General features: G+C 62.9%; 114 protein-coding genes and 2 pseudogenes (1 of these 116 running past the window's edge). 41 read left to right on the plus strand and 75 right to left on the minus strand.

The window, feature by feature from the left end; all coding sequences use genetic code 11:
- Window positions 1-328: 328 nt before the first annotated feature.
- From AC0L2Y_RS20130 to AC0L2Y_RS20140, 3 genes are all read right to left on the minus strand, one after another.
- Entirely contained in the window at window positions 329-637 is a 309-nt protein-coding gene (locus AC0L2Y_RS20130; RefSeq protein WP_352664581.1) for a putative quinol monooxygenase, read from the minus strand.
- A gap of 50 nt (window positions 638-687) precedes the next feature.
- The gene (locus AC0L2Y_RS20135) at window positions 688-1,485 is read right to left on the minus strand and encodes an SDR family NAD(P)-dependent oxidoreductase (protein WP_473558949.1); all 798 of its coding nucleotides are present in this window, start codon (window positions 1,483-1,485) and stop codon (window positions 688-690) included.
- Between the two features lie 72 nt (window positions 1,486-1,557).
- Window positions 1,558-2,016 carry a DsrE family protein gene (locus tag AC0L2Y_RS20140; protein WP_473558951.1) on the minus strand — a complete coding sequence of 153 codons (459 nt, stop codon included), beginning with the start codon at window positions 2,014-2,016 and terminating at the stop codon, window positions 1,558-1,560.
- Window positions 2,017-2,117: 101 nt separating this feature from the next.
- On the opposite strand from AC0L2Y_RS20140, the gene AC0L2Y_RS20145 reads away from it, so the two are divergent.
- Window positions 2,118-3,218 (plus strand): hypothetical protein, encoded by a 1,101-nt coding sequence (locus tag AC0L2Y_RS20145; RefSeq protein WP_473558953.1) that lies wholly within the window; start codon window positions 2,118-2,120, stop codon window positions 3,216-3,218.
- A 219-nt stretch (window positions 3,219-3,437) separates the two neighbouring features.
- On the opposite strand, the gene AC0L2Y_RS20150 is transcribed toward AC0L2Y_RS20145, so the two are convergent.
- The gene (locus AC0L2Y_RS20150; RefSeq protein WP_352488950.1) at window positions 3,438-4,367 is read right to left on the minus strand and encodes a cation diffusion facilitator family transporter; all 930 of its coding nucleotides are present in this window, start codon (window positions 4,365-4,367) and stop codon (window positions 3,438-3,440) included.
- Between the two features lie 217 nt (window positions 4,368-4,584).
- Window positions 4,585-6,774 (minus strand): anthranilate synthase, encoded by a 2,190-nt coding sequence (locus tag AC0L2Y_RS20155; protein ID WP_473558955.1) that lies wholly within the window; start codon window positions 6,772-6,774, stop codon window positions 4,585-4,587.
- Between the two features lie 321 nt (window positions 6,775-7,095).
- On the opposite strand from AC0L2Y_RS20155, the gene AC0L2Y_RS20160 reads away from it, so the two are divergent.
- The gene (locus AC0L2Y_RS20160; protein ID WP_473558957.1) at window positions 7,096-7,866 is read left to right on the plus strand and encodes an isocitrate lyase/PEP mutase family protein; all 771 of its coding nucleotides are present in this window, start codon (window positions 7,096-7,098) and stop codon (window positions 7,864-7,866) included.
- Window positions 7,867-7,879: 13 nt separating this feature from the next.
- Here AC0L2Y_RS20160 and AC0L2Y_RS20165 read toward each other — a convergent pair whose 3' ends face one another.
- From AC0L2Y_RS20165 to AC0L2Y_RS20175, 3 genes are all read right to left on the minus strand, one after another.
- The gene (locus tag AC0L2Y_RS20165) at window positions 7,880-8,929 is read right to left on the minus strand and encodes a M14 family metallopeptidase (protein ID WP_473558959.1); all 1,050 of its coding nucleotides are present in this window, start codon (window positions 8,927-8,929) and stop codon (window positions 7,880-7,882) included.
- A 101-nt stretch (window positions 8,930-9,030) separates the two neighbouring features.
- A complete protein-coding gene (locus tag AC0L2Y_RS20170; RefSeq protein ID WP_352488956.1) occupies window positions 9,031-10,407 on the minus strand; it encodes an FAD-containing oxidoreductase in 1,377 nt (458 codons plus the stop codon).
- The gene (locus tag AC0L2Y_RS20175) at window positions 10,404-10,865 is read right to left on the minus strand and encodes a DUF4126 domain-containing protein (protein ID WP_352488957.1); all 462 of its coding nucleotides are present in this window, start codon (window positions 10,863-10,865) and stop codon (window positions 10,404-10,406) included. The genes AC0L2Y_RS20170 and AC0L2Y_RS20175 overlap by 4 nt, the downstream gene beginning before the upstream one ends.
- Window positions 10,866-10,992: 127 nt before the next feature.
- Here AC0L2Y_RS20175 and AC0L2Y_RS20180 point away from each other — a divergent pair, with 127 nt between their 5' ends.
- Entirely contained in the window at window positions 10,993-11,550 is a 558-nt protein-coding gene (locus tag AC0L2Y_RS20180) for a sugar O-acetyltransferase (RefSeq protein WP_473558961.1), read from the plus strand.
- Between the two features lie 56 nt (window positions 11,551-11,606).
- Here the strand turns inward: AC0L2Y_RS20180 and AC0L2Y_RS20185 are convergent, their stop codons facing one another.
- From AC0L2Y_RS20185 to AC0L2Y_RS20195, 3 genes are all read right to left on the minus strand, one after another.
- On the minus strand, window positions 11,607-12,116 hold the full coding sequence (locus AC0L2Y_RS20185; RefSeq protein WP_352488960.1) for an RES family NAD+ phosphorylase: 510 nt from the start codon (window positions 12,114-12,116) through the stop codon (window positions 11,607-11,609).
- The gene (gene parS / locus AC0L2Y_RS20190) at window positions 12,113-12,598 is read right to left on the minus strand and encodes a type II RES/Xre toxin-antitoxin system antitoxin (RefSeq protein WP_473558963.1); all 486 of its coding nucleotides are present in this window, start codon (window positions 12,596-12,598) and stop codon (window positions 12,113-12,115) included. Before parS ends, AC0L2Y_RS20185 begins: the two co-directional genes overlap by 4 nt.
- Window positions 12,599-12,693: 95 nt before the next feature.
- Window positions 12,694-13,686 carry a helix-turn-helix domain-containing protein gene (locus AC0L2Y_RS20195; protein WP_473558965.1) on the minus strand — a complete coding sequence of 331 codons (993 nt, stop codon included), beginning with the start codon at window positions 13,684-13,686 and terminating at the stop codon, window positions 12,694-12,696.
- Between the two features lie 128 nt (window positions 13,687-13,814).
- Between AC0L2Y_RS20195 and AC0L2Y_RS20200 the strand changes: the two genes are divergently transcribed.
- Window positions 13,815-14,462, plus strand: coding sequence for a cysteine hydrolase family protein (locus AC0L2Y_RS20200; RefSeq protein WP_473558967.1), 648 nt, complete (start codon window positions 13,815-13,817; stop codon window positions 14,460-14,462).
- A gap of 77 nt (window positions 14,463-14,539) precedes the next feature.
- Here the strand turns inward: AC0L2Y_RS20200 and AC0L2Y_RS20205 are convergent, their stop codons facing one another.
- The 9 genes from AC0L2Y_RS20205 to AC0L2Y_RS20245 form a co-directional block, all read right to left on the minus strand.
- Window positions 14,540-16,219 (minus strand): formate--tetrahydrofolate ligase, encoded by a 1,680-nt coding sequence (locus AC0L2Y_RS20205; protein WP_352466802.1) that lies wholly within the window; start codon window positions 16,217-16,219, stop codon window positions 14,540-14,542.
- A gap of 307 nt (window positions 16,220-16,526) precedes the next feature.
- Entirely contained in the window at window positions 16,527-17,651 is a 1,125-nt protein-coding gene (locus AC0L2Y_RS20210) for a DUF2333 family protein (protein WP_473558969.1), read from the minus strand.
- A gap of 15 nt (window positions 17,652-17,666) precedes the next feature.
- A complete protein-coding gene (locus AC0L2Y_RS20215) occupies window positions 17,667-18,971 on the minus strand; it encodes a DUF6638 family protein (protein ID WP_473558970.1) in 1,305 nt (434 codons plus the stop codon).
- A 109-nt stretch (window positions 18,972-19,080) separates the two neighbouring features.
- Window positions 19,081-19,497, minus strand: coding sequence for an endonuclease domain-containing protein (locus tag AC0L2Y_RS20220; RefSeq protein ID WP_473558972.1), 417 nt, complete (start codon window positions 19,495-19,497; stop codon window positions 19,081-19,083).
- Window positions 19,498-19,634: 137 nt separating this feature from the next.
- A complete protein-coding gene (locus AC0L2Y_RS20225; RefSeq protein ID WP_473558974.1) occupies window positions 19,635-21,545 on the minus strand; it encodes an AAA family ATPase in 1,911 nt (636 codons plus the stop codon).
- 24 nt (window positions 21,546-21,569) lie between these two features.
- Window positions 21,570-22,715 (minus strand): hypothetical protein, encoded by a 1,146-nt coding sequence (locus AC0L2Y_RS20230; RefSeq protein WP_473558976.1) that lies wholly within the window; start codon window positions 22,713-22,715, stop codon window positions 21,570-21,572.
- Window positions 22,716-22,750: 35 nt separating this feature from the next.
- The gene (locus AC0L2Y_RS20235) at window positions 22,751-23,839 is read right to left on the minus strand and encodes a hypothetical protein (protein WP_352450536.1); all 1,089 of its coding nucleotides are present in this window, start codon (window positions 23,837-23,839) and stop codon (window positions 22,751-22,753) included.
- A 203-nt stretch (window positions 23,840-24,042) separates the two neighbouring features.
- Window positions 24,043-24,432, minus strand: coding sequence for a c-type cytochrome (locus tag AC0L2Y_RS20240; protein WP_473558978.1), 390 nt, complete (start codon window positions 24,430-24,432; stop codon window positions 24,043-24,045).
- Between the two features lie 138 nt (window positions 24,433-24,570).
- On the minus strand, window positions 24,571-25,182 hold the full coding sequence (locus AC0L2Y_RS20245; protein ID WP_352466807.1) for a thymidine kinase: 612 nt from the start codon (window positions 25,180-25,182) through the stop codon (window positions 24,571-24,573).
- A 236-nt stretch (window positions 25,183-25,418) separates the two neighbouring features.
- On the opposite strand from AC0L2Y_RS20245, the gene AC0L2Y_RS20250 reads away from it, so the two are divergent.
- From AC0L2Y_RS20250 to choV, 3 genes are all read left to right on the plus strand, one after another.
- Window positions 25,419-26,354 (plus strand): choline ABC transporter substrate-binding protein, encoded by a 936-nt coding sequence (locus tag AC0L2Y_RS20250; RefSeq protein WP_473558980.1) that lies wholly within the window; start codon window positions 25,419-25,421, stop codon window positions 26,352-26,354.
- 117 nt (window positions 26,355-26,471) lie between these two features.
- Window positions 26,472-27,326 carry a choline ABC transporter permease subunit gene (gene choW / locus AC0L2Y_RS20255; RefSeq protein ID WP_473558982.1) on the plus strand — a complete coding sequence of 285 codons (855 nt, stop codon included), beginning with the start codon at window positions 26,472-26,474 and terminating at the stop codon, window positions 27,324-27,326.
- Complete coding sequence (choV, locus tag AC0L2Y_RS20260; RefSeq protein ID WP_352466810.1) at window positions 27,323-28,504, plus strand: choline ABC transporter ATP-binding protein; 1,182 nt, start codon at window positions 27,323-27,325, stop codon at window positions 28,502-28,504. The genes choW and choV overlap by 4 nt, the downstream gene beginning before the upstream one ends.
- Before the next feature lie 56 nt (window positions 28,505-28,560).
- On the opposite strand, the gene AC0L2Y_RS20265 is transcribed toward choV, so the two are convergent.
- Together AC0L2Y_RS20265 and AC0L2Y_RS20270 are read right to left on the minus strand one after the other, a co-directional pair.
- The gene (locus AC0L2Y_RS20265; RefSeq protein ID WP_473558984.1) at window positions 28,561-29,970 is read right to left on the minus strand and encodes an ATP-binding protein; all 1,410 of its coding nucleotides are present in this window, start codon (window positions 29,968-29,970) and stop codon (window positions 28,561-28,563) included.
- On the minus strand, window positions 29,967-30,683 hold the full coding sequence (locus AC0L2Y_RS20270) for a response regulator (protein ID WP_254819161.1): 717 nt from the start codon (window positions 30,681-30,683) through the stop codon (window positions 29,967-29,969). Before AC0L2Y_RS20270 ends, AC0L2Y_RS20265 begins: the two co-directional genes overlap by 4 nt.
- 237 nt (window positions 30,684-30,920) lie before the next feature.
- On the opposite strand from AC0L2Y_RS20270, the gene AC0L2Y_RS20275 reads away from it, so the two are divergent.
- From AC0L2Y_RS20275 to clpS, 3 genes are all read left to right on the plus strand, one after another.
- Window positions 30,921-31,265 carry a hypothetical protein gene (locus AC0L2Y_RS20275; RefSeq protein WP_352489132.1) on the plus strand — a complete coding sequence of 115 codons (345 nt, stop codon included), beginning with the start codon at window positions 30,921-30,923 and terminating at the stop codon, window positions 31,263-31,265.
- A 36-nt stretch (window positions 31,266-31,301) separates the two neighbouring features.
- Window positions 31,302-31,517 carry a hypothetical protein gene (locus AC0L2Y_RS20280; protein ID WP_254819162.1) on the plus strand — a complete coding sequence of 72 codons (216 nt, stop codon included), beginning with the start codon at window positions 31,302-31,304 and terminating at the stop codon, window positions 31,515-31,517.
- 255 nt (window positions 31,518-31,772) lie between these two features.
- Window positions 31,773-32,078, plus strand: coding sequence for an ATP-dependent Clp protease adapter ClpS (gene clpS, locus AC0L2Y_RS20285; protein ID WP_023679498.1), 306 nt, complete (start codon window positions 31,773-31,775; stop codon window positions 32,076-32,078).
- 171 nt (window positions 32,079-32,249) lie between these two features.
- Here the strand turns inward: clpS and AC0L2Y_RS20290 are convergent, their stop codons facing one another.
- The 4 genes from AC0L2Y_RS20290 to AC0L2Y_RS20305 are packed head-to-tail and all read right to left on the minus strand — an operon-like array spanning window position 32,250 to window position 39,078.
- Window positions 32,250-34,337 carry a hypothetical protein gene (locus AC0L2Y_RS20290; protein WP_473558986.1) on the minus strand — a complete coding sequence of 696 codons (2,088 nt, stop codon included), beginning with the start codon at window positions 34,335-34,337 and terminating at the stop codon, window positions 32,250-32,252.
- 3 nt (window positions 34,338-34,340) lie between these two features.
- Window positions 34,341-37,163: a DUF4159 domain-containing protein gene (locus AC0L2Y_RS20295; RefSeq protein WP_473558988.1), complete on the minus strand. Its 2,823-nt coding sequence runs from the start codon at window positions 37,161-37,163 to the stop codon at window positions 34,341-34,343.
- A complete protein-coding gene (locus AC0L2Y_RS20300; protein WP_473558990.1) occupies window positions 37,160-38,074 on the minus strand; it encodes a DUF58 domain-containing protein in 915 nt (304 codons plus the stop codon). Before AC0L2Y_RS20300 ends, AC0L2Y_RS20295 begins: the two co-directional genes overlap by 4 nt.
- Window positions 38,074-39,078 carry an AAA family ATPase gene (locus AC0L2Y_RS20305; RefSeq protein WP_473558992.1) on the minus strand — a complete coding sequence of 335 codons (1,005 nt, stop codon included), beginning with the start codon at window positions 39,076-39,078 and terminating at the stop codon, window positions 38,074-38,076. The genes AC0L2Y_RS20300 and AC0L2Y_RS20305 overlap by 1 nt, the downstream gene beginning before the upstream one ends.
- A 145-nt stretch (window positions 39,079-39,223) precedes the next feature.
- On the opposite strand from AC0L2Y_RS20305, the gene AC0L2Y_RS20310 reads away from it, so the two are divergent.
- The 3 genes from AC0L2Y_RS20310 to AC0L2Y_RS20320 are packed head-to-tail and all read left to right on the plus strand — an operon-like array spanning window position 39,224 to window position 41,764.
- A complete protein-coding gene (locus tag AC0L2Y_RS20310) occupies window positions 39,224-39,853 on the plus strand; it encodes a DUF1285 domain-containing protein (RefSeq protein WP_473559135.1) in 630 nt (209 codons plus the stop codon).
- A gap of 13 nt (window positions 39,854-39,866) precedes the next feature.
- The gene (locus AC0L2Y_RS20315) at window positions 39,867-40,499 is read left to right on the plus strand and encodes a CoA pyrophosphatase (protein ID WP_473558993.1); all 633 of its coding nucleotides are present in this window, start codon (window positions 39,867-39,869) and stop codon (window positions 40,497-40,499) included.
- Entirely contained in the window at window positions 40,496-41,764 is a 1,269-nt protein-coding gene (locus tag AC0L2Y_RS20320) for a CCA tRNA nucleotidyltransferase (RefSeq protein WP_473558994.1), read from the plus strand. The genes AC0L2Y_RS20315 and AC0L2Y_RS20320 overlap by 4 nt, the downstream gene beginning before the upstream one ends.
- A 3-nt stretch (window positions 41,765-41,767) precedes the next feature.
- On the opposite strand, the gene AC0L2Y_RS20325 is transcribed toward AC0L2Y_RS20320, so the two are convergent.
- From AC0L2Y_RS20325 to hemF, 3 genes are all read right to left on the minus strand, one after another.
- Complete coding sequence (locus AC0L2Y_RS20325) at window positions 41,768-41,953, minus strand: DUF1059 domain-containing protein (protein ID WP_023679490.1); 186 nt, start codon at window positions 41,951-41,953, stop codon at window positions 41,768-41,770.
- Window positions 41,954-42,225: 272 nt separating this feature from the next.
- Window positions 42,226-42,486 (minus strand): DUF1344 domain-containing protein, encoded by a 261-nt coding sequence (locus tag AC0L2Y_RS20330; protein ID WP_473558996.1) that lies wholly within the window; start codon window positions 42,484-42,486, stop codon window positions 42,226-42,228.
- A gap of 257 nt (window positions 42,487-42,743) precedes the next feature.
- The gene (gene hemF, locus AC0L2Y_RS20335) at window positions 42,744-43,658 is read right to left on the minus strand and encodes an oxygen-dependent coproporphyrinogen oxidase (RefSeq protein WP_473558998.1); all 915 of its coding nucleotides are present in this window, start codon (window positions 43,656-43,658) and stop codon (window positions 42,744-42,746) included.
- Between the two features lie 105 nt (window positions 43,659-43,763).
- Between hemF and AC0L2Y_RS20340 the strand changes: the two genes are divergently transcribed.
- Window positions 43,764-44,021, plus strand: coding sequence for a hypothetical protein (locus AC0L2Y_RS20340; protein ID WP_023679487.1), 258 nt, complete (start codon window positions 43,764-43,766; stop codon window positions 44,019-44,021).
- On the opposite strand, the gene soxR is transcribed toward AC0L2Y_RS20340, so the two are convergent.
- Both soxR and AC0L2Y_RS20350 read right to left on the minus strand, forming a co-directional pair.
- On the minus strand, window positions 44,018-44,464 hold the full coding sequence (gene soxR / locus AC0L2Y_RS20345) for a redox-sensitive transcriptional activator SoxR (protein ID WP_352488985.1): 447 nt from the start codon (window positions 44,462-44,464) through the stop codon (window positions 44,018-44,020). The two genes, AC0L2Y_RS20340 and soxR, sit on opposite strands and share 4 nt — an antisense overlap.
- 170 nt (window positions 44,465-44,634) lie before the next feature.
- Window positions 44,635-45,093, minus strand: a complete 459-nt coding sequence (locus AC0L2Y_RS20350; RefSeq protein ID WP_352664642.1) for a tRNA (cytidine(34)-2'-O)-methyltransferase — start codon at window positions 45,091-45,093, stop codon at window positions 44,635-44,637.
- A 282-nt stretch (window positions 45,094-45,375) separates the two neighbouring features.
- Here AC0L2Y_RS20350 and AC0L2Y_RS20355 point away from each other — a divergent pair, with 282 nt between their 5' ends.
- The 4 genes from AC0L2Y_RS20355 to AC0L2Y_RS20370 are packed head-to-tail and all read left to right on the plus strand — an operon-like array spanning window position 45,376 to window position 50,049.
- Window positions 45,376-45,918, plus strand: a complete 543-nt coding sequence (locus AC0L2Y_RS20355) for a hypothetical protein (RefSeq protein ID WP_352488987.1) — start codon at window positions 45,376-45,378, stop codon at window positions 45,916-45,918.
- 26 nt (window positions 45,919-45,944) lie between these two features.
- A complete protein-coding gene (locus AC0L2Y_RS20360; protein WP_352489137.1) occupies window positions 45,945-47,834 on the plus strand; it encodes an ABC transporter ATP-binding protein in 1,890 nt (629 codons plus the stop codon).
- Window positions 47,831-49,714, plus strand: coding sequence for an ABC transporter ATP-binding protein (locus AC0L2Y_RS20365; protein ID WP_473559001.1), 1,884 nt, complete (start codon window positions 47,831-47,833; stop codon window positions 49,712-49,714). The genes AC0L2Y_RS20360 and AC0L2Y_RS20365 overlap by 4 nt, the downstream gene beginning before the upstream one ends.
- A 20-nt stretch (window positions 49,715-49,734) precedes the next feature.
- Entirely contained in the window at window positions 49,735-50,049 is a 315-nt protein-coding gene (locus tag AC0L2Y_RS20370) for a DUF6665 family protein (protein ID WP_473559003.1), read from the plus strand.
- Window positions 50,050-50,076: 27 nt separating this feature from the next.
- On the opposite strand, the gene AC0L2Y_RS20375 is transcribed toward AC0L2Y_RS20370, so the two are convergent.
- Window positions 50,077-50,433 carry a cupin domain-containing protein gene (locus AC0L2Y_RS20375; RefSeq protein WP_473559137.1) on the minus strand — a complete coding sequence of 119 codons (357 nt, stop codon included), beginning with the start codon at window positions 50,431-50,433 and terminating at the stop codon, window positions 50,077-50,079.
- Between the two features lie 280 nt (window positions 50,434-50,713).
- Here AC0L2Y_RS20375 and petA point away from each other — a divergent pair, with 280 nt between their 5' ends.
- The 4 genes from petA to AC0L2Y_RS20395 all read left to right on the plus strand — a co-directional run bounded on the left by petA (window position 50,714) and on the right by AC0L2Y_RS20395 (window position 54,313).
- The gene (gene petA, locus AC0L2Y_RS20380; RefSeq protein WP_352488992.1) at window positions 50,714-51,274 is read left to right on the plus strand and encodes a ubiquinol-cytochrome c reductase iron-sulfur subunit; all 561 of its coding nucleotides are present in this window, start codon (window positions 50,714-50,716) and stop codon (window positions 51,272-51,274) included.
- Between the two features lie 16 nt (window positions 51,275-51,290).
- On the plus strand, window positions 51,291-52,592 hold the full coding sequence (locus AC0L2Y_RS20385) for a cytochrome b (protein WP_352488993.1): 1,302 nt from the start codon (window positions 51,291-51,293) through the stop codon (window positions 52,590-52,592).
- 89 nt (window positions 52,593-52,681) lie between these two features.
- Window positions 52,682-53,554 carry a cytochrome c1 gene (locus AC0L2Y_RS20390; RefSeq protein WP_473559006.1) on the plus strand — a complete coding sequence of 291 codons (873 nt, stop codon included), beginning with the start codon at window positions 52,682-52,684 and terminating at the stop codon, window positions 53,552-53,554.
- Between the two features lie 213 nt (window positions 53,555-53,767).
- On the plus strand, window positions 53,768-54,313 hold the full coding sequence (locus AC0L2Y_RS20395; RefSeq protein WP_473559007.1) for an adenine phosphoribosyltransferase: 546 nt from the start codon (window positions 53,768-53,770) through the stop codon (window positions 54,311-54,313).
- Between the two features lie 46 nt (window positions 54,314-54,359).
- On the opposite strand, the gene AC0L2Y_RS20400 is transcribed toward AC0L2Y_RS20395, so the two are convergent.
- The 7 genes from AC0L2Y_RS20400 to AC0L2Y_RS20430 form a co-directional block, all read right to left on the minus strand.
- Window positions 54,360-54,830: a MaoC family dehydratase gene (locus tag AC0L2Y_RS20400; protein ID WP_473559008.1), complete on the minus strand. Its 471-nt coding sequence runs from the start codon at window positions 54,828-54,830 to the stop codon at window positions 54,360-54,362.
- A complete protein-coding gene (locus tag AC0L2Y_RS20405) occupies window positions 54,827-55,288 on the minus strand; it encodes a MaoC family dehydratase (protein ID WP_473559010.1) in 462 nt (153 codons plus the stop codon). The genes AC0L2Y_RS20400 and AC0L2Y_RS20405 overlap by 4 nt, the downstream gene beginning before the upstream one ends.
- Before the next feature lie 130 nt (window positions 55,289-55,418).
- Window positions 55,419-56,393, minus strand: a complete 975-nt coding sequence (corA, locus tag AC0L2Y_RS20410; RefSeq protein ID WP_473559011.1) for a magnesium/cobalt transporter CorA — start codon at window positions 56,391-56,393, stop codon at window positions 55,419-55,421.
- Window positions 56,394-56,590: 197 nt separating this feature from the next.
- Entirely contained in the window at window positions 56,591-57,694 is a 1,104-nt protein-coding gene (gene ychF, locus AC0L2Y_RS20415) for a redox-regulated ATPase YchF (RefSeq protein WP_473559013.1), read from the minus strand.
- Window positions 57,695-57,770: 76 nt separating this feature from the next.
- Window positions 57,771-58,334 (minus strand): hypothetical protein, encoded by a 564-nt coding sequence (locus AC0L2Y_RS20420; protein ID WP_473559015.1) that lies wholly within the window; start codon window positions 58,332-58,334, stop codon window positions 57,771-57,773.
- A 3-nt stretch (window positions 58,335-58,337) separates the two neighbouring features.
- Window positions 58,338-59,063 carry an aminoacyl-tRNA hydrolase gene (pth, locus tag AC0L2Y_RS20425; RefSeq protein WP_473559017.1) on the minus strand — a complete coding sequence of 242 codons (726 nt, stop codon included), beginning with the start codon at window positions 59,061-59,063 and terminating at the stop codon, window positions 58,338-58,340.
- A gap of 23 nt (window positions 59,064-59,086) precedes the next feature.
- Complete coding sequence (locus tag AC0L2Y_RS20430) at window positions 59,087-59,731, minus strand: 50S ribosomal protein L25/general stress protein Ctc (RefSeq protein WP_473559019.1); 645 nt, start codon at window positions 59,729-59,731, stop codon at window positions 59,087-59,089.
- Window positions 59,732-59,974: 243 nt separating this feature from the next.
- Here AC0L2Y_RS20430 and AC0L2Y_RS20435 point away from each other — a divergent pair.
- Window positions 59,975-60,061, plus strand: a pseudogene (locus tag AC0L2Y_RS20435) (alpha/beta fold hydrolase); the annotation flags it as partial.
- A 68-nt stretch (window positions 60,062-60,129) separates the two neighbouring features.
- Here AC0L2Y_RS20435 and AC0L2Y_RS20440 read toward each other — a convergent pair.
- Both AC0L2Y_RS20440 and AC0L2Y_RS20445 read right to left on the minus strand, forming a co-directional pair.
- On the minus strand, window positions 60,130-60,879 hold the full coding sequence (locus tag AC0L2Y_RS20440) for an SDR family oxidoreductase (RefSeq protein ID WP_473559020.1): 750 nt from the start codon (window positions 60,877-60,879) through the stop codon (window positions 60,130-60,132).
- A gap of 203 nt (window positions 60,880-61,082) precedes the next feature.
- The gene (locus tag AC0L2Y_RS20445) at window positions 61,083-62,327 is read right to left on the minus strand and encodes an MFS transporter (protein ID WP_473559022.1); all 1,245 of its coding nucleotides are present in this window, start codon (window positions 62,325-62,327) and stop codon (window positions 61,083-61,085) included.
- A 128-nt stretch (window positions 62,328-62,455) separates the two neighbouring features.
- Here AC0L2Y_RS20445 and AC0L2Y_RS20450 point away from each other — a divergent pair, with 128 nt between their 5' ends.
- The gene (locus AC0L2Y_RS20450; protein ID WP_473559024.1) at window positions 62,456-63,337 is read left to right on the plus strand and encodes an AraC family transcriptional regulator; all 882 of its coding nucleotides are present in this window, start codon (window positions 62,456-62,458) and stop codon (window positions 63,335-63,337) included.
- Between the two features lie 100 nt (window positions 63,338-63,437).
- On the opposite strand, the gene AC0L2Y_RS20455 is transcribed toward AC0L2Y_RS20450, so the two are convergent.
- The 4 genes from AC0L2Y_RS20455 to pgeF all read right to left on the minus strand — a co-directional run bounded on the left by AC0L2Y_RS20455 (window position 63,438) and on the right by pgeF (window position 67,239).
- On the minus strand, window positions 63,438-64,373 hold the full coding sequence (locus AC0L2Y_RS20455; RefSeq protein ID WP_352489004.1) for a ribose-phosphate pyrophosphokinase: 936 nt from the start codon (window positions 64,371-64,373) through the stop codon (window positions 63,438-63,440).
- 251 nt (window positions 64,374-64,624) lie between these two features.
- Entirely contained in the window at window positions 64,625-65,245 is a 621-nt protein-coding gene (locus AC0L2Y_RS20460; protein WP_473559026.1) for a hypothetical protein, read from the minus strand.
- A 54-nt stretch (window positions 65,246-65,299) separates the two neighbouring features.
- Complete coding sequence (locus AC0L2Y_RS20465) at window positions 65,300-66,451, minus strand: M24 family metallopeptidase (RefSeq protein ID WP_473559027.1); 1,152 nt, start codon at window positions 66,449-66,451, stop codon at window positions 65,300-65,302.
- A complete protein-coding gene (gene pgeF, locus AC0L2Y_RS20470; protein ID WP_473559028.1) occupies window positions 66,451-67,239 on the minus strand; it encodes a peptidoglycan editing factor PgeF in 789 nt (262 codons plus the stop codon). Before pgeF ends, AC0L2Y_RS20465 begins: the two co-directional genes overlap by 1 nt.
- Between pgeF and AC0L2Y_RS20475 the strand changes: the two genes are divergently transcribed.
- Window positions 67,238-67,417, plus strand: a complete 180-nt coding sequence (locus tag AC0L2Y_RS20475; protein ID WP_473559029.1) for a hypothetical protein — start codon at window positions 67,238-67,240, stop codon at window positions 67,415-67,417. The genes pgeF and AC0L2Y_RS20475 overlap by 2 nt on opposite strands.
- A 37-nt stretch (window positions 67,418-67,454) precedes the next feature.
- On the opposite strand, the gene AC0L2Y_RS20480 is transcribed toward AC0L2Y_RS20475, so the two are convergent.
- Window positions 67,455-68,543 (minus strand): class I SAM-dependent methyltransferase, encoded by a 1,089-nt coding sequence (locus AC0L2Y_RS20480; protein WP_473559030.1) that lies wholly within the window; start codon window positions 68,541-68,543, stop codon window positions 67,455-67,457.
- Window positions 68,540-69,391 (minus strand): prolipoprotein diacylglyceryl transferase, encoded by an 852-nt coding sequence (gene lgt / locus AC0L2Y_RS20485; RefSeq protein ID WP_473559031.1) that lies wholly within the window; start codon window positions 69,389-69,391, stop codon window positions 68,540-68,542. Before lgt ends, AC0L2Y_RS20480 begins: the two co-directional genes overlap by 4 nt.
- A gap of 130 nt (window positions 69,392-69,521) precedes the next feature.
- Between lgt and AC0L2Y_RS20490 the strand changes: the two genes are divergently transcribed.
- From AC0L2Y_RS20490 to AC0L2Y_RS20500, 3 genes are all read left to right on the plus strand, one after another.
- Window positions 69,522-69,824, plus strand: coding sequence for an accessory factor UbiK family protein (locus AC0L2Y_RS20490; protein ID WP_352489138.1), 303 nt, complete (start codon window positions 69,522-69,524; stop codon window positions 69,822-69,824).
- A 331-nt stretch (window positions 69,825-70,155) separates the two neighbouring features.
- On the plus strand, window positions 70,156-70,656 hold the full coding sequence (locus AC0L2Y_RS20495) for a type III secretion system chaperone family protein (protein ID WP_023678420.1): 501 nt from the start codon (window positions 70,156-70,158) through the stop codon (window positions 70,654-70,656).
- Window positions 70,657-70,662: 6 nt separating this feature from the next.
- Complete coding sequence (locus AC0L2Y_RS20500) at window positions 70,663-71,022, plus strand: tRNA-binding protein (protein ID WP_352489009.1); 360 nt, start codon at window positions 70,663-70,665, stop codon at window positions 71,020-71,022.
- Window positions 71,023-71,034: 12 nt separating this feature from the next.
- Here the strand turns inward: AC0L2Y_RS20500 and AC0L2Y_RS20505 are convergent, their stop codons facing one another.
- The 4 genes from AC0L2Y_RS20505 to AC0L2Y_RS20520 form a co-directional block, all read right to left on the minus strand.
- Window positions 71,035-72,057, minus strand: a complete 1,023-nt coding sequence (locus AC0L2Y_RS20505) for a glycosyltransferase family 4 protein (RefSeq protein WP_473559033.1) — start codon at window positions 72,055-72,057, stop codon at window positions 71,035-71,037.
- Between the two features lie 205 nt (window positions 72,058-72,262).
- Window positions 72,263-73,678 carry an ATP-binding protein gene (locus AC0L2Y_RS20510; RefSeq protein ID WP_352489011.1) on the minus strand — a complete coding sequence of 472 codons (1,416 nt, stop codon included), beginning with the start codon at window positions 73,676-73,678 and terminating at the stop codon, window positions 72,263-72,265.
- Window positions 73,679-73,729: 51 nt separating this feature from the next.
- On the minus strand, window positions 73,730-74,449 hold the full coding sequence (locus AC0L2Y_RS20515; protein ID WP_023678415.1) for a response regulator: 720 nt from the start codon (window positions 74,447-74,449) through the stop codon (window positions 73,730-73,732).
- The gene (locus tag AC0L2Y_RS20520) at window positions 74,436-74,963 is read right to left on the minus strand and encodes a MarR family winged helix-turn-helix transcriptional regulator (RefSeq protein ID WP_023719182.1); all 528 of its coding nucleotides are present in this window, start codon (window positions 74,961-74,963) and stop codon (window positions 74,436-74,438) included. The genes AC0L2Y_RS20515 and AC0L2Y_RS20520 overlap by 14 nt, the downstream gene beginning before the upstream one ends.
- Before the next feature lie 249 nt (window positions 74,964-75,212).
- Between AC0L2Y_RS20520 and AC0L2Y_RS20525 the strand changes: the two genes are divergently transcribed.
- The 3 genes from AC0L2Y_RS20525 (at window position 75,213) to AC0L2Y_RS20535 (ending at window position 77,381) form a co-directional block, all read left to right on the plus strand.
- On the plus strand, window positions 75,213-76,106 hold the full coding sequence (locus AC0L2Y_RS20525) for a branched-chain amino acid aminotransferase (RefSeq protein ID WP_352489012.1): 894 nt from the start codon (window positions 75,213-75,215) through the stop codon (window positions 76,104-76,106).
- A 145-nt stretch (window positions 76,107-76,251) separates the two neighbouring features.
- A complete protein-coding gene (locus AC0L2Y_RS20530; protein WP_352450492.1) occupies window positions 76,252-76,563 on the plus strand; it encodes a hypothetical protein in 312 nt (103 codons plus the stop codon).
- A gap of 176 nt (window positions 76,564-76,739) precedes the next feature.
- A complete protein-coding gene (locus AC0L2Y_RS20535) occupies window positions 76,740-77,381 on the plus strand; it encodes an MBL fold metallo-hydrolase (protein ID WP_352508119.1) in 642 nt (213 codons plus the stop codon).
- 69 nt (window positions 77,382-77,450) lie between these two features.
- Here the strand turns inward: AC0L2Y_RS20535 and AC0L2Y_RS20540 are convergent, their stop codons facing one another.
- From AC0L2Y_RS20540 to AC0L2Y_RS20550, 3 genes are all read right to left on the minus strand, one after another.
- Complete coding sequence (locus AC0L2Y_RS20540) at window positions 77,451-77,861, minus strand: BA14K family protein (protein ID WP_023678410.1); 411 nt, start codon at window positions 77,859-77,861, stop codon at window positions 77,451-77,453.
- 192 nt (window positions 77,862-78,053) lie between these two features.
- Window positions 78,054-78,266 (minus strand): cold-shock protein, encoded by a 213-nt coding sequence (locus tag AC0L2Y_RS20545; RefSeq protein WP_006202521.1) that lies wholly within the window; start codon window positions 78,264-78,266, stop codon window positions 78,054-78,056.
- Between the two features lie 228 nt (window positions 78,267-78,494).
- Window positions 78,495-78,707: a cold-shock protein gene (locus AC0L2Y_RS20550; protein WP_006202520.1), complete on the minus strand. Its 213-nt coding sequence runs from the start codon at window positions 78,705-78,707 to the stop codon at window positions 78,495-78,497.
- A 489-nt stretch (window positions 78,708-79,196) separates the two neighbouring features.
- On the opposite strand from AC0L2Y_RS20550, the gene AC0L2Y_RS20555 reads away from it, so the two are divergent.
- The gene (locus tag AC0L2Y_RS20555; protein ID WP_473559037.1) at window positions 79,197-79,598 is read left to right on the plus strand and encodes a Kazal-type serine protease inhibitor family protein; all 402 of its coding nucleotides are present in this window, start codon (window positions 79,197-79,199) and stop codon (window positions 79,596-79,598) included.
- 10 nt (window positions 79,599-79,608) lie between these two features.
- On the opposite strand, the gene AC0L2Y_RS20560 is transcribed toward AC0L2Y_RS20555, so the two are convergent.
- From AC0L2Y_RS20560 to AC0L2Y_RS20575, 4 genes are read right to left on the minus strand one after another with little or no spacing between them, the layout of a single operon-like run.
- Window positions 79,609-79,833, minus strand: a complete 225-nt coding sequence (locus tag AC0L2Y_RS20560; protein WP_292661267.1) for a hypothetical protein — start codon at window positions 79,831-79,833, stop codon at window positions 79,609-79,611.
- Between the two features lie 35 nt (window positions 79,834-79,868).
- Complete coding sequence (locus AC0L2Y_RS20565) at window positions 79,869-80,006, minus strand: hypothetical protein (RefSeq protein ID WP_352489015.1); 138 nt, start codon at window positions 80,004-80,006, stop codon at window positions 79,869-79,871.
- 38 nt (window positions 80,007-80,044) lie between these two features.
- On the minus strand, window positions 80,045-80,290 hold the full coding sequence (locus AC0L2Y_RS20570) for a hypothetical protein (RefSeq protein WP_352489017.1): 246 nt from the start codon (window positions 80,288-80,290) through the stop codon (window positions 80,045-80,047).
- Window positions 80,287-80,553, minus strand: a complete 267-nt coding sequence (locus AC0L2Y_RS20575; protein ID WP_473559040.1) for a hypothetical protein — start codon at window positions 80,551-80,553, stop codon at window positions 80,287-80,289. Before AC0L2Y_RS20575 ends, AC0L2Y_RS20570 begins: the two co-directional genes overlap by 4 nt.
- Window positions 80,554-81,113: 560 nt before the next feature.
- Between AC0L2Y_RS20575 and AC0L2Y_RS20580 the strand changes: the two genes are divergently transcribed.
- The gene (locus AC0L2Y_RS20580; RefSeq protein ID WP_473559041.1) at window positions 81,114-81,380 is read left to right on the plus strand and encodes a DUF1488 family protein; all 267 of its coding nucleotides are present in this window, start codon (window positions 81,114-81,116) and stop codon (window positions 81,378-81,380) included.
- A gap of 182 nt (window positions 81,381-81,562) precedes the next feature.
- Complete coding sequence (locus AC0L2Y_RS20585; RefSeq protein ID WP_473559042.1) at window positions 81,563-83,197, plus strand: tetratricopeptide repeat-containing sulfotransferase family protein; 1,635 nt, start codon at window positions 81,563-81,565, stop codon at window positions 83,195-83,197.
- A 12-nt stretch (window positions 83,198-83,209) separates the two neighbouring features.
- Here the strand turns inward: AC0L2Y_RS20585 and AC0L2Y_RS20590 are convergent, their stop codons facing one another.
- From AC0L2Y_RS20590 to AC0L2Y_RS20615, 6 genes are all read right to left on the minus strand, one after another.
- The gene (locus AC0L2Y_RS20590; protein WP_473559043.1) at window positions 83,210-83,563 is read right to left on the minus strand and encodes a DUF1428 domain-containing protein; all 354 of its coding nucleotides are present in this window, start codon (window positions 83,561-83,563) and stop codon (window positions 83,210-83,212) included.
- Window positions 83,564-83,641: 78 nt separating this feature from the next.
- On the minus strand, window positions 83,642-84,070 hold the full coding sequence (locus AC0L2Y_RS20595; protein WP_254819275.1) for a VOC family protein: 429 nt from the start codon (window positions 84,068-84,070) through the stop codon (window positions 83,642-83,644).
- Window positions 84,071-84,198: 128 nt separating this feature from the next.
- Window positions 84,199-84,372, minus strand: a complete 174-nt coding sequence (locus AC0L2Y_RS20600; RefSeq protein ID WP_023719167.1) for a hypothetical protein — start codon at window positions 84,370-84,372, stop codon at window positions 84,199-84,201.
- A gap of 103 nt (window positions 84,373-84,475) precedes the next feature.
- Entirely contained in the window at window positions 84,476-86,005 is a 1,530-nt protein-coding gene (locus AC0L2Y_RS20605) for an ABC-F family ATP-binding cassette domain-containing protein (protein ID WP_473559045.1), read from the minus strand.
- A gap of 66 nt (window positions 86,006-86,071) precedes the next feature.
- On the minus strand, window positions 86,072-89,467 hold the full coding sequence (gene uvrB / locus AC0L2Y_RS20610) for an excinuclease ABC subunit UvrB (RefSeq protein WP_473559047.1): 3,396 nt from the start codon (window positions 89,465-89,467) through the stop codon (window positions 86,072-86,074).
- A 112-nt stretch (window positions 89,468-89,579) separates the two neighbouring features.
- Window positions 89,580-90,833, minus strand: a complete 1,254-nt coding sequence (locus tag AC0L2Y_RS20615) for a hypothetical protein (protein WP_473559049.1) — start codon at window positions 90,831-90,833, stop codon at window positions 89,580-89,582.
- A 143-nt stretch (window positions 90,834-90,976) separates the two neighbouring features.
- Here AC0L2Y_RS20615 and AC0L2Y_RS20620 point away from each other — a divergent pair, with 143 nt between their 5' ends.
- Window positions 90,977-92,017: a CapA family protein gene (locus AC0L2Y_RS20620; RefSeq protein WP_473559051.1), complete on the plus strand. Its 1,041-nt coding sequence runs from the start codon at window positions 90,977-90,979 to the stop codon at window positions 92,015-92,017.
- A 72-nt stretch (window positions 92,018-92,089) separates the two neighbouring features.
- Window positions 92,090-93,061 carry a hypothetical protein gene (locus AC0L2Y_RS20625; protein WP_473559053.1) on the plus strand — a complete coding sequence of 324 codons (972 nt, stop codon included), beginning with the start codon at window positions 92,090-92,092 and terminating at the stop codon, window positions 93,059-93,061.
- Between the two features lie 13 nt (window positions 93,062-93,074).
- Here AC0L2Y_RS20625 and AC0L2Y_RS20630 read toward each other — a convergent pair whose 3' ends face one another.
- Window positions 93,075-93,569 (minus strand): YegJ family protein, encoded by a 495-nt coding sequence (locus AC0L2Y_RS20630; protein ID WP_473559054.1) that lies wholly within the window; start codon window positions 93,567-93,569, stop codon window positions 93,075-93,077.
- A 192-nt stretch (window positions 93,570-93,761) separates the two neighbouring features.
- On the opposite strand from AC0L2Y_RS20630, the gene AC0L2Y_RS20635 reads away from it, so the two are divergent.
- On the plus strand, window positions 93,762-95,384 hold the full coding sequence (locus tag AC0L2Y_RS20635; protein WP_473559056.1) for an FAD-binding oxidoreductase: 1,623 nt from the start codon (window positions 93,762-93,764) through the stop codon (window positions 95,382-95,384).
- Between the two features lie 7 nt (window positions 95,385-95,391).
- On the opposite strand, the gene AC0L2Y_RS20640 is transcribed toward AC0L2Y_RS20635, so the two are convergent.
- From AC0L2Y_RS20640 to AC0L2Y_RS20650, 3 genes are all read right to left on the minus strand, one after another.
- Window positions 95,392-95,901, minus strand: coding sequence for a hypothetical protein (locus AC0L2Y_RS20640; RefSeq protein ID WP_473559058.1), 510 nt, complete (start codon window positions 95,899-95,901; stop codon window positions 95,392-95,394).
- Between the two features lie 159 nt (window positions 95,902-96,060).
- Complete coding sequence (locus AC0L2Y_RS20645; protein WP_473559059.1) at window positions 96,061-97,191, minus strand: hypothetical protein; 1,131 nt, start codon at window positions 97,189-97,191, stop codon at window positions 96,061-96,063.
- 6 nt (window positions 97,192-97,197) lie between these two features.
- Window positions 97,198-97,632, minus strand: a complete 435-nt coding sequence (locus AC0L2Y_RS20650; protein WP_473559061.1) for a hypothetical protein — start codon at window positions 97,630-97,632, stop codon at window positions 97,198-97,200.
- A 735-nt stretch (window positions 97,633-98,367) separates the two neighbouring features.
- Between AC0L2Y_RS20650 and AC0L2Y_RS20655 the strand changes: the two genes are divergently transcribed.
- Window positions 98,368-99,306 carry a diacylglycerol/lipid kinase family protein gene (locus AC0L2Y_RS20655; protein ID WP_473559062.1) on the plus strand — a complete coding sequence of 313 codons (939 nt, stop codon included), beginning with the start codon at window positions 98,368-98,370 and terminating at the stop codon, window positions 99,304-99,306.
- A gap of 70 nt (window positions 99,307-99,376) precedes the next feature.
- On the opposite strand, the gene AC0L2Y_RS20660 is transcribed toward AC0L2Y_RS20655, so the two are convergent.
- From AC0L2Y_RS20660 to AC0L2Y_RS20685, 6 genes are all read right to left on the minus strand, one after another.
- Window positions 99,377-100,321 (minus strand): NAD(P)-dependent oxidoreductase, encoded by a 945-nt coding sequence (locus AC0L2Y_RS20660; protein ID WP_473559064.1) that lies wholly within the window; start codon window positions 100,319-100,321, stop codon window positions 99,377-99,379.
- Entirely contained in the window at window positions 100,318-101,529 is a 1,212-nt protein-coding gene (locus AC0L2Y_RS20665; protein ID WP_473559065.1) for a mandelate racemase/muconate lactonizing enzyme family protein, read from the minus strand. Before AC0L2Y_RS20665 ends, AC0L2Y_RS20660 begins: the two co-directional genes overlap by 4 nt.
- Window positions 101,526-103,142 (minus strand): GMC family oxidoreductase, encoded by a 1,617-nt coding sequence (locus AC0L2Y_RS20670; protein ID WP_473559067.1) that lies wholly within the window; start codon window positions 103,140-103,142, stop codon window positions 101,526-101,528. Before AC0L2Y_RS20670 ends, AC0L2Y_RS20665 begins: the two co-directional genes overlap by 4 nt.
- A gap of 148 nt (window positions 103,143-103,290) precedes the next feature.
- Complete coding sequence (locus tag AC0L2Y_RS20675; RefSeq protein ID WP_473559068.1) at window positions 103,291-103,785, minus strand: hypothetical protein; 495 nt, start codon at window positions 103,783-103,785, stop codon at window positions 103,291-103,293.
- Between the two features lie 228 nt (window positions 103,786-104,013).
- The gene (locus AC0L2Y_RS20680; RefSeq protein ID WP_473559069.1) at window positions 104,014-104,586 is read right to left on the minus strand and encodes a GNAT family N-acetyltransferase; all 573 of its coding nucleotides are present in this window, start codon (window positions 104,584-104,586) and stop codon (window positions 104,014-104,016) included.
- A gap of 127 nt (window positions 104,587-104,713) precedes the next feature.
- Window positions 104,714-105,505 (minus strand): alpha/beta fold hydrolase, encoded by a 792-nt coding sequence (locus AC0L2Y_RS20685; protein ID WP_473559070.1) that lies wholly within the window; start codon window positions 105,503-105,505, stop codon window positions 104,714-104,716.
- Window positions 105,506-105,611: 106 nt separating this feature from the next.
- Here AC0L2Y_RS20685 and AC0L2Y_RS20690 point away from each other — a divergent pair.
- Window positions 105,612-106,537 (plus strand): annotated as a pseudogene (locus AC0L2Y_RS20690) (LysR family transcriptional regulator).
- A 327-nt stretch (window positions 106,538-106,864) separates the two neighbouring features.
- On the opposite strand, the gene AC0L2Y_RS20695 reads toward AC0L2Y_RS20690, so the two are convergent.
- Window positions 106,865-107,278, minus strand: a complete 414-nt coding sequence (locus AC0L2Y_RS20695) for a hypothetical protein (RefSeq protein WP_352489049.1) — start codon at window positions 107,276-107,278, stop codon at window positions 106,865-106,867.
- Between AC0L2Y_RS20695 and AC0L2Y_RS20700 the strand changes: the two genes are divergently transcribed.
- The gene (locus tag AC0L2Y_RS20700) at window positions 107,255-108,442 is read left to right on the plus strand and encodes a helix-turn-helix transcriptional regulator (protein ID WP_473559072.1); all 1,188 of its coding nucleotides are present in this window, start codon (window positions 107,255-107,257) and stop codon (window positions 108,440-108,442) included. The two genes, AC0L2Y_RS20695 and AC0L2Y_RS20700, sit on opposite strands and share 24 nt — an antisense overlap.
- 109 nt (window positions 108,443-108,551) lie before the next feature.
- Window positions 108,552-108,635, plus strand: partial view of a hypothetical protein gene (locus tag AC0L2Y_RS20705; RefSeq protein WP_473559074.1) — the start only. The gene runs 579 nt beyond the window's last position; the window shows 84 of its 663 coding nt (coding positions 1-84); the start codon lies at window positions 108,552-108,554; the stop codon falls past the right edge of the window.

Below are 108,635 nucleotides of genomic sequence, written 5' to 3' on the forward strand. Positions count from 1 at the left end.
CCTTCGATTGAAGTTCTATACGACCTCAATCTGGCACATCGATGCCGCTTCGGGGGCCGTCCACCCCATCATGCCGTGACAACTGTGGCACGCGAAAGCGGATCAGAATCGAGTGCTTCTTGGCACCGACAGCACGTCCTTTACCAACCGAGTAGGCACCGCTGCGGATGCAAGCGCCATTCTGAACCGCTGCATTCTTCGGCTGATGTAACGGCATGGATCCCAGGGTCTGCGCGACGTCGCTTCGCTCCTGCTCCGCCCTGGGATGACGAAGGCGCGGTGGCAACTCGGCTAATCGCGAGCGAAACCGGATCCCCTATCCTCATCCTCAGCTCACCTTGCTCTCCGGTAACCCGAACCCGCCAACAGGATGCGTTTCCACCTGAAACTCGAAGCCGGCAATGATCGGCCGTGCCTTGGCGATTGCCGCCTGGACCTCGGGCAGCTGCAGCGAAGCCTTGTGGCTTTCGGCGTCGGTCCACACCTCGGTCACCCAGATCGCGTCGGCATCGGCCGGGTCGGTGGCGATGATGTAGTTCAGGCAGCCGGGCATGGCGCCGGTGCTGGCGAGCAGGATATCCATCATTGCGTCACGCTGGCCGCGCATCGCCCGCATCTTGCCGATCAGTCCGTACATTCGCTTTTGCTCCGTTGAGATGACGCAACCAGGAGTATGCAGTTCGTCGCCTACGGCATCAACTGGCCGCCATTGACCTCGATCACCTGGCCGATGATGTAGCCGCTCAGCAGATCGGAGGAGAGGAATAGATAGGCGCCGACGCAGTCCTCGGCGGTGCCGGCGCGGCCCTGCGGGATGGTGGCGATCATGCCTCTCATCTGGTCGTCGGTCGAGTAGCGCTCGTGGAAAGGCGTCGCGATCGTGCCGGGCGCTACCGCGTTGACGCGGATGTTGAAACCGATCAGCTCCTTGGCCATGCCGCGCGTGATGTTGGAGACGAAGGCCTTGGCCGAGCCGTAAAGGCCGGCGCCGCCACCGGCTCCGTTGCGCGCGGCGATCGAGGAGGTGTTGACGATGAAGCCACCCTGCCGCTTCAGCCATGGGATCGCCTTGCGCGAAGCTGTCAGCACGGAACGCGCGTTGAGGTCCATCACCGCGTCGTAGTGCGCCTCGGTCTGCTCGGCATAGGGCACGCGGCCGAGCATGCCGCCGGCATTGTTGACGAGGCCGTCGAGCCGACCGAAATGTTTCGCACTGTCCTCGACGACGCGCTCGACATCGGCAGGGATCGAGAAATCGCCCTGGACTGGGAATACCTCGCCGCCGCCGTTGCGAATCGTCGCGGCCAGGTTTTCGGCAGCCGCGCGGCTCGAATTGTAATGCAGCGCGACGCGGCATTTCTGCGCGGCATAGGCAAGTGCAAGCGCCGCGCCGATGCCGGTCGAGGCGCCGGTGACCAGGACCGCCTTTCCGGCAAGGTCGGGGATGACCAGAGAGGGGCTGACAAGGGTGGTGGTGGTTGGCACGTCTGTTCCTCCGGAGGACTCTGCCTGCTCTTCGTAGGCCCTCGCAGTCCTCGCGTTCAAGTCCGTAAAAGCCTATGGCCTGAGATAGGCGAAGCCCTGGCGTTGCAATTCGGCGAGCTTGACGACGCCACCCCGGTCGGCTGCATGGAAGCCGTCGATCAGGTCGGCCAGGCCGATATCCATGCCGTGCATGGTGTTGGCGCAAGCGTGCGGGCTGAGCCCATCCTGGACAAGGCCGGCGAACCGCCCGGAAATGGCGGCCGATATGCCCTTCGACTTGAAGGCGGCAAGTGCTGGGCCGTGCACGACAAGCGCGATGTCGACCTTGCCGTCGGTGCCTTCGAAGTGGTTCTTGATGTTGCCGAGCACGAAATTGACCTTGTCGAGGTCGCTGAGGTGATAGGCGACCTTTTGCCTTTCCTCTTCGGCAGCCGCCGGTTTGACTTCACTAGCTGCAGCCTTGGTGGGGCGCAGCCCGAAAAGCCCGGCGGCCCCGGCAAGACCGACGCGGAAAATATCGCGGCGTCGCATGGCTTCATCTCCCATTTGCCGGCCCGCGCAAATTGCGTGGCCTCGGCCTCGATCCTAGCATAAATTGACACCACGTCTTGTCGGGGCAATGGAGGGGTAGCATGACGTCGAGGACCATAATGGGGACCTTTGTGGGCGCCGGAGTTGGGGTTGCCTTGCTTGCCGCCGTCGCCGGCACTGCTTTCGCCGATGACACGCTCAAACTCACCGAGTTCAGCCCCGACGGCAAGGACGCCTGCTTCGGCCGCGTCTACGACGCCGCGCATCTCAAGTCGCATCCGCAGCAGAAGGTGGCGCGCATCTTCTTCTATTACGGCCGCGATCCGGTCAGCCGGCCAAACGAGGAGCCAAGCACCGGCATCGATTCCTCCTACAATGGCTTCATGGCGACGACGGTACGCGGCGCCAAGGCGCCGGAATGGCTCGGCGGCTGGTGCAGTCACGAGTCGGAGGACGGCAAGACCGGCCCGATCCGCTGCGGCATGGACTGCGATCGCACCATGGCTTCGCTGAAGGTCGACGACAAAGGCCGGCTGATCGTCTCGGACGTGCAGCCCGACCTCTATCTCGACGCCGGATCGGAAGACGAGCTCGGCGAGGCGGAGTACGAACGGCAGGCGCTGGGCAAGGACGACGACGGCTTCAGGCTCGACCCGATGCCGGCCGCCACCTGCAAGGCCGAGTTCGCGCGCATCGACCCGATCGACCCGGCCCTTGGCCAGCCATTGCGCGAGCGGCTGAAGCCGGACCAGGCCTTCTGCTACGGACGCGACTACGACGCCGCGCATCTCGGCTCGCATCCCGATCAGCTGACCCAGTCGATCAGGGTGTTCCGCGGACCGGTCGAGCTGGCGTCCTTTGCCAAGGAGGGCGATCCGGCCAATTGGCCAAGCGGCGCCGATATCGCCGTTTCGGTTACCACGCGGGAGAAATCGGCCAAGGTCACGCAGGTCTACAACTGCCAGGGCGAGGGCGACCAGTGGCGCTGCGCGGCGAGCGCGAAGACGGGTGCTGCCGCCTGCGATATCGCGCAAAAGGAGGTCTTCCTTCGCCGCGGCGCCAACGGCACGATGATGCTGGCCAACCCGAACAGCGGCCTGCCGATCGTCGATCTGTGCTCGAAGGCGGCGGAAGGCGACACAATGTCCGACGACAAGGTCTACCGGCTGGAGCCGATGCCGCAGGCTGCCTGCGGGCTATAGCAACCGCAATGCTGGAGGGACAGCGCCCCCTCTGTCCTGCCGGACATCTCCCCCACTTGGGGGGAGATCGGCCGTCACTGCCGCTTTCGCCAATCACCCATCGTCGCAGGAGTGAGCGGCGCGCTGAAGCTGCCAATCTCCCCACTTGTGGGGGAGATGTCCGGCAGGACAGAGGGGGGCGCGAAGGATCACCACTGAGCGATTTTTCTCCGCGCCGCCTCACGCGAACGGCACGGCCGTCGTGCCCTTGGGCAGTTTCGCCTCGTCGTCGGGCTCGACATGGATGATGACGCGGACGGAAGGGATCTCTGCCTGCAGTGCGTCCTCGATGCGGTCGCAAATGACGTGGCTGGCGCCGACCGACATGTCGGCGTCGACGACTAGATGGAACTCGATGAAGGTGGCGCGGCCGGCGATGCGGGTCTTCAGGTCGTGGACCTCGAGTGCGCCCTTGCAATTGGCCGAGATGATGTCGCGGATGCGGATATGTTCCTGTGTGTCGACGGCGCGATCCATCAGCCCGTTCATAGACGAGCCGATGACGTGCCAGCCCTGCCACAGAATGTTCAGCGCCACGATCACGGCAAGAGCCGGATCGAGAACCTGCCAGCCGGTCAGCACGGCGCCGACCAGGCCGATGAACACACCGACCGAGGTCGCCACGTCGGTCATGATGTGCCTGCCGTCGGCGACGAGAGCCGGCGATTTTTCACTCCGTCCGGTGCGGATCAGCGTCAAGGCCCAGACGGCGTTGATGACGGTTGCGACGCCGTTGACGGCAAGGCCGGTCCATGGCTGTTCGAGCGGGGCCGGATGCTGCCACGACCACCAGACCTCGTTGAGGATCAGCAGGGCGGCAAGCACGATCAGCACGCCTTCGAGGACGGCCGAGAAATACTCGGCCTTGTGGTGGCCGAACGGATGGTCCTGATCGGCCGGCTTGTAACTGACCCGGATCGCCCAATATGCGGCGGCCGAGGCAATGACGTTGACGATCGATTCCAGCGCGTCCGAATAAAGCGCAACCGAGCCGGTGATGTACCAGGCGGCCAGCTTCAGGCCGAGCACGACGAAGGCGACAATGATCGACCAGAAGGCGAGGCTGGCGACCTTCTGCCTGGCGGCGGTTTTGATTTCGGCGGTGGTCATTGAGGAGGCCGCGTTCCTTCGCGCCTCCCTCTGTCCTGCCGGACATCTCCCCCACGAGGGGGGAGATCGGCCATCATGGACGACGTCGCTGGATCTACAATGTTTGAGATTGGCGAAAACCGAAATGAGAGACAATCTCCCCCCAAGTGGGGGAGATGTCCGGCAGGACAGAGGGGGGCGACGTAGAGCGCAAACCTCAACACGAAAACTCCTGGCCCTAAGCGGCCTTTTCCTTGGCCTTGCGCGGCAGGTGCGCGACAATGTTCTCGATGATGCGCATGCCGGCATTGTGGCCGAGCGTCATGATCGATTCCGGGTGGAACTGCACCGCAGCGATCGGCTCCTTGCGGTGCTCGAAGGCCATGATGATGCCGTCTTCGGTCTCGGCGGTGACGACAAAACCATCGGGCAGCCGCACTGGATCGGCGAAGATCGAATGGTAACGGCCGACCGTCACCTCCTTGGGCAGGCCCGAGAAGATGATGCCCGGCTTCGACACGCGAATGCGCGACGGCTTGCCATGCATGGGGATGTGCAGTTGGCGCAGCTCGCCGCCATAGGCCTCGGCCAGCGCCTGCAGCCCGAGGCAGACGCCGAAGATCGGCAGGTCGCGCGCACGGGCCCGCTTGATGGTGGCGGCGCAGTCGAAGTCCTTGGGCGTGCCGGGGCCGGGCGACAGCACGACCAGGTTGGGCTTCAGCCGGTCGAAGATCTCGTCCGGCACCGGTGTGCGCACCGTCGAGACATTGGCGCCGGTCTGGCGGAAATAGTTGGCGAGCGTATGGACGAAACTGTCCTCGTGATCGACGAGCAGGATGTTGACGCCGTCGCCGACACGCGCGGTACTGCGTTCGGTGCTGGCGGCATTGCCTAATTTGGCGTCGCGGATGGCGGAGAGCATGGCGGATGCCTTCAATTCGGTTTCGGCTTCTTCTTCCTCGGGGATGCTGTCGAAGAGCAGGGTGGCGCCGGCGCGCACCTCGGCGATGCCGTCCTTGATGCGGATGGTGCGAAGCGTCAGGCCGGTGTTCATGTCACCGTTGAAGTTGACCATGCCGATCGCCCCGCCATACCAGGCGCGCGGGCTCTTCTCGTTCTGCTCGATGAAGCGCATGGCCCATAATTTCGGCGCGCCGGTAACGGTGACCGCCCAGGCATGCGACAAGAAGGCGTCGAAAGCGTCCATGCCTTCGCGCAGCCGTCCCTCGATGTGGTCGACGGTGTGGATCAGGCGCGAATACATCTCGATCTGGCGGCGGCCGATGACGCGCACCGAGCCCGGCTCGCAGACCCTCGATTTGTCGTTGCGGTCGACGTCCGAGCACATGGTGAGTTCGGATTCGTCCTTCTTCGAATTGAGCAGCTTCAAGATCTGCTCGCTGTCGGAAATGGCGTCGTCGCCGCGCTTGATGGTACCGGAGATCGGGCAGGTCTCGACGCGGCGGCCGTTGACGCGCACGAACATTTCCGGTGAAGCGCCGATCAGATATTCGCCCTCGCCGAGATTGATGAAGAAGGAATAGGGCGAAGGGTTGATGCTCTTCAGCTTGCGGGAAATTTCGGAGGGCTGGGTTTCGCAGCGTTCGTAGAACATCTGCCCCGGCACCACTTCGAACAAGTCGCCGCGCTCGAAGCTCTTCATCGCCTTGCGCACCAGCTTGGCATATTCGCCCGGCTCGTGGTCACCGCGCGGCGGGATGCGGTCTGCGGTCCTGAACGGCTCGACGACTTCGTCGCGCGGCAGGCCTTCGGTCGAGAAGCCATCGCCGGAATAGTCGTAGCGGTCGGTCCAGGCCTTGGTCGAATAATGGTCGACGACGAGGATTTCGTCGGGCAGGAACAGCACGAGATCGCGCTGGCTTGGCTTGCGCTCGAGCTTGTAGTCGACCGGATCGAACTGGAAGGCGAGGTCGTAGCCGAAGGCGCCATAGAGGCCGAGATTGGCGTCCTCCTCGGTCTTGAACAAAGCCGTGATGGCGCGCAGCACGGTGAAGACGGAGGGAACGCGGCTGCGTTCCTCTTCGGTAAAGATACGACCGGGCTTGGCGACCTCGAGGCGGATGAGTTTGTTGGACGTCTCGGCGATCGTTACGTCGTCAAGGCCGGCAAGCACCGTGCCGATCACCGGCAAAAGCACCTCGCCGCGGCGGTTCAGCGCCTCGATGCGCATGGCGCGGCCGCGTGCCGAGATCGCCACGGGCGGATCGATGATGGCGGTGTCCCAGCGGGTATAGCGGCCGGGATATTCGTAATTCGAGGAAAACACGGCGCCGCGGCGCGAATTCAGGCCATCGACATAGCCGTCGATCGCCCCTTCATATGGCCGGTCATGGCGCTGGCGGGTAATCGCCACGCCACCCGCGGTGACGAAGCGCTCGGCGCCATTCTCCAGAATTTTCGTCGTCATTGCCGTCTCCATCAGCGTCTTTGGGGCAACGGACCCGGGAATGGCTTGAAAAAAACAAATGGCCGCCCGGACATTCCGCTGCGGCCACCCTCTATTGTCACGCGAACGCGTTCGAACAGGCCGCTGTCAGCGAGCCCACCACCAAATGGTCTTGATCGAACGCATATTCATGGCGAAATCCATAGCCGCGAAAAGCGGTATGCGCAACAGGTTTGAAAGTCTGTGGGGTGGCTGCCGCTTTCGCAACCCATGGCACATGGCCAAGACCGGCAGTCCTGCCTAGACTCTGCATCACACAGCAAGAAGACGGGAAGATATCAAATGACCGAGCAGATCGACCGCGCACGGACGTTCCATTCCCTCCATGTCAAGGGAAACCCGATTGTCCTCTACAATGCCTGGGATCCAGGCTCCGCCAAGATCATCGAGAAAGCAGGGGCCAGGGCCATCGCCACCGGAAGCTGGCCGGTCGCGGCTGCTTTCGGATTCGCCGATGGCGAGAAGATCCCGTTGGAACTCGCGCTCGAAAACATCAAACGCATCGTTGCGGCGGTGGATGTGCCGGTAACCATGGACCTCGAGGGGGGTTACGGGGTCGCTCCGGAGGTTGTCGCCCGCAGCGTGGCGCTCGCCGTGCAGGCTGGGGCCGTCGGCTTTAATTTCGAGGATCAGATTGTCGGCGGCAGTGGGCTGCACGACATCGCCAAACAGGTGAGGCGGATCGAAGCCGCCGCAGCGGCGGTGAAGGCGTCGGGTATTCCGGCCTTCATTAACACCCGAACCGACATTTTCCTGAAGGCTAAACCGAATGCGCACGACAGGGCTCTTCTCGATCAGGCGATCGAGCGGGCGCACGCCTACGAAAGGGCCGGAGCGCATGGCTTCTTTGCGCCGGGGCTTGCCGATGAAGGCCTGATCGAGGCGCTCTGCGAGGCAACGGCATTGCCGGTCAACATCATTGCCCTGGCGCATGTGCCGCCGCGCCAGAGGCTTGCCGAACTCGGCGTCGCCCGCGTGAGCCATGGTCCGGTGCCGTACCGGCAGATGGCCGAATGGCTGGAGGCCAAGGCACGACAGGCGATTTCGGGCTAGCCTGGCGGGTGCGTCAGTCCTCCAGCGTCCCCGACCTTGCATCGGCGCTCGTCCTGTCGCCGACCAGCTTCAAGAGGTCTTCGCCGGCGCGGATGATGCGCCGGGAACGCCGTGTCAGGATGAGGCCCGCCTGCGGCGCCAACACTTCCGTGCGGCCGTCGGGCTCGCCGGGCGCGTGGACGATGGTGGCAAGGCGCGCACCCTTGGTGACGCGGTCGCCCGGCTTCACGTCGAAGAGGATCGCGCCCGAGTGGGGCGCCGGCATCATCTCGATGTTTTCGATAGGTGCGACGAGCCCAACGAAGCTGCCAGGCGCGGGCAGCGCCTGATCCCGGATGACGCCGCGCGCCACCAGCAGCCGGTAGAGCCCTTCGGCATCGGCGCCGGCCAGGGCGCCGTCGACATCGAGTATGCCGCGATATTCGACGGTGGTGGCGACGCGTCGATCCAGGCGCGCCACGCCGGCGGGAACGTTCTGGTATGGCATGATCGAGGCGCCTTCGAAGGTGCCGTCGGGATCTTCGTCCCACAGCATCACCGCGTCGACGCCCATGGCCGCCGCACAGTCCGCCATCGCCGGCCACAGGCTGGTGTGGACGTAGAGATAGGCGAGGCCTTCATCGTCGCAATGCAGGTCGAGCACGATGTCGTGGCCGATGGAGAGCTGCAGCAGCCGCGTCTTCAGCCGCTGGTCGACCGTGCCGTGCGCCGGCAGGAGCGAGAGGTCGGGCGCGGCGAGCCGCGGAAAGCCACGGTTGAAATTGGTGCGCGTGCCCAGATGGAAGCGGCCCTGATGGTCGCCGTAGAGATATTGCGCCCGGCCGATCGGATTGGCCCAGGGCACGATGGTCATGTTGCCGGTGATGCGGCCTTCGGCTTCCGCCTTGCCAAGCATCGGCATCAGCGCGTCGAGGGCAACGACGCCCGGCAATTCGCCGGCATGAAGTGCCGCCTGCAGATAGGCGGAAGGCGCCGTCTGGTCCGTTCCGGTGAAGCGGAAGACGGGGAATTCGTAGGAAACGCCTTCGCTGTCGCCGGCGATGCGTTCGATGGATTTCTGCATGGGATGCCTCCGGGAGAAGAGGCGGAACACATGCCCTTTTGCCCCTGGGCTGTCGATTGGTCCAGCCGGCGCTGCTATGGGCGCACGATTCTACCCTGCGCTCACACCAGCGGCTTGAGTTCCTGGGCGATGGTCGGCAGAAGCTCCGAGACGTTCGGGTGGATGTGCACGGCGCGCGCCAGCGTGCTGACCGGCGCCTTGGCATACATCAGGTCGAGCACGCAGTGCACCGCTTCGTCGCCGCCCGGGCCGAGCACCGAACAGCCGAGGATCTCCCTGGTGTCGGCATCGACCAGGATCTTCATGAAACCTTGCGTCTCACCTTTTTCGACGGCACGGCTGACACGGGTCATTGGCCGCTGGCCGACCAGGGCGCGGCGGCCGGATTTCCTAACCGCGGCTTCGGTCATGCCGCAGCGGCCGAGTGGTGGGTCGATATAGAGCGCGTAGGCCTCGATGCGGTCGCTGACCTTGCGCGGATCGTTGTCGAGCAGGTTGGCGGCGACGATCTCGTAGTCGTTGTAGGAGGTGTGGGTGAAGGCGCCCTTGCCGTTGCAGTCGCCCATCGCCCAGATGCCGGGCACGCTGGTGCGCAACTGGTCGTCGACGACGATGAAGCCGCGTTTGTCGACCTCGACGCCGGCTTTGTCGAGGCCGAGATCATCGGTGTTTGGCGTGCGGCCGAGCGCCAGCAGCACATGCGAGCCGACCGCAGCTGCCTTGCCTGGCGAGAACGTCACGGCGATTTCGTTGCCTCGCCTGGCGAAGCGGATGTCGTCAGCGCCGAGATGGACGGCAATGGCTTCGTTTTCGAGGATCGACAAAATGGCGCCCGAGACATCCTCGTCCTCGCGGCCGATCAGGCGCGGGCTTTTTTCGATGACTGTGACTTCGGAACCGAAGCGACGGAACATCTGCGCGAATTCGAGCGAGACATAGCTGCCGCCGACAACGATGAGATGGCGCGGCAGCACGTCGAGATCCATCATCGACGAGTTGGTGAGGTAGGATACGTCGTTGACACCGGGCAGGTCGGGCACCGAGGCGCGGCCACCGGTGTTGAGGAATATCCTTTCGGCGCTCAGCAGATCGTCGCCGACGCGCACCGCATTGGCGCTCACGAAACGCGCATGGCCGCGATAGAGCGTGCATTTGTCCATGCCGGCAATCCAGTCTTCGAGATTGCCGCGTGCGTCGTTGGAGACCTTGTCCTTGCGCGCCTTGATCGCCTTGTAGTTGACGCCGACGGGACCGGAGAGCGTCACCCCGTAATCCGCTGCGGAGCGGGCGAGATGCGCGGCATAGGCGCTTGCTACCATCGTTTTGGTCGGCGTGCAGCCGGTGTTGACGCAAGTGCCGCCGACCAGCTTTCGCTCGATCAGCGCCACGCTCATGCCGGCCGCATTCAGCCGGCCGGCGAGCGGTGGGCCGGCCTGCCCGGCACCGACGATGATGGCGTCGAATGCCTTTGCCGTCATGCCACTGCCGCCACGATCAGAAGCCCGCCGACGATCGCCACCGCGTCCTCGATGAAGGCGGCGGGCGGGTCCTTGCCGAAGGCGGTGGCCAGGCGTTTGCGCGCCTCGGCGCCGCCCAGCGTGCCGATCACCGCGCCGATGGCGCCGGCGATCAGGCCGCCGATGATGGCGCCACCGGTGGCGCCGATCACCGCGCCGGTGAAAGCGCCCAGGACGATGCGCGTGCCGAATTGCTGCGGCACCTTGCGGCTCGGCGTCGATGGCAGCTGGTCGGTGACCAGCTCGGCGATGGCCAGGATGGTGAAGATGCCGACGGCGATCCAGTGGCCCATGAAGCTCGCCCAGGTGCCGGCGACCGGCAGCCAGCCAAGCCAGGCGCCCCAGGCGACCGCTGCGGGCGCGGTCATAGCGCGAAGCCCGGCAACGATGCCGATCAGGAGTGCAAGAATGTACAGCATGATCGATCCCCTCGATGGCCGGCTTGGGACAGGTCCGAGAAGGCAAGCTACCATAGGTCGGGTATTTGACCAGAGGTGGTGTCGCCGCCGGTGCTGCTTTGGCAAAGTTGAAACTGGAGTTGCGGCCATGACGGGGAGCGAACGCACGAAAATGGCGGCGGGCGAGTGGTATTGCTGCCTCGATCCGGAACTGGAGGCGCTGCGCATCACGGCGCGCGACGCGATGTTCGAGCACAACAGCCTGCCACCCCGGCAGCGTGGCGATATCGGGCCTGGATTGCGGGCGCTGCTCGGCGCTGCGGGCGAGGGCGCCCGGATCGAAGCGCCGTTCCACTGCGCCTATGGCTTCAACATCTTTCTCGGCGACCGCGTCTTCCTCAATGCCGGCTGCACCATTCTCGATACGGCGCCAGTGCGCATCGGCAAGGGAACGCTGCTCGGCCCCAATGTGCAGATCTATTGCGCCGAGCACCACAAGGAGGCCGCCGGACGACGGGCAGGGCTGGAGATGGCCAGGCCGGTCGAGATCGGCGACAATGCCTGGATCGGCGGAAGTGCCATCATCCTCGGCGGGGTCAGGATCGGCGATGGCGCTATCGTCGGCGCCGGTGCCGTGGTGACGCGCGACGTGGCGGCGAACACCACGGTTGTCGGCAATCCGGCACGGATAATCAGGAACGGCTGAGCACCGCGCTTCTGTCGCCGGTCATGTCCTCGTTTTGATGGACATGGCGGCTGTGTTCACTTGGCCGGAGGTGGATGCAACCGTGTGTCGAGCGCAAACGCCTCCTGGGTCTTCATGGCGTATGCCCCTCTGGCGAGGCTCGCGTCGAAGATCAGGTTCCAGCTGTGCTGCGATACGGCGCTCGGAATCACCACGAACCGGTGCCGTTGCAGAAGATCGTCGCCAAACGCCTGTTGCCCGGAGCTCGGAATGCCCGGGCGCAACCAATTGGGGTTGGGCACGGTGGCGGGGTCGACAATATGCACATCCGCGACATCGCTGACGATTGCTGCCGTCATGACATGCGCAATCGTGTCGAGCGCCCTGAAGCCCTTATGGACCGCAACTTCGAGGATCGCGGTCGACGGATCGATCGAGCAGTAGACGGCGCGCACGCCCTTGCTGTTCCAGCGTCCGCCCACCCTGTATGCGCCCTCGCCACTATCCCATGTAGGCGCAAACACGGCTTGATCGAGGCGCCATCCGATAAGCTCGGAGCCACCCAGCGCCGCCGGCAGCGGCGTCATGCATAAACGCCATATTCAAGCCGTTCGAGATAATCTTCTACAAGCTCGATCCCCGCCGGCGTTGCCAGAAGGTCGATTGGACGACGCTGGTCGAGCCCGATCGCCGGGCGCTCCAGCCATTGCTCTGCTTCCGCCTGCGAACCGAACACGTCGGTAGCTTTCGACAGGATCTCCGCGAACTTCCAGGTTCGTCCGCTCTGGTCCTGACTGAGAGGCTTGGAAGGAGCATCCTTGCGGCGCTGATAGGTGCGCAGGCTCATGCCGACGGCCTTCTCCAGCGAATCGGTCTTCTGGATGAAGACGAGTTGCCCGATAAGATGGTCCAGCGCTGAAGCCGGCAGGCCGTGCAGAAGCAGCTCGTGGGCATCCAAAGCGCTGCTGAGGCGCCTTGCCAGAACGCGGCTGCCGCCGAGCAATCTGGCCACCTTCTGCAGTTCATTGCTGCCTGCCTTTGTTGCGGTCTTCTCAAATGCCATTGCCATGGCTTGCTCCCTATGTCATCTGTCGCTTAATATATGACACATGACGCAACCTCTTTCAACGAGCGAGAAAGACAGCATGCGGATCGCCGCAGGTTTCACTTCGGCGAGTGCATTGAAAACCTATCCAGATCGACACTCCTCGAGAATTCGCGCCGGTACTGCGCCGGCGAAGTTCTGAGGCGCGCCGCGAAATGCTGGCGCAGCGAGGTGGCGCTGCCGAAGCCGGCCTCGAAGGCAACCGTGTCCATCGATTTTTCAGTTGCTTCCAGCAGCCGCTGCGCCAGCTGGACGCGCTGGTCGGTCAGCCAGTCACCGAAACTGGTGCCGATCGTTTTCTGGAAACGGCGCGTGAACGTCCGGCGGGTGAGGCCGGCGTGACCGGCAACGCTGTCCAGACTGTGCGGCTCACCCAGGGTTTTGCGCACCGTTTCGAGAGCTTGGGTAAAGCGGTCCGCATTGCCCGTCCTGGCGATGGGACGTTCGATGAATTGCGCCTGCCCGCCCTGCCTGTGCGGAGAGAGCACGATCTGCCGGGCAAGGCGAAGTGCCGCCTCTGCACCGTAACGAGCCCGTACGACGTGCAGGCAGCAGTCGAGCCCGGCGGCGACGCCGGCGGATGTCACGACGTCGCCATTGTCGATGTAGAGCACTTCCGGTTCGACGAGAATGTCGGGATAGAGTTCCTGCAGCTGATCCGCGTAGGCCCAGTGCGTCGCCGCTCGCCGCCCCGAAAGCAGTCCGGTCGCCGCGACAGCGAACGTTCCCAGGCACAGTCCGACGATCAGCGCGCCGCGCCGATGCGCGCCAAGCAACGCGTCGATCAATGCCGCTGGAGGTGAGCTCCCGAGATCCTTCCAGCTTGGCACGATGACGATGTCGGCGTCATCGAGCGCGGAAAGCCCGTGCGGGACGCTGATGGTCAGCCCGGCATCGGTGCGGATCGGCCCGTCCTCAATCGCGCAGACCCGGAAGTCGAAGCGCGGCAGGCCGAGCGTCGTGCGATCCGCGCCGAACACGAGACACGGCACGGAGAGATGAAACGGGCTGATGCCATCGAAGGCGATGGCGGCAACGGCAGGATCGGTCATGGAAGCACCAACAGGGGTAACAAGCAATTGTCCCAATTCTTTCGAATAATGTCAATTGGGACACTTTTTGCAATTCCATGCCGAACTTATCATCCACCCATAAATGTCCAACGGGAAAGGAAAACCCCATGTCGCAACCAGCCAAAGGCAAAGCTCCACGCCGCGCCCTCATCGTTATCGATGTTCAGAACGACTATGACGGCGGCAACCTCGCCATCCAGCATCCGCCCTTCCGCGACAGCGTCGTCAATGTAGCGCGAGCGATGGACGCGGCCACCGAGGCAGGCGTCAAGGTGGTGGTCATCAAACAGTTGGCGCCGGAAACCTCACCGGTCTTCGCCAAGGGCAGCCATGGCGCCGAGTTGCACCCGGAAATCGCCAGGCGAAACCGCGACCACTACATCGAAAAGAACCTTCCCAGCGCCTTCACCGGCACAGACCTCGAGGAGTGGCTGCGCGACAACTCGATCGAGACGATCACGGTCATTGGCTACATGACGCATAATTGCGACCTGTCGACGGTCGTCCACGCCGTGCATATGGGCTTTGAGGTGGAGTTCCTGTCGGACGCAACCGGGTCATTGCCCTACGCCAACAGCGCCGGGTACGCTTCGGGGGAGGAAATCCATCGCGTCGTGACGATCGTCCTGCAGTCGCGCTTCGCGGCGGTTCTCAAGACCGCCGAGTGGATCGATTGCCTGAAAACCGGCGTGGTTCCCCAGCACGACACACCCTATGCCTCCAACCAGCGCGCGCTGGCGCGAAGCGCGGCATAGGGACGAGATCATCGCGAAGACGCAAAAAGGGCGCCGCAGCGTTGCGGCGCCCTTTGCCGTTCGAGCGTTGATTATCCCTAGAACAGGCCTTCGATCTGGCCCATTTCGTTCAGGAAGATCTTTTCCGAAGATGGCGCTTTGGGCAGGCCGGGCATTGTCATCACCTCGCCGCAGATGATGACGACGAAGCCGGCGCCGGCAGACAGCCTGACCTCGCGCACCGGCACGGTGTGGCCCGTCGGCGCGCCGCGCAGATTCGGATCGGTGGAGAAGGAATATTGCGTCTTGGCCATGCAGACCGGCAAATGACCGTAGCCGGCGTGCTCCCAGGCGTGGAGCTGGTCGCGCACCGATTTGTCGGCGATCGCTTCGGAACCGCGATAGATGCGCTGGACGATGGTGTTGATCTTCTCGAACAGCGGCATGGCGTCGGGATAGAGCGGGGCAAATTGCGACGCGCCGGATTCGGCCAATGCCACGACTCTTTTGGCCAGTTCCTCGATGCCGGCCGATCCCTGAGCCCAGTGCTTGCACAGGATCGCCTCTTCGCCCATCGAGGCGACATAGTCCTTCATCGCCTGGATCTCGGCCTCGGTGTCGGAGTAGAAGTGGTTGATGGCGACCACAGCCGGCACACCGAACTGGCGGATGTTCTCGATATGGCGGCCGAGATTGGCGCAGCCCTTCTTGACCGCCTCGACGTTCTCCTTGCCTAGGTCCTCCTTCTTGACGCCGCCATTCATCTTCATGGCGCGAACCGTGGCGACGATGACCGCCGCTGCCGGCCTAAGGCCGGCCTTGCGGCATTTGATGTCGAAGAACTTTTCGGCACCGAGATCGGCGCCGAAACCGGCTTCGGTGACGACGTAATCGGCAAGCTTCAGCGCCGTCGTGGTGGCAACGACGGAGTTGCAGCCATGTGCGATGTTGGCGAAGGGGCCGCCATGGACGAAAGCCGGGTTGTTCTCCAGCGTCTGCACGAGATTGGGCTGCATGGCGTCCTTCAAGAGTACGGCCATCGCGCCGTCGGCCTTGAGGTCGCGGGCATAGACGGCCGACTTGTCGCGGCGATAGGCGACGATGATGTCGCCGAGGCGCTTTTCCAGGTCCTTCAGGTCGGTCGACAGGCACAGGATGGCCATGACTTCCGAGGCGACTGTGATGTCGAAACCGGCCTCGCGCGGGAAACCGTTGGCGACGCCGCCGAGCGAACAGATGATCTCGCGCAGCGACCGGTCGTTCATGTCCATGACGCGGCGCCAGACGACACGGCGGGTGTCGATGCCGAGCTCGTTGCCCCAATAGATGTGGTTGTCGATCAGCGCCGACAGCAAGTTATGCGCGGTGGTGATGGCATGGAAATCGCCGGTGAAGTGGAGGTTCATGTCCTCCATCGGCACGACCTGCGCGTAGCCGCCGCCGGCGGCACCGCCCTTGACGCCGAAATTCGGTCCGAGCGAAGCCTCGCGGATGCAGACGATGGCCTTCTTGCCGATGCGGTTGAGGCCATCGCCCAAGCCCACCGTCGTCGTCGTCTTGCCTTCGCCGGCCGGTGTCGGGTTGATGGCGGTGACGAGGATCAGCTTGCCGTCCTTGTTGCCCTTCACGGACTTGATGAACTCGGCCGAGATCTTCGCCTTGTCGTGGCCGTAGGGCAGAAGATGTTCGCTCGGAATGCCGATCTTTTGGCCGATCTCCTGGATCTGCTTCTTCCTGGCGCCGCGCGCGATCTCGATGTCGGACTTCACTTCGGCCATGACGGCTTCCCTCTGGATTGGACGGATTTGACTAGTGTGGTCGCAAGAACAGCCCGGCATTGCAGGCGCGAGCATGTTCTACCCCTGTCGCTGCCGCGGCGTCAACTTTCATGCAACTATGTTTCCTGCGAAGAAAATACCTCTGCCGCCGGCCGCTCTGCTACAGGTTCTTTTTTGCGCCGGTTGCAGCGCCGTATAGAAGCCAGAGCAGGCGCGGTTCCGCCGTCTCAAAACAGCCGCCTAATACGCGAAAAGCGACAGAAGCAACGGCGCAAATTCACCAGCGCCGGCTGTGCGGAACGATCCGCTACTGGGTCAGCACGTTGCTGATCTCGACCATGTTCGAGCGCACCCTGAGTATGTAAAAGCCCATCGTCGTCAGATGTGTCGGCAACAGCCAGCCGTCCTCGCGGCCATTGGCGATGATGAAGGGCTGGATGCGCAGCGCCGAGACGAATTGCGCGTCCATCGTATCCCACAGGTTCTGCAGGTGCTTTTCCTTGATGACGTCCTCGAAGTCGGCCTGTGCGCCTTTCATCAGCCCGTAATAGGCATAGAGCTGGCCATAGGCGAACCAGAAGCGGTCGTCGGCGCGGGTGTCGAACCAGCCATTATTGTGGTTTTCGGCACGCTCCTTGAGGATCGCCGAGGTCGAGCCGATATCGGACGAGATGCGGTCGATATACTGCTTGAGATTGTCGGCGCGGGCATCGAACGTCGCCTGGCAGGCTGCGAGGCGGGCGTTGAAGGAACGCAGCTTGCGAACCGCGTCGCGATAGTAGCTCGGCGTCGGCGTCTTGGGGCCGAACGGATTCAAGCCGAAATACCAGGTTTCCTCATCGAACTGCAGATTGCCGCGGGCGTCCTGCAGGTCGGCGTCGATCTGCGAGGTGGTGCGGACGCGGCCGAGATTATCGGCAAGCTCGGTCGCCGTGCGCCGCACCGCCTGGTTGATGCCGCGCTGGAACGAAGCCTTGTTGTCCATGAACGGCGTGTGGTCCCAGTCGATGCCGAACAGGCCGAGCTTGTAGAGGATCATCGACGACACCCAGGCATTCTGGTTGACGTTGAAGTCGGTCAGGTCGGCCGCAACCTGGGCAATGGCTGAATTTCCGCAGGTCTTGGCCGTGTCGGTGCCGGCGCCGGCGGAAACCTGTTCACCGGCGGAGCTGTTGCGTTTTTCGAACGTGTATTTGTCGACGTAATTCGGGTCGAAATTGTTCCACCACTGGGTGGCGTAGAAGAAATTGATATAGAGGCCGATCAGCACGAGCACAGCCAGGCCGAGCACCGCCTTCAGTATCCAGCCGCGTTGCGTGTACCAGCGCCCCGCCCACAGGAACGGCCACAGGATCGCACCGACGACCAAGCCGATGCCGCGGCCAATCCACTGGAAAATCCGGGTGAAGAAACTCACGATCGGATCAAGCATGGCGATATCACCCCCTCAGTCAGTCAAGCCGTAGAGGCGTGTGCGAAACGCCACCTTGTCCTTCAGATATGTGGTTTTCAGAACGTCCACAACATGCGATCTCCAGGCGTCGCTGAAGCCTTCATAATCCCTGTAGAAGCCCGGCTTGTTGAAGACGTAACGCGAGACGAAGTCCTGCGGCACGAAGTCCGAGATCAGCTGGTTGGTCAGCCAGGCGTCGGGATGGTCCGGCTTGGCGCGGATGACCAGGAAGCGCTGCTGCGGGAACACGTCCTCGATCTTGAGATGGCCGAGCTGGGCGATCTCGCGCTTGGCGGCGTTGAGGAAGGGAAAATTGCCGTCCCTGGTAATCAGATCGGTATGGCCGTGGATCCAGGTCTGCAGCCAGACCTTGTCGACGTCGGTCAGATTGCGCTCGGGATCGGCGTCGCGGATCAGCGCGCGCACCACCATTTCGGCGCGATGCTCGAGATAACCGGAGGTTTCGATCCATGAGGCGCGCGGCAGCTCGATGCGGCCGGTCGAGGCGAGGAACTTGAATACCTTGTCGGCGTCGTGGATCGAAAGGTAACTCACCTGCCATGGTCGCGAGCGGCGGAAGCCCGGCGCCGCCGGGTCGCTGATCACCGTCGTCACGTCGGGATCGACAAACACATAGAGCCCGCCGAAATGGCTGGTCCAATAGGCGTTGTGGCGGAAGATCACCTGGTCCGGCACCAGCGCATTCTCGCGGATGTCGCCGCAGATCTTCGCCAGCTCGACCATGTGGGCCAGCATGGCGTTGTCACGCCAGGCATCCGGCTCCTGCTTCAGCCGGTCGACCAGCTTGCCGAGTTCGGCGGCCTTGCCGAGCACGTCCTCCGCCGACAGCACCTTGAATTCGACCTGGTTGATCGACAGCAGGTCCTCGATGTCGTCGACCTTGGGGACCGAATCCTCGATCTCGCCATAGATGACGTCCTTGATCGTCAGCGCATCGATGGCACGCTGGTTCTTGGACATGAATTCGTACATCAGCAGCGAGGTGTTGGAAAAAGCCGTGTGCACCACCGGCAGGTCGATCTGCGACGGCGTCAGGATGATGAAGCGGCGGTTGACCTCGTTCGGATCGAGGTAGCTGTAGTCGCCGCATTCCTCGGCGACCTGCGGCGAAAAGCCGGTGCGGTCGATCTCGAAGCTTTTCAATCTGGTCGGCCTCAAGCCGAACGCGACCATCGCCTTGTTGTAGCGCTGGATCAGATGCGGCTCGTCGATCGTCAGCAGCCGGCCGTAGATCAGCTCGTTGTCGCGCAACAGATCGGGCTTCTTGGCGGGGCTCATGCGCGTAGTCCCAACCGATCTTGCGCTGGGTGACCGAGCTCCAACGCTGACGCCCCCCTCTCCCCGTTCTTCACGGGGAGAGGGTAAGGGTGAGGGGCAGCGCAAACGGTCAAGGACATGTCTCTCCATAGCCTTTGGCGGCGACAAATCGAAGATCATGCGTTTCGATATGGCGTTCGAGGCGCCCTTCAATCGCAGCCACTACTGTTTCAAGGACGGCTTCCCGCTCCTTCAATACGTCTACATTCCAAAAGCGAAGGATGGACCAGCCATCGGAGACAATGAAGCGATCCCGGATTCGATCATATTGGCTGCCGACATGCTGACTGCCATCGACTTCGACGACGAGCTGGCAGTCTCTGCGGGCGAAATCGACGAAGTAAGAGCCTATCGGCAATTGCCGTACGAATTTATGGCCGTTCAGCCTGCGGTCGCGCAACTCCATCCAGAGCGCGGTTTCTGCATCGTTGTCGGATTGACGCAGGCGCCTTGCGCGCTTGGTTGTGTCTATTTCTGGCCCACGCATGCGCTGCCCCTCACCCTTACCCTCTCCCCGTGAAGAACGGGGAGAGGGGGGCGTCAGCGTTTGAGCCACGTCTTTCAGCGTTGCTGTGGGAGCTTATGCATCGCACCGGAAACAGTGTTATCCGGCGAGAAGGAAGATCACGCATTCCACAGCCCTTTCTTCTTCATCTCCTCGATCTCGCGCACGGCACGCTCCCGCAGGCGGGTGTCGCGGATCATCTTGGTCACCGCCGCATCGTCGGACTTGTCGGAGTAGCGGAATTCGGAATCCGCGTAGCGGTTGATCTCCTGCATGACCATATCCATCGAGAACGGCCCGCGCAGCTCCTCGATCATCGCTTTCTTGTCGTCGTAACCCTTGTGCATGAAGGCTTCCGGCTTTTCGAACCACTCGTCCGGCAATTCGATGTCCATGGCGCGCATCTTGATGGCGTCGGTGACGTTCTTGATGGCGCGGCCGGTAAAGCGCGGCTCGGCATCCTTGATCATATGCAGATAGGTGCCGATGTCGGCCATCGTCTTTGGCGCGCCGTTCTCCTTCATGTAGCGCTCATAGACCTTCATCAACCCGTCTTCCTGCGGCTTCTCATGCTCCTCGTAAGCTTCCATCACCGCGCGCTGGATCTCTTGCGCCGCATAAAGCTTGTGGTCGCCGAGCGGGATCTTGTGGTTCTTGCCGGCGAGCAGGACGAAGATGTCAATGTAGTCGTCGCGGCTCTGCGGGCCGTCGACCAGCCAGCGGGCGCCGGCGCGCTGCCGTAGCGCGTCGTCGACGTTTTCGGGATAGTTGGAAAACATGCCGAACGAGCAGTTGCCGCGCACCACGGTCGCCGCACCTCCAAAGGCGTCCATAAGCACGCCGGTGATTTCCTGCTGGCCGGCGGAGGCGCGGTCGTCTGAGCGGCGTGCGGCGACCTGGTCGATATCGTCGATGGTGCCGAAGCCGATGACGCGTGGGTTCAGCACATTGTTGATGAACTGGCGGCAGTTCTGGCCGGACTTGCCCTGGTAGGACGAGATCTGGTCGACGCCGAAATTCTCGTAGGCGAAGGGATAGCCGGCGACCTGGCAATAACCATTGAGAAGGCCGGCGATCATCTGGATCAACGTTGTCTTGCCGGTGCCGGGCGCGCCATCGCCGATAAAGGTGAACAGGAAGCCGCCGAGCTCGACGAATGGGTTCAGCTCACGCTCGAAATCGTACGCCATCAGCATCTTGGCAAGCTTGACCGACTGGTATTTGGCGATGTGGTTGCCGACGACCTCTTCCGGTTTTTTGAAGGTCATCACCAGCGGCTTTGCCCGCTTACCCGGCGCGACGTCGAAACCGTCAAGGATGAAATCGTCGACGTCGATGCGGATATGCGCGTTCTCGAACGGGCCGATGCCGTCGAAGCGGCTCTTTCGCGCCAACAGCCCGTCGATGGCGACGCGGGCAAAGGCGCGGGCGCGGGTCATCAGGTCGGCATCGTCCTTCGAACCTGCTATCGCCCTGTCGAGCCCGGCTACGATCGACTTCATCGCATCCTGTGGCGTGTCGAACAGAAAGTCCGGCTCGGGCGTGTCGTTCGGCGCCTCGCCGTCGCTGTCGATCAGCTGGAACAGATAGGAGGCAAGGCTGAAGGCGGAGATGTAGGCAGAGGCCGACAGCAGCTTCTTGAAGGTGGCAGCTTCATCGCCTTCGAGCGGCGCGCGGGCATTTTTCGCCTGCAGGCTTTCGAGGTCCGAGCCCTCGGCGAAGACATCCGATATGGCCAGCGCTATCGCTGTGCCGCGCCGGGCGCGAAACAACAACGTGTGCTGCGGGATGGTCAGCAACTGGTCGTCGGAATGGACGGCGGCGACGGTTTTGGCGAGCTCGACCTCATGTGTGCGGCGAACCGAGCCGACCGAGACGGTGGAGACGAAGCGGCGGTTGGTACCGGCAAGCGCGGTGCCGGACTCGCGCGATGGGTCTTCCAGCACGACGATGCGAGTGATGAAACTTTGCGCAGTGGCACGGTGCTTTTCAATTGCCGCTTCCGGGATGGTGGTCAGGCCGGTGTCCATGGAGGATGCTCCGCGATTTGACGGTCAGACGTCGCTGATGACCTGCCCTTTGGACAGGATGTGGACCTTGTAGCCGGAAAAGATCTTCTGCGCCTCGCCGGCGGCATAGAGCGCCTGATAAGCCTCGTGCGGGATCAGCGCATGGTTCTCATAGCTCGACACGCCTTGCCGCGCGGCCTCGAGATCGTCGGTATTGATGAAGAATTCCTGCGTCGTCTTTTCGCTCGAAAACAGCCCCTTGCGGCCTGGCTTTTCGGCCTTGGAAAAGACCTCCTGGATGGTCCAGGTCAGCAGCCAGGCGTTTTCCGGCTTGCGCACCTTGGCCAGCACTTCGCTCACCGTCGAATTGTTGTCGGTAATCCCTGCAGAATAGAACGGGCCGAGCACGACGCGACGCAGCTGCTTGGGATGCAGCGGCTCGAAATCCTTGTCGAGGTTGACCGCGATGGTCGCCGGCGACAGCGCGTAGGCGGAATTCTTCTCGGTGAAATCGTCGAAACGGTGGGCAAGCTCGGGATTGAGCAAGCCGTCGACCGGCAGCGGAATGTCGACCCTCTCATTAAGTTTGCCACTGGAGTCGACAAGCTGCCGGATCATGTCGTCCGAGGAATCCTCGACCGTCACCATATAGACAAGCGGCAGGTTGGCGCTGCCGTCGAAGCAGGCCCAGTGGACCAGATAATAGGGCCGCAACGTCTTCGGATTGACCGACACCTTGACCGTCTGGGCCAGGGTGAACGGGCCGAAGGGGGTCTCGCTCTTGACGTCCTCGAGGTAAAGCCGCTCGGCCATCGACTTCTGCAGCGCTTCGGGGAATTCCTTGTGGCGCAGGATGAAGTCCGCCATTTCCTCGCGCAGCTCGTCGGCCAGCGGGAGATTGGCGAGGCGCGCATCAGCCTGGAGCCGGTCGTTTTCCAGCTCCAGCAGGTTCTGGAAGACCGGGAAACCGCTTTCGGCGCGCGAGATGCGGAACGTCTCGGTGAAGCCCAGCCGGTTGCGCCAGCACGAGAACGACTTGTCGAGCCGCGCAATATATTCGGCGACGACCTTGGCGACGATGCCGTGCCGGTAGAGCGGCGAGCGATCGTCGCGCATGAACACTTCGAGGCCGCCAAGTGCCGCCGCGATCGCCGAGAAATAGCGCGCCGCGGCTTCGTTTTCGGGGGTCATGCTGCCAGCCCTTGGAAGCAGTGCACGTGCAGCAATTACGACTGAACGTAATTTGCCGAATTGTGCTTCTTCATCACATCGTCGAAGCGGCGGGCGAAGGCATCGTCGGCGAGCTTCTTGCGGCGCTGGATGTCGGCGGTGGCGACCATGTTCTTCTCATGCATTTCAAGCAGATCGCCGATGTGCTTTTGCGAGGCGGCACCGATGCCGGCCATGGTCTCTTCGGCGGTGTTGTCGACCTGGCTGCCCAGCGTGTTGATCTTGTGGGCGACATCCTGCTGGGCGGCGGTCTTCAGCGAATCTTCCAGCGCCTTGTACAGTACGATGCGCTGCTCGGTATCGATGGTCAGTTTGTTGATCAGCGTCGATTGCGCCGCGATCTGGTTGTTGAGCGAATCGACGAAGGTCTGGAACATCGAGGTATAGCGCTCCAGCGTCTGGCTTTCGGCCAGCAATTCCTGCTCCTTGGCTTGCTTCTCGTTGTATTCCGTGGCCAGTTTCGAGCGTTCGCCTTCAAGCTGCGTGCGCTCCTTCTGGCTGGTCGAGGCGGCGATCTTGTTCTCGATGTCGAGCAGCATCGGGTTGAGTTCCTCGATGCGCTTCTGCACGGTCTCGAGATTGGACATGGTGGTCTTGCGGCGCTCGATCACCTGCGACAGGCTGGCCTCGGAGGTCTTGTAGCGGGTGTCGAGAACCTGCTTCTGCGCCTTGAGGATGCCGACGATGGTGTCGGATTTCGCCAGCAGCTCCTGCAAATTGCCGGCCAGCGACATGTTGCGGACGCGGTCGGTGCGCAGGCGCTGCTTGCGCTGGCTGGAGAAGACACCGACGAAATTTTCCCAGCCGGTGTAGTTCTTCATGCTCTCGAATTCGGCGCCGAAGACGTTGGTGGCGTCCTCGAGGCCGATGATCAGGTCGGCAATATTGCCTTCCATCACCTTCTGCTGCTTCAGCACATCCTCGATGCGGGCATTCTCGATATCGAAATTGGCGTCCCCGATCTTCTTGTCGGCGGTGGCGAGCGTGTCGAGCACGGTACCGGACTGCTCGATCTTGGTGCGCATGTCCTCCACGACCTGCTTGGTCTTGGCAATCTCGGCATCGAAATTCTGCAATGTCGCCATTGGGGCCTCCCGCTTCGGCATCGGTTTCGTTTCGCAAACCGCCGCGAATATATGTGCCGGGTTTGGCGAATGAAAGACGGAAGACATGGGATTACAGGAAAACAAAAGAATTTCAGGAGGCCGACCGCAGGATAGTCAGGCAATGATTACGGTGTAACTGCCGTCCGGTCAGACACCGCTTCAACCATGCTCGGGAGCGACGCTCAGGGCTTGGGATCGGCCTTGAGGTAGGCGATGACGTTGGCGATGTCGTCGTCGCTGGTCAGGCCGGAGAAGGCCATTTTGTTGCCGGGGACCTTCTGCCGCGGCGCGCGCAGGTATTCGGCAAGGTTTGCTTCGTCCCAGACCAGGCCGGTGGCGCCGGCGTCCTTCATCCCCTGCGAGTAGCGGCCGAGATAGCTGTCCGCGGTGCCGGCGGTGCGGCCGACGACACCCAGCAGATGCGGGCCGACCTTGTCGCGGTCGCTCGTTGCCTCGTGACAGGCCATGCATCTGTTGAAGACTTTCTTGCCGAGAGCAGCATCGCCGTCGGCATGCGCGGCAAGAGCGCCGGCGATGAGGAAAGCAGCGGCAGACGAAATGGCTCGAAGCATGAGAACTCCCCGACGGCTCTGGCTGCGGATCAAAATAGGCGGCACGCTTAACAAACGCCGCATGATGGCGGAAACGATTGCTGTTTCAAGCTGTTCGGCGTGCGCCAAGTCAAGGCCGGATGAAACAAATAGCGCTGGTCAGGTTTTGGTGAAGCCGATGAAATCGTCGGGCACGGCGCGGCCCATTTCTTCTTCCCAATGGCGGCGGCAGAGCGAGACATAGACATCCTTGCCGATCGCCACCTGTTCGCCCTGTTTCGCCACCTTGCCGTCGGCGCCGAGGCGCACCACCATCGTCGCCTTGCGGCCGCAACGGCAGATGGTGCGCACCTCGCGCAGGTCGTCGGCGATCGCCAGCAGGGCGCGCGAGCCGGAAAACAGCTTGCCCTGGAAATCGGTGCGCAGGCCGTAGCACATGACAGGGATGTTGAGCCGGTCGGCGATGCGGGCGAGTTGCCAGACTTGCTCCTCTTCCAGGAATTGCGCCTCGTCGACGAAGACGCAATGGACCGTGGCGTGGTCGTGATGCTCGGCGACCCGGGCAAACAGATCGTCGCCGTCCCGGAACATCTCGGCTTCCGTCTCCAGGCCAATGCGCGACGAGATCAGCCCGGTATCGCCCTTGCGGTAGTGGCCGGCGATGAACAGCATCGTCGTCATGCCGCGCTCGCGGTAATTGTACGAGGCCTGCAACAGCATCGTCGTCTTGCCGGCATTCATCGTCGCATAATGGAAGTACAGCTTGGCCATGCCGTCCTTTTAAGCCGAGTTGCAACAAAGCGGGGAGGGGGAGAGCCTACATTCCACCGGGAAAAGGCGACTTCCATCCGGAAAGCGGCGGGCGTGTCGCTGATCGGCCAGCCCGCGCCGTTGTTCGTGATTGCCTTAGTGCTTGAAACCGCAGCAGAATGATGTTTGGCTGACGTGACAAGGCGGAGATAAAACCGTCGCTTCACTTCACCGAGAACTGAAATGGGAGAATTTTCATGTCGCGTATGAGTTCATTCGTCGCCGGCCTCGGCCTGGCGGCTTTTCTATCCACGACTGGGGCATTTGCCGGCGATCCGGAAAGCTGCAAGACGGTGCGGCTGTCCGATGTCGGCTGGACCGACATCCAGGCGACCACCGGCGTCGCCTCGGTGCTGCTCACGGCGCTCGGCTACGAGCCGCAGGTGATCCAGCTTTCGGTGCCGGTGACCTATGCGTCCCTGAAGAACAAAGACCTCGACGTGTTTCTTGGAAACTGGATGCCGTCGATGACCAACGACATCAAGGACTACACCGCCGAAGGCTCGGTCGAGACCGTCAGCGAAAACCTCAGCGGTGCCGGCTACGGCATCGTGGTCCCGACCTATGTCGCCGATGCCGGTGTCAAGACGCTGACCGATCTCGGCAAGTTCAAGGACAAGTTCGACGGCAAGATCTACGGTATCGAGGCCGGCAATGACGGCAACCGCATCATCCTCGATATGATCAAGGATCCGAAGACCAATCTCGAAGGCTTCGAACTGGTCGAATCTTCCGAGGCCGGCATGCTCACCCAGGCCGAGCAGTCGATGAAGAACAATGAATGGATCGCCTTCCTCGGCTGGACGCCGCATCCGGTGATGGGCGCCATGAAGATCACCTATCTCGAGGGGATGGGCGATAGCGGCTTTGGCGCTGCCACCGTGCATACCAATGTGCGCAAGGGCTACATGAGCGAATGCCCCAATGCCGGCAAGTTCATCGCCAACCTGAAGTTCAACCTGGACATGGAAGGCGAGATGATGGACGCGATCCTGAAGGGCGGCGACGCCAATACGGTCGCCACCGACTGGTTGAAGAAGCACCCGGACGCGGTCGCTCCCTGGATCGCCGGCATCACCACCTTCGACGGCGGCGATGCGGCGGCAGCGGTGAAAACAGCGCTCGGAAGCTGACCCGACCATCTGGCATGACGAGACAAGGGGCAGCCACGGTAGAAATGGCTGCCCTTTTTCATATCCTGTGACAAGATGACCGTCCGGCAAGGACGGCGCCGGCAGAAGAGGGGCTAGATGGATCCGATCTCCAAATTCCTGGTCAGCTACAAGATCCCCATTGGGGCGTGGGGGAAGGCGTTTTTCGGCTTTCTCACCGACAATTTCGACACCGTCTTCAGGGCTTTTTCCAACAGCCTCAACTTTCTGCTCGACGGCATCGTCGACGGACTGCTGTTGCTGCCGCCGGTTCTGCTGATCGCCCTGATCGCTTTGCTCGCCTATTTCCTGCAGCGTTCGAAAGGCCTGGCCCTCGCGGTGTTCATCGGATTGCTGTTCATTCTGAACCAGAACCTGTGGAAGCAGACGGTGGAGACGCTGGTGCTGGTCGTTGCCGCGGCCGCCGTCTCGATGGCTATCGGCGTGCCGCTCGGCATCTGGGCCGCGCACAAGCCGAAAGTCTATCGCGTCATGCTGCCGGTGCTCGACCTGATGCAGACGCTGCCGACCTTCGTCTACCTGATCCCGGTGCTGACCCTGTTCGGCCTCGGCAACGCGCCCGGCCTGATCGTCACCATCATCTTCGTCATTCCGACCTCGGTTCGGCTCACCCATCTCGGCGTCATCTCGGTGCCGAAATCGATCGTCGAGGCGGGTGAGGCGTTCGGCGCCACCAAGCGCCAGCTGCTGTGGAAGGTCGAGCTGCCTTCGGCGCTGCCGACCATCATGGCCGGGCTGACCCAGTCGATCATGCTGTCGCTGTCGATGGTGGTGTTCGCCGCGCTGATCGGCGCCGGCGGCCTCGGTACGGAAATCAACCGGGCGCTCGGGTCGCGCAGGATCGACCTCGGGCTTGAGGCAGGGTTGGCCATCGTCGTGCTCGCCATCGTGCTCGACCGGATGACGCGCATCGGCGTGGGAGGCAAGAAATGACCGTCGCCGTCGATTTCAGGAATGTCGACATCGTCTTCGGCGCCGACCAGGCAGGCTCGCTGGCGCTGATCGACAGTGGTGCCACCCGAGCCGAGATCCTCGAACAGACGGGCAACGTGCTGGGCTGCGCCGGCGCCAGCCTCACCGTGAACGAGGGCGAGATCTCGGTGCTGATGGGGCTTTCCGGCTCCGGCAAATCGACGCTGCTCAGAGCCGTCAACCGGCTGAACGTCGTCTCGCGCGGTCAGGTGCTGGTCAAGGACGGCGACGGTACGGTCGACGTCGTCACCTGCGACGAGGCGACGCTTCGTCGGCTGCGGCAGAAGCAGGTGGCGATGGTGTTCCAGCAGTTCGGCCTGCTGCCGTGGCGCACCGTGGAGGAGAATGTCGGCCTTGGCCTCGAGCTCGCCGGGGTACCCGAAGCCGAGCGCAAGGAGCGGGTGAACAGGCAGCTGAAGCTGGTCCATCTCGACCAGTGGTCGAAAAAGTATGCGCATGAGCTTTCCGGCGGCATGCAGCAGCGCGTCGGCCTGGCGCGCGCCTTTGCCACCGAGGCGCCGATCCTGTTGATGGACGAGCCGTTCTCGGCGCTCGATCCGCTGATCCGGACCAAGCTGCAGGACGAGTTGCTGCAGCTCCAGGCCGAGCTGAAGAAGACCATTATCTTCGTCAGCCACGACCTCGAGGAGGCGCTGAAGATCGGCACCCATATCACCATCATGGAGGGCGGGCGCATCGTGCAGACCGGTGCGCCGGAAGACATCGTGCTGCGGCCCGCCAACGACTATGTCCGCGACTTCATCGCCAATGTGAACCCGCTCTCGGTGCTGACCGCCTGGAACGTCATGCGCGACCGCCGCGACCTCGAGCACGGCGAGAACGGCTGGGTGTGGCTCGACCGGCGCAAGACGACGCGTTTCAAGATCGACGAACACGGGCTGGTGGCGGCGGCCGAGCGCGACGGCAAGCCGGCGGTATGGGTGTCCTGCGCCGATGTCGAAGCCCAGCCGGAGGAGACGGCGCAGGTATTCTGGGCCAATCCCGGCACGTCGCTGAAAACCGTGATGCTGGCCATGCATCGCTCGCAGACCGCACCGGTGGCGCTGTTCGACGACCAGTCACGCTTCGTCGGCGCCATCGGCGTCAGGGATGTGCTGAGCGCGGTGCTGCGAAGATAGTTTTTCTCCTTGGGAGAGAACCAAGACCAAACGTCGGCTTAGCCCGATACCGCAAGCTAAACCGCCAGCGGCAGGCGCAGCTCGGTCAGCAGGCCGCCATCGGGATGGTTGGACAGGCTGACTTCGCCGCCGGCGCTACGGGCGATGTTGCGGGCGATGGTCAAGCCGAGGCCGAGGCCGCCGGTCTGGCGGTTGCGCGATTGTTCCAGGCGCACGAACGAGCCGAACACGGCGTCGAGCTCGGCCTGCGGTATGCCCGGACCCTCGTCATGGATCGCCAGCGTGATGATCCTGCCCGATTGACGCAGGCTGAGATGCGCCTTCTTGCCGTAGGTCACCGCGTTCTGGACGAGGTTGGTGACGCAGCGCCGGAGCGCGACCGGCCGCGCGACGCAGATCAGGCCGCGCGAGCGCGCATCGTCATTGTCGAAGGAGACCTCGTCGAAGCCGTCGGCGATCGATTCCACCAGCGACCAGAAATCGATCCTCTCGCTCTTCTCCTCGGTCACCTCGAAAGTGGCGAAGTCGATAACCGAGCTGGCAATACCTTCGATGTCGGCGAGGTCGTGCGCCAGTGCGGCGCGCACGGACGAATTCCTCAGCAGTTCGAGGCGCAGCCGCATCCTGGTCAGCGGCGTGCGCAGGTCGTGCGCCAGTGCGGCCGCAAGATGCTCGCGGTCCTCGACATAGGCGCGCAGCCTCGCCTGCATGGCATTGACCGCCTTTGCCGCGGTACGCACCTCGCGGCTGCCGCTCTCGGCGATCGGCGGGCTCTTCAGGTCCTTGCCGATCCGCTTCACCGCGGTCTCCATCATCCGGTAGGGCGCCGTCAGCCGGCGCAGCGACCAGATCGAGGAAGCTACCACCAGCCCGGCGATCAAGGCATAGAGCGGCAGGCTGTCGAAGCTCAGTATCGGCCCAGCCGGTGTGTTCGGCTCGGTGAAGTTCAGCCATTGGCCGTCGGCAAAGCGAAGCGAGGCGGTCAGCTTGTCGCTCTGGGCGAAATCGGCCGCCAGCACCAGCAGGTCGCGCTCGACCTGGCCGATATCGGGACCGGCGACCGTCCCACCGGGAGCGTCGGCTTCGTGCGTTGCAGGGTCGCGGCGGACCCGCGCGTCGGTGATGCCGAACTTCGATAGCCGGCCGACCAATATGTCTTCCAATTCGGCCAGTTCGTCGTCGCCGGCTATCGAGGAAGTAACAGCGGGCGTGTTGGAAACGGTGAGCGCATAAGTGGCGTTGAACAGGCCGGAGGCCGTCGCCTTGCGCTGTTCCGGCGTAGCGTCATGCATCAGCTGTACCAGTGAGAAGGCGCGGTCGTTGAGCCGGTAGAGATCGACGACGTCATTGGCGGCGGCACGGTCGCGCGAAACGATGTAAAGGGTCGCGATCTGGCTGATCAGCAGGCCGGCGATGACGATGAGCAGCACCCAGACCGGCAGCGTTTGCGGCAGGATGCGTCTCATTCGGAGGTCGTCTCAGGCAGGAACTGATAGCCGCCGCTGCGCACGGTCAGGATCAGCTTCGGCGTTTTCGGGTCGTCCTCCATCTTGCGCCGCAGCCGGCTGACCAGAATGTCGACGCTGCGGTCGAAGCTGTAGCCGCTGTCGCCGCCGGACAGCTCGATCAGCTGCTCGCGGCTCAGTACGCGCTGCGCGCTCTTGACGAAGGTCTGCAGGAGATTGAATTCGGCCATCGTCAGCTCGATCCTGACGTCGCCGGGCGCCATCAGCCGGCGGCGCGAACAGTCCATCGTCCAGCCGGCGAAATGGTAGATCTGCCGCGAGGCGGCGCGTCGCGGTTCGGCGGCGCCATTGCGCCTCAAGACGGCACGGATGCGGGCGAGCAGCTCGCGCGGATCGAAGGGTTTCGGCACGTAGTCGTCGGCGCCCATCTCCAGGCCGACGACGCGGTCGGTAGTTTCGGTAACCGCGGTCAGCATGATGATCGGCGTCGAATAATTGGCGCGCAACTCGCGGCAGAGCTCCAGCCCGCTCTTGCCGGGCAGCATGACGTCCAGGACGATCAGGTCGACCTGGGCGCGGCGCAGGACGGTCTCCATCTCGGTGCCGTCGGCGGCGACCGATGTATGCAGCCCTCGCTTCTGGAAGAATTCCTGAAGCAGGTCGCGAATGCCCTTGTCGTCGTCGACGATCAGTATGTGGGGGTCGGATTTCACAGGGAACCTGTCATTTGTGGATCGCCCAAGCGGTGCTTCGGCCGTCAGCCAGACGATAGAATTCAGGCCATAAGTTGGCCAGTGGAGATCGGCGGCCCGATCCGGGCTGCCCAGAAACAATCCAGAAACAAAATTCTACAATCCGGAAAAACTGCCGAAAAAAATCAAAGGCATAAGTGGTGCCGTGGCGGTCAGGTCATCGGCTGCGACACGCGTTACGGGATTACGGATAGACCAATGCAAAGGTTCGCGATCAGTCTGATGGGTGCGTTGCTTTCCATTTCGCTCGTCACGGCCGCGGTTGAACAAGCCGATGCAAAACTGGCCGATGCAAAGGTGGCCAATGCAAAGGCGGCCGATGCAAAGGTGGCGACCACCCGCAGCGAGCGTTGCATCGATCTGAACCGCCAGTTTGACGAAGCCCTCGAAACCCATGCCGCGGCAACGCAGGTCACCGCGGCGAAAGCACTTCAAAGAAAGGGAAACCGGTTCTGCGCCAACAAGAAACAGGCACAGGGAATCCGGATGCTCGCGAACGCTTTGAAGCTGCTTGGAGTGACACCGATCGATCCCGTTCAGTGACACTCAATCCGATCTGCACAAAAAGGAAGTGAAGCCATGAAAAAGTCCCTCCTCTCCGCCCTCGGTCTCGCCATCGCGCTGGCTGTCTCGATGCCCGTTCTCGGCGCCAGCAGCGCCAATGCCGCGACCACTACCCCGGCTGCGACGACAACGACGACCGCTGCGCCGGCCAAGGCCGTGAAGAAGGTCGCTGCCAAGAAGACCGTGAAGAAGCACAAGAAGCACGTGGTCAAGGCAGCTCCGAAGGCCTGATCAAGCGACACCTTTCTACCCCATGAGAAGACCGCTCCAGTTGCGATTTGCCTGGAGCGGTCGTCTTTGTTGGCGTGCGGACAGTAGGGCCAGTCCCGGCCCACACTGCCAGTTGAACGCCAGACGGCAGTTCCCACATAGGCACGGACTTTTGAACTGCGCCCGCCGGGAAGCCGATCGCGCGCGGTTGAATGGACGACCGCTTTTGCCCATGTCAAAATGACCGCAAAGCTGTCGTACGCAATTGCCGGTCCAATGCCTGAAATCACGACAAAACCCCGTACCAGCACGAAGCCGAAGGTCGAACGGCCGAAGCTCTACAAGGTCATCCTGGTCAATGACGATTTCACGCCGCGCGAGTTCGTCGTGACGGTGCTGAAGGCCGAGTTCAAGCTCAGCGAAGACCAGGCGCATAGGATAATGATCACCGCGCACCGGCGCGGCGTCTGCGTTGTCGCCGTCTTCACCAGGGATGTCGCCGAGACCAAGGCGGCGCGGGCAACCGATGCCGGCAAGGCCAAGGGCTACCCGCTGATGTTCACGACGGAGCCGGAGGAGTAGGCGGCGGTTTGTCCTTCTCCCCTTGTGGGAGAAGGTGGCCGAGCGAAGCTCGGTCGGATGAGGGGTGTTCCAGCTTGGCGCCGACAGCGTTCCGTTCAGCACCCCTCAACCGTCTTGGCGCTTCGCGCCAATCCACCTTCTCCCACAAGGGGAGAAGGATAGACCGCCGCGCTACCGCCCTTCGCGATACCACATCGAGCCCATCGCCAGAAGCAGCAGGCCGAGGCCGAGGAAGCCGCCGAACAGCGGCACGCGCGAGACGGCCTTGAGTACGCTGTCGTCGGTGGTGCGCAGGCCGATCCAGTCATTGCCTGAGGCTGCGCCCGAGGAACGGACCGGAACGATTGAGGGCAGCGTGACCGTGCTGGTGAGATTGCCGAGCGCCGAGGCCGGCGCCAGCCGACGAACGCTGCCGCCGGTTGCCTCAGCCGGTGGTTTGAGCCGGTTCTCGGTGGAGACGACGTCGGTGAATTCCGGCGCGTTGACCGGCCCGACATGGGCCAACGCCGTCAGGTCGCCATTGCCGACCTGATAGAGACCGATTTCGCTGGTCTCGACGCTGCCGAGGAAGACGCCTGGTTCGGATTTCTCGAGCCTGACGATCAGTGCCTTGCCGGACGGCGTGATGACTTGCGCCGGGCCGGGGTCGTCGCTCATCGTCTGGCGGCGGATTTCCAGCACCATGCCGCGGCCGTCGGCGGTCAGCCGCTCTTCCTCGAGTTCGGGCTCCTTCATCAGCCAGTGGGCGATGCGCCGGTAGAGCTGGACGTGCGGGCCACCGCCCTCGAAGCCGCGCGCCCACAGCCAGCCCTGGTCGGACAGAAGCATGCCGACGCGGCCTTCGCCCTTGCGGTCGAGCAGCAGCAGCGGCCGGTTGTCGGCGCCCTTCATCACCACCTCGCCCTCGGGGTTCTCGACGCCGATGGTGCGGAACCAGCGGCTCCAATGCGGCGGCTCGGTGGCGGAGCCGTCGAGCCCGCGCGTTACCGGATGACGCTGGCCGGTATCGGTGAGGCGCGGATAGAAGGCCTTGTCGATGACTTCGCCGGTCGGCATTGCCGGCAGCGCCGACATCAGCGGCGTGCGGGCGATCGAGCTTTCGCCGGCATATTCGGGGCCCGCCGCGATCAGCAGCGCGCCGCCCTTTTCGACATATTCGGAGATATAGTCGTAATAGAGGATCGGCAGCACGTCGCGGTGCTGATAGCGGTCGAAGATGATCAGGTCGAAATCCTTGATCTTCTCGACGAACAGCTCGCGCGTCGGGAAGGCGATCAGCGACAATTCGTTGATCGGAGTACCGTCCTGCTTTTCCGGCGGGCGCAGGATGGTGAAGTGCACGAGGTCGACCGAAGCGTCGGATTTCAGCAAATTGCGCCAGGTGCGCTCGCCGGCATGCGGTTCGCCGGAAACAAGCAGCACGCGCAGATTTTCGCGGATGCCGTCGATCAGCGCGATGGCGCGGTTGTTGGTGTCGGTGAGTTCGCCCGGCTCGTGGTTGATGGCGAGTTCGACGATGTTGCGCCCGGCGCTGGGAATCGTCACCTGCAGCGGCATCGCCTGGCCGATGTTGGCGTGCTCGACCGATACCTGCTCGCCGTTGACCGATACGCGGACATCGACCGGACCGGTTTCGTTGTTGGTGGCGATGACGCGATAGGTCATGTCGAGCGGCTTGCCAACGAGGCCGAAGCGCGGCGCATTCTCGAAGCGGATGCGGCGGTCCTTCTCATGCTCGTTGCCGGTAATCAGCGCGTGCAGCGGGGCATTGAAGTCAGGTGCGCCGGGTGGCGCGTCATGCACCTCGCCATCGGTGATCATGATGGCGCCGCCAATGCGCGACGGCGGCACGTCGCGGAAAGCATTTTCGAGTGAGGAAAACAACCGCGTCTCGGTGCGCTCGTCGGCGGCTTCGGACTTGCCGGTTTCGACGACACGAACGTCGAACTGCTTGAAGCGGCCGAGACGCTGCCGAAGCCCGGCCAACGCCGCATCGGTCTGCTTGGTACGGTCGCCGATATCCTGGCTCTGGCTGCGATCGACGACGACGGCGACGATGCTTTTCAGCGGCTCGCGTTCTTCGTCGAGGAACACGGGATTGAGCAGCGCCGCAGCCAGGGCAATCAGGGCTGCCAGGCGGAAGACCGCGCCGCGCTGGCGAAACCAAAGGCCGACCAGCGCCAGCAGCAGCAGCGGCACCAGAACCACTGCGAGCAGCGGCCAGGTGGTGAGCGGTTCGAAGGCGAGCGACCAGTTCACGGTCTATTGCCCCAGCCGTTCGAGCAGCACCGGGACGTGCACCTGATCGGATTTGTAGTTGCCGGTCAGCATGTACATCATGATGTTGACGCCGGCGCGCAGCGCATAGATGCGCTGCATCGGATCCGATGGCACGGTCGGCAATAGCGGGTCGCCATTCTCGTCGACGGCCCAAGCGCCGGCGAAATCATTGGCGGTGATCATGATTGGCGAAACGCCGTCGCCGGTGCGCACCGGGCGGTTCTCGGTGTTGCTGGCTTCAAGCGATGCCTCGACCCAAAGCGGGCTGCCGGCAAAACGGCCGGGAAACTCCGGAAGGATGTAGAAGGATTTGGTCAGCACGTGGTCCGACGGCACCGGTTCCAGCGGTGGCACGTTGAGGTTGCCGAGGATGTCACGCAGCCGCTCCGTCGCCGGGCTGGTCGAATCCGCACCAATGCCATTGGCGAACTGGTCGCGGGTGTCGAACAAGACCGTTCCGCCCTGCTGCATGTAGGCGTCGATGCGGGCGATAGCGGCCTCGCTCGGCATCGGGGCCGAGGGATCGATCGGCCAGTAGATCAGTGGATAGAAGGAAAGTTCGTCCTTCGAGATGTCGACGCCGGCCGGTGCTCCGGGTTCGAGCGCGGTTTTTTCTATGAGGAAGCGGGTCAGGCCTTCGAGCCCGGCGCGGCTGATCGAATCGACACCCGGCTCGCCGGTCAGCACGTAGGCGATCCGGGTCTTTGAAATGTCCCCGATCGCCTCCGTATCTCCCGGTTTGGCGTCGTCGGCACGCGCGACGTCCGCGTGGCCAATCAGGCCGCCGAGCGCAATCAGCAGGACGGCTGCCGTCGCCGCAGCGCCGGCACGGCGCGGCCGGCGCGACAACAGGCCGCCCATCCAGAATACGGCAAGCGTGTCGAGCACCATCAGCACCAGGGCCGCCGTGACCAGCGGACCTTTGAGGTTGCGCTGCTCGTCGAAGGCATACTGGATGGTGGTGACCGGTACCGTGATTTCAGGCCGGGCCAGCGGCGTGAATGCGCTGTCGCCACCGAGCAGATTGTGAGCGAACACTCCCGTCTCGGAGCCGTAGAGGCCGGGCGGGTTTTCCAGCGTCACCGGCAGCGGGCCGGCGCCGGGCACCAGCGGCCTGGCATCCGGCGTCGGCGGCACCAGCGTGCCGTCGGCGGCGATCATGCGATAAGGTGCCAGCGACGTGGCGGCGGCCTCGGCATTGGCGACAGCCGCGCCCTGGTTGCGCGACAATTGCACGATGCGCCGCAGCATCTCGACGAAGCTGCCGGAGATCGGCAGGTTGGACCACGTCGCCTCGGGGGTGACGTGGAACAGCACGAGGGTGCCCTTGTCCTTCTTCATCCCGGTCACCAACGGCGTGCCGTCGGCAAGCGTGGCCCAGGTGCGCTCGACGATGTCGGGCGTCGGTTCGCCCAGCACCTGCCTGGTGACGGTGACCTCGGTGGGCGGCGCGAGGTCGGCGAAGGGGCCGGTTTTCGGGAATTCGGTGACCGGCTGCGGCGCCGTCCATGACAGCGCGCCGCCAAGCGATCGCTCGCCGGTGCGCAGCCGGACCGGCAGCAGGTCGTCGTCATTGCCGGCAGCGGCCAGCCGCGAACCGGCAAAACGCACCAGCGTGCCGCCCTTGTCGACCCAGTCGACCAGCCTTTGCCGCGCCTGTTCCGGAATGGTGCCGACATCCGCCATGACGATCATTGCCGGCTTCTGGTCGAGCAGTTGCGGGATGGCGTCGGCGAGATCGACGCTCGACGGCTCGACGAGATCGGCGAAGGGCTGCAGGGCGCGGCGAATGTAGTAGAGCGGCGACAGCAGCGGTTGCGCCTGATCGGCCTCGGACTGCGAAAGCAGCCCGACGCGGCGGCGTTTTGAGCTCTCATCGAGCACGCGGACGGCACCGGCCTGGCGCTCCCCATCGAGCGCGATGTAGGCGAAGTCGTTACGCAGTTCGAACGGCACCGCCATCGTGCCGGTGGCGGTGGTTCCGCCCGGGGCGAAGGTCAGCGTCGCGTCGGCAATGCGGCGGCCCTTGTCGTCAAAGGCGCCGGCGGTCACCTGTGCAGGTGCCGGATCGCCCGGTGCGCGGATGGCGGTCAGGGCGAAGCCGTCGACCTGATTGTCGGCGCCGGTCAGGCCGGTCAGCGACAGCCGGTCGGAGACGGCCCAGACGACGCGTGCCGCGTTCTTTGACAACAACGTGTTGAACGCGGCTTCGTCGCCTTGCGCCGCCAAGCCATCGGCGAGCACCGCGACGCTGGCGCCCGGCAGCGACTCCAAGGCTGACGCGACGCGGGCGTAGACGGCGGGGCGGTCGGTCGGGATCGGCCGCGGCTTTGCCGCGCGCAGCCGGTCGAGCGCGGCAGCGGCATCGAAGGGACCGATCTCGGCATTCGGCTTCTCGGCGGTGAAAGCGATGAGCACCGGCACGCCGTTCGAATTGGCATCGGCGATCAGCCGCTCGGCGGTGGCGACGCGCTTGCCCCAGTCGGCGGCACTTGCCCAGTCATTGTCGATCACCAGCGCCAAGGCGGCGCCCTCGGCCGGCAGCTTTTCGCGCGGGTTGAAGACGGGTTCGGCAAGTGCCGCCACGACAAGCGCGGCCATCAGCAGCCTGAGCAGCGTCAGCCACCAAGGGCTCTGCTGCGGCGTTTCTTCGCGCCTCAGCACGCGGGCGAGAATCCTGAGCGGCGGAAACACCTCAGTTTGCGGCCTGGGCGGGGTCAGCCGCAGAAGCCACCAGATCACCGGCAGCGCCAGCAGGCCCCACAGCACCATCGGCGCCCCGAAAGAGAGCGGCAGCCAACTCATGCGCGGGCCCTCCCGGCAAAGCTGCCCTCGGCGGTCATGGCCATGTGGATGCGCACCAGCGCCTCGGAGGCAAGGCGATCGGTATGATTGACGGTAAAGCTCCAGCCAAGCCGTTTGCACCAGGCGGCCAGTTCCTGGCGGCGGGCGGCATAAAGCAGGCGATATTCCTCGCCCAGCATTTCGGCACGGCCGGCGGTCAGCTTGTCGCCGGTCTCAGGATCGGTGAATTCGGTGCGCCCGGCATAGGGGAAGCTTTCCTCGGCCGGATCGGCGACCTCGATCAGATGGGCGCGCACGCCGTGGCGGGCGAGCACGTCCAGCCAGGCTATGGTGTCCTCGACCGGGTCGAGGAAATCGCTGACGAGGACGATGTCGCAGAAGCGGCGAATGCCGGACAGGTCGGGCTTTGCCGGCAGGTCGGCGGCGTGCATCAGTTGCGCAGCGATGCGCTCGGCGCCATTGCGGGCGGTGAATGGGTCAGTCAGGCCCGGCCAGGCAATGCGCTCGCCGCTGCGCGACAAAAGCTCGGCCATGGCCAGCGCCAGCACCAGGGCGCGCGATTCCTTGGAAACGCTGGCTCCGGTCGATTTGTAGAGCATGGAAGGCGAGGGGTCGGCCCACAGCCACACCGTATGGGCGGCCTCCCATTCACGGTCGCGGACATAGGTGTGGTCGTCGCGAGCGGAACGGCGCCAGTCAATGCGCGAGGAATCGCCTTCGACATAGGGCCGGAACTGCCAGAAATTCTCGCCGATGCCGCGCTTGCGGCGGCCATGCCAGCCGGCAATTACCGTGTTGACGATGCGGCGCGCCTCGACCAGCAGGTCCGGCACCAACGAAGCCCGCAACCGGCCTCTGGCGAGCGCATCGCGCGTCGCTGCCGGTGCCTGCGCTTCACCGATGCGCGCCATCAAATCCCTTTCGCGAGCTTCGCCACAACATCGCGAACCGTGGTACCCTCGGCGCGGGCGGCGAACGTCAGCGCCATGCGGTGCTGCAGCACCGGCTCGGCCAGCGCCCGGACGTCGTCGACCGACGGCGCCAGTCGGCCGTCATAGAGGGCGCGGGCGCGGGCGCACAGCGTCAGCGCCTGACTGGCGCGCGGGCCTGGGCCCCAGGCGACGTGCTTGTCGGTATCGGCATTGCCCTGGCCAGGACGCGCCGAGCGTACCAGCTTCAGGATCGCCTCGACGACGCTTTCCGGTACCGGCATGCGGCGGATGAGCGTCTGGATGTCCTTCAGTCGCGCCGGCTGCAGCACGTTTTCGGCCTTGGCATCCTCGATACCTGTGGTCTCCAGCAGGATGCGGCGCTCCGCCTCGATCTCGGGGTAGAGGATGTCGACCTGCATCAGGAAACGGTCGAGCTGTGCCTCGGGCAGCGGATAGGTGCCTTCCTGCTCCAGCGGGTTCTGCGTCGCGAGAACGTGGAACGGTGACGGCAGGTCATGGCGCACGCCGGCAATGGTGACGTGGTATTCCTGCATCGCCTGCAGCAGCGCCGACTGGGTACGCGGCGAGGCGCGGTTGATCTCGTCGGCCATCAGCAATTGCGCGAAGATCGGCCCGGAAATGAAGCGGAACGAACGCTTGCCGAATTCATCCTGCTCCATCACCTCTGAGCCGAGAATGTCGGACGGCATTAGGTCGGGCGTGAACTGGATGCGACGCGAATCGAGGCCGAGCACGATGCCCAGCGTTTCGACCAGCTTGGTCTTGGCTAGGCCGGGCACGCCGACCAGCAGTGCGTGGCCGCCGGCCAGCAATGCGACGAGCGTGCGCTCGACGACGCTTTCCTGGCCGAAAATGACCCGCCCGACGCCGTCACGGACCCTCGAAATGTCGGCCAGCGCTTTCTCGGCCTGCGCCACCATGTCCTTTTCGCTGATCGGGCTTTCCTTGATCATAACGCTCATGCAGCATCGATCCTTCTGTTGGAAACACCGCTTGGCACCTTGGTGCCGCAGAGAATGCCGCGATTCGGCCTCGCATGGCGCCTGCAATGAACTTAAATCACAGACTTAGGCTGACAAGCGGAACAACAGTGACTATTTCGTGACCATGACGGAAGCCGCCGACCATCGTGAAGAGAGCCTGACGGCCGCGACCGAGGCGCGCGGGCTGGAAGCGCTGGTCTCGCGTGCGACGCGCGCCGGCAAGGGGCCGGCGCCGGTGGAACGCTGGAATCCGGCGTTCTGTGGCGATCTCGACATGGAAATCAAGCAGGACGGCACCTGGTTCTACCTGGGAACGCCGATCGGCCGGATGCCGCTGGTGCAGCTTTTCTCCTCGGTGCTGCGTAAGGACGAGGACGGCAGGACCTACCTGGTGACGCCGGTGGAAAAGGTCGGCATCCGCGTCGCCGACGCGCCCTTTATTGCCGTCGAGATGGACGTGTCGGGCGCAGGCGACGGACAAATCATAACCTTTCGCACCAATGTCGGGGACTTGGTCGAGGCTGGGGCGGGGCACCCGTTGCGCTTCGTCGATGAGGACGAGACAGGTGGCCTGAAGCCCTATGTGCTGGTGCGCGGGCGGCTGGAGGCGCTGGTGGCGCGGCCGGTGATGTACGAGCTGGTCGAGCACGGCGAAGAGATCGACATCGGTGGCAAGACGATGTTTGCCGTCCGTTCCAAGGGCGAGGTCTATCCAATCATGCCGGCTGAGAAACTGAAACGGCTGAGCGCATGATGGACCGCCTATGATGGATCAGGTGACGCCGCTGCCGTTTTCCGCTGCCGAGTTTCGCCAGCGCGTGGCGGCGCAGCCGTTGGCGCATGCCGGCGACGATTTTGGCGACCACCGCTTCAATCCGGGCCATCCCAGGCTGAAGCTAGCCAAGGCGCTGCGCGATGCCGCCGTGCTGATCCCGGTCGTCGATCATGGCCATGAAGCCACGGTCCTTTTGACCAGGCGGGCGGAAAAGCTGCGCAACCATTCGGGGCAGGTGGCTTTTCCCGGTGGAACCATCGATCCAACCGATGCGAGTCCGGAAGCGGCGGCGTTGCGCGAGACATTCGAGGAGATCGGTCTCGATAGGGATCACATCGAGGTCATCGGCCGTCTGCCGGACTACGTCTCCGGCAGCGGCTATCGCATCGCCCCGGTGCTCGGGATTGTGCGGCCCGGTTTCGGCCTGACACTGAATCCCGACGAGGTCGATGCCGTCTTCGAGGTGCCGCTGGGCTTTCTGATGGACCCCGCCAACCACAGCAGGGACAGTCGCATGTGGAACGACCTCGAATGGTTCTATTACGAGATGCCCTATGGCGGCCAGCGCATCTGGGGCGTCACCGCGGGCATCATCCGAACGCTTTATGAAAGGCTCTATTCGTGAGCAATCCGGTGTCGATTGCTGGCAAGGCCGGCTGGCTCGGCGAAAGCCACCTGCAGCGCCTGCTCGCCGCGCTCACCGACGGCGGCGAGGAGGCGCGTGTCGCCGGCGGTGCGGTGCGCAACGCGCTCATCGGCCAGCCGGTCGCCGACATCGACATCGCCACCACGACGGTGCCCGAGGAAACCATCCGGCGCGCCGAGGCGGCGGGCTTCAAGACGGTGCCGACCGGCATCGAGCATGGCACCGTCACCGCGGTCGCCCACGGCAAGGCCTATGAGGTCACCACGCTGCGTGCCGATATCGAAACCGACGGCCGGCGCGCCAAAGTGTCGTTCGGCCGCGACTGGAAAGCCGACGCTGAGCGGCGCGATTTCACCATCAATGCACTCTATGCCGAAGCCGATGGAACGGTCGTCGATCTGGTCGGCGGTATCGCCGATATCGAAGCGCGGCGGCTGCGCTTCATCGGCGATCCGGAAGCGCGTATCCGCGAGGATTATCTGCGCATCCTGCGTTTCTTCCGTTTCTTCGCCTGGTATGGCGACGGCAGGCCGGATGCCGAAGGATTGAAGGCTTGTGCCAGGCTGAAGCAGGGGCTCGACCAGCTCTCGGTCGAGCGCGTCTGGTGGGAATTGAAGAAATTGCTGTCAGCGCCAGATCCGTCGCGGGCGCTGCTGTGGATGCGCCAGGCCGGCGTTCTGACCGCCGTTTTGCCGGAAAGCGAGAAATGGGGCATCGATGCCATTCACGGGCTGACCAAGACCGAGAAGGATCTGGCCTGGGCGCCGGACCCGCTGCTCAGGCTGGAAGCCATCGTGCCGCCGGATGCCGCGCGCATGAAAACGCTTGCCGAGAGATTGAGGCTTTCCGTGAGCGAGGCAAGCCGGCTGCGGAATTGGGCGATCACGGCGGCCGTCGATCCGAAAACAACCGAAGGAGAGTTGGCGAAAAGGCTCTATTTTGGCGACCGCCAAGGCTTTGTCGATCGGTTGCGGCTGTTGCTCGCTTCCGCTCGAGCCCGCGCGGTCGAAGACAATGACGCACTGCTCGAAGCCGGCGGCTTCTCGCGCCTGCTTGCCTTCGCTGCAAAATGGCAAAACCCTGTTTTTCCGGTCAAGGGCGCCGATCTGACGACGCTTGGCGCATCACCGGGGCCGAAGCTTGGTGCAACGTTGAAGAATCTCGAAAAGGAATGGGTCGAGTCCGGTTTTGCGCTTGATCGCGGCGCGCTGCTCAAGCGCGCCGCGGAGGCACTCGAATCCTGACCGTCACGCTGCGTCGCGGACCTTTTCGATGCGCGAGCGGATCGCCTCGATCATCGTCTCGCGGATCACCGTCTCGCCATGCGTCTCGCGCAGATGCTCGACGGCACGACGCATGACCTCAGCCTCCTCCTCGGCGCGTGTGTGCCACTCGCAGCCGGGTACGAGCGACCCGCAATGGAATTCCTTCATTTGGCTTCTCCTCATCTCCTCCTTGGAGCGTCGCGCCGCGCAATGACACGGAAGCTCCAGACCTTTGATTGCGCGATCCGGAAACCGGGTCCGGTATCCGGGTTACACGCTGGCCAGCTAAGCATAACACGATCGAACGGTTTTGGTTGCCCTACGCCGCGCGTGCAAGCCGACACGCAGTGCTCAAGGGGTACGGATTGCGAAAAAGGCGGAGCAGCGCTGCTCCGCCCTCTTGCGCTACCCCGGAGGCAAGACCTCCGGCGGGCAGGACATCACTTCACGATCTTGACTGCCTCGGCAATTTTGTCCTTGCCGCTCATATCCCACGTGACGCGGACCTTTTCGCCGACCTTCAGGCCAGGATCCTTGAAGGTCTGGGGCAACGTAAAGGTGGCTCCGTTATCCAGAACCAGGCTCATTGCCGTTCCATCAAAGCTTTTGATCGTGCCGGTGGTGTGCTTGACCGCAGCGAGTGCGGCAGTACCAGAGGCGAGAACGGCAGCGGCGGCTGCGGTCATAATAAGCTTGCGCATGGCATGCTCTCCTGGAAAATGCGGGCACCCGCTTGGGAAGGTGCCCCATTCAATCATGGGCCGTCCGGTCACGTCGGGTCGCGGCTCTCGGGAGTAAAGGACCGCCGGCGTTTCCCGGCCCGACGCGACAAATAGCCCAATCTTTTCAATAGAATATTAGACGAAAAAGATATTTTCTGGCGCGCCTTGCGCCACATTTGCCGTCAAATTCTGGGGATTTAGACCCGATTGCGGCTCACATCATGCTCACCGAGATTTTACGGCCATTTCACCTCAGGCGGCAGGCTGGACAGGATCGAGGCGACATTGCCGCCGGTCTTCAGCCCGAAGATGGTGCCGCGATCGTGAAGCAAGTTGAATTCGACATAGCGGCCGCGGCGGATGAGCTGCTCGTCACGGTCGCCATCGGTCCAGTTGTCATTGAAGTTGGCGCGCACCAGATGTCCGTAGACGACGAGAAAAGATCGCCCGACGTCCTGGACGAAGTTGAAATCGGCGTCCCAGCCGCCTTTGTCCTCGCCCGAATGCAGCCAGTCGAAGAAGATACCGCCGGTACCGCGTGGCTCGTCGCGGTGCGGCAGATAGAAGTACTCGTCGCACCAGGCCTTGAATTTCGCGTAGTCGGCGATCGCCGCGTTCTTCTCGCAGGCAAATTGCATCGCCCTGTGGAAGGCGATCGTGTCGGGGTCGTCCTGGCTGCGGCGGCGGTCGAGCACCGGTGTCAGGTCGGCGCCGCCGCCGAACCACTGGCGCGAGGTGACGACCATGCGCGTGTTCATATGCACGGCCGGCACGTTGGGGTTCCACGGATGGGCGATCAGCGAAATGCCGCTCGCCCAGAAGGACGGGTCCTCTTCGGCGCCCGGCATCTGCTTCCTGAATTCGGGCGAGAACTCGCCATGGACGGTCGAGGTGTGGACGCCGACCTTCTCGAAGACGCGGCCGTGCATCATCGACATGGTACCGCCGCCGCCCTTGCCGGCATCGCGTTGCCACGGCGTCTTTTCGAAGCGACCGGGCGACCAGCTGGCCTGCGGCCCCTGCAGGTCCTGCTCGATCTGCTCGAAGCTGGCGCAGATGCGCTCGCGCAACGTCTCGAACCACAGCCGTGCCTTCATCTTCTTCTGTTCGATGTCGGCTGGCAGCCCCGCCGGTATCTCGGGTCGTTGCAAATCCTGTCTCCGGTTGCGGGGCGTACCCCGACAAATGACTCGTCTTTTCCGGCCGCGATCCCTAATCTCTTAGGTGCAAGGGTCAAGTGTGAATGGAGTTCTTTCGTGCGCACCCCGGCAAGACCGCCGCTGGATGGCCTGAAGAAGAGGCTCGACCGTTCGCGCGCTGAGAACGCGCGCATGCCGCGCGACGGATTCCTGCGCGAGACCTTCGTGCTGCCGCGCTCCGACGCTCGTCTCAAGGCGAAGGAATGGTTCGAGCGCTTTCCCAAGCAGGCCTATTGGACCGAGATCGAGAGCTGGTTCGAGCGGCCGGGCGACGTCATCGAATTTACAATCAGGCGGCTGCCGGCGGCGGATTAACGCTCGATCAGCAAGCGTCTCGCTCCCGGCCCCCGGATGCTCAGCCTGTCGTCCTTATTCCTCAGCGGACATTTGTCGATCGACATGCAGCCGCAGCCGATGCAGTCGGTCAGCCCGTCGCGCAGCTTCTTGAGCTGACTGATCTTCTGGTCGAGCTCGTCGCGCCAAGCCGTCGAAAGCAGGTTCCAATCCTCGCGCGTCGGCGTTCGGCCTTCGGGCAATGATCGAAGGGCTCTGCCGATCTCGGCCAGCGAAATGCCGACCTCCTGCGCTACCTTGATGATCGCCACCCGCCGCAGCACGTCGCGGCCGTAACGCCGCTGGTTGCCTGATGTGCGGTGGCTGCGGATCAGCCCGCGCGCTTCGTAGAAATGCAGCGCCGACACCGCCACGCCGCTGCGCATCGCCACCTGGCCGACTGTTAATTCCGTTGCCGCAGCCATCTCCGATTTTCCGCTTGACCTCAAGTTAAGTTGAGCTTGTAGCGAAGAAGCCTCGAAGATGCAAACGGCAGGAGAAGGCGATGTGCGTCTGGATGAGAATGACCGGAGAGGACGCAGTGTTGCGTGAGGACGACGCCTTGGTCGCTGCGGCCGGCGATTGCGTACACATCCTAGCGAAGCTGCCGGATCGCTTCGCCCGCCACCATCGCAACGGAAAGCGCGACGTTGATGCTGCGCGCGCCGGGCTGCATCGGAATGGTCAGGCGTGCATCCGCCGCCTCGTGGACGGCATCCGGCACGCCTGCGGATTCGCGGCCGAACAGGAGAATGTCGTCGCCGGCAAAGACGAAATCCGTGTAGGCGACAGCTGCTTTGGTCGACAGCAGCACCAGCCGCCGCTTGGCAAGCTTGCGCCAGTCCTCGAAGGCGTGCCAGTCGACATGCCGGGTGAGCGCCGCCATTTCGAGGTAGTCCATGCCGGCCCGTTTCAGCGCCCGGTCACTGAGCGGGAAGCCCGCCGGTTCGACAATGTCGACGCCGAGACCGAGGCAAGCGGCGAAGCGCAGGATAGTCCCGGTATTGCCGGCGATATCAGGTTGGTAGAGCGCGATGCGGAGACGGTCGTTCATTTCCGCGTCTTTCTAATAAGTGGCAGATCAGCCACAGAGCTCTCGCGGTTTTGGAAATTCCTGGACTGGCGGGTGGTCATTTTCTGCGAAGTCGGTTATACGGCCAGCATTGTCAACCCGAACCGATGGAGGGGTAATTCATGATGGCCATGCACATCCACCACCCCTCTCGTGGGCTTACCAGCCCGACGGCGGTTTCGGTACGACGATTCTCCTGACCTTTTAGACTTCAATCGCACCGATTCCCGCCGAAACCTTTTCGGCCCTTGAAGGAATCCTGCGATGTTTTTCAAGCTGTGGAAGGGGCTGAACGCCCCACCTGAACACGCTTCGACCGATGCCACCTTTGCCGTGCCGCGCATGCCCGCGACCTGGGTTGGTTCACCCTTCTACCTGCATCTTCAACTGGAGGACGGACCGATGTTCGATCCCTGTAGAATACCCGGCTCAAGAAGCCTGCACGAGCGCAAGACTGCGACCTGGGCGCTTTTGATCGGCGAGACCTACTCGTCGGCGGTTCACGCCGAGACCCGCCGGCGTCCGCATCGCGGCATGCTGCCGGACGTCGATTTCTCGCGCGCCGTTCCGGACTATAGCCGGCCGTCGCTGGTGCGCCGGATCATCAGGCTGATCCGGCCTGGTGCAAAAACCGGCGCGAAAATCCGGATCGTCAAAACGTCGTCAGCATCGTCAAACGAGACTGTCGGCGAAAGGCCCGCGACAACCTATATAGCGCGAAGCAGGACCGGCGAGGCGGACGATTCCGTATCGCCGGTCCTTGGCGCCATGCGGTCTGGGCACCTCGTCCGTTCTCGTGCCGCGTGAGCGGAAACAGTACTGTGAGCATCACTATGTTTAGCTGGTTTGAAAAAAGGCTCGATCCGTTCCCTACCAAGGAGCCGGTCGAGCCGCCGCGGACACTGATCGCCTTTTGCGTGCATTATACGCGCGGCGCGTGGCCCTACATCGCTCTCGATGCGGTGCTGGTGACGGCCATCGCCCTTGCCGAGGTGTGGATGTTCGGCTTCATGGGCCGGATCGTCGACTGGCTGTCCGGACAGAATCGCGAGACGTTCCTGCAGACCGAAGGCTTGAAGCTGGCCGGCATGGCCTTCATCGTGGTTTTCGCGCTGCCGGCAACGGTCTGGTTCCATTCGCTGCTCAACCAGCAGACGCTGATGGGCAACTATCCGATGCGTATCCGCTGGCAGGTGCATCGATACCTGCTCAAGCAGTCGATGAGCTTCTATCAGGACGAGTTTGCCGGGCGCATCGCGACCAAGCTGATGCAGACGGCGCTCGCGGTGCGCGAGTGCGTCATCAAGCTCATCGACGTGCTCAATTATATCGTCGTCTATTTTCTCGGCATGCTGTTCATCGTCGGCTCGGCAGACTGGCGGCTGGCCGCGCCGCTTGCCGTCTGGCTTGCCGGATATGTCCTGCTGTTGCGCTATTTCATCCCGCGGCTGGGCAAGGTCGGCGAGGAGCAGGCCAATGCGCGCTCAACCATGACCGGCCGTGTCGTCGACAGCTACTCCAACATCCAGACGGTCAAGCTGTTCTCGCATGCGCGGCGCGAGGCATCCTTCGCCAAGGACGGTATGGCCGGCTTTCTCGACACGGTTTACCGATCGATGCGGTTGGTGACGCAGCTCTACGGCCTGCTCTACGTCCTGAATTCGCTGCTGTTGTTTTCGGTCACCGCAATCTCGCTATGGCTGTGGCTCGGCCAAGCCGTGACGATCGGAGCCGTCGCCCTGGTCATCGGCCTCGTGCTGCGACTCTGGGGCATGTCGCAATGGATCATGTGGGAGATGTCCACGCTGTTCGAGAATATCGGCACGGTGCAGGACGGCATCGCCTCGATCTCGCTGCCGCGCCTCGTCGAAGACCGGCCTGGCGCCAAGGATATTGCCGTGACCAAGGGAGAGATCCGTTTTGAGGACATCCGCTTCCACTACGGCAAGCAGAAGGGCGTGATCGAAAGCCTGTCGCTGACGGTGAAGCCGGGCGAGAAGGTCGGCATCGTCGGCCGTTCGGGTGCCGGCAAGTCGACGCTGGTCAACCTTCTGTTGCGCTTCTACGACCTCGAAAGCGGCAAGGTCCTGATCGACGGCCAGGACATCGCGGCGGTGACGCAGGACTCGCTCCGCGCCCAGATCGGCATGGTAACGCAGGACACCTCGCTGCTGCATCGCTCGGTACGCGAAAATATCCTCTATGGCCGGCCGGACGCCAGCAACGAGATGCTGATCGAGGCGGCGCGGCGCGCCGAGGCGCTGGATTTCATTGCCGGCTTGTCGGATTCGAACGGCCGCAAGGGTTTCGACGCGCATGTCGGCGATCGCGGCGTCAAATTGTCCGGCGGCCAGCGGCAACGCATCGCCATAGCCCGTGTCATGCTGAAGGACGCGCCGATCCTCATCCTCGACGAGGCGACCTCCGCCCTCGATTCCGAGGCCGAGGCGGCCATCCAGGAGAATCTCTACAAGCTGATGCAAGGCAAGACCGTCATCGCCATTGCCCACCGGCTGTCGACGATCGCGGCCATGGACCGGCTCGTCGTCTTGGACAAGGGCCGCGTCGTCGAGGAAGGTTCGCATGAGGAACTCGTTGCCAAAAGCGGGCTCTACGCCCAACTCTGGCACCGCCAGTCGGGCGGATTCCTGCTCGACGACGGCCCCTCTGCCAACGATGCAGCCGCCAACGATGCAATCGCCAAGGGTGAAGCCGCCGAATGATGACTGCCATCTACCGCTGGTTCGAGAACTGGGTCTATCCATTCCGGGAGCCCGCGGACCTTCGGCCACCTGCCGGAGTCAGGGGTTTCCTCTGGCATTATGTCGGGCAGGCGAAGATTGCCTTCTTCGCAATGCTGGTGATCGGCGGCATCGCGCCGCTGGTCGAAGCCGGACTGTTCTATTTCGTCGGGCGGCTGGTCGACATCCTCGATCAGCTTCCCGGCGAACGCAGCTGGCACGCGCTGTGGACTGCCGCCGGCCCGGAACTTGTCTTCATGATCGCGGTGGTGCTGGTCATCCGCACCATCGTCGTCAGCCTGTCGGCGCTGGTCGACGAGCAGACGATCACGCCGGGTTTCTATAATCTGGTGCGCTGGCAGGCGCATCGCCATGTCTCGCGCCAATCCTACGCCTTCTTCCAGAACGACTTTGCCGGACGTATCGCGACCAAGGTCTGGCAGGCGGGACAGGCGACCGGCGATCTGATGGAAAGCTTCATCGAGGTCGTCTGGTTCATGGTCGTGTATACGGTGACGACGCTGGCGCTGGTCGCCGGGCTTGATCTCCGGCTAGCGATGCTGGTGGTGATCTGGATTACCGCCTTCGGCTTGCTGGCCAGGCGCTATGTGCCGGCGATCCGCAAGCATGCCGAAGCCACAGCCGAAGCCGGCTCGATGATCACCGGCCGCCTTGTCGATTCCTATTCGAACGTGCAGACGTTGAAACTGTTCTCGGCCGATGGCGACGACCGCTACATCAGGAACGGCTTCGACATCTATCTCGACGCGCTGCGCCCGTTCACCCGCCGGCTGACAGGCGTGCGCATGGCGCTGACGATGCTGTCGGGCGTCATGATCACGGCGATCGCCTGCTTTGCCGTTTATCTTTGGGTCGAGGGCTCGATCACGGTCGGTGCCGTGGCCTTCACGCTGTCTTTGGTGCTGCGGCTGAACATGCTGCTCGGCCGGCTGATGATGCAGCTAAACGGCATATTGCGAAACCTCGGCGTGCTGGAAAACTCCAAGGCGCTGATCTCGCAGCCGCTCGGTCTGACCGATGCGCCGGACGCGAAAGAGCTTGTCGTCGGCGGCGGGCGCATCGACGTCAGCAATGTCGAGTTCCACTACGGCAAGGGGTCCGGCGTGCTTAACGGCATCGACCTCGTCGTGCGGCCGGGCGAAAAGGTCGGCCTGGTCGGCCCGTCCGGCGCCGGCAAGACGACCTTGGTCAATCTGATCCTGCGCCTCTACGACCTCGAGAGCGGCAAGATCACCATTGACGGGCAGGACGTCTCCCGGGTCACGCAGAATTCGCTGCGCGCCAATATCGGCGTCGTCAGCCAGGATACGGCACTGTTCCACCGCTCGCTGCGCGACAATATCAAGCTCGGCATGCCGGCAGCGACCGACGCCGAGGTGGTTGCGGCAGCGGAGAAGGCCGAGGCGCACGAGTTCATCCTCGGGCTGCGCGACAATCGCGATCGTATTGGCTACGAGGCCTATGTCGGCGAGCGCGGCGTCAAGCTCTCCGGCGGTCAGCGCCAGCGCGTGGCGATCGCCCGCGTCTTCCTCAAGGATGCACCGATCCTGGTGCTCGATGAGGCGACCTCGGCGCTCGATTCCGACATCGAGGCGGCGATCCAGGAGAATCTGGCAAGGCTGATGGAAGGCAAGACGGTCATCGCCATCGCCCATCGGCTGTCGACCATTGCGGCACTCGACCGGCTGGTGGTGCTCGACGAAGGCCGCATCGTCGAGCAAGGCACGCATGACGAGCTGGTCGGGCTCGACGGGCTCTATGCCAGGCTGTGGAGGCGGCAGTCCGGCGGCTTCCTGTTCAACGAGGAGAGCGCGCTGGCCGAGACCCGGCCGGCGGAGTAGTTTTACAAGCGGAGTAGACCATGGCGGTGAGAATGCCATCGAATTTCGGACGGGCCGGCGCGCAGGAGAGCGCGTTGGACCTGCTTGGCCATGAAATCCTCGGCGAGAAGGCGGCCGCGCTCGGCCGCGCCGGCCGGCGCGTCGAGGAAACACTGACGAGGCTGCGCGAGAATTGCGACAGCGACGATCGAGCCCGGCTGCTCAAGGACGCAGCCGAAGCGGTGCACGGCTATTTCATCCAGCGCGAACTCTGCGGCCTGCGCAAGCACGACGCGGTGATCCGGGAATACAACATTCCCAAGGCCGTGCTGGCCAGGCTCGGTGCCAGCGCATGATCCGAACCGGAATTGGTTCGGGAGGCGTTATTCCAGCCACTCGGTGATGAAGCTGCCGTTCTCGTGTATGTCGGTGGTTTCCAGCGGGCCTGGCCCGAGATTGGTGAATTTGTGCGGCGTGTTCGGCGGCACGATCAGGATCTGGCCGGCTGTGGCCTCGATCTGCCGGTCGCCGAGGGTGAACAGACCGGTCCCGGTCCGGACGATAAAAATCTCGCAATAGGGATGGCTGTGCAGCCTGGGGCCGCCGCCGATTTCGGGCAGGTAGTTGAAGATCAGACAGCTGTTCGAGCCGTAAGCTCCGCCTTGCAGCTCGCCCTGCCAGTGATCGGGCCAGCGGTCGGGCGCGTCGGCCCATTTGTCGCGGTCTATGACATGCGCCATAGGCCGAGGATAAACCGGGCCAGTGCCAGCTGTCGAGGCGAACGCAGCCATTTGGTTTTGCTGCTGTTTTCCAATCATTCCGCCGTGCGAATTACGTCCCCGCGACAATCTGCCCTTGTGCCTTCACCCGTCTGGACAAAAACAGGCTTCACGCATAAACCCAAGTCCCAAATGCCGGAGGAATTCGCTAGCCTGTTCGCCATGCGCTGTCGGGCCGGCGCGATTGAGCGGGAACAAGGCTCGGCCGCCGGCACGGAAGAGGCGAAAGGATCAGGCACCCGTGAGCGCAACCGACACCCAGGATCCCAACCGTCGTGATTTTCTCTACGTTGCCACCGGCATGGCCGCGGTGGTCGGCGCGGGCGCCGTCGCCTGGCCGTTCATCGACCAGATGCGTCCGGATGCCTCGACACTGGCGCTCGCCTCGGTCGAGGTCGACGTCTCCTCGCTGACGCCGGGAATGTCGCTCGTCGTGAAGTGGCGCGGCAAGCCGGTTGTCGTGCGCAACCGCACCGAAAAAGAGATGAAGGAAGCCGAGGCGGTCAATCTCGCCGAGCTCAAGGATCCAATCGCCCGCAATGCCAACCTGCCGGCCGACGCGCCGGCAACCGATGCCAACCGAACCACGCCGGGCAAGGAAGCCTGGATGGTGATGGTACAGGTCTGCACCCATCTTGGCTGCATCCCGCTCGGCCAGGAAGGCGATTTCGGCGGCTGGTTCTGCCCATGCCACGGTTCCGTATACGATACTGCCGGCCGCATCCGGAAGGGTCCGGCGCCGGAGAACATGGCAGTACCGGTGTTCCAATTCGTTTCCGACACCAAGATCCGTATCGGCTGAGGCAGGGGATATTTCCATGAGCGAGGGACACTCGACCTATACGCCCAAGACCGGCATCGGACGCTGGTTCGATTCGCGCATGCCGCTGCCGCGGCTGGTCTATGACAGCTTCATCGCCTATCCGGTGCCGCGCAATCTAAACTATGCCTGGACCTTCGGCGGCATCCTCGCGCTTATGCTGGCGGCGCAGATCCTGACCGGTATCGTGCTGGCCATGCACTACGCAGCCGACAGCACCCTCGCCTTCGATTCGGTCGAGAAGATCATGCGCGACGTGAATTCCGGCTGGCTGCTGCGCTACATGCATTCGAACGGCGCGTCGTTCTTCTTCATCGCCGTCTACATCCATATTTTCCGCGGACTCTACTACGGCTCCTATAAGGCGCCGCGCGAGCTGCTGTGGATCCTCGGCTGCATCATCTACCTGCTGATGATGGCGACCGGGTTCATGGGCTATGTGCTGCCTTGGGGACAGATGTCGTTCTGGGGCGCTACCGTCATCACCGGCTTCTTCACCGCCATACCGCTGGTTGGTGACTGGATCCAGCAGCTTCTGCTCGGCGGCTTCGCGGTCGACAATCCGACGCTGAACCGCTTCTTTGCGCTGCATTACCTTTTGCCGTTCATGATCGCCGGCGTGGTCGTGCTGCACATCTGGGCGCTCCACGTCGTCGGCCAGAACAATCCGACCGGCATCGAGGTCAAATCGAAGACCGACACGCTCGCCTTCACGCCTTACGCGACCATCAAGGATGGGTTCGGCATGATCGTGTTCCTGTTCGTCTTCGCCTATTTCGTGTTCTACCTGCCGAACTATCTCGGCCATCCGGACAATTACACCGTGGCCAACCCGCTGAAGACGCCGGCCCACATTGTGCCGGAATGGTACTTCCTGCCGTTCTACGCGATCCTGCGCGCCATCACCTTCAATATCGGGCCGATCAACTCCAAACTCGGCGGCGTGCTCTGCCTTTTCGGGGCGATCGTCATGCTGTTCCTGGTGCCGTGGCTCGACACCTCAAAGGTGCGCTCGGCGGTCTACCGGCCCTGGTACAAGCTGTTCTTCTGGCTGTTCGTAGCCGACTCCATCCTGCTGGGCTGGCTGGGCTCGCAGCCGGCCGAGGGCAGCTATGTGTTCATGGCGCAGATGGCGACGCTGTTCTACTTCGCCTTCTTCCTGGTAGCGCTCCCGGTGCTCGGGCTGATCGAAAAGCCGCGGCGGCTGCCGAATTCGATCACCGAGGCAGTGCTCGAGAAGAACAAGGGCGGCGGTGGACATCCTGCCGGCGCCACGGCCGCGCCGGAAACCAAGGGCTGAGCATGATTGCGAAAAGTGGAAACCGGTACTCGGACAAGGTCATGCTCGAGACGGTGACAGCGCGTCAGAGAATCTCAAGGGGATTTGGCATGAAGAAGATTCTCACCTCGCTGGCGCTGCTTGGCCTTGTGGCCGCGGGCATCGGGGCCGCAGGCACTGGAGCCAGCGCCCAGGAAGAGGCGCACAATGAGGCGGCGCCGACGCATTTCCCGATACACGAACCGAAGGAAATGGACTGGAGCTTCGCCGGGCCATTCGGCACCTACGACAAGGCCCAGCTGCAGCGCGGGCTGAAGGTCTACAAGGAAGTCTGCTCGGCCTGCCATTCGATGAATTTGGTGGCGTTCCGTACGCTGGAAGGCCTTGGCTATTCGGACGCGCAGATCAAGACGCTGGCGGCCGAATATACGATCCATGACGGCCCGAACGATGCCGGCGACATGTTCGACCGTCCCGGCAAGCCGTCCGACCATTTCCCGGCACCATTCCCTAATGTCGAAGCGGCAGCGGCGGCAAATGGCGGCGCTGCGCCGCCCGACATGTCATTGTTGGCCAAGGCGCGCGGCGTCGAACGCGGCTTCCCGCGCTTCGTCTTCGATATCTTTACCCAGTATGCCCAGGGCGGCCCCGACTACATCCACTCGCTGCTGACCGGCTACGACCAGCAGCCGCCGGCGGGCATGGTCATACCGGAAGGCACGCACTACAATCCGTACTTCCTGTCCGGCGTGTCGCTGAAGATGCCGAAGCCGCTCTCCGACGGCCAGGTTACCTATGATGACGGCGCGCCGCAGACGGTCGACCAGTATTCGCGCGACGTGTCGGCCTTCCTGATGTGGGCGGCCGAGCCACACCTCGAGGATCGCAAGAAGACCGGCTTTCGCGTACTGGTCTTCCTGTTGCTGTTCGGTGCGCTGGTCTACCTGACCAAGCGCAAGGTGTGGGCCGGCGTGCTGCACTGAACCCTGCGATATACGAGAATGCGAGGGCGTCGAAAGGCGCCCTTTTCATTGCAGGCATGTCGATTCATCGCTGCCGGCGCAGAGCAGGCCCTTTGCCGGACAATTTTCCGTCAGGCGTCACATGGCGGTAGCCGGACTTAGCTGCACCGGGTTACGATTGGCCAATTCCCTTCACGTCTTCAGCCGAATCTGAATGGCCCGGAGAGCCGCCTGATGAAGTCCTCGCTCGAAGAGACGCTGCTTGCCGCGATCCGCACCATTCCGGATTATCCTAAGCCGGGCATCCTGTTTCGCGACATCACCACGCTGCTCGGCAATGCGCGGGCCTTCCGCCGCGCCATCGACGAACTGGTGCATCCCTATGCCGGCCTCAAGATCGAGAAGATCGCCGGCATCGAGGCGCGCGGCTTCATCCTCGGCGGCGCCATCGCCCACCAGCTCTCGGCCGGCTTCGTGCCGATCCGCAAGAAGGGCAAGCTGCCTTACGAGACGGTGCGCGTCGCCTACAGCCTGGAATACGGGCTGGACGAGATGGAGATGCACAAGGACGGTGTTTCTCCGGGCGAGAGGGTAATCCTCGTCGACGATTTGATCGCCACCGGCGGCACGGCCGAGGCGGCCGTCAAGCTATTGCGGCAGATCGGCGCCGATATCGTCGCCGCCTGCTTTGTCATCGACCTGCCGGACCTTGGCGGCCGAGAGAGGTTAGAGGCGCTCGGCGTACCGGTGAGGACGCTGATCGGGTTTGAGGGGCATTGAGCGTTTCTTCCTTCTCCCGTTCTGTGGAAGAAGGGAAGAACTCCGCTCACCCCACCTTCACCAGCACGGCACTTTCGAATTCGATGACCTTGTCGCCCGTCGAATCGAAAGCTTCCGAGCGAAGCGTCAGCAGCCGCCAGCCCGGTCGCGAGGCAATGGGGCGATGGGCCAGCGCGGTGCGGGCGAAAGTCACGGTTTCCCCGGCATAGACAGGTTTGGGCCATTTGAGGTTCTTGAAGCCGGGCGAGGGGCCGAATTCCGGCACCGGCCCAGGGCCGGGCCAGCGGGCGACCTCTGCCTCCATGCCAGCCTCGAGGTTCAGTTTCATCCAGGTGGCGGCGGTGTGCCAGCCCGAGGCACAGAGCCCGCCGAATATGCTGTTCCTCGCCGCCTCTTCGTCGATATGGAATATCTGCGGGTCGTATTTGCGGGCGAACGCCTTGATCGCCTCCGGTTCGAATCGATGCGAACCGAGCGTGACGGTGATACCGATGCAGAAGAATTCGTCGAGGCTCACGCACTGCCCTCGCGGGTGAGGAACATGACGGTGTTTTCGAGCTCGAAAACATCTTCGCCGCGCTGGTTGAACAACTCGCTGCGCATGGTAACCAGGCCAAGCCGGGGCTTCGATCTGGATAAACGCTTGGCAAGGACGGTGGTGCTGCCGCTCAACAGGTCGCCGGCCAGGACTGGCCGTTTCCATTTGACCTGGTCGACGCCTGGCGCGCCCTGCGAGGTCGAGTCAAGCAGGAAGGCATCGCACAGCATGCGCATGAACATGGCGCAGGTGTGCCAGCCCGAAGCCGCCAGCCCGCCGAGGATGCTGGCCTTGCCCGCGGCCTCGTCGAGATGCATCGGCTGGGCGTCGAACTCGCCGGCGAATTCGATGATTTCGGCGGCACTTACCAGCTTGGTGCCGAGATCGAGCGAAGCGCCCTCGACAAAATCCTCATAAGCCCAGGTCTTTGCGGTCATGATGGAAATCCGGTTCATGATTGTACGATCGCGGGTCCGGGTCCCGGATGCAGGCAGGGCGGCATTTGGTCAAGCAATTTCTACTGCGCCAGTCCGCTGCGCCCAAGCCGCAGCGGAGCTATTGATGACCCTACAGCCAGCCGCGGCGGCGGAAATACCAGAAGGGCAGGATTGCCGAAAGCACCATCATGCCGATGGCGAAGGGATACCCAAAGTGCCATTTGAGCTCGGGGATGACGTCGAAATTCATGCCGTAGATCGAAGCGACAAGCGTCGGCGGCAGGAAGATGACAGCGGCGACGGAGAAGATCTTGATGATGGCGTTCTGCTCGATCGAGATCATGCCGAGCGTCGCGTCGAGCAGGAAGCTGATCTTCTGTGACAGGAACGTGGCGTGGTCGGCGAGCGACAGCACGTCGCGCGACAAGGTCTTGATGCGGGCGCGGGTATCCTTGCTCATCCTGGTCTGCGTGGAGGCATGGGCGAGGAAGCCGGCAAGGCGCTGCAGCGAGATCAGGCTGTCGCGGATCGAGGAGGCGAGGTCCTCCTTGCGGCCAATGCCTTTCAACAGCTCCTGGAAGTCGCGGTTGCGCTTGGAAACCTTGGTCGAGCGTGCCTCGAAGATGTCGCGCGAGATCACCTCGACGTCGCGGCCGGCGCGCTCCAGAATGTCGGCGAGGCGGTCGACGATCGCCTCCAGCAGTCCGATCAGGATGGTGTCGCCGCTGGTGCAGCCGGTCGCCACCTTCTCGGCGCGCAGCGGAAAGGTCTTGAACGCCTTCGGTTCGTGGTACCGCACGGTGATCAGCCTGCTGCCGGCGAGCACGAAGGTAACCGGCGACATCAACGGATCGTCAACCTCGGTCTGGGCAGGCAGAATGGCGGTCATGAAGTAGGCGCCGTCCTCGACGTAGAGACGGCTCGAGATCTCGATCTCTTCCATCTCTTCGCGGGTCGGAACGGCGATGCCGAGCCAGGTCTCGATTGTCGTCTCTTCTTCCTTTGTCGGGTTGAAGAGGTCGACCCAGACGACAGTGTCGCTGTTTTGCAGGAGATCGTCGACCAGGCGCAGGCGATCATTGTCGACGACGAAGGCCTTGATCATCGCCGGGTCTCCCTTGCTGTTGCCAAAGAGCGTTCGTTTGGAGGGGGCGCGTCAGTCGGGTCGCACGGACACGGGCAGGTGAGGCGCGAGGCCGGTGCAGAGGCCCCTTAGACCCCGCACGACGGCCCGTCAAGCAGCGCAAGAGGCACTGCGACATCGAGCGACGGCAATGGTCGCCACTGGGCTCCCTCGCCGGGTCAGGTGTTGAACTTGAACAGCATGATGTCACCGTCCTGGACGACATACTCCTTGCCTTCGTCGCGCGCCTTGCCGGCCTCCTTGGCCGCCACTTCGCCGCCCAGCCTGACGAAGTCGTCATAGGCGATGGTCTGGGCGCGGATGAAGCCGCGCTCGAAATCGGTGTGGATGACGCCTGCCGCCTGCGGCGCCTTGGCACCCTTGTGAACGGTCCAGGCGCGTGTCTCCTTCGGCCCGACGGTAAAATAGGTAATGAGCTGCAGCAGCTCGTAGCCGGCGCGGATGACCTTGTTCAGGCCCGGCTCGTCGAGCCCAAGCGAGGAGAGGAATTCCATCTCCTCTTCGTCCGAGAGCTGGGCGACCTCGGCTTCGATCGCCGCTGAAATCACGACGGTGCGGGCGCCTTGCGCGGCGGCCATCTTCTCGACCGCCCTGGTATGCGCGTTGCCGGTAGCGGCATCGGCTTCCGCGACGTTGCAGACATAGAGCACGGGGTGAGACGTCAACAGGTTCAGCCCCTGCAGGATGCGCAGGTCCTCGGCCGAGATGCCGTTGAGCAGGATACGGGCGGGCTTGCCGTCCTGCAGCAGTTCAAGCGCCGCTTCCATCATCGGAAGTACGGTCGCTGCTTCCTTGTCCTTGCCGGCGGCACGCTTGCGGATCTGCACGATGCGGCGCTCGAGGCTGTCGAGGTCGGCAAGCATCAATTCGGTCTCGACGGTCTCGGCATCGGCGACAGGATCGATGCGGCCCTCGACATGGGTGATGTCGTCATCCTCGAAGCAGCGCAGCACATGGACGATGGCGTCGACCTCACGGATGTTGGCGAGGAATTGGTTGCCAAGCCCTTCGCCTTTCGAGGCGCCACGCACCAGGCCGGCAATGTCGACGAACGAGATGCGGGTTGGGATGATCTCCTTCGACTTGCCGATCGCGGCGATCTTCTGCAGGCGCGGGTCGGGCACCGCCACCTCGCCGGTATTCGGTTCGATGGTGCAGAACGGATAATTGGCGGCCTGCGCCGCCGCCGTCCTGGTCAACGCATTGAAGAGCGTCGACTTGCCGACATTGGGCAAGCCAACGATGCCGCATTTGAAACCCATTTTGTCTGGTCCTATCGGGAAATCGAAATTTGATCAGGGCTATGGGCGAAAGCGCCGATGATCGTCAAGGCGCAATTCAATTCAGACGCTGCGCGATGTCATCGGTGCCTATCGCCAACGAACGAACGCCGGACGTGCTCAGTATTTGCAGGAGATGCCAGAACGCGTCGACCTCGGCGGTTCCGAAATCAATGGTCAGTTGCCCGTCGAGCAATTGCACACTGTGAATGATGTTTCCGACGGTCTCCGATGTTTCACGCTCGCCATCGATATCGAACCAGCCGCGAAACCATTCGTCGAAGAGATCGCCGTCGAGCTCATTTACGGGGAATTTGAAATGAACCTCGTCCCACTTGAACGGTGAGACGAGGACATCCACTCCACCAATCCCGGCGTGAATATCCGGAGAGAATTTCACATAGGTTTCGCTGTTGATGAATTGCGGATTTGGCTGTCCGTCATTGCCGACGAAATCAATCGCGATGAGATTTCGATAGAACGAATCGACATTCGAAAACTTGATCTCGGTTGCATGCGACCCTTGGCTGTTGCGAGCAAGTTCGCCGGCAGCAGCGACGAAATAATCAACATACTTCTGTCTGATGAGGCGGACCAATTCCTGAACGTCATCCAGATCCATGGCTCAGTCCTTGCCGCCAAAAAGCTTCTTCAGCATGGCCGCCATCGGGCCGGTTTCGGGCAGCTTGGCCGCCGGCTGCTGTGGCCGCGCCTGGCGGACGTGGCTTTGCGCCTTTGGCGCCTTGGGCGGCGGGCGATCGTCGTCGCCCGTCGGCGTGAGCTTGTCGCGCAGGGCCAGCGTCACGCGGTTCATGAACGAATTGTCATCGCCCTTGGCAAGCAATCCGGCACCGTCGGCGATTGCGTCGAGCAGCACGTCCAGCCATTCGCGGTCTGCCTTGGCGAAATCGCCGAGCACATGGCCATGCACCATTTCCTTCACGCCGGGGTGGCCGACGCCGATGCGCACACGGCGAAAATCCTTGCCGACGTGCTGGTCGAGCGAGCGGATACCGTTGTGGCCGCCGGAACCGCCACCGACCTTGACCCGCACCTTGCCGGCGGCAAGGTCGATCTCGTCATAGAAGACAGTCAGCGCCGAAGGGCCGAGCTTGTAGAAGCGCAAGGCTTCGCCGATCGACTGGCCGGACAGGTTCATGAAGGTCTGCGGCTTGATCAGGATCACCTTTTCGCCGGCAAGCGTGCCTTCGGCGATCAGACCCTGGAATTTCTTCGACCAGGGCGAAAAGGAATGGCGGCGGGCGATCGCGTCCGCCGCCATGAAGCCGACATTGTGCCGGTTGTTGGCGTATTTCGCGCCCGGATTGCCGAGGCCTGCAAAGACAAGCATCGTCGCCTCCGGGCGGGAAGGAGTTACTTCTCTTCGGCGGCAGGAGCCGCTTCGGGCGCAGCCGCTTCAGTCGTCTCTTCCGCGGCCTCCGGCTTCATCGCCGAGGAGCCGGCAATGGTCGCGATGGTGAAGTCGCGGTCGGAGATCACCGGCTTGACGCCGACCGGCAAGGTGACGGCCGAAATGTGGATCGAATCGCCGATATCCGTGCCGGTGAGATCGATGGTGATGAAATCCGGGATCGCATTGGCCGGGCAGTGGAACTCGACCTCGTGGCGCACGATGTTGAGCACGCCGCCGCGCTTGATGCCGGGCGACTTGTCTTCATTGATGAAGTGCACGGGCACATCGACGTTGACTTCGGTATCCTTGCCGATGCGCAGGAAATCGACATGGACAGGGAAATCCTTGACCGGGTCGAGCTGGAAATCCTTGGGCAGAACCTGGATCTTGTTGCCGTCGACATCGATCGTGGCGACCGTGGTCAGAAACCCGCCGCCATGGATCTTGTAGTAGATGTCCTTGTAGGTCAGCGCAATCGCCAGGGGAGGCTGCTTGTCGCCGTAAATCACTGCAGGCACTTTACCGTTGCGGCGAACTGCACGGGCGGACCCCTTACCGACCTGTTCGCGCGCTTCGGCCTTGAGCTCGTAAGTATCGTGGCTCATGGCATTTCCTTTCGCGTTGTTCTGGAGCGTTCGCGGCCGGCAAAGTGCCGGGGCCGTAAACGTCGAAAGCCACCGGGCCTGCATATCCGAAAGCCGGCAGCCGCATAAGCAAGCGGACCTTTGTTCGGGATCACAAGGGAAGGCAGCCTTCCGCCGCGTTGCCTCCAAGGGTGTCTACGCGGGTGGCGGCTCTATAGCCGAAGGCGGGAAAGGGTGCAAGTCATGACTGGCAGTCATGGCAGGCAGGTCTACAAGGGTTTGCCCCATGGCATGGCGACCACCCATGCCGATGCCATCAACGCCGACCTGCTGGCCTTCTTCAGGGCGTAAGGCCTTTCAGAACGTAACAAAAAACACCCGCCATCTGGCGGGTGTTCTTGTGTCAGGTTGTGCCGATGTCAGGCGATGCTCAAGCCGCCATCGATCAGCATTTCCGCACCGACCATGAACGGGCATTCGTCCGAAGCAAGAAAGACCACTGCGTTGGCAATTTCCTCGGCGGTTCCGAAACGACGGGCAGGCACCAGGCCGACCACAGTTTTCGCGCGCGCCTTCGCCGCTTCGGGGTCCAGCCCAAGTTTATCGTTGAGCGGCGTGTCGATCGGACCCGGGCTGATCACATTGGCGCGAATACCGCGTTCTATCAGTTCGCCCGAGAGCGTCCGGGCGAGCGAAATCATGCCGGCCTTGGCCAGCGCATAGACGTGCGTTCCAGCCATTCCCATATGTGCGTTGACCGAGCCGCTGAGGATGATCGAGGACGGGTTCGAAAACAGCGGAACGAGCGCCTTGACCAGGAAATACGGCCCCTTGAGGTCGACATCGATGCTCCTGTCAAACGCGGCCTCGGTCCAGTCGCCAAGCGGGCGCAGGTCGGCGATACCGGCATTGAGGAAGAGAGCGTCGAGCTTGCCGAAGGTTTCCTCGATCCGCCGCGCTATGTCGTTCTGGGCAGCAGCATCTCCGGCGTCGGCGGCAATGACAAGCACATCACTGCCGAGGATGGTGCGCGCCTCCTCGAGACGGCTCGCATTGGTTCCGGTGATAGCGACGCGCGCACCTTCCTCGATGAAACGTCGCGCCGTCACCAGGCCGATGCCGCTGGTGCCGCCGGTAATCAATGCGGCCTTGCCTTTTAGTCTGGACATCAGCGAATTGCCTTTCCTGGCGCGGAGCGCTGCGAAGCATCAGGGCTGAGCCCGGTATGTTCAACTTGAAGGCGTTGCTGACCAAAATTTTGCCTTCAGGGGTGGACCCTCTCTAACAGGCTTTTCACCCCGCGTGTGGTGAAAGAATCATCGAGGGCGCGGCAACTGCCGCGCCCTCGTATCAATTCCGAAAGATGAACTGATTAGCTGGCCGCCGCCTCCACCTTCCTCGCTTCCTTCATGTTAGGCAGGAGGACCGTCAGTAGCCCGAGTAGCGGCAAATACGAGCAGACCTGGAAGACGAAATCGATGCCTTTCATGTCGGCGACGACGCCAAGCACGGCGGCGGCGATGCCGCCCATGCCGAAGGCGAAGCCGAAAAAGATGCCGGCGATCATGCCGACCCGGCCGGGCACCAGTTCCTGGGCGAAGACGACGATATTCGAGAAGGCCGAGGACAGGATCAGGCCGATCAGCACGGTGAGAACCATCGTCCACTCGAAATTGGCGTAGGGCAAGGCCAGGGTGAAGGGCAGCACGCCGACGATCGAGAACCAGATCATCGCCTTCTGCCCGTAGCGGTCGCCGAACGGGCCGCCGAGCAGGATGCCAAGGGCCGAGGCGCCGAGGAACAGGAACAGCATGACCTGCGACATCTGCACCGAAACGCCGAATTTATGGATGGCATAGAAGGTGTAGTAGCTGGACAGGCTGGCGATGTAGGCGTTCTTCGTCAGCACCAGCAAGGTAAGCACCAGCAGCGCGCCCATCACCTTGCGGCGGGGGAAGGGCGAGACGAAGCCTGCCGCCTTGCGGGTGCTCTGCGCGGCACGCAGGCGGCTGTACCAGCCGCCGACCTGCCACAGCACGACGATGCCGACCAGCGAGCCGCCTGCGAACCACGCAATACTGGTCTGGCCGAAAGGCACGACGATGAAGGCTGCCAGCAGCGGCCCCATCGCCTGGCCGAAATTGCCACCGACCTGGAACAGCGACTGCGCAAGACCGAACCTGCCGCCGGAAGCGAAGCGGGCGATGCGCGAGGATTCCGGGTGGAAGATTGCCGAGCCGATGCCGATCAGCGAGGCGCCGATCAGGAGCAGCGAATAATGTCCGGCATAGGCCAGCACGACCAGGCCGATCAGCGAAGAGGCCATGCCGTATGGCAACGAATAAGGCATCGGCCGCTTGTCGGTGATCATGCCGATCACCGGCTGCAGCAAGGATGCCGTCACCTGGAAGGTGAAAGTCAAAAGGCCGATCTGCCAGAAATCGAGGCCGTAATTGTCCTTCAGCAGCGGATAGATCGCCGACAGCAACGACTGCATGATGTCGTTGATGCAGTGGCAGAAGCTCACCGCCAGGATGACGGTGAAGGCCGTCGCCTGAGCTGAAATGTGGCTGGCCGCTGCCGGCTTGGCGTCGGCGGTTGCTGTGGTATCGGTCAAGGCAGGCTCCGTGGTCTTTTGGCGGGCGCTCCCGCAGGCGGTCTTATGGGCCGGCTGCCTTATACGTTGCTTGTCACGCGACTTCTTTCGTGGTTTGGTCCAATAGTTTCGCAAGTGGGCCATAGCTGATGCCGCATGGCAGGGAAATGTTCAGAGCGGGCGATACCGATCTCGGGCTGTTGCATGAGCGTCGCTGGCAATGGCTGGAGCAGGCCGTCGGGCCGGCGGTGGCGCTGCCGACCGAATATCCGGACGGCTATCACGTGCCACGGCACCATCATAGCCGCAGCCAGTTGCTGCACGCGCTGGTCGGTGTCGTGCTGGTGACGACGCGGCATGGGCGCTGGATGGTGCCCCCCGACCACGCCATGTGGATCCCCGCCGGCACCGAACATTCCGTCGAGATGCTGGGCGACGTCAGCATGCGGTCCGTCTATGTGATGCCGGAGGCCATTCCGGGCCTGCCTGACGGGTTGCGCGTCGTCGGCATCACCGACCTGATGCACAGTCTGATCGTGGAATCGGAAAAGCTGCCGCAAGGCGCCGAGTTGGAGGGGCGGGGTGGGCTGATCATGAAGCTCCTGCTGCACGAAATCCCGAACCTGCCGGAACGGCCGCTCGGCCTTCCGTTCCCGTCCGATGCAAGGCTGGCGGCGCTGTGCCGGCGCTTCGTCTCGGCACCATCACCGCATGCGACGATCGATGAATGGGCCGCTATCGTCGGCATGAGCCGCCGCTCTTTCACCCGCGCGTTCCACCGCCAGACCGGATTGTCGCTGTCGACCTGGCGTCAGCAGGCCTGCCTGTTCGCGGCGTTGCCACGGCTGGCCGACGGCGAGCCGATCACGAGGGTGGCGCTCGATCTCGGCTATGACAGCGTGCCGGCGTTCATCACCATGTTCAAGCGCATGCTGGGAGCCTCGCCACGCGGTTATATGCAGGGCGCCCGTGATGCTGGCGAAGGTGTGCGACGAATAAGCGGTCCAGCTCGGCCTGAGTCGCAGCCCTAAAGGGCGTCGCGTTCGGCCGGCCTCATGCGCCGCGCTTTGGGTTCTTGTTTTTATGCATTTCGTTATCGCAAAACCGCTGCACAGTTTTGCGCGACACGCATTAATCGAACAGGCTCGACACCGATTCCTCGGTCGCCGTGCGCGAGATCGCCTCGCCCATCAGTTCGGCGATGGAGATGACGCGGATATTGGTGGCGTCGAGCACTGCCTGGGTCGGCTGGATGGAATCGGTAATGACCAATTCCTGCAGTTTCGAGGCGCCGATGCGGGCGATGGCACCGCCGGACAAAACGCCATGGGTAGTATAGGCGGTGACACTGGTGGCGCCGTCGGCAAGCAGCGCATCGGCCGCATTGCACAGCGTGCCGCCCGAATCGATGATGTCGTCGATCAACAGGCAATCCTTGCCGCGCACGTCACCGATGACGTTCATGACTTCCGATTCGCCGGGGCGCTCGCGGCGCTTGTCGACGATGGCAAGTTGGGCGTCGATGCGCTTGGCGAGCGCGCGGGCGCGGACCACGCCGCCGACATCCGGCGACACCACCATGACATTGGCAAGCTGCTTGTATTTTGCCTTTACGTCGCGGGCCATGACCGGCACGGAAAACAGATTGTCGGTCGGGATGTCGAAGAAGCCTTGAATCTGGCCGGCATGGAGATCCAGGGTCAGCACCCGGTCGACGCCCGCCCTGGTGATCATGTTGGCGACCAGCTTGGCCGAGATCGGTGTGCGGCCGGAGGCGCGGCGGTCCTGCCTGGCATAGCCGAAATAAGGAATAACCGCAGTGATGCGCTTGGCCGAGGAGCGCATGAAGGCGTCGATCATGATGAGCAGTTCCATCAGATGATCGTTGGTCGGGAACGAGGTGGATTGCAGGATGAAGACGTCCTCGCCGCGCACGTTCTCCTGGATCTCGACGAAGATTTCCTGGTCGGCGAAGCGCCTGACACTGGCCTTGCCCAGCGGAATGTTGAGGTAGCGGGCGACTGATTCGGCCAGCACCCTGTTGGAATTGCCCGCGAAGAGCTTCATGCACCGTTCCTGGCGAAGGATTGAGAGACTCCGATAGCACTCCAGCCTCTTAGTCGGGCTTTTAGCGGCCCGCGCCGGTATTGCAAGCGTCGTGAATGGGAATCCGCCGGCTAATCTCAATAAACGCTTACGGCTTGAGCATGCGGCGATAGAGCCAGTTCCATGCCGGCGGAATCGGGCTGGCGCTATCTTTGTGTTTGAGCATGATCTTTCCGAAAACCGGATTCCACTTTTCGGAATCATGCTCCAGGTCAGCCGGCGCCGCCGCCAAGCCAGGTGGCGAACTGGTCGATTGTCTGGTCGGCAATTGCCTGCATGGTCGCCGGCGCGACCGCCGCCCAGCCTTCGCCGCCGCCGACGGAGGGCGCCTTCTGCTGGCCATTGATGCGATGCAGCCGGTTGCCGGCCGGGTCATAGATGTCCCAGACGTAGATGACGGTGGTGTCCTTGCCTTCCGTCATGGTCGAGAAATAGCCCTTGAGCACATGCGTTGGGGTCTGGTCGGTGCTGCCGGCCAACGTGATGCCGCGCTGCCTGGCGCGTGTCTGAAGCTCGGCAGTCAGCGGTGTCGCGGCTTCTACCGAGGCGCCGACGATCGGCGCCACCTGCAGCCGGGTCCGCGCAATGGCAGCCGCGCTTTTGGCGGGCGGCACGGCCGCTGCAGCGGAAGGCTGCGCTGTACCTGCAGTTTGCGCGGTGCCGGCAGGCTGAGCCGGGGTCGCGGGGGGCGTTGCGGCACCTCCGGCTCCGGAGAGCGATTGCGTCGACTGCGGGGCAATGGCCGAGGGTTCGAGAACGTCCTTCGCATTGGTGCAGGCCGCCAGTGCCAGCGCCACGAGCAATGACACGGTCGTCACATGCGATCGTCTCATTAGCCTGAAAACTCCTTGGCGACGAACGCCCCTCACACTCTCTCCATTATGGATTCACTGCACGATCAAGTCGAGATCATGGCGGGACAGCGGCCTCGGCTGGGATTCGGTCGTCAGATAGGTGCGGCCAAGCGTCATCGCGGTTTCGGTTTCGGAGTCCATGATGATCATATGGGCGAACAGCGTCATGTTCGGCGCAATCGCTTCGGGATTACCCTGATAGAACATCGGCATATCCATCCAGGACGGGGTGAAGCGGGCGCCGAGCGAATAGCCGCAGGCATTGAGCCGGTGCTTGGTCAAATTGTGGGCTTCGAGGGTGCGGGCATGGGCGTCGAACACGTCGCCGAACGTATTACCGGGCGTCATCGCCTTCTCGACTGCAAGTAGCGCGGCGCGGGCGGCATCGAACAATTCCTGGTGGCGTTTCGATACCTTGCCGGTCAACACCGTGCGCATCATTGCCGCATGGTAGTGGTGGAAGACACCGGCCCATTCGAGCGTCAGCTGGTCGTTCTTGGTGAGCTTGCGGCGACCGGCCTTGTAGCGGCAAAGCAGGGCGTCGACTCCGGAGCCGATGATGAACTCGTTGGCCGGATAATCGCCGCCGCCGGCAAAGATCGCACCTTGCATGGCGGCCAGGATCAGCGCCTCATCGCCGCCCTGCTTGATCAGCGGCAGTGCTGCGTCCAGCGCGTCGTCGGCCAGATTTGCGGCTTTTTCCGCCTTGGCGATTTCTGCCGGGCTCTTGAACAGCCGTAGCCGGCTGACAATGCCAGAGGCATCCGCGATCTGCCCGAAGGTCTGCAACTGCTCGTCGAGGCGCCGGCCATTATAGGCTGTCAGGCCGTGGGTGTCGTATTCGACGCCGATCCGGGCGCCGAGCAGGTCAAGCTCGTTGAGCAGATTGCGCAGGTCTACCGCCGGATTGGCGCCGTTGCGGTCCGTCCACAAAACGATATTGTCGATGATCGAGGTGTGGCGCGCCTGGCGCAAGTCGGCCGAACGCGTCAGCAGCACCATCGAGCCGTCGGCCTTGACCACCAGGCACTGGAAAAAGCAGAAGCCGAAGGTGTCGTAGCCGGTTAGCCAATACATGCTTTCCTGGGCAAACAGCAGGACGGCGTCGAGCTTCTTTTCGGCGATCTCGATCATCAGTCGATCGCGCCGCGCGTCGAATTCCGAGCGTTCGAAATGCAGCGCCATCAGTCAGCCTCCAAAACGATTGCCGAAACCTGCCGCCCGTAGTCGGGCTCGTTGCGATGCGTGCTGCGCCGATAGGAGTAGAAAAGCTCTTCCTCGGCATAGGTGCAGCGGCCAAGTCCTTCAGCGTTGACGCCAGCCTTGGTCAGTCGGTCGACCGTGTAGCGGTTGAGATCGAACATCGCGTGTCCGGCATTTGCGGAGGGCGCGAAATAGCGAGCATTGCCGGCATCGGCGTCGACGAAACGGGCGACGAATTCCGGTCCGACCTCGTAATTCCGTGGGCCGATGGAAGGACCGAGCACTGCGACGATGCGGTCGCGCCGGGCGCCGAGGCTTTCCATTGCCGCGATGGTGTTTTCCAGCACTCCGGTGAAAGCGCCTTTCCAGCCGGCATGGGCGGCGCCGATAATGCGCGCCTCGGCGTCGGCGAAGAGGACCGGTCCGCAATCGGCGGTCGAGGCACCGACGGCAATGCCCGGCCGGTCGGTGACGATGGCGTCGGCCTTGGGCCGCTCGCCGGCAAAAACCTCCCTGGCAATGGCGACGTCCGGCGAATGAACCTGGTGAGCGGTCAGCAGATGGTTTGCAGGCACGCCCATCCATTCGGCGACCCGGCGGCGATTCTCGCGCACCAGCGTCTGGTCATCGCTCGAGCCGGTGCCGATGTTGAGGCCCCGGTAGATGCCGCTGGAAATGCCGCCGACGCGTGTGAAGTAGCCGTGGCGGATGCCTTGCGCCGTTTCCAGCAAGGGCGACCGAACGGGATCCGGTTTGGTCTGATTCAGCATGGCGGCTTTGTTGTCCGTATGGACGATTTCGTCAAGCGAGTTGAAGACCGGCGAGTTGAAAACGGGTGAGTTGAAGACCGGCGAGTTGAAAACGGGTGAGTTGAAGACCGGCGAGTTGAAGACGGGCGCAGTTGAAGGCTGGTCAGTTAAGGCTGGCGCCGTTGATGTCGGGCGCTAGCCGGAGATGGGAGAGTGGGAGAGGCGGCAGCGAAAAGTCAATCCGTGCTTGGAAACGGCGGAACGGCAATGCCGGCGGGGAGGACGGCAAGCACCTTGAAGAGTTCGCCCATGGCCAGCGGGCCGGCGAGGCGCTCGACGTCGGCCGCTATCTTTTCGCGAGCTGCCTCATCCGCATTGGCGCCGAGCCGGCCAGCCCGTTCGAGAAGCCCCATCTTGAGCAGGAATTCACCTTGCGTTGAGAGGTGGGCATCGAGGCCGTGTGCCCGAACGGTTGCCGCGAGGGCAGCGAAATCGACATGGGCGGTGAGATCGGCCTGCCCCGGATTGGCCAGCACGTCCTCATGACCGTGCTTGCGCAAGGCCTGCAAGGTGTCGCCGATCCCGGGCTGGAAGTGACCGTAGTCGAGAAACAGGCCGGCGCCGCCAAATCCGGCAAGTCGCCCGGCGATGGCCGCCATCAGGGCGGCGCGGTCTGGCGCCACCTCGACGATGGCACCTTGCGGCGCATTCTCGGCACCCTCCGGCAGGAGCATCGGGTCGAGCGAGCCGGCGCCGACGAAAAAGCGCAGCCGGTTCGCATCGTCGAGACCGATCATCCGTTCGCGCCAGCCGGCTCCAGCGCGGACGAACTGGCGGATGGGCACCGCGTCAAACAGCTCGTTACCAACAATCAGAAGCTGCCCCTGCGGTAGTGTATCGATGCTCTCATGCCAGGCGATGCTGACCGACGTCCCGGCAAGCGTCCGTTTCTGGATCTCAGTCAACCGCGGACTGGTCTCGATCAAGGCGAACGATGCGCTGGCGGTAAGCGCTGGATCGAGCCGCGAAAGCGTGCGCAGCATATCTCTCATCAGCGTGCCGCGGCCGGGGCCTATTTCGGCGATGGCGACCGGCGTCGGCCGGCCGATTGCCAGCCACGCCTGGTAGAGCCAGACGGCGACCAGCTCGCCGAACATCTGGCTGATCTCCGGCGCGGTGACGAAGTCGCCGGCGGCGCCGAACGGCTCGCGTGTCGTGTAATAGCCATCCTGTGGATCGAACAGGCAGAGCGCCATGTATTCGCTGATGGGGATCGGGCCCACCGCACCGATCAGCTCGGCGATGCGGGTCTTCAGCCGCGTCATGCCAGCTGCGATTTTGTCACCGGCTTGGCTGTAGCCATCGCCCCGATGCCGGCCAGCACCATCGGCAGTGACAGCACCATTCCCATAGTCAGCCAGCTCGTGCCAAGGAGGTAGCCGAGCTGCTGGTCGGGCTCGCGAAAGAATTCGACGAAGATGCGCGAGGCGCCATAGCCGGCGATGAAGGCGCCGCCGACGAAGCGCGGCGTCTTCAGCTTGAGCCGCGAATGGGTGAGGAAGCGCAGGACAAGGAACAACACCAGCCCTTCGAGCAGCGCCTCGTAGATCTGGCTTGGATGGCGTGCAAATGGGCCGCCATTGGGGAATTCGAATGCCCACGGAACGTCGGTCGGCCGGCCCCATAGTTCGGAATTGATGAAGTTTGCCAGGCGAACGAGGCCAAGCCCCACCGGCACGCCGGCGGCAACCACGTCGAACAGCGACCATGTGCGGATGCCGCGAGACCGGGAAAACAGCGTCATTGCGAGAATGACGCCGAGCAGGCCGCCATGAAACGACATGCCGCCCTGCCAGACGGCGACGATATCGAGCGGATTGGCAATGTAGCGCGGCAGGTCGTAGAACAGCACGTAGCCGGTGCGTCCGCCGAGCACCACACCAATGGCTGCCCAGACGATGAAGTCGTCGAGGTCGACGGGCTTCATCGGCAGGGCGCCGTCGGGCCAGAGTTTCGGGTTGGTGACGAGGCGCTTGGCATACCACCAGGCGAACAGAATGCCGACGATGTAGCCGACGCCGTACCAATGCACCGCCAGTGGTCCGATCCTGACGATGACCGGGTCGATGTTGGGAAAGGGCAGGGCGGCCAGCGGCAGCAAATATTCGCTCAACAGGGTCTCCGGGTTCCAATCAGGTTCGGGCGCGGACCATGCGGCAGGCTTTTGACAGGGTCAAGGCAAGCGTATGCTTGCATTCCGCATCGTGCGCCACTACGTCAATTCCACCAAGCGAGGATTTGCCATGGCGAACGGACCGAACCGCATTCTCGATGAATTCGCCAAGTTGATGACCGACGCAGCCGGTGCCGCGCAAGGCGTGCGGCGCGAGGTGGAGACCGCCTTCAGGGGTCAGGCCGAGCGCATACTCAACTCCATGGACGTGGTGCAGCGCGAGGAATTCGAGGCCGCTCGCGACATGGCGGCGAAGGCCAGGGAAGAAAACACCCGCCTCGCCGCTCGCATCGAGGCGCTCGAGGCCAGGCTTGCCGAATTGACCGGTCAAGCAGCGCCTGCGGCTGCGGCAAAGCCGCGTGCAAAAAAATAACAAGAAATAAATCATTAAACTTTTCCACAAAGCCGGATCGCAAAAAGCGCTTTGTCGTGAATCGCTTACCGGTACTGCGTGAATCTTTGTGACAGTGGCTTTCCACATGCGAATGACGCAGTGCGAAAAATTTGGCTGGTCACGCGACTCCCGATCAATAGACTGAATTTGTTGCATGATTCGGAGCAGGGTCATGCGCCGGGCGGTGGGGTCCGGTCCGGGGTCTTTGCGTTGACGAAGTCCTGGCCGTCCGAGTTCTAGGCAGAATTGTTCGAGTGTGCCTCTCCCGCGGAGCGTGTGGTGGCGCTCCCAGAACGACAGGAAGCATTTCATGGAACTTCTCGAACTCGAATTCTCCCGCGAAATCCATCCGGTGGATGTTATCGAGCAGGTGGCGCACAACAACGACTGGTCCTTCGAACGGGCCGGCGACGACGAGATCTCGATTTCGGTTGCCGGAAGCTGGACCGACTACCACGTTTCATTCTCCTGGATGGAGGACTACGAGGCGCTGCACCTGGCCTGCGCCTTCGACATCAAGGTGCCTGAGGCGCGCGCGCTCGAGGTGATGCGGCTGCTTTCGCTGATCAACGAGCAGATGCTGTTTGGCCATTTCGACCTCTGGGAGCAGGAAGGCGCCATCATGTTCCGCCAGTCGCTGCTGCTGGCCGGTGGGGTCGAGCCGTCGAGCCAGCAGGTCGAGGTGCTGCTGTCGTCGGCGCTGGAAGCCTGCGAATGCTATTTCCAGGCGTTCCAGTTCGTCGTCTGGTCAGGCACTTCGGCCAAGGATGCGCTGGCCGGCGTGCTGTTCGAAACCTACGGAAACGCCTGACCGACGATGAGTTCGAGCAACGCGCGAAAACCCGAGATCAGCTTTGCCGATTTCGACCGCATCGACATCCGCGCCGGCACGATCGTCGAGGCCGAGCCTTTTCCCGAGGCGCGCAAGCCGGCGATCAAGTTGAAAATCGACTTTGGTCCCGTGATCGGGGTGAAGAAATCCTCGGCCCAGATCACGAAATACTATACGCCCGAAACCTTGATCGGCCGGCAGGTGTTCGCTGTGGTCAATTTCCCGCCTCGCCAGATCGGGCCATTCATGTCGGAAGTGCTGGCGCTCGGCTTTCCCGACGAAGAGGGCGCCGTCGTCCTCGGCGCGATCGAGCGCAGGGTGCCGGACGGCGGCAGATTGTTTTAACTGCGCTTTTGCTCAGGCGGCCAGTTTACGCGTGGTACCGAGCGCTTCTTCGACCGTTTCCATGAACATTTCCGCGCAGGCCTTCCAGCTGTAGCGCATCGCGCGTTGCCGCGCCTCGGCGCGGTCGACGTGAAGGGCCGCGAGCGCTGCTTGCCGCAGGTCGTCCGATACCGCACCGCCGATGCCGTCACCCACAATATCGATCGGACCGGTGACTGGATAGGCTGCGACCGGCGTGCCGCTGGCCAGCGCCTCTATGATGACGTTGCCGAATGTGTCGGTGCGGCTGGGGAAGACGAAAACATCGGCCGAAGCGTAGATCTCGGCCAGTTCGTCGTTCGGGCGATGGCCGAGGAAATGGGCATGGGGATATCTGGCCTTCAGCTTCGCCAATTCCGGCCCTTCGCCTACGACCACCTTGCTGCCCGGCAGGTCGAGGTCGAGGAAGGCCGGCAGGTTCTTTTCGATCGCGACGCGGCCGACGCAGAGGAAGATCGGTCCGGGAAATCCCAGGTCTTTTCTTTTGTCCGGCCGAAAATGATCAGTGTCGACGCCGCGCGTCCACGGCCGGAGCTTCGTGAAGCCGCGCGCCGCAAGATCGTCGGCAAGCGACTGTGTGGCGACCAGCGTGCCCTGCCCGGAATTGTGGAAATCGCGCAGCCAGCGATAGGCCCATGCTTCAGGCACCGGCAGGCGCGCGCTCAGATATTCCGGAAAACGTGTGTGATAGCTGGTCGTGAACGGGCGGCCGGCGTTGCGGCAGTAGCGCCGGGCCATAATGCCGAGCGGTCCTTCGGTGACGATATGGATGTGGTCCACCTTGCGTGCCTCGATCAGCTGCGCCACGCGGTGCGGCGTCGTCAGCGCCAGCCTGATATCGGGATAGGTCGGCAGAGGCAGGGTGCGAAAGATGTTCGGCGTCAGGAAGTCCGTCTCGACATCGAAGGATTTCAGGGTCTCCGAGAGACGCTCCAGCGTGTGGACGACGCCGTTGACTTGCGGGCGCCAGGCGTCGGTGACCATCAGGATGCGCATGGCGGTCCCTTGGCGGAGAGCTTGATTGCCTTGCCGCGATACCTGAACGGCGACCACGCCGCAGCTCTGGCCTCGCACCGGCGCACCCGGGCCGGCGCGGGGTCGAAATGAGGCCGCAGGGCCGAATCAATCAGAATCGCGCGCTTCATTGGCGCTCTTCACCATGGTTTCGTGACGGGCCGATGAAGGCCGGGTCTCGCTGCCGTCAAGCCGGGACCTTGATCACCGCCCGAAGGCCGCCGAGCGGGCTGCGTTCGAGGGCGATGTCGCCGCCATGGCTGCGGGCAATGTCGCGTGCGATGGAGAGGCCAAGGCCGGTGCCGCTGGCGTCCAGGTTGCGGGCCTCGTCCAGCCGCACGAAAGGCTTGAATACATCCTCCCGCTTTTCGGGCGGAATGCCCGGGCCGTCATCGTCGATGGTGACGAGCAGCGAACCGCGACCATGACTGGCATTGATCTCCACCGTCTTGGCATAGCGGAATGCATTGCCGACGACGTTGGACAGCAGCCGGGCAAAGGCATTGGGGCGCACATGCACATGCGGATCGCCGACAAGCACGGTCGATAGCTTGCGCTTGCGCAGCGCGGCTTCCTCGCGAAGCTTGTCGAAGAAGGCTTCGAGATCGAACTGACCGGCGTCTTCCGACGCTTCGCCGCGTGCAAAGGCAAGGTAGCCTTCCAGCATCGACTGCATGTCGTCGATGTCCTGGTCGAGTGCCTGGGTATCGGCCGCCTTGGTCCCGGCAAGCGCCAATTGTAGCTTGAAGCGGGTGAGGATGGTCCTCAGATCGTGGCTGACGCCGCTCAGCATGGCGGTACGCTGCTCGAGCTGGCGTTCGATGCGTTCGCGCATCTGGATGAAGGCAAAGCCGGCGCGGCGGACTTCCTCAGCTCCGCGCGGGCGAAAATCGCGCGGCATCGGCCGGCCTTTGCCGAAACTCTCGGCCGCCTCGGCCAGCGTCAGAATCGGCCGGATCTGGTTGCGCAGGAAGGGAATGGCGATCATCAGCAGCACCAGCGAGGTGCCAACCATCCAGATCAGGAAAATATGGGTGTTCGATGCATAGGCCTGGCTGCGGCGCACGAAGACGCGCAGCACCTTGTTCTCGAGCTGGACGCGGACCTCGACGATATTGGAATTGCCGACGGTATCGATCCAGAACGGACGGTTGATCTGGCGGGTGATCTCGGACGAAAGGATCTCGTCGAGAATCGAGAAGAACGGCTTTGGCCCGGGTGGCGGCAGCGGGTCGGGTGGCAGGAGGTCGACCTTCAGCTGCATGCGATCCTGGGCGATGCGAATGACGTTGGCGTAATCAGCGTCGTGCGGATAGGTCTCTATCAGGTCGATAATGGCGGCGATGTCGCGCACCGTGGCCTGCGACAGGCGCTGCGTCACGGTCTGCCAGTGGCGCTCCATGAAAACAAAGGCGACGACCGACTGCAGCATGATCATCGGCGCGATGACGATGATCAGCGAGCGGGCATAGAGCCGCTTCGGCATGTAAAGCGACACGAGGCGCCAGAAACGGTTCCAAGCGCGCGGCACGGCCTTGAGCGCCCGCGTCGCGCGAGCGCTCAAGCCGCCATCTCCCGGCCGTTCGAGTTGCGTGGTCGCCATTCGTCTTTTCGCTCACCGGCGGCCCGGCAAAGGACCGCTGTCGGCGGCATTCTATTCCACGCTGAGCCGATACCCAATACCGCGCACTGTCTGCAGCCACACCGGATTGGACGGATCGCGTTCGATCTTGCGGCGCAGCCGGTTGATCTGGACGTCGATCGTGCGCTCGCCGACCTCGGACTCGTCGCCGACAAGCTCATGCCGCGGTATCGTCTCGCCGGCACGCGCTGCGAAGATCGCCAGGATCTCCTGCTCGCGGTCGGTCAGCTTGAGCGCCTCGCCGCCGCGCTTCAGCTCACGCCTGGCGATCTGGAACGTATAGGGGCCGAAGACCAGCTGTTCGACCTTGGGCGTCGTCGCGGGACCGCCGCGGCGCAGGATATTGTTGATGCGCAGGATCAGTTCGCGCGGGTCGAACGGTTTAGGCAGATAGTCGTCGGCGCCGGCCTCGAGCCCGGTGATCCGGCTGTCGGTTTCGGACAGTGCGGTGAGCATCAGGATCGGCACGTTTTTCTCCGCCCGCAGCGCCTTGGTGAGATCGACGCCGCTTTCACCCGGCATCATGACGTCGAGCACGATCAGATCGAAGTCGAGGCCGGCGAGCTTGCGCCGCGCCTCTCCGGAATTTCCGGCGACGGTAACGCGAAAGCCGTTTTCGGTCAGATACTGTTTCAGAAGATTGCGGATACGGGTGTCGTCATCGACCACAAGCAGATGCGGCGCATCGTCTTCCGGTGCTGTCGGATGATCAACCCTCTCAATGGTCTCCATGGCTTTTCCCTGACATCTTTGCGGGCACAATGTCGATCTGCGCCCTTAGTTCCGGATTGACCATCGCTTCCAGGAACCGTTCGATAACGGCGCGTTCGGTGGCTCCGGAATCTTCCAATGCAGCATGGATGCGGCGCGACTGTGGCCGCGCCAGCGCCAGCGCCAGCGCACGGCCCTTGGCCGTCGGGTAGAGTTCGCGCTGGCGGCGGTCGCGAGGGCCCTGCAATTGCACGATATGGTCGGTGTCGATCAGTTGCTTGAGCACGCGCGCCAGGCTCTGCTTGGTGATCTTGAGCACGTCGAGGAGTTCGGCGACCGTCAGACCGGGCCGGCGATTGACGAAATGCAGCACCCGGTGATGGGCACGGCCAAAACCGTAATCGGCCAGGATCTGGTCCGGATCGGAGGTAAAGTCGCGATAGGCGAAGAAGAACAGCTCGATGATGGCGAAATCGATGCCGTCCTCGTCGGTGATCGCCGTCCTGATCGGCTCTGCGGCTGCGTGGCTCGTCATCTTCTCTCCGTGTGAAGCAGGAAATTATGTCAGCACTATTGACGTATTTTCCGCGTGATGGTAATTTTTGGCAAGCTTTTCGGCGGATTGCGAACGAAAAGGCAAGCGAAGCCGTTTTTTCCGGAACTTCCTGAGTTTGCCAGACCTTAAATATCCGCCTACGCTTTAGGACAATGGCGGCCTGCAGCGGCCGAAACGAAACACGCAACGACACAATGATGTGCGGGCTGCCGCCCGCGGGAGGTTACCATGGCATCCGTTCCCTTCGACCAACTGGACGGCTTTATCTGGATGAACGGCGAATTCGTCAAATGGGCCGACGCCAAGATCCACGTCTTGACCCACGGGCTGCACTACGCCAGCGCGGTATTCGAGGGCGAGCGCGCCTATGGCGGCGAAATTTTCAAGCTGACCGACCACACCGAACGCCTGCATGAATCGGCGCGCCTGCTTGGCTTCAAGATACCCTACTCGGTCGCCGAGATCGACGACGCCTGCCGTACGCTGTTGAAGAAGCAAGGTTTCCAGGACGCCTATGTCCGGCCGATCGCATGGCGCGGCAGTGAACAGATGGGCGTTTCCGCACAGAACAGCCGGATCAACTGCGCCATCGCAATCTGGCAGTGGCCGAGCTATTTCGACCCGGCGCAGAAGCTCAAGGGCATCCGCCTCGACATGGCCGAATGGCGCCGCCCCGACCCGCGCACCGCACCGTCGAAATCAAAGGCGGCCGGCCTCTACATGATCTGCACCATGTCCAAGCATGCCGCCGAGGCCAAGGGCTATGCCGACGCCATGATGCTCGACTGGCGTGGCCAGGTGGCGGAAGCGACAGGTGCCAACATCTTCTTCGTCAAGGACGGCAAGATCCATACGCCCAAACCCGATTGCTTCCTCGACGGCATCACCCGCCGCACGGTCATCGGCCTTGCCAAGGACCGTGGTTTGGAGGTGATCGAGCGCGCCATCATGCCGGAAGAGCTTGAAGGCTTCCAGCAGTGCTTCCTCACCGGGACGGCAGCCGAGGTGACGCCGGTTTCGGAGATCGGTCCCTACCGATTCGAGGTCGGCGATATCGCCAAGACATTGATGAACGACTATTCTGCGGCGGTTCAACCCAACCACGCGATTGCAGCAGAATAACGAAAGTCACAGGTTTTTTATCAAGTAGGGGCGGTTTTCGGGCCGCCCCTTTTATTTAAGCGTTTGCGCATTTGACTTTCATTCAATTCGGCGTCTCATGATAGCGTCGGCCTGGGAGGCTGGCGGCTATGGAGGGACTGGAAATATGGATATGAACACGCTTCTTCCGATCATTATTCAGGTGATTACGGGCATCATCGGTGGTCAGGCGGTGGGTGCGGCTATCAAGACTGCGGCGATGGGGCAGCTTACCAAAATCCTGGGCGGCGCTGTCGGCGGCGTCGGCGGTGCGGCCATCCTCAACAGTCTGCTGGGTGGCTCGGTCGATCCGGCAGCAGCCGCCACGGCGGCAGGGGCCGGCAGCGCGTTGAACATTTCAAATATCGTTGGCGGTGCCGGCGGTGGCGCCATCCTGACCGGCATCATCGGTGCGGTCATGAACGCGATGAAGAAATAAGCTTCGACGTTTCAGGTTTTCAAATGGGCGGCTTCAGCCGCCCATTTCGTTTGCCGTTTGTGGGAGCGGTGGACGCCGTTCGCGTGTGTCTCTACATCAGGGCCTGATTCAAGGTTAGGGCTTCCCTGACGCGTTCGAGGGGGCGCGCAGCGCTCCGACAGCGTGAAAGGACGAATATGGGTCAGCTCAACGCCGGCATCGTGCCGGTCACCCCGTTCCAGCAGAATTGCACCATCCTCTTCGACATGGACGACAGGCAAGGCGTTGTCATCGATCCGGGCGGCGACATCGACAAGGTGCTGGCGGCGCTCGAGGACAATGCGATCACTGCCGGCGCGATCTGGATCACGCACGGCCATATCGACCATGCCGGCGGGGCCATGGAACTGAAGGAGGCGCTCGGTATCGAGATCATCGGCCCGCATGCCGCCGACCGGCCACTGCTCGCCAATCTCGAGAACCAGGCAAAGCGCTACGGCATCACCGATCCCGTGCGCAACTGTGTCCCTGACCGGTTCCTTGCCGAAGGCGAGACCGTTTCGTTTGGCTCACATGTGTTTGAGGTGCTCCATTGTCCGGGCCACGCACCCGGCCACGTCGTCTACTATAACCGGGCGGCGAAGTTCGCCCATGTCGGCGACGTGCTGTTCCGCGGTTCGGTCGGCCGCACTGACCTGCCGGGCGGCGATCACGCCGCGCTGATCGCCTCGATCAAGGAGAAGCTTTTGCCGTTGGGCGACGACATAGGCTTCATCTGCGGCCATGGTCCCGGCGGCCGCTTCGGTGAGGAGCGGCGGAGCAATCCGTTCCTGATCTGAAACCGCTTGCCGGAAACAAAAAGCGCGGCCTGTGCGACCGCGCTTCTTTCCGGCGGGAAACTGCCTCCGTTAATTGGCGGTGCAGAAATGCTGTTCGCCGTCATAGCCGGTGAACGTGCCGGTACGCGCGTTGAAGCTCCGGTAGCGGTCCGAGCAGTATTCGTACCAGCCGCGGGTCCACGGCTCCGCATAGCTTTCGGCATAGGCTACTCGCGGCTGTACGTAATAACGGCGCACCGGGGCAGGCCGGTAGTACTCATCATCATAGGCCGGATCGTAATAGCGGGGCTGCGGACTGGCGAGGGCACCGCCGATCAGGGCACCGGCCGCAAGGCCGAGCACGCCGGCGGCAACGGCGTCGCCGTGGCCGTGGTGGCGGCGGTGATGACGCCATTCGTCGGCATTGGCCGCGGGCAAGGTCGCAAGTGTGGTCGCAACAACCGCGGCGGACAGGATGGCAGTCTTGAAAATTCGGTTCATGTCGGTCTCCTTCGTGCCGGCCCGGGTCGTTTTCGGGGGATGCGGTCCGGCTTTAACGAAGATTAATATGCGACCGTGGCTGAACGGGGGCTGAACGAACTTTGACCGGGCGGTTCATCTAACTGGGCGATTCAAGCGTGCGGCAAACTCCGCAGACCAGACCGGCCCACGTCCATTCTGCCCAGGGCTGGTTCAGCCGATCGACAGGTTGACGGCTTTCGGACCCTTGCCGCGCTTGTCCGGCTCGGTGTCGAATGTCACTTTCTGCCCATCCTCAAGACCGGGAAGACCCGACGCCTGCACGGCCGAAATATGGACGAAGACATCTTTTGCCCCGTCGTCCGGCGTGATGAAGCCGAAGCCCTTGGCGTGATTGAAGAATTTGACGGTGCCGGTCTGCGGCATGGGAAGCTCCTTTGATCCCACAAGTCCAGTCTCGGGCCGGCAAATGCCCGGAGGGAAATTTGTCCTTTATTTTAGTGCCATCGGCAAGAGAAAGTTTTGCGGGCACCAGCAAGCATCCCGGAACACAAAAGGCGCGACGAAAACCGCCGCGCCTTTACAGAATCCAAGTTCACTCCAAAGCCTTGCAGCATCCTCACACCCCGAAAGGACGCGCGGCACGCTGTGGTTTCAGGCAGCGCGGAGATTGACCGCTTTCGGACCCTTGCCCATACGGTCGGGCTCGACATCGAAGGTGACCTTCTGACCGTCGACGAGCGTGCGCAGCCCGGAAGCCTCGATCGCCGAGATGTGGACGAACACATCCTTGGCGCCGCCATCGGGCGTGATGAAGCCGAAGCCTTTGGTAGCGTTGAAGAATTTAACGGTGCCGGTCTGGGCCATTGGGGAAACTCCTTCACCCGTGTCAGTCTTGGTGGTTCCGCCCGCGCCTGGCGCCGTGGGCAAGTCCCGGTGGTTGCTTCGGCAGTCATGCATTGGCGCATGGTAAAACCCCCCGCCGAAAACGGGGCTGTCAGAGATTCACAGTATCGGGGAAAGGTCGTCCAAAACGTTCCGCTCTCCGGGTCGCAAATGCCCGAACACAAAATTTATCGCACGGAAACGTGATGCTTGCAAGATAGAGCCGCGGGCGGCCCAACGGGCGCATCCCGACGCATCGCACCGATAGTCCCGGTTCTCCGCGCGGTCATCGGCCAGACTTCACCCAGGCATGGTCCAGCAAGCGGGACAGGTGCTGTCTTGGCTTGCGCCGCCGTACCGCCCTGGCTCGCCAGTTGCAAACAGGGGTTGCATTTAGCAGCGGAATGACGAGGATCGGCCTGACCCAGGCACCATTTGTGCAGGCAGGAGTTTCGAGGGGAGGGAACATTCATGCGGCTTCTTGCGGCAATCTTTCCGCGGCAGGTTTTTTCCATCCTGTTCCTGTCGGCAATTCTCGCAGCCTGCACCGTCGTGGTGGATGATGAGGGGGCGGGGCCGCGCCCGCCACGGCCGGGGCCGCAATTCTGCACCAAGCAATATGACCCGGTCTGTGCCCGGCGCGGCGGCGACCGCCAGACCTTTGCCAATGCCTGCCTTGCCGAACGGGCCGGATACCGCATCATTCGCGAGGGCGAGTGCCGCGGCGGCGGCGGTGGTGGTGAGGAGCAGACATTCTGCACCCGCGAATACCGCCCGGTCTGTGCCCGTCGCCATGGCGAACTGCGCACATTCCCCAACGAATGCGAAGCCCGCGCCGCGGATTATCGCGTCGTCGATGACGGGCCTTGCTAGCGCACCGGCCTCACTGTTCGTCCGGATAGGCACCATCGGCGGGGCCGACGTAGAGCTCGGCGCCGTCTTCGTTGGAGATGCGCAGGCGATCGGGGATCTGCGGCATCATCAGCGTGTGAAGCAGCGTGGCGGCGCCTTGCAGGGCGGCGCGCAGGTTCGGTGCCTCGAGCGACACTCGATCGAGTATCGCTTCGTCGGCATCGCGCGAGCGGTAGAACTCGATGACGAAGTTCAAGCACGCCTCCAGGCAGATTGTCGTGCGATCGAACCCTAGCCTTTGGACCTGGGTTTCACAGCGGTCTCCGCCTGCTTGACCGCCGAGCCGAAGGGCGAGGCCGGTTTTGCCGCCACCTTGTCCTTCTTGGGCTTGCGCGTCTCGCGATTGCTGCGCTGTTGACCCTTGGCCATTTTCTGATCCCTTATACGTGTTGCGGATTGCTTTCGGATCAGTTGGCCGGGTTGTCGACCGGTTCGAGATTGTCTTCCGTGGTGACCCGCTCATAGGTCTCCTGATCGCTGCGGATGCGATATTGCGGCGAGCCGTCCTTGACCGGCAGCCGGCTCTTGATCTGGAACAGCTCCGCGGTCTTTTGGGCAAGGCCGGTGCGGCTCTTCATACGGACGGTCTGGCCGACGGTGAAGATATGCGCCGGCGTGTCCGTGCGCCGCGCACTCTGCTGGAAGCGGATCATGTGGCGTTCTCCTGGTCGTGCTGAAGCGCTGCGTCGAGCTCGGCATGGTCAATGGCGACAAGCTGGCTGGTCGCGCTTTTCACTGTCCTTGCCGGCAGATGGATGAAAGTGGCGACGCGGCGCCAGGCAGGCCACGACATGCCGTCGATCAGCTCTTCGTCGTGGTCGATGTCATAGTCGCCGGCCGGCTGCACGCCATCCAGCCCGCCAAGCACGAACGGTGCCGCGAAATGCGCGATGGAATGGGTGGTGCGAGCAGACATTCTTGTGCCTCGAAGTTCTCGCTTGTGCCTTGAAGTTTCTCGTGCCTTGAAGTTTCTTTCCGGCCTGCCCCGGAAGCGGAGCCTGCATTGCGGTACCAGGTGTCGGCGATTTGGATAAGTTTGGCGGGCCGAGAACCCCTGACGCCGCGGGGCCAAGCATGACCCAAAACGGTTTCATACCATTAGTCTGAAAATACGGCTTATTCAAGAAGTTTTCGGCCTCTTACCCCTACCAATGCAAAATTACTTTTCTATAGTTATCTGCAGAACGATGATACGATCCCGGTGCACCTCAAAACTTGTTTGAAGAACTTCCGGAAAAATTCCTCCGGCATTTGTATTTATCCAGGTATCAAAGGATGTGAGTGATGAATTCCGCAAGAACACCTGATGTCCCGACAGTTGCAGTCAGTCCCGTCACCAAGCCGATAAAGGTCTTGTCGCCGCGCCTCACTATAAGAAGCGACGAGGCGGCGAGGCGAAGAATTGCCGACACTGACGGAACAGCGCGGCGGGCGCGCCAGCTTGCCGAAAGCAACCGCCTGATTTGACGCGCAACCATGACGCTGAATTTTCCCAACCCCAGCCGCTCCTATGACGCGGCGGCCAAGCGCATTCGTTTCGTCGGCCATGACGGCATGCTCGAAGTCCCGTTCTTTGTCGAGGTTGCGGCACTTTCGGCGGCAAACCCGGCTGCAAGCGGAGCCGAGGCCGAATTTCTCAACGCCTTCGACGCCAAGCGTTCGTCGATCCACGAGATTGCGCGCCAAGCCTACTCGCACGGCCGCAAGAACATGTATGTGCTGACGCCGACCGACTTTCGGTAAGTTCCCGGGTTCGGAGGTTTGCTTCGCAACGACCGCCGTCTGCTCTTGCACGTGCCGCAGCGATGGCCTAGATCGCGGCAGGCGGACAACACGGCAGGTTTCCCATCAACAGAAATCCGAGACGACCGGCAGGCGCACGTTACGGCTCAGGCGGACAGCCGCCGCTGGGGCTCGACCAGCACGTGCAGCAGGCGCTGCAGTTGCACCAGGCGGGGCGCCGGCAGGAAGCCGAGGCGCTTTACCGTCAGGTGCTGTCGCAAAAGCCCAACCACCCGGCTGCTGCGCATTTCCTCGGGCTTCTGCTGCACCAGACCGGGCGCAGTGCCGAGGGGCTGGCGCTGATCGAACAATCGGCGCGTCTGCAGCCGAACAATCCGGATTTCCTCAACAATCTCGGCACCGTACTGCGCGACCTCGGCCGGGTAGCGGCCGCCGCCGATCTCTTCCGCAAGGCGGTGGCGATCCGGCCGGAGCAGTTGGCGGCGCGTGACAATCTCGGCTCGTCGCTGAAGCAGCTCGGCCGATTCGAAGGCGCCGAGGATATTTATCGCGGCACGATCGGCCGCAACCCGTTCCATGTCCGCGCCCGCGTCGGGCTTGCCGAAACGCTGCAGGAAGCGGGCCGGCTGGGTGAGGCACTGGCTGTTTTTCGCGAGGCACTGACGATCCGGCCGAAGGATGCCGATCTTTTGCACGGCTTGGGCGTCGGGCTGATGGAAAAGGGCAATCTCGACGAGGCTGCCGATCTTTTCAGGCAGGCGCTGGCGGTGGATCCCGGCATGGCCAGAGCCTGGCTAATGCTCACCCAGGTCAAGCGCCAGGAGGAGCGCGACGCCGAGCTTGCCCGCATGGAGGCGGAGCACGCCAAGGCGCCGCAAGGCAGCCTGGCGCGCATGCAGCTTTCCTTCGGCCTCGGCAAGGCCAATGACGACCTCAGGGAATATGGCCGCGCCTTCGACTATTTCGCCGAAGGCAACGCGATCCGCCGCCAGGGCATCGACTACGACGCCGGCAAGACGCGCGGCGAGTTCGAGGCGATGAAGGCGGTGTTCGACAAGGCCTTTTTTGAAAAGCACAGGCCGAGCGGGATCGCCGACGCCACGCCGATCTTCGTCGTCGGCATGCCGCGTTCCGGCACCACGCTGGTCGAGCAGATCATCGCCAGCCATCCGCAGGTCTATGGCGCCGGCGAGCTCAGCATTTTGAAGACGGCGGTTGGCAAGCAGTTTCCGCTCGGCATGAAGGGCGGCTTTCCCTGGGGCATCACCGACATGCCCGACAAGGCCTATGCCGAGGCCGGCCAGGCCTATCTCGACATGCTGCACGCCCGCTATCCGGGTTCTCGGCACGTCACCGACAAGATGCCCGGCAATTTCCTCTTGGTCGGCTTCATCCATATGATGCTGCCGAAGGCCAAGATCATCCATTGCGCGCGCGATGCGGCGGCGACCTGCCTGTCGATCTACAAGGTGCATTTCCGCGGCGACAGCCACCGCTACGGCTACGACCTCGGCGAGCTCGCCGATTTCCACAATCTCTACACCGATATCATGGCGCACTGGCACGCCGTGCTGCCTGGTGTCGTGCACGACGTTCGCTACGAGGATTTCGTCGCCGACCAGGAAGGCCAGTCGCGGGCGCTGATCGCCCATCTCGGCCTGCCGTGGGACGACGCCGTGCTGTCGTTCCACAACACCGACCGGCCGGTGCGCACGGCGTCGGCCGCGCAGGTGCGCCAGCCGATATATCAGGGCTCGGTCGATCTGTGGAAGCGCTATGGCGACCGGCTGAAGCCGCTGCTCGACCGACTAGCGTAATGCGTTGCGGACCTACAGCTCCAAAAACGGCTGGAAGCCGCCAAAGATCATGCGCTTGCCGTCGAACGGCATGGTCTCCCAGTCCGGCTTGAGGCGCGGATCGGCCATCACCTTGGCCATCACCGCGTCACGATTCTGCCTGGATTCATAGACGATCCAGGAGAAGACGACGACCTCGTCTTCCTTGGCCTGCACGGCGCGCGGGAACGAGGTGAGCTCGCCATAGGGTACGTCGTCGCCAATGCATTCGACATAGGCCAACGCGCCATGCTCCTTCCAGACGGCGCCGGCCGTCTGCGCCATTTTCTTGTAGGCATCGAGATTTGCCTTGGGCACGGCCAGTACGAAACCGTCGACATAGGACATCTGTCTTCCTCCATGCGATTGTTTTCCTCTCCCTCTAGAGCGGGGAGAGGTGATTTCAAACACAGCCTGTGTTGGATGTTAAGCTGCTTTCACCGGTGCGTTCATTGCCCATTCGACGCCGAACGGATCACGCATATTGCCCCAGCGGTCACCCCAGAACATCACCTGCAACGGCACGACTTCCTCGCAGCCCGCCTCGATGGCCCGCTTCCACCAGGCGTCGATGTCGTCGCTGCCGAGATGGAGCTGCATGGTGTAGCCCTGCGGCTTCACAGCGGCCATTCCATGCTCGGGATAGAAGTCGGAAAGCATCAGGGTCGAACCGTTGATGTGGAGATGGATATGCATGGTGCGGCCCTGTTCATCCGGCGGATAGGCAAAGACCTGCTCGGCACCGAAGGCCTTTTGGTAAAATTCTGCGGCTTTGAAAGCGCCGTCCAACTGAAGGTAGGGCGTCAATCCGCCAAGCACTTTGGCGGCGGACTGGGTCTGTGGCTGGTCATTCATATCATGCTCCTCTTTGCGTCTGGTTTGCCTTTGCGAACCACAGGACGAACGGAACGGCGACGATCCTACACGGCCGATGGCTTTTTTGGACTCGAAATGGCGTCTGCTGCCAGGCCAACTGCCACCTTTCAACCTTCGATGCGAATCCGCGGGCTGTTTTGCGCGTCGACGACGATTTCCGGCCAGCCGATATCTTTGCGCAGCTCGATCGGCAATGAAAGGATGGCGCGTTCGCTGCGATAACGAGCGCGAGCCGCCGAGTAACGCGTTACGGCGTGACCTATGGATGACAGAATAGACATGATGCTTTCTCCTCGATTGGCGCCGGCATCACCGTGTCGGCGTCCCAAGGACGTGGCATGCGATCATCATCCGACAGGGCACCGGAATTTTTCTCGCAATTTTTCAGCTGCCCGCTTCGGCAACCTCCTGGAAGAACCCCTCCGGGTCGTCGACTTCGGTCAGCCGCCGTTTCTTGATCAGCCAGAAGCGGTTGCCAACCGCGCGGATGAAGGAGCGGTCGTGCGAGGCAAGCAGGCAGCTCGCCTGACGTTCCAGCAATTCCGCTTCCAGCGCTTCCTGGCCATCAATATCGAGGTGGTTAGTCGGCTCGTCGAGCAAACAGAAATTGGGATTGGCGAGCCTGAGCGCCAGCATCATCAGCCGTGCCTTCTGTCCGCCCGACAGCACGCCGATTCTGCGCTCCTGCATGTCGATGCTAACGCCGGCGCCCGCCAGCAGCGAGCGGGCGCGCTGCTCGCCGACATCGAATCTGCGCGAGAGCATCGCCAGCGGCGTGTCGTCGCCGCTGATGCCCGACAACGCCTGGTCGCTATAGCCGAGCACGGTCGACGGCGTCACCTTCACGCCTTGCGCCGCCGTTTGCGGCGCGACGATGGCATTCCGGATCAGGCCGATCAGCCGTGATTTGCCGACGCCGTTACGGCCGAGCAGGACGATGCGGTCGCCTTGGCAGATGTGGCGCTTGCCGGTGCTGAACAGAACCGTGCCGTCGGGTGTTCCGACCGCCAAATCTTCGAGCGTGATCAGCACCTTGGCATGGCTGCCGCGATTGGCGAGCTTGATCGTGCCCGCCGATCTTTCGCGGTGTGCCGGCGCTGCCGCTTCTTCCAGACGCTCTGCCCGCTGGTTAAGCTGCTTGGTCTTGACCGTCAAAAGGTCGCTGCCGGAATTGATCCCGATATTGTTGAGCTTGGCCGCCTGCCGGCGCAGCTGCTGCGCCACTTTCATGTCGCGCTGGAATTTGCGTTCGGTCGAGGCGTCGACCTCGTCCAGCGCAAGCCTCGCCCGCGAATAGGGCAGCGAAAACACCGGCGATTGTTCGGGACGCAGGAACAGCGTGCGGTTGGTCGTCGCGTCGAGGAACGCCCGGTCGTGGCTGGCGATCACCACCGGCACCTCGCGCGGCAAGGCGTTCAGCCAGGTCTCGAGCTGGCTGATCTTGGCGAGGTCGAGATGGTTGGTCGGTTCGTCGAGAAGCAGGACGTCAGGATCGGTGACCCAGACGCGCGCGATCAGCGCCAGCCTTTGCCAGCCGCCGCTTAAGGCCAGCATCGGCCGCTCGCGCATCGGCTGCGGCACGTCGAGCGAGTCGAGAACCACATCGACGCGCCATTGCTCGCCTTCGGCCTGCTCGGCTGGCAAGGCGTCTGCCACCACCTCATGAAAGCTGCGCCCGGCCAGCGCAGCGGGGATGACCTGCTCGACATAACCGATGCGCAGGCCGCGCGTGCGGGTGATGTCGCCTGTGGTGGCTTCGAACTCGCCCGTCAGGCACCTCAAAAAAGTGGATTTGCCGCGACCATTGGCGGCGACGATGCCGAGCCGGTCGCCGGCGCCGATGGTGAGGTCGAGATGGGAGAAGAGCGGCGCACTCATGGTGACGCCGAGGGACTTGAGGCTGATCAGGGCCATGTCGATTTCTCTGGTCTGTCCGGAGTGATTCCGGCTGATGCACTTTGACGGTGCGCAGGCTGGCCATCAGGCTCGGCGTTGCAGCACCACGAAAGGCGGACCAAAAAAATCGAAGCGGGAAGAAAAACCCGGACCGTCTCTGGTCAGCCCTGCAAGCAAGCTCGCAGGGCAGAGACAGGGCCGCGCTGACGGTGGTGGTCGAAAAACACGCAGCCCTCCTTTCAAGACGTTCGAGTATAGGGATTGGGTTACACCAGGGGTGGGGCCGATGGCAAGCGGTTGGCGCTGGAGTGAGCGAGCGCCGAAGCTGCCAATCTCCCCCACAAGGGGGGAGATTGGCTGCGGTTTCGCCGGCACTTTTCCCTCGACCGGCTTCTCGGTCCGCCGCACCGTCATCTCGTCCAGTGAGTTCTTCCTGAACAGCGGTTTGGTCGGTTCACCCGGTATACCGAAATCCGAGCCGTGCGCCTCCTGCGCCGACTGTTTCTTGAACAGCGAACGGGACACCGCGCCTGACGGTGTCGGCATGTCGGTGCCAGGCCCCATATCGTCCAGCGACGGCTTGGCGAACAGCGGCTTCTTGACCGGCACAGCGCCGTCGGCGCCCATTTCGTCGAGCTCCGGCTTGCGGAAGAGGTTGGGCCGGGCAGCCTTGGCCGCCTCTTCGGCGGCATGTGCCTCATCGAGCTTGCGGAAACGCTCCTGTTCCTCTGCTGTACGATGTTTGGCCACGCCCTTGTTGTGCTTGCCCTTTTCGCGGCCCGAGACCGGGCTTTCCATGTCGGCATATTTGGCCAGCGGATCGTCGGAGATGGACAGCTCCATCTCTCGCAGCCGCTTGATCTCGTCGCGGATGCGGGCCGCCTTCTCGAAGTCGAGATTGGCGGCGGCGTCGCGCATCTGCTTGTCCATCGCGTCGAGATGGGCTTTCAGATTGTTGCCCATCATCGCGCCGGCGCTGTCGGTGAACTGCGAGATGTCGGCGCGGACATGGTCCTTCTCGTAGACCGAATCCAGAATGTCCGAAATGCGCGACTTGACCGATTCCGGGGTGATGCCGTTGGCCGCGTTCCACTCCATCTGCTTTTCACGACGGCGGTTGGTCTCGGCCATCGCCCGCTCCATAGAGCCGGTGACCTGGTCGGCATAGAGGACAACCTTGCCGTCGACGTTACGCGCGGCGCGGCCGATGGTCTGGATCAGCGACGTCTCTGAGCGCAGGAAACCTTCCTTGTCGGCGTCGAGAATGGCGACGAAGCCGCATTCGGGAATGTCGAGGCCTTCGCGCAGGAGGTTGATGCCGACCAACACGTCGAAGGCGCCGAGGCGCAGGTCGCGCAGGATTTCGATTCGCTCCAGCGTGTCGATATCGGAGTGCATGTAGCGGACGCGAATGCCCTGCTCATGCAGATATTCGGTCAAATCCTCGGCCATGCGCTTGGTCAACACAGTGACCAGCGTGCGGTAGCCGGCCCTAGTGGTTTCGCGGATTTCGCCGACGACGTCGTCGACCTGTGTCTTGGCCGGGCGCACTTCGACCGGCGGGTCGATCAGGCCGGTCGGGCGGATGACCTGCTCGGCGAAGACGCCGCCGGACTGCTCCATCTCCCAGGCGCCAGGCGTCGCCGAAACCGCGACGGAGAGCGGGCGCATGGCGTCCCATTCCTCGAAGCGCAGCGGCCGGTTGTCCATGCAGGACGGCAGGCGGAAACCATACTCGGCCAGCGTCGCCTTGCGGCGAAAGTCGCCGCGATACATGCCGCCGATCTGCGGTATGGTGACGTGGCTTTCGTCGACAAAGACCAGCGCATTGTCGGGGATGTATTCGAACAAGGTCGGTGGCGGATCGCCCGGCTGGCGGCCGGTGAGATAGCGCGAATAATTCTCGATGCCGGCGCAGGAGCCGGTCGCTTCCAGCATCTCCAAGTCGAAGCGGGTGCGCTGCTCCAGCCGCTGCGCCTCAAGCAGGCGGCCAGCCTTTTCAAGCTCTTGCAGGCGATACTTCAGTTCTTCCTTGATCGACTTGATGGCTTGATTCAAGGTCGGGCGCGGCGTCACATAGTGCGAATTGGCGTAGATCTTGACGCTCTTCAGCTCGCCGGTTTTCTGGCCGGTCAGCGGATCGAATTCGGTGATCGCCTCGATCTCGTCGCCGAAAAGCGAGATGCGCCAGGCGCGGTCCTCGAGGTGGGCCGGGAAGATCTCGATCGTGTCGCCGCGCACCCTGAAGGAGCCGCGGACGAAGTTGATGTCCTGGCGCTTGTATTGCTGGGCGACGAGGTCGGCGAGCAGCGCGCGCTGGTCGAGCCGGTCGCCGATCTGCATCTGGAAGGTCATCGCCGTATAGGTCTCGACCGAGCCGATACCGTAGATGCAGGACACCGAGGCGACGATGATGACGTCGTCGCGCTCGAGCAGCGAGCGCGTCGCCGAATGGCGCATGCGGTCGATCTGCTCGTTGATCGAGGATTCCTTCTCGATGTAGGTGTCGGTCCGAGGCACATAGGCCTCGGGCTGGTAATAGTCGTAGTAGCTGACGAAATACTCGACGGCGTTTTCAGGGAAGAATTTCTTGAACTCGGAATAGAGCTGCGCGGCAAGCGTCTTGTTGGGCGCCAGGATCAGAGCGGGGCGTTGCGTCTCCTCGATTACCTTGGCCATGGTGAAGGTCTTGCCCGAGCCGGTGACGCCGAGCAGCACCTGGGTGCGGTCGTTGCTGTTGACGCCCTCGACGAGATCCTTGATCGCCGTCGGCTGGTCGCCGGCCGGCTGGAAATCCGAGACCATCCTGATGGCGATGCCGCCTTCGGATTTCTCCGGCCGGGCAGGACGGTGCGGCGTCCACATCACGCCGTCCTTGTGCAGCGGATTGCCGGATTCGATCAGCGCCGACAGCGCCGCGACGGTGGCGGTGACGCCGCCCGAGGCCATGGTCTCGGCCTCTTCCAGGGAGACATCGAGGCCGGCGACAGGGTTGAGACCGGCCGCAGTACGCTCCCGCGCCGAAGCCGCGCCGCCCATCGAGGTACCGCGTGCCGTACGGCCGGGGGAAGACGAGCGCTCCGGGATTTTCTTCGCCGGCTTGGCGCCTTCCCTCCCCCTCGAGGGGAGGGTGGCGGCGGAGCCGCCGGGTGGGGTCGGTGCGGCAGTGCTCGGCGCTCCTTTGCGTGCCGCGCTGCCTCCGGCGACCCCCTCTGTCGCCTTCGGCGACATCTCCCCCTCGAGGGGGGAGATTTGGCGCCCTTCCTTCTCGGCTTCCTGCTCGATCTGCTCGGCCCAGTCGGCGATCGAGCCGGTCAGCGGCGCGCCGGTGAACTCGGCCTGCGGCGCCTCGGCAAAGCCGCCCTTGCACAGGGGCTCCGAGGCATCGAGGAAATCGGTCAGCCGACTGCGCCGCTTGGGCGGCGAAGCGCGCTCGTCATTCGCCGGCGGCGGCGTTTTCTTGTCGGAGAGTCTGGCCATGGCCCGAATATGGGAGGTATCGGCCAAAATGGAAAGAGCGGAGTGGCGGGTGGCGCGAGGCGCAATTTGGCTGCTGACAGCAGGCTGTCAGGAGTGACGTCGAACCACGCCCTCAATTAAACCACAGCGCAAACGTCAGAAACCCGGCGCCGCCGAACTGGCGCTGGATCTGGTTGAACTCCTCGCTGGTGAGAACCTTGCCGCGTTCGAGATAGGGCGCGATGGCCGGGCCGGTGATCGACAGCACCAGGTCGAAGGGTTTTGGCTCGTCGAAGAAGCGCTTCATGTTGATGCCTTTGTCGGCGATGCGGAAATGCGGCAGCAAGCTGCGGCCTTCCAGAAGATCCTCGGCCATGGCCAGGGCGGCGAGCCAGGCCTGCACCTGCTGCTCGCCGACGTCGAGGCCGGTCAGCGGGCTGGCGCCTTTCTGCTGCGGCCCGGGCAGCCATTCGCGGTCATTGTCGGTTTCGGCGCGGATGGCTTTCCAGTCCTCGCGCGACAGCCGGATCATTTCCATGAGATGGCGGCGTGCCGCTTGCCGGCGCTCAGGCTCGACCACTTGCCAGTTGATGAGATGCACCAGGGAGATGAAGTCGGCGAGGCGCCATTCGGACGTCAGAATGCCGCCGCCCATGCCGCCGTCCAGCGGCACGAGCGTGTCCTGCAGCGGCAGTTTTGCGCGCGGGAACAGCATGTGGAAGGAGCCGTCGAACGTGTTCCTGAAATCATGCGCCAGCCAGAAGTCGGCCTGCGCCATCAGGAACTCGGCATAGCCCTGCAGCCAGTAGCCGTCGGCGCGGTCGAATCGGAAGGTGAGGGCGGGTGCGGCCACGTCTGGCGCACCGCTGCCGCGTGACAGAGACGCCATGATCGCGGCAGCACTTTCGTCCGGCGCGATCATGCCGTCTTCGTTGAGGTCTATGCCGAGGCGGGTGAGGTCGATGACCATGCTGATGTCCGCGTCGGCGGGCACCGAACCGAGCGTGGCTGCGGATTTCTCCAGCCTGTCGCGGAAGGCAACGAGAATGGCGCGGAATTGCTCGTAGGTCAGCGGCTCGGGATTGGCATTGTCCGGCACCGGCAGCCGCATCAGCGGCAGCATGAAGGATTGCGGGCTTTCGAAACCGTGGCGGTGCAGGCCGCCGGCCAGGATCTCCAGCGCGGTGAAGAATTCGCCGGCGCCGGCGGCGTAGGCAGCTGCCGGATCGCCGGGCGCTGCGGTTTCCAGCGCGGCAAGGGCGCCGTCGCGCTCATTCACCGTTTTTGCCTCGAACAGGGCGGCCTGTTCGGGAGCCGCGGCACTGGCTGAAGCCAGCGGCAGGAGAAGAATGATGGCGCACGCCACCAGCCTGGAAAAACGCTTCATCGTGATCGCCCCTTTTGTCGCTCCGCAGTGGATCATACACGCATTTGGTTCGCTGCGCCTGTGGCCCTGTGGTTCACCCATAATAGTCGACGCTTCAATCAAGCCGGCGGACGGTCTACACAAGGCAAACGATTGGGCGTCGCGTGTCGAACTATCCGCTTTCCTACAAACTGTCCTGGCTGCCACGCTTCCTCTGGCCTTCGCTCGATGGCGACGCGCGCGGCTTTGCTCCGGCGGCCGCAGCCCTGCTCGAACCGCCGCCGGCGCGGACGGTGCGGCTGGCTTTCGTCGGCGATATCTCGGCGGTGGCCAATCGCCGCGCGCCGGACTGCGATCCGGCGATTGCGGCACTGCTTGCCTCGGCCGATCTAGTGGTCGGCAATTGCGAAAGCCCGGTGGTGGAGCGGCCGAGCGCTGTTTTGGGTACAAGGTTTGGCACGCATCACGCGATGAGCGAGCGGTTCCTTGCCGAGGCCCTGGCCGCCGTCGGCATCCCGCGTGAAAAACTGGTACTGTCGCTGGCCAACAACCATGTGCTCGACCAGGGTATTGCCGGCTTCGACGAGACCGTCGCCGCGCTGGAGCAATTAGGCATCCGCACGATCGGCACTGCGGCTCCGGTCGAGCGGTTTGCGGTTGGTTCGCTGACCATTGGCCTTGCCGCCTTTACCTTGTGGCGCAATACGGGCGCGGCTCAGTTCGCGGGCCGAGTCTCGATGCAAGGCGATCCGACGCAATGGCCGCGCGACGCCGCTTCGGGTGTCGATCTCCTCTGCGCGGTACCGCATTGGGACTGGGAATTCCGGCATTTTCCGCGTGCGAAGACGCGGGCACTGGCGCGGCTTCTGGCCGAACATGGCGTCGGCCTGGTCGCCGGACATCACGCCCATGTCGTTCAGCCGATCGAGCGGATCGGCCAGACGCTCGTTGCCTATGGGCTCGGCGATTTCATCGGCACCGCCTTCGCGCGGCAGCCATGGCCGGGCCGCATCGGCGCCATTCTCGTCGTCGACATCAGCGCCGATTCCGGCACGCGCGGGGCCATCGCCGCCTACCGGCTGCATGCCTTCATGCGGCTGTGCGCCGGCGATCACGAGCGGCTGGTCCCGGTCGAAGCGCTGGAAGGAAAATTGGGGCAAAGGGTTCTGGCCCGCCTCGATGCGATCTTCGGTGCCGTGCGCTGACGGCCGCGCTGACGCGGTCCACCAAACCGGCTATCATGCTCAACGCGGGCAGGCTTGTGGCGGCGGTGGGTGATGGAAACTGCGGATTTCATGCCGAGCGAAGCGGTGATCGCCGGCCTCAGGAAGAACATCGAGGCCTATGAGGCCGAAAGAGCTTCGGCCCATCGCCGGACGCGCTGGCGGGTGCCACTTTTCATCGGGCTGGTGCTGGTTTTCGTGGTGTTTGTGGCCTGGCTCTTCAACGGGGTTGCCGACCCGAACGAGCAGTGGTTCTCGACCCCGCATGTATTCCTCTATATCGGCGGATTCCTGGCGGCGATCCTGCTCTATTTCCGGGCGATCAAGCCAGCGAGCAAATTGCAGCAGTCGTTTCGCAACAGTTTGCTGCCGATCGTCTTCGGCTTCATCCAGGACGTGCGCTATCAGCATGGCGTAACGCCGAACTCCTTCGATCGGCTACCACGCGAGACGATTGGCGCGTTCAACCGTTCATATTTCGAGGACATCGTTTCCGGTCGGTACGAAGACTTTGCGTTCGAGCTCTATGAGGTGACGCTGCTGGAGAGGAACGGCAAGACCACATCGCAGGCCTTCAAGGGCGTCATTATCGCGTTCGACACCATTGCGCCGTTCCCGGGAATATTGGTGGCGGCGCGCCGTGCCAATATGGTGGTCGGTTTCTTCCGAGGCATGTTCGGCGGCAAGACAGAACAATTGTCATGCGGCGTACCCGAACTCGACGCCGCCTATGAGTTCCACACCGACAACATCGAAGCGGCGCGGCCGCTGGTGACCGGCCGGCTGGCGCAGGCGCTCGAATGGCTCGGCGAAACATGGCCGAAGGAACCGGCACGCGTCGCGCTCAACGGCAGCGACGGCTTTCTGCTGCTTCCGCAGACGAAGAACTTCTTCGAACTGCCGGACATCTCTGTGCCGCTCGACTATGCCAAGCATGTTGCGCCGATGATCGCCGACATAGCCACCATCCTGGCGACCGCGGCACTGGTGCGCAAGATCGGCGTGAAGGACGAGGAGGCGGGTTAGTCCGGCTGGGCGGTCAGCAATCGAAGCCGCGTTGGCTACGCATGTAGGCGACTTCTTCCTTCGACATCGACCTGAACATCACACAAACGGTGAAACTGCCAACCTGGTGACCGTTTCTGGTGTATCCCCAGTCGGAAATATCGTCTCGGTTGAATTCGATATACTGGCCAGCCACGACGTTGTGGACACTATGTGGCTCATTCGCCAATATCCCCACGAATCCGTTTTCGGTCCGCTGGAACGGGATGACCCAGAAGTGTTCGGTGACGTTTCCGTCCTTGATCATCACCTTCAGTTTGAATGTGTCCGTTCCAGGTGGCGGTTTCTGGGATAATGCCAGGAATTCATCCAAGCTGGCACGTGCCTGTGCAGTCGCCGCCGCCATATCTGGATCGTCAGGCGCGACTGCGACGACGCTGTCGTCGCCCTGACTGGAATCCTGAGCCTCGGCGGATATCGGAGCAAGCGCTAGCATCAGGGACAGAATCGCGCGGGACAGGTGCTTCATGGAATGGCGCCCTTACAATGGTCAGCATCATCATGGATCCGTTCGTATTTTCAATCATAGCGCGAAAAATACATTCACTGCAACCATAAGAAAATGCTCCTGATGCCGCAACTGCCGCTCTAGTTCTGCTACGCACTCCGGCTATGGTTTTTGCCGGAAGCTCGCGCTATCTCTGAGGCGGCGAGGGGTAGCATGATCGAAGAACGCAAGGGGTTTCGCCTATCGCGGCGGCTGCTGTTGGGTGCGGCGGTGGTCGGCGGCGCGATGCTGTGGGGCGGCACGACCGTGGCGCGGCTGGCGCGCGGTCCGTCCGGGCAGAAGAATTCCGGACGCATCGCCGACATTGACGGCATCGACCTGGCGCAGAAGCCGCTGGAGGGCCCGCCAGCCTACGATCCGTCGCTGCCATGGCTGACCAAGGGCGGCAACATCAACGATGCCAGCGGCCTGTCGATGACGCCGGTCTATGGCGTCGTCGAAGTCAGCGAGGAAGACCACATTGCGAGTGCGCTGGCCTTTGCCCGCACCAATGGCCTGAAGGTCTCGGTCGCTGCGGTCCGCCATTCGATGGGCGGCCACGCTTTCGACGACAACGCACTGGTCCTCGACATGCGCAAATTCAACAAGGTCAGCATCGACGCGGCGGCGAAGACGATGACCTTGCAGCCGGGCGCGCGCTGGCACGACATCCAGAACCTTTTGCACCCGCACTTCGCGGTGAAGGCGATGCAGTCGACCGACATCTTTTCGGTCGGCGGCTCGCTGTCGATCAACGCGCATGGCATGGACCACCAGGCCGGCTCGGTCGCCGGCTCGATCCGTTCGATGCGGGTGATGCTGGCGGACGGTTCGGTGACAACCTGCTCACCGGCCGAAAACACCGAGCTGTTCCGCCACGTCGTCGGCGGCTACGGCCTGTTCGGCGTGGTGCTGGAGGCGACACTCGACATCGTCGACAACGTCGTCTACCGGACCTCGCGCGAGATCATCAAATCGGACGATTTTCCAAAGTTCTTCGCCGAGGTGCTGGAGCCAAACAGGACGATCGGTCTGTTTTATGGGCATCTGTCGACTGCGCCGGGTAATTTCCTCGAGGATATGATCGTCTACCGCTATGACAAGGTGGCCGACCAGCCGCCGGCCGACCAGCCGGCAATCGGCGAGCCCGGTTCGGTCGGGCTCAAGCGGGTGATCATCAACCTGGCGAAATGGGGCAGCCTGTTCCAGGAGCTGAAATGGTTCACCGAAAAGACGCTGGAGCCGCAATTCGAGAGCTGCACGGTGGCGCGGACGACGGCAATGGCCGAGGGCGAGGCCTGCCTCGTCACGCGTAACAATCCGATGCACGATTCAGTGCCCTATCTGTTCAACGATCTGCTCGACGAGACCGACATACTGCACGAATATTTCATCCCGCGGGCCGCCTATAACCCGTTCATCGCGGAAGCGCGCGAGATCCTGCGCAACCAGAGCCTGCCGGTGCTCAACGCGTCGGTGCGCATCGTCCACAAGGAGGATGTGGCGCTGAATTATGCGCCGGAGCCGGCCTATTCGCTGGTGCTCTACATCAATCAGCCGACCGACGCCGACGGCAATGCCAGGATGCGGGCGCTGACAAGGGCGCTGATCGATGTGACGATCAAGCATGGCGGGCGTTTTTTCCTGCCCTACCAGCTCCATTATACGGGCAACGAGCTGCTTGCCTCCTATCCGGAACTGCCGTCCTTCCTGGCGAAGAAGCGGCAATACGATCCGGACGAGCTGTTTTCGTCGATTTTTTATCGCGCCATCAAGGCATTGATCGGCACGGCCTGAGCGGCGGCTACAGACCGTCAGGCAGTTTAGCCGCCAGCCAGTTCGCCGAACGCCTGGCGATGCCGATCGTTGCCGACGCGGCGCGGCCGAGATCGGTCGTGACCACGGCGTAGCCGGCCTTCGTGCGGTAGAGCACGGCGCGGCCGCCATCAACCGCCGCTTCATAGGCGACCGGCCGGGCGGCTTCCGTTTCCGTCGCCGTTGCCTGCGTTCCGACCGCAGCACTGGGCCGATGGCTCAGCTCCGGTGGCAGCGGGTCTGTCGCGGCCGTGCTGGCCGTCGTCAATTCAGGCTCGGAAGCGGTCGCCGCGAGCTGCGATGACGAGTTCTGTGTCCGGCAGATGCCGGAGACCAGCGGATAGTCGAAATTGCGCTCGTGCAGCATCTGGCTTTTCATCGCCGCTTCGCATTCGGCGATGGTCGACCATTTGGCGGGCGTCTCGCCGATATATTCGCAAAGCCTGGCGTCGCAATCGCAGCCGACGATGGTCATGGCGACAAGGGCGGTCTTGATCACGGTCTTGTCCCTCCGAGTTGCCCGGCGCATGTGCGCAGGACAAATTGCTGCGGCGTCATCAATCGTTGCGGAACAAGGCGGGATTTGGCCGCGATTGTGGAATGAGCGTGGCGGAGCCTCACGCAACGTCTTGCCGGGGCGGGCTGTGACCGAAAGGCCTCAGTAATCGTAGACGTGCTCGAGCCTGGCGCCCGCCGTCATCAGCGCCGGCAGCACGAGGTGCAGCTTGCGCACGGCGACGGTCAGGCCGGTGCGGCGCGTCGAAGGTTCCGCCGGAAGCGGGTAGCTGAACAAGGTGCGTGCGCCTTCGGGAACATTGATCTCGTCATTGGAAAGCATGGTGATCATGATCTCGTCATTGCCGCCGATCTCGACGAAGGAGACGCCCTTGCCGATCAGGCGCGGGATCATGTCGGTGAACACCTGGTAGCGCCTGGTGACGAAGACCGTGCCGTCGGCGCCGAGATCGCGCTCCAGCAAGGTGTCGGGCTCGTTGCGCGTCACCTCGCTGACCGGACCCTTGGCCCAGACGTGAATGTCGAGCAAGGCCGGGTCGGTGGTGGCGGCGAGCGCCGACTTGATCAGATCGGCGTAGCCCTGCTTGATCGTGTCGGCGAGGCCGAAGGCGAGCTTGCGTTCACTGGTGCGGACAGCGCTGTCGTCCGCTGCCGGCTGGACGGCAAACAGGCCGGCACGCTTTTCGGCATAGGGAAACTGGTACCACGGCACCTGGTCGAGAAAACCGGCATAGTCCGCCGCCACCTTCGCCTGGTAGATGTCGACCGCGGTGCGCTTGCCGGCTGTCGCTTCGGTGACGCGGCCGACCGTATTTTCATAGGCCCACTGGATGGCGTGCTCGATCGTGTGGCTGGTGCCGATGATCACCAACATCTGGTGGTTGTCGAGGTTGAACTTGTAGGTGGAACTGGCGCGGATGACCATCGCATAGTCCTGCCAGAAGCGGCCGATATAGGAGAGATATGGAAAACCGCTCGGCTGGTTCTTGTCGACGAAGCCGGCATATTCGCGGGCGGCGTAGACGATGGCCCATTCCGGATAGGTGAGAAAGGTCGATTCCTCCGGCCGCTGGTAGCCGGGGATCTCGGCACGGACCTTGTCGGCCAGCGCCTTCGGCGGGGCACCCTCAGTGACGCCCGGCAATGGTGTTGTGTCCAGCGACGGCGTCGTGAGAAAGCCGTAGGCCAGCCCGGCGATCGGGATCAACACGACAATGACGACGACCCAGAGGATCGCCTTGATGATGCGCTTCAGCCAGCGGAACAGGAACATGGCCGGTCAGGCCGTGGCGAAATGGTCGTACACACGTTTCGACAGCCAGAACCCGACATAGACGGCGAAGCCGCCGATGACGATGTGCGGCAGGTTGGCGAAGAAGCGGGCCGGGAATTCGATGTCGTTCAGGGAACGGAAGCCGTTGATGAAAATGCCGCCATCGAGGCAGCCGGAACCGGTGACCAGGCCGAGCACGCCGTCGAACAGATAGACCGAGCCGAACAGCTTGAAATAGAACACCGCCTGGCGGTGCGAGATGAAGGCGGCCGCCAGCGCCCAGACGCCGGAGAAGGCGTGCAGCAAATCGTCGTACCATTGCAGCGAGAACAGGCCGAACAGATTGCCGCCGGCATCGTTGAAGGCCGGCACATAGCCGACCGCAACAACGCCGAAGAACAGGAAAGCATAGGCAACAGCAAGCTTCTGGATGAGCGTCATGAAATGTCCCCCTGCCGTCAGCCCTTTTAAACGGCCCCCGACGGCAAATGGATAGTAGCTGATTTTGGCGCAGGGTGAAGCGTCGCCGGCAAAATCGTCAGGCGGGGTCACAAAGACAGTCGGCGCCGGGATTTCTCCCAGCGCCTCCCTGTCAGATCAGGACACGGTCGCGGCAGCAACTCCCGAAAGATATCGCGCCAAGCCGGCCTTGATTTTGACGGTCCTGCCAGTCGCCGCCCGAGGGCAGCGTCCGTTCCGGACCACGCCGGTCTCCGCTCTTGCAAGCTTTGCCCAGCGCGCCATCGAAGGTTTTTGCCGTCCTTCATGGCAGCATCGGTCCGCCGTCGGCGTTCGCACGCTTTCCGCGGCCCCGTAGGTCTCGGCGTCCATCTCTCCAACAAGCAAGCCTGTTCTCGTTCAGGGCCGTACGGGCCTCAGGAAATCCGCCGTTCCGCTTTACCTTTCGGCGTGGCGATCGGTAGCCGCCTGAGATGGGTTTAATGTACGCCGGGTAAGTGTTTAGCGAAACTACCGCGAGCCTGTGGATAGCGGGATTATCGGGGACTGACCCTGCCAAAATAGCGACTTACCGATCTCTGCCGCCGCCGGCCGGGCTTTGCCGCCTCGATGCCGAAGCCGCATTGTCGGCAATCGACCCTTGCCCCGCGGCCCGGCGCGGGCTTCAATGCCGGCAAATGATTGGAAGGCGTGTTCGATGGCCTTGGGGAGGCAGGCTTGAAGGTCGCGGTGATTCTCAATCCGATCGCCGGCGGCGGCAGGCTCAAGCGGCATTGGCCCGAGGTTGCGGCTTCGCTGAAAAGACATTTCGGCGATTTCGAGCTGCGTGAAACGCAGGCCGAGGGGGATGCCGAACGGCTGGCGCTCGACCTTGCCGCCATCGGCTTCGAGCTGGTGATCGCGGCCGGCGGCGACGGCACCGCCAGCGAGGTCGCCGACGGGCTGCTGAAGGCTTTCCGGGAAAGCGGCCGGACGGCCGAACTCGGGCTGGTGCCTTGCGGCACCGGCATCGACTTCGCCCGCGGGCTCGGCCTGTCGAACAATGTCGATCTGACACTAAAGCGGATTGCCGAGGCCAAGCCGCGCAAGGTCGATGCCGGCTGCATCAGCTATGTCGACGACCATGGCGCGCTGGCCAGTCGCCATTTCATCAACATCGCCAGCCTCGGGCTTTCCGGCGCCACCGACCGCGCGGTCAACGCCGACAAGCGCAAGGGCAAGGTTTCGGCCAAGGCGCTGTTCTACTGGCGCACGGTCTGGGAATTCCTCCGTTACCGCTTCCAGGACGTTGCGATCACCATCGACGACGGCGCCCCGGTCGAGGCGCGCATGGCGCTGGTGGCGGTGGCCAACGGCAAATTCTTCGGCGGCGGCATGATGATTGCGCCCGACGCCGAGCTTAACGACGGCGCGTTCGACATCGTTATCCTGCGCGCCGCCGGCAAGCTGAAGCTGATCTGGGACATCCGCCTGCTCTATGGCGGGCGGCACCGCAACCATCCGGCGATCACCATTTTGCGCGGCAAGAAAGTGGTTGTCGAGCCGCTCGGCGATGTGCAAAAGAACGCCGCGCTGATCGACATAGACGGCGAATCGCCGGGTCGCATACCGGCAACTTTCGAAATTCTGCCCGGTGCCTTGACGCTGAGATATTGAATCAAGTCGTTGAGACTTTGAATCAGGTCTTCCCGGCCTTGCTTCCGACGATCTGTCCAATCAACTGAAATCAATTGATAATCTGGCTAATCTCAGCTTCGAGCTTAGCCGGGAAACCAGTCGCGCGCAGCTCGGTGCCGACCGCATCCTCGAGCAGCTTCACGATCATGGTCGACCAGGCGCTGCCGCCATAGGCCTGCTTGCCCTGCTGAAAGATCGCATCGACATGTGATGCAAGCGCGAGCGGCACGCCGAATTTTTCGCCCATGCCGAGCGCGAAGCCGAGATCCTTCAGTGCCAGGTCCATGGTGAAGCCGATGTCGTAGGAGCCGTTCAGCACCAGCTGGCTTTCGGTCTCGTGGACGAAGCTGTTGCCCGAGGAGGCGACGATGGCGTGATAGGACTGGGCAAGGTCGAGCCCGCTTTTCTTGGCCAGCATCAGCGCTTCGCCGGCGGCAACGAGATGGATGAAGGCCAGCATATTGGTGATCACCTTGATCGCCGCCGCCGAGCCGACCGGACCCATCAGGAAAGACCGGGCGCACATCGCCTCGATGGCCGGCCGGTGGCGGGCATAAAGCGCTGCCTCGCCACCGACCAGCGCGGTGATCTTTCCGACAGCCGCCAGATGCACGCCGCCGGTGACCGGGCATTCGAGCGTCTCGACGCCTGCTGCTGAAGCCAGTGCCGCGAGCCACACGATCTCGTCCTGGCCATTGGTCGACATCTCGATCCAGCTGCCGCCGCTGGGCAGGCCTTCGAGCAATCCGTCGGGGCCGGCCAGTACCGCCTCGCTGACCTTCGGCGAGGCCAGGCAGGTGATGGCATTGCCGGCGCGGGCGGCGGCGTCGGCCGGGCTGTTGGCGGCTTCGGCGCCGAGCAGCACAAGGCGCTCGACGGCGGCGGGGTCGCGATCGTAGACGCTGACGGCAAAGCCGTTGCGGATCAGGCTGGCGGCGAGCTGGCCGCCGAGATGGCCAAGACCGATGAAGGCATATCCCTGACGCGTGCTCACGGCATCAGCGGCGTCTGCATCATCTGCAAATGCAGGTCCTTGCCGGTCCAGGGATGCGCCTCGCAGACGGCTTCGTCGAGCTCGACGCCAAGGCCCGGCTCCTGAGACGGGATGACGTTACCGTCCTGCCATTCGATCTTCTTCTTGAGCAGCTTCGCGTGAAAACCGTCCCACTGCTTCAGCGATTCCAGAATGAGGAAGTTGGGCAGCGTCACCGCGAGCTGAATGTTGGCGGCGCCGACGATCGGTCCGCAATAGCAGTGCGGCGCGATCTGGATGTGATAGGCTTCGGCCATGGCGGCGATCTTCTTGGTTTCGAGAATGCCGCCGGAGCGGCCAAGGTCGGGCTGAAGAATGGTCGCCGCACGGTTCTCGATGACGCGGGCAAATTCGAATTTGGTGGTAAGTCTTTCCCCTGTTGCGATGGGGATCGAAGTGCCCCTTGCGACCTGAGCCATGACCTCGGGCATGTCGGGCGGCACCGGCTCCTCAAACCACAGCGGATCATAGGGCTCGATGGCACGGGCGAGGCGCAGCGCACCGGAAGCGGTGAACTGGCCGTGCGTGCCGAACAGGATGTCGGCCCTGGTGCCAACCGCCTCGCGGATCGCTTTGACCATGCGGGCGGAGAGGTCGATGTCGACGAGGCGCGGCTGGTGGCCGTCGAAGGCGGTGTAGGGGCCGGCCGGGTCGAGCTTGACGGCGTTGAAACCCTGCTCGACATATTCGAGCGCGCAGGCTGCAGCCAGATCGGGATCGTTGTAGACGTTCTTGCCGCGGGCGTCCTCGGAGTGGACGCTGCCGCTGTGCGGGTAGAGGTAGGTATAGGAACGCAGCGTTTCGTGCACCTGGCCGCCAAGCAGCTTGTAGACCGGCTTGCCGGCCTCCTTGCCGATGATGTCCCAGCAGGCGATTTCGAGCGCCGAGAAACAGCCCATGCCGGACACGTCGGGGCGCTGGGTGAAGCCGGATGAATAGGCGCGGCGGAAGAAGGTCTCGACGTCGTGCGGATCGCGGCCGACGAGATAGCGCTCGGCCATGTCCTCGACCATTTTTGCGGTGACATGGGCCGAGAAGGTGGCGTTGTAAGCCTCGCCATAGCCGACCACGCCGCCATCGGTGGTGAGCTTGACGAAAATGAAATACTTGCCGCCGATGCCGGGTGGCGGATTGCCGACCACCCAGGTCTTGACGTCGGTGATCTTCATTTCTGATCCTCCAGAACCAGTTCGGCGCCCTTCCATCCGGTCATGATAGCGGCGGCGTTGGTGTTGCCGGTGATGTTGTCGGGAAAGATCGAGGCATCGATGACACGCAAGGCGTCGATGCCGTGCACCTTCAGGCGCGGATCGACGACGGCGCGCGCCGCGTCCGGCCCCATGCGGCAGGTCGAGACCGGGTGGTAGACGGTGCCCGAGCGCTTCCTGAAATCCTGAATGAGATCCGCATCGGAGGTGATCGACGGACCCGGCAAAACCTCTTCCTCGATGATCTCCGCCATCGCCGGCATCGAAGCGATCTTCCGGACGAATTTCACCGCCGCAAGCATTTCGGCGACATCCGCCTCGGTCGAAAAGGCGTTGGCGACGATTCTGGGATAATCGCACGGATTGGCGGAGCGGATCATGATTTCGCCGCGGCTCGACGGACGGCAATTGGACAGCCCGATGGAAAAGCCCGGCCATGGATCGGGCGTCAGGATCGGCCGTTCGCCGCTCTTCGGAATGACGGTCGAAAACGCCTGGAAATAGAGCTGCATGTTGGGCCGTGCCGTGGCCGGATCGGTGCGGAAGAAGCCGCCGGCATTGTTCATCGACAGCGACAGCGGGCCTGAGCGCAAAAACACGTACTGCATGCCGACCAGCAGCTTGCCCCACCACGGGCGCAGGATCTGGTTGAGCGTCGGCAGCCTGCCCTTGAAGGTGTAGTTGATGCCGACATGGTCCTGCAGGTTTGCCCCGACATTTTCGTTGGCGTGAACGACGGGAATGCCCAGACCACCAAGCAGCGTCGATGGACCGACACCGGTGAGCTGCAGCAGTTGCGGCGAATTGACCGAACCGCCCGACAGGATGACCTCGCGGCCGGCACGGGCGGTCTTTGTCTCGCCATTCTGGAGATACTCGACGCCGACGGCACGCTTGCCCTCGAACAGGATTTTTGTCGCCAGTGCATTCATCTCGACGCGAACGTTTTTGCGCTTCGTCGCCGGGCGCAGGAAGGCGCGCGCAGCCGACATGCGGCGGCCGTTCCTGGTGGTGATCTGGTAGACGCCGACGCCTTCCTGCGAGGCGCCGTTGAAATCCGGGTTGATCGGCAGGCCGGCCTGATTGGCGGCGGCGAGATAGCGCTTGGTGAGTGGATGGACGGAGGTCGAGCAGTCGGTGACGTGCAGCGGGCCGCCGACGCCGCGCCATTGGTCGGCGCCGGCCTGATTGTCTTCCAGCGCCTTGAAGGCGGGCAGCAGGTCGTCGAAGCCCCAGCCGGGATTCCCGGCCGCTGCCCAAGCGTCGAAATCCTCGCGCGCGCCCCTGATCCAGACCATGGCATTGATCGAGCTCGAGCCGCCGAGCAGCTTGCCGCGCGGCCAGTGGTCGACATTGCCGGCAAGCCCGGGGTCCGGATCGGCTTTGTAGTTCCAGTTGACCGCCGGGTCGAAGAAGGTTTTGCCGTAGCCAAGCGGCATCTGGACGTAGAAGCGGCGGTCGCTGCCGCCGGCCTCGAGCACCAGCACCGAGAAGCGGCCGGAAGCCGACAGCCTTTCGGCCAGGACCGAACCGGCCGAGCCGGAGCCGACGATGATGAAGTCATATGTTTGCATGGTGGCTGCGGCTGGCTCCGGAATTCGGCTCTAACCTAGGCTTCGGCGCGACGCGGCGTCGCCGGGTCTTCCGGCATCCGATGTGAAAAAAGCGACTGGCAACTTCGTTTGAATTTCGACTTTCGGCGCCAAGAAGATTGATGAAGACCTAACTTGCCCACGCATCGAGTTGATTGAGGACAGCAATCGCTGGATAGGATTTTCGGTTGGGATAAGCATGCCTATGATAGGCATTCCAATAGCTTGTGGCCCTGGTGCGCATCGTACGCATTGTGTTTCGGTTCTGTCGGACAAAACTGGCATAGGCTGATGCGTCCAGATCAGGTATTGCCGCGTAGATATCTTCGGCGATTTCGACGACATATTCGCCCAACAGCAGAACGACGAAGGCGATGCTCCAACTTTCGTTCAGCGAAAGGATCACCCTGGCTGATTTCTGCCGCAAAAAGCCATCTGTCGATCGTGTCAGCAGGCAATGCGACGGAAACGAAAAGCCAAGGTGATGCTCTCGCACGCTTGGCAGAAAATGTAACCGATAAGGAATATAGATGCCCGCTCCATCAGAAATGAGATGCCGGGACGTCGTTCGGTAAGTGTCGTCGACAAAGGGCGTCAGCTCCTCCTCTGCCATGGTGGTCAACATGCTGAATGGGAAAGCCCACTTCGCAACGCCTGAGAATGGCTTTCGTCGTGAACCCATCCACGTTGTGCCCCATGACCAAAGTTGAAACATCTATATACCGGGATCACGTCGGCTGCGCGATGGCGCTGCGACCGCGTCGACGCATCGCCGAATTTCAAGCCCCGCCATCTGAGCTCAGGACCTTGGTCACGCCTTCGCCTGTGCTTTGTCGGCAAGCCCGTCCGGGCATCACAGGCGATAATCGGCGATCTGCTTGAATTCATAGCGCATGATCGGGCGGGCCGGCGTCCTGCGGGCAACGACCTTGAACCCGGCGCGCGCGAAGGTGGAGGCATATCCACTGCCGGAAGCGCTCGGCGACACGTCGGCGTCGAAAGGATAGGCTTCGAGTGCCGGAGCATTTGCGCGCCTTGCGACTTCCAGAGCCTGTGCAATCAGCTGGGATGTTACGCCGCGGCGGCGGTATTGTTTTCGCACGTAGAGGCAGGACAGGGACCAGACCGGCCTGTCGTCCACGCGCTTGAGCTGCCATAGCCGATCGAGCCAGGGCAGGGCATCTCGCGGCGTCAGCTGGCACCAGCCGACAGCCACATCGCCGTCGAAAGCAAGCAAACCCGGAGGCGGACCATGCTGGACGGCTTGCCGGAACGCTGCCTTGTTTTCCTCGCCGGGCCGCTTTCGATAAGATCGACCGATCCGCGCGTACATACACCAACAACGACTGCAGACGGCGCTGTCACCGAACAGGTCCTCGAGCGCCGGCCACAGATCGGGCGTCAATGGGCGAATGCTGAGTTCCATGTCAGCCGTCATTCGCTATCGATGTTGCCCAGTCTAGCGTTCACTGCGCGCTAGCGCACCATAGGTTGCGGTCCATGCGGGGATGTTCGAAACGGGGATTCACTCAGCATCCCCGCCGTGCTCCGGCTCAGCGCAGAAAACCGAGCACGGCCTCCATCAATTCGGCGGGGTACTCGACGTTCGACAAGTGGACCGCGGGCAGGACAACCAGTTTCGCGCCGGGCACCGTCGCCGCGATCAGCTCGCTATGGCTGGCGGCTGTCACAGTGTCGTGGCGGCCGGCGATCACCAGCGTTGGCCTGGAAATCAGCGCTATGGTTCGGCGAAGGTCCGCATCGCGAACCGCCGCAAATAAACCAGCCAGGCCTTGCCGGTCGATGGCCAGCAGCATGGCGCGAAATTCTTCGATGACGGGCTCGTTGGCCGCCAGCATACGCGCAGGAAACCAGTTGCCCAGGAACATCTCGGCGGTTTCCGACATGTCCGGCGCCTGCAGCACGGCGGCAATCCGCTCATCAAACTGCTTTGCCGGTCCGAGGTAGGACGAGGTGTTACTCAGGATCAAGCGCTCGATCCGCTCGGGCGCGTGGATGCCGAGCCACTGCCCGACGAAGCCGCCCAACGACAGACCGAGGAAGTGTACGCGTTCAATGCCCAGGGCATCGAGCAACTCGATCACGTCGCGGCCAAGCCGGTCGAGCGAATAAGCGCCGGCCGGAACGCTCGACCCTCCGTGGCCGCGAAAATCATAGCGCAGAACACGGAAATGCTTCGACAGCTCGTCGACCTGCATGTCCCACATCCGCAACGTGGTGGCGATGGAATTCGACAGCATCAGCACGGGCTTCCCGGCGTCGCCGTCGATGCGGTAGGCGATGCGTGTGCCATCGCCGACGGTCACGAAATCCAGCTCATTCATGGTGAATACACCTTCCTTCTTGGAGCGTTGAATGCGGCAAAGCCTAGCTGCGGCGCGCTTTTGATGATATTACAAAGATGGGACCAACTCTGTAATAAAAGCTGACATGGCCGAATTCACCCTGCACGACCTGCAATGCTTCGATGCCGTGGTTCGCTGCGGCGGCTTTCAGCCTGCGGCGGCCATGCTGCATCGCTCGCACCCGGCTGTGTTCGCCGCCGTGGCAAAGCTTGAGCGGCAACTCGACCTAGTTCTTCTGGATCGCGGCGGCTATCGCGTGCGCCCGACCGAGGCAGGGCTGTCGTTCCATCGCAGGGCACAATCGCTGCTGCGCGAGCTCGAGGGCTTGCGGCTTCATGCTGCTCAGCTGTCAATGGGCGAAGAAAGCGAGATCCATGTGGTGATCGGCGACCTGTGCCCGCGCCCGCAGGCACTGGGCATGCTCGGACGGTTCTTCGCCCAGTGCCCGGGCACACGCCTGCATCTGCACTTCGAGGCGGTGGGCGGGCCGTGGGAGCGCCTCTTCGACGACGAAGCCGATTTGATCCTGCACTGGATCGACAAGAGCGACCCGCGCGTGGAATGGATCGATCTGTGCAAGGTGCCATTCGTTCCGGTAGTGGCGTCGGGCTTTCTGCCGGAGCGGATCAAGCACCCCATCACGCCGGATCAGATGCACGGGTTCACCCAATGTGTCATGCGCGACACGGCCCGCCATTCACCGCAACAAGACTACTTCATGATCGAGGGTGCGCCTCAATGCATGGTGGCCGATCAGGGCATGAAGAAGGAAATCATCCTGCAGGGTCTCGGGTGGGGCCACATGCCCCGCTTCCTGATCGAGGAAGAGCTGCGCGACGGACGCCTGCAATCCATTGCCGGTCGTCATCTGCCAGGCCGCACCGAGGAGTTGGTGGTGGCGCGCCGCCGCGACCGGCGCACGGGCCGATCTCGAACCGTCTGTGGGATCATATCGAGCAAGAGGCGCCGACGTTGGGGGCGGTTCCGGTAGAGGGCGAAATGACACCCTAAGCGGCCATGACACGTTTCACATGACAGGGATTTTAGCCGGTTTCGCCACACAACGGTCGCGGGACAAACACCTTGCAGACGGCAGAGTGCGACCCTTTCCGGTCCTCGGCGGCGGACGCGATGAACGGCTCGATTGAGCCCGAAACGAACTTCTGCCACATCGGTAACCTGCCGCCACCTCCTCAGCAAGATATGTGCTATTCTGAGGATATGCCCGCGCCCTCCGACCGATCACCCGACAAGTCGCCGGAAGACGGTGCAGTTGCATCGGATCCGTATGCGGAGCTAGCCAATCGCGGAGATTGGTCCAGGCTTCACCGCGAACTGTCAGACAGAGACCGCCGCAGTGAACTTGGCGGCGCCGAGCTCCAGCGCCTCGGGGAAGCCGCCTACATGCTTGGGCGCGAGGAGGAATTCGTTCGGGACTACGAGAGGGCCTTCGAAGAGCATCTCCGGAACGGACGCGAACGATCTGCAGCGCGTTGCGGCTTCTGGATCGGGCTCACCCTGATGTTTCGCGGAGAATTCGCCCAAGGCAGCGGATGGCTGACCCGTGCCAACCGGCTGGTCGCGGATCATGCGCCGGAATGTGCAGAACACGGCTACCTTCAGCTTCCAATGGTCGAACAATGCCTCGCCGCCGACAGTCCGGACGAAGCATTCGCGCACGCAACACGTGCAGCGGAGATCGGACAGCGCTGCGAAGATTCGGACCTCTTGGCTATCGCGCGCCACCTTCAAGGCCGGATATTGATCCTGCGCGGCGACTATGTGCGCGGCTTCGAACTGCTGGACGAGGTGATGGTTTCGGTCATCTCGGGCCGGCTCTCACCGATCGTTACCGGGCTGGTCTACTGCAGCGTGATCGAGATCTGTCAGAAATTTCATGCCACGAGCCGGGCGAGGGAATGGACATCGGCGCTGGTCGGATGGTGCTCGGGACAGCCCGACATCGTTGCCTTCACCGGCCGATGCCTGATCCACCGGGCCGAAATCCTGATCCTCGACGGCCACTGGGACGAGGCCGGCCGTGAGGCCGGTGTCGCCAGCATCCGCCTTCAGCAGGGGCCCTCGAAGCACCACGCCGGTCCGGCATTCTACCAGAAGGGCGAGGTCTTTCGCCTCCGCGGCCAATGGGACGAGGCCGATGCCGCTTATCGCGCAGCGAGCAGGCTCGGGTTCGATCCGCAGCCGGGGCTGGCGCTTATGCGATTGCAGCAGGGGCACGAGCAGTCGGCCCTTTCGGCGATCCGCCGCGCACTGCAGTCGGTCGACGACATGCCCGGCAAACTCCGCCTCTTGCCGGCTGCGGTGGAAATCACTCTCGCTGTCGGTTCTGCCGATGACGCCTGGGAACTGTGCGAAACACTGCGCGACTGCGCGCGCCAATATTCCGCGGATGCAGTCCGCGCCGCAGCCGCCGAGGCTACCGCGCGGGTGCTGATCCATGCTGGTCGAGCCGCGGAGGCATTGGCCCATATCCGGCGCACAGTGGAGATCCTCTGGGACCTTCGGGCGCCCTATCATCTTGCCCGGATGCGGGTGCTGACAGCGCGGGCCTGTCTCGCAACCGGCGATACTGAAGCGGCGCAGACCGAACTGGACGAAGCGATAAGACTTTTCCGCGAGCTCGGCGCGCGCCCCGACGAAGCCGTTGCCGGCAAGCTGCGGGCGACCATGACGGCGACAGGCAGCGAAGCTCTCACCCCCAGACAGTCGCAGGTTCTGCGCCTGATCGCGTCAGGCCTGACCAACCCGGAAATTGCCGGCGAGCTCGGTTTGAGCCAGCGGACGGTAGACCGTCACGTTAGCGATATCCTGACGCGGCTGAACGTGCGCACGCGCGCGGCAGCCACGGCCTTTGCGATCGAGCACGGCCTGATCGGCATGGGCGTATCTGGGTAATCTTACCCAAGCCAAAATTTCTCGCTGCGTGGGTATTTACGCCGAAGCGGGCAACCGTGGCGCGGGTCTAAACGTCATGGTGTGGTAAAGGCCACAGGAGGTTTTCCCGATGCAAACGAATAATAGCAGCATGAGCGGGCCGGGCGGTGTCTGGCTCGCCACCGGAACGCTGCTGCTGGCGGCTGCGCTCGTC

The sequence above is a fragment of the Mesorhizobium sp. WSM4830 genome (assembly GCF_055811495.1).

What these genes read in the sequence shown, in the direction of transcription:
- AC0L2Y_RS20130 (WP_352664581.1), bottom strand. Translation starts at nt 637, where the DNA reads ATGTACGGACTGATCGGCAAGATGCGGGCGATGCGCGGCCAGCGTGAC.
- AC0L2Y_RS20140 (WP_473558951.1), bottom strand. Translation starts at nt 2,016, where the DNA reads ATGCGACGCCGCGATATTTTCCGCGTCGGTCTTGCCGGGGCCGCCGGG.
- AC0L2Y_RS20145 (WP_473558953.1), top strand. Translation starts at nt 2,118, where the DNA reads ATGACGTCGAGGACCATAATGGGGACCTTTGTGGGCGCCGGAGTTGGG.
- AC0L2Y_RS20150 (WP_352488950.1), bottom strand. Translation starts at nt 4,367, where the DNA reads ATGACCACCGCCGAAATCAAAACCGCCGCCAGGCAGAAGGTCGCCAGC.
- AC0L2Y_RS20155 (WP_473558955.1), bottom strand. Translation starts at nt 6,774, where the DNA reads ATGACGACGAAAATTCTGGAGAATGGCGCCGAGCGCTTCGTCACCGCG.
- AC0L2Y_RS20160 (WP_473558957.1), top strand. Translation starts at nt 7,096, where the DNA reads ATGACCGAGCAGATCGACCGCGCACGGACGTTCCATTCCCTCCATGTC.
- AC0L2Y_RS20165 (WP_473558959.1), bottom strand. Translation starts at nt 8,929, where the DNA reads ATGCAGAAATCCATCGAACGCATCGCCGGCGACAGCGAAGGCGTTTCC.
- AC0L2Y_RS20170 (WP_352488956.1), bottom strand. Translation starts at nt 10,407, where the DNA reads ATGACGGCAAAGGCATTCGACGCCATCATCGTCGGTGCCGGGCAGGCC.
- AC0L2Y_RS20175 (WP_352488957.1), bottom strand. Translation starts at nt 10,865, where the DNA reads ATGCTGTACATTCTTGCACTCCTGATCGGCATCGTTGCCGGGCTTCGC.
- AC0L2Y_RS20180 (WP_473558961.1), top strand. Translation starts at nt 10,993, where the DNA reads ATGACGGGGAGCGAACGCACGAAAATGGCGGCGGGCGAGTGGTATTGC.
- AC0L2Y_RS20185 (WP_352488960.1), bottom strand. Translation starts at nt 12,116, where the DNA reads ATGACGCCGCTGCCGGCGGCGCTGGGTGGCTCCGAGCTTATCGGATGG.
- parS (WP_473558963.1), bottom strand. Translation starts at nt 12,598, where the DNA reads ATGGCAATGGCATTTGAGAAGACCGCAACAAAGGCAGGCAGCAATGAA.
- AC0L2Y_RS20195 (WP_473558965.1), bottom strand. Translation starts at nt 13,686, where the DNA reads ATGACCGATCCTGCCGTTGCCGCCATCGCCTTCGATGGCATCAGCCCG.
- AC0L2Y_RS20200 (WP_473558967.1), top strand. Translation starts at nt 13,815, where the DNA reads ATGTCGCAACCAGCCAAAGGCAAAGCTCCACGCCGCGCCCTCATCGTT.
- AC0L2Y_RS20205 (WP_352466802.1), bottom strand. Translation starts at nt 16,219, where the DNA reads ATGGCCGAAGTGAAGTCCGACATCGAGATCGCGCGCGGCGCCAGGAAG.
- AC0L2Y_RS20210 (WP_473558969.1), bottom strand. Translation starts at nt 17,651, where the DNA reads ATGCTTGATCCGATCGTGAGTTTCTTCACCCGGATTTTCCAGTGGATT.
- AC0L2Y_RS20215 (WP_473558970.1), bottom strand. Translation starts at nt 18,971, where the DNA reads ATGAGCCCCGCCAAGAAGCCCGATCTGTTGCGCGACAACGAGCTGATC.
- AC0L2Y_RS20220 (WP_473558972.1), bottom strand. Translation starts at nt 19,497, where the DNA reads ATGCGTGGGCCAGAAATAGACACAACCAAGCGCGCAAGGCGCCTGCGT.
- AC0L2Y_RS20225 (WP_473558974.1), bottom strand. Translation starts at nt 21,545, where the DNA reads ATGGACACCGGCCTGACCACCATCCCGGAAGCGGCAATTGAAAAGCAC.
- AC0L2Y_RS20230 (WP_473558976.1), bottom strand. Translation starts at nt 22,715, where the DNA reads ATGACCCCCGAAAACGAAGCCGCGGCGCGCTATTTCTCGGCGATCGCG.
- AC0L2Y_RS20235 (WP_352450536.1), bottom strand. Translation starts at nt 23,839, where the DNA reads ATGGCGACATTGCAGAATTTCGATGCCGAGATTGCCAAGACCAAGCAG.
- AC0L2Y_RS20240 (WP_473558978.1), bottom strand. Translation starts at nt 24,432, where the DNA reads ATGCTTCGAGCCATTTCGTCTGCCGCTGCTTTCCTCATCGCCGGCGCT.
- AC0L2Y_RS20245 (WP_352466807.1), bottom strand. Translation starts at nt 25,182, where the DNA reads ATGGCCAAGCTGTACTTCCATTATGCGACGATGAATGCCGGCAAGACG.
- AC0L2Y_RS20250 (WP_473558980.1), top strand. Translation starts at nt 25,419, where the DNA reads ATGTCGCGTATGAGTTCATTCGTCGCCGGCCTCGGCCTGGCGGCTTTT.
- choW (WP_473558982.1), top strand. Translation starts at nt 26,472, where the DNA reads ATGGATCCGATCTCCAAATTCCTGGTCAGCTACAAGATCCCCATTGGG.
- choV (WP_352466810.1), top strand. Translation starts at nt 27,323, where the DNA reads ATGACCGTCGCCGTCGATTTCAGGAATGTCGACATCGTCTTCGGCGCC.
- AC0L2Y_RS20265 (WP_473558984.1), bottom strand. Translation starts at nt 29,970, where the DNA reads ATGAGACGCATCCTGCCGCAAACGCTGCCGGTCTGGGTGCTGCTCATC.
- AC0L2Y_RS20275 (WP_352489132.1), top strand. Translation starts at nt 30,921, where the DNA reads ATGCAAAGGTTCGCGATCAGTCTGATGGGTGCGTTGCTTTCCATTTCG.
- AC0L2Y_RS20280 (WP_254819162.1), top strand. Translation starts at nt 31,302, where the DNA reads ATGAAAAAGTCCCTCCTCTCCGCCCTCGGTCTCGCCATCGCGCTGGCT.
- clpS (WP_023679498.1), top strand. Translation starts at nt 31,773, where the DNA reads ATGCCTGAAATCACGACAAAACCCCGTACCAGCACGAAGCCGAAGGTC.
- AC0L2Y_RS20295 (WP_473558988.1), bottom strand. Translation starts at nt 37,163, where the DNA reads ATGAGTTGGCTGCCGCTCTCTTTCGGGGCGCCGATGGTGCTGTGGGGC.
- AC0L2Y_RS20300 (WP_473558990.1), bottom strand. Translation starts at nt 38,074, where the DNA reads ATGGCGCGCATCGGTGAAGCGCAGGCACCGGCAGCGACGCGCGATGCG.
- AC0L2Y_RS20305 (WP_473558992.1), bottom strand. Translation starts at nt 39,078, where the DNA reads ATGAGCGTTATGATCAAGGAAAGCCCGATCAGCGAAAAGGACATGGTG.
- AC0L2Y_RS20310 (WP_473559135.1), top strand. Translation starts at nt 39,224, where the DNA reads ATGACGGAAGCCGCCGACCATCGTGAAGAGAGCCTGACGGCCGCGACC.
- AC0L2Y_RS20315 (WP_473558993.1), top strand. Translation starts at nt 39,867, where the DNA reads ATGGATCAGGTGACGCCGCTGCCGTTTTCCGCTGCCGAGTTTCGCCAG.
- AC0L2Y_RS20325 (WP_023679490.1), bottom strand. Translation starts at nt 41,953, where the DNA reads ATGAAGGAATTCCATTGCGGGTCGCTCGTACCCGGCTGCGAGTGGCAC.
- AC0L2Y_RS20330 (WP_473558996.1), bottom strand. Translation starts at nt 42,486, where the DNA reads ATGCGCAAGCTTATTATGACCGCAGCCGCCGCTGCCGTTCTCGCCTCT.
- soxR (WP_352488985.1), bottom strand. Translation starts at nt 44,464, where the DNA reads ATGGCTGCGGCAACGGAATTAACAGTCGGCCAGGTGGCGATGCGCAGC.
- AC0L2Y_RS20350 (WP_352664642.1), bottom strand. Translation starts at nt 45,093, where the DNA reads ATGAACGACCGTCTCCGCATCGCGCTCTACCAACCTGATATCGCCGGC.
- AC0L2Y_RS20355 (WP_352488987.1), top strand. Translation starts at nt 45,376, where the DNA reads ATGTTTTTCAAGCTGTGGAAGGGGCTGAACGCCCCACCTGAACACGCT.
- AC0L2Y_RS20360 (WP_352489137.1), top strand. Translation starts at nt 45,945, where the DNA reads ATGTTTAGCTGGTTTGAAAAAAGGCTCGATCCGTTCCCTACCAAGGAG.
- AC0L2Y_RS20365 (WP_473559001.1), top strand. Translation starts at nt 47,831, where the DNA reads ATGATGACTGCCATCTACCGCTGGTTCGAGAACTGGGTCTATCCATTC.
- AC0L2Y_RS20370 (WP_473559003.1), top strand. Translation starts at nt 49,735, where the DNA reads ATGGCGGTGAGAATGCCATCGAATTTCGGACGGGCCGGCGCGCAGGAG.
- AC0L2Y_RS20375 (WP_473559137.1), bottom strand. Translation starts at nt 50,433, where the DNA reads ATGGCGCATGTCATAGACCGCGACAAATGGGCCGACGCGCCCGACCGC.
- AC0L2Y_RS20385 (WP_352488993.1), top strand. Translation starts at nt 51,291, where the DNA reads ATGAGCGAGGGACACTCGACCTATACGCCCAAGACCGGCATCGGACGC.
- AC0L2Y_RS20390 (WP_473559006.1), top strand. Translation starts at nt 52,682, where the DNA reads ATGAAGAAGATTCTCACCTCGCTGGCGCTGCTTGGCCTTGTGGCCGCG.
- AC0L2Y_RS20395 (WP_473559007.1), top strand. Translation starts at nt 53,768, where the DNA reads ATGAAGTCCTCGCTCGAAGAGACGCTGCTTGCCGCGATCCGCACCATT.
- AC0L2Y_RS20405 (WP_473559010.1), bottom strand. Translation starts at nt 55,288, where the DNA reads ATGACCGCAAAGACCTGGGCTTATGAGGATTTTGTCGAGGGCGCTTCG.
- corA (WP_473559011.1), bottom strand. Translation starts at nt 56,393, where the DNA reads ATGATCAAGGCCTTCGTCGTCGACAATGATCGCCTGCGCCTGGTCGAC.
- ychF (WP_473559013.1), bottom strand. Translation starts at nt 57,694, where the DNA reads ATGGGTTTCAAATGCGGCATCGTTGGCTTGCCCAATGTCGGCAAGTCG.
- AC0L2Y_RS20420 (WP_473559015.1), bottom strand. Translation starts at nt 58,334, where the DNA reads ATGGATCTGGATGACGTTCAGGAATTGGTCCGCCTCATCAGACAGAAG.
- pth (WP_473559017.1), bottom strand. Translation starts at nt 59,063, where the DNA reads ATGCTTGTCTTTGCAGGCCTCGGCAATCCGGGCGCGAAATACGCCAAC.
- AC0L2Y_RS20430 (WP_473559019.1), bottom strand. Translation starts at nt 59,731, where the DNA reads ATGAGCCACGATACTTACGAGCTCAAGGCCGAAGCGCGCGAACAGGTC.
- AC0L2Y_RS20440 (WP_473559020.1), bottom strand. Translation starts at nt 60,879, where the DNA reads ATGTCCAGACTAAAAGGCAAGGCCGCATTGATTACCGGCGGCACCAGC.
- AC0L2Y_RS20450 (WP_473559024.1), top strand. Translation starts at nt 62,456, where the DNA reads ATGCCGCATGGCAGGGAAATGTTCAGAGCGGGCGATACCGATCTCGGG.
- AC0L2Y_RS20455 (WP_352489004.1), bottom strand. Translation starts at nt 64,373, where the DNA reads ATGAAGCTCTTCGCGGGCAATTCCAACAGGGTGCTGGCCGAATCAGTC.
- AC0L2Y_RS20460 (WP_473559026.1), bottom strand. Translation starts at nt 65,245, where the DNA reads ATGAGACGATCGCATGTGACGACCGTGTCATTGCTCGTGGCGCTGGCA.
- AC0L2Y_RS20465 (WP_473559027.1), bottom strand. Translation starts at nt 66,451, where the DNA reads ATGGCGCTGCATTTCGAACGCTCGGAATTCGACGCGCGGCGCGATCGA.
- AC0L2Y_RS20475 (WP_473559029.1), top strand. Translation starts at nt 67,238, where the DNA reads ATGGCGGCTTTGTTGTCCGTATGGACGATTTCGTCAAGCGAGTTGAAG.
- pgeF (WP_473559028.1), bottom strand. Translation starts at nt 67,239, where the DNA reads ATGCTGAATCAGACCAAACCGGATCCCGTTCGGTCGCCCTTGCTGGAA.
- AC0L2Y_RS20480 (WP_473559030.1), bottom strand. Translation starts at nt 68,543, where the DNA reads ATGACGCGGCTGAAGACCCGCATCGCCGAGCTGATCGGTGCGGTGGGC.
- AC0L2Y_RS20490 (WP_352489138.1), top strand. Translation starts at nt 69,522, where the DNA reads ATGGCGAACGGACCGAACCGCATTCTCGATGAATTCGCCAAGTTGATG.
- AC0L2Y_RS20495 (WP_023678420.1), top strand. Translation starts at nt 70,156, where the DNA reads ATGGAACTTCTCGAACTCGAATTCTCCCGCGAAATCCATCCGGTGGAT.
- AC0L2Y_RS20500 (WP_352489009.1), top strand. Translation starts at nt 70,663, where the DNA reads ATGAGTTCGAGCAACGCGCGAAAACCCGAGATCAGCTTTGCCGATTTC.
- AC0L2Y_RS20505 (WP_473559033.1), bottom strand. Translation starts at nt 72,057, where the DNA reads ATGCGCATCCTGATGGTCACCGACGCCTGGCGCCCGCAAGTCAACGGC.
- AC0L2Y_RS20510 (WP_352489011.1), bottom strand. Translation starts at nt 73,678, where the DNA reads ATGGCGACCACGCAACTCGAACGGCCGGGAGATGGCGGCTTGAGCGCT.
- AC0L2Y_RS20515 (WP_023678415.1), bottom strand. Translation starts at nt 74,449, where the DNA reads ATGGAGACCATTGAGAGGGTTGATCATCCGACAGCACCGGAAGACGAT.
- AC0L2Y_RS20520 (WP_023719182.1), bottom strand. Translation starts at nt 74,963, where the DNA reads ATGACGAGCCACGCAGCCGCAGAGCCGATCAGGACGGCGATCACCGAC.
- AC0L2Y_RS20525 (WP_352489012.1), top strand. Translation starts at nt 75,213, where the DNA reads ATGGCATCCGTTCCCTTCGACCAACTGGACGGCTTTATCTGGATGAAC.
- AC0L2Y_RS20530 (WP_352450492.1), top strand. Translation starts at nt 76,252, where the DNA reads ATGGATATGAACACGCTTCTTCCGATCATTATTCAGGTGATTACGGGC.
- AC0L2Y_RS20535 (WP_352508119.1), top strand. Translation starts at nt 76,740, where the DNA reads ATGGGTCAGCTCAACGCCGGCATCGTGCCGGTCACCCCGTTCCAGCAG.
- AC0L2Y_RS20540 (WP_023678410.1), bottom strand. Translation starts at nt 77,861, where the DNA reads ATGAACCGAATTTTCAAGACTGCCATCCTGTCCGCCGCGGTTGTTGCG.
- AC0L2Y_RS20545 (WP_006202521.1), bottom strand. Translation starts at nt 78,266, where the DNA reads ATGCCGCAGACCGGCACCGTCAAATTCTTCAATCACGCCAAGGGCTTC.
- AC0L2Y_RS20550 (WP_006202520.1), bottom strand. Translation starts at nt 78,707, where the DNA reads ATGGCCCAGACCGGCACCGTTAAATTCTTCAACGCTACCAAAGGCTTC.
- AC0L2Y_RS20555 (WP_473559037.1), top strand. Translation starts at nt 79,197, where the DNA reads ATGCGGCTTCTTGCGGCAATCTTTCCGCGGCAGGTTTTTTCCATCCTG.
- AC0L2Y_RS20565 (WP_352489015.1), bottom strand. Translation starts at nt 80,006, where the DNA reads ATGGCCAAGGGTCAACAGCGCAGCAATCGCGAGACGCGCAAGCCCAAG.
- AC0L2Y_RS20570 (WP_352489017.1), bottom strand. Translation starts at nt 80,290, where the DNA reads ATGATCCGCTTCCAGCAGAGTGCGCGGCGCACGGACACGCCGGCGCAT.
- AC0L2Y_RS20575 (WP_473559040.1), bottom strand. Translation starts at nt 80,553, where the DNA reads ATGTCTGCTCGCACCACCCATTCCATCGCGCATTTCGCGGCACCGTTC.
- AC0L2Y_RS20580 (WP_473559041.1), top strand. Translation starts at nt 81,114, where the DNA reads ATGACGCTGAATTTTCCCAACCCCAGCCGCTCCTATGACGCGGCGGCC.
- AC0L2Y_RS20590 (WP_473559043.1), bottom strand. Translation starts at nt 83,563, where the DNA reads ATGTCCTATGTCGACGGTTTCGTACTGGCCGTGCCCAAGGCAAATCTC.
- AC0L2Y_RS20595 (WP_254819275.1), bottom strand. Translation starts at nt 84,070, where the DNA reads ATGAATGACCAGCCACAGACCCAGTCCGCCGCCAAAGTGCTTGGCGGA.
- AC0L2Y_RS20600 (WP_023719167.1), bottom strand. Translation starts at nt 84,372, where the DNA reads ATGTCTATTCTGTCATCCATAGGTCACGCCGTAACGCGTTACTCGGCG.
- AC0L2Y_RS20605 (WP_473559045.1), bottom strand. Translation starts at nt 86,005, where the DNA reads ATGGCCCTGATCAGCCTCAAGTCCCTCGGCGTCACCATGAGTGCGCCG.
- uvrB (WP_473559047.1), bottom strand. Translation starts at nt 89,467, where the DNA reads ATGGCCAGACTCTCCGACAAGAAAACGCCGCCGCCGGCGAATGACGAG.
- AC0L2Y_RS20615 (WP_473559049.1), bottom strand. Translation starts at nt 90,833, where the DNA reads ATGAAGCGTTTTTCCAGGCTGGTGGCGTGCGCCATCATTCTTCTCCTG.
- AC0L2Y_RS20625 (WP_473559053.1), top strand. Translation starts at nt 92,090, where the DNA reads ATGGAAACTGCGGATTTCATGCCGAGCGAAGCGGTGATCGCCGGCCTC.
- AC0L2Y_RS20630 (WP_473559054.1), bottom strand. Translation starts at nt 93,569, where the DNA reads ATGAAGCACCTGTCCCGCGCGATTCTGTCCCTGATGCTAGCGCTTGCT.
- AC0L2Y_RS20635 (WP_473559056.1), top strand. Translation starts at nt 93,762, where the DNA reads ATGATCGAAGAACGCAAGGGGTTTCGCCTATCGCGGCGGCTGCTGTTG.
- AC0L2Y_RS20645 (WP_473559059.1), bottom strand. Translation starts at nt 97,191, where the DNA reads ATGTTCCTGTTCCGCTGGCTGAAGCGCATCATCAAGGCGATCCTCTGG.
- AC0L2Y_RS20650 (WP_473559061.1), bottom strand. Translation starts at nt 97,632, where the DNA reads ATGACGCTCATCCAGAAGCTTGCTGTTGCCTATGCTTTCCTGTTCTTC.
- AC0L2Y_RS20665 (WP_473559065.1), bottom strand. Translation starts at nt 101,529, where the DNA reads ATGAAGATCACCGACGTCAAGACCTGGGTGGTCGGCAATCCGCCACCC.
- AC0L2Y_RS20670 (WP_473559067.1), bottom strand. Translation starts at nt 103,142, where the DNA reads ATGCAAACATATGACTTCATCATCGTCGGCTCCGGCTCGGCCGGTTCG.
- AC0L2Y_RS20675 (WP_473559068.1), bottom strand. Translation starts at nt 103,785, where the DNA reads ATGTTGACCACCATGGCAGAGGAGGAGCTGACGCCCTTTGTCGACGAC.
- AC0L2Y_RS20680 (WP_473559069.1), bottom strand. Translation starts at nt 104,586, where the DNA reads ATGGAACTCAGCATTCGCCCATTGACGCCCGATCTGTGGCCGGCGCTC.
- AC0L2Y_RS20685 (WP_473559070.1), bottom strand. Translation starts at nt 105,505, where the DNA reads ATGAATGAGCTGGATTTCGTGACCGTCGGCGATGGCACACGCATCGCC.